The organism is Nocardia shimofusensis NBRC 100134 (assembly GCF_001613125.1).
GTDB lineage: Bacteria > Actinomycetota > Actinomycetes > Mycobacteriales > Mycobacteriaceae > Nocardia > Nocardia shimofusensis.
Genome location: NZ_BDBT01000001.1, coordinates 112,974 through 228,316, shown reverse-complemented (window position 1 = coordinate 228,316; position 115,343 = coordinate 112,974). Strand labels below are relative to the sequence as shown.

At 69.9% G+C, this 115,343-nt stretch carries 99 protein-coding genes, 1 pseudogene and 1 riboswitch (1 of these 101 only partly in view); of the genes and pseudogenes, 56 read left to right on the top strand and 44 right to left on the bottom strand.

Annotation, left to right across the window (positions count from 1 at the left end; translation table 11 throughout):
- Positions 1-74 precede the first annotated feature (74 nt).
- Positions 75-1,364: pseudogene (locus tag NS3_RS01045) on the top strand (YibE/F family protein); the annotation flags it as partial.
- Between the two features lie 980 nt (positions 1,365-2,344).
- Here the strand turns inward: NS3_RS01045 and NS3_RS01040 are convergent.
- Both NS3_RS01040 and NS3_RS01035 read right to left on the bottom strand, forming a co-directional pair.
- Complete coding sequence (locus NS3_RS01040; RefSeq protein WP_245649392.1) at positions 2,345-3,775, bottom strand: DUF7159 family protein; 1,431 nt, start codon at positions 3,773-3,775, stop codon at positions 2,345-2,347.
- A 171-nt stretch (positions 3,776-3,946) separates the two neighbouring features.
- Positions 3,947-5,269 carry a UDP-glucose dehydrogenase family protein gene (locus tag NS3_RS01035; RefSeq protein WP_067852312.1) on the bottom strand — a complete coding sequence of 441 codons (1,323 nt, stop codon included), beginning with the start codon at positions 5,267-5,269 and terminating at the stop codon, positions 3,947-3,949.
- A 142-nt stretch (positions 5,270-5,411) separates the two neighbouring features.
- Here NS3_RS01035 and NS3_RS01030 point away from each other — a divergent pair, with 142 nt between their 5' ends.
- The 3 genes from NS3_RS01030 to NS3_RS01020 all read left to right on the top strand — a co-directional run bounded on the left by NS3_RS01030 (position 5,412) and on the right by NS3_RS01020 (position 8,470).
- A complete protein-coding gene (locus NS3_RS01030) occupies positions 5,412-5,981 on the top strand; it encodes a YdcF family protein (protein ID WP_084494927.1) in 570 nt (189 codons plus the stop codon).
- A gap of 117 nt (positions 5,982-6,098) precedes the next feature.
- A complete protein-coding gene (locus tag NS3_RS01025) occupies positions 6,099-7,328 on the top strand; it encodes an acyl-CoA dehydrogenase family protein (protein WP_067852310.1) in 1,230 nt (409 codons plus the stop codon).
- Positions 7,328-8,470: an acyl-CoA dehydrogenase family protein gene (locus tag NS3_RS01020; RefSeq protein ID WP_067852308.1), complete on the top strand. Its 1,143-nt coding sequence runs from the start codon at positions 7,328-7,330 to the stop codon at positions 8,468-8,470. The genes NS3_RS01025 and NS3_RS01020 overlap by 1 nt, the downstream gene beginning before the upstream one ends.
- Before the next feature lie 244 nt (positions 8,471-8,714).
- Here NS3_RS01020 and NS3_RS01015 read toward each other — a convergent pair whose 3' ends face one another.
- Positions 8,715-11,966 carry a (Fe-S)-binding protein gene (locus NS3_RS01015; protein ID WP_067852306.1) on the bottom strand — a complete coding sequence of 1,084 codons (3,252 nt, stop codon included), beginning with the start codon at positions 11,964-11,966 and terminating at the stop codon, positions 8,715-8,717.
- A gap of 452 nt (positions 11,967-12,418) precedes the next feature.
- Between NS3_RS01015 and NS3_RS01010 the strand changes: the two genes are divergently transcribed.
- Entirely contained in the window at positions 12,419-13,204 is a 786-nt protein-coding gene (locus NS3_RS01010) for a DUF8020 domain-containing protein (RefSeq protein ID WP_245649390.1), read from the top strand.
- Positions 13,205-13,297: 93 nt separating this feature from the next.
- On the opposite strand, the gene NS3_RS01005 is transcribed toward NS3_RS01010, so the two are convergent.
- The 6 genes from NS3_RS01005 to NS3_RS00980 form a co-directional block, all read right to left on the bottom strand.
- Complete coding sequence (locus NS3_RS01005; protein WP_067852304.1) at positions 13,298-14,179, bottom strand: NRDE family protein; 882 nt, start codon at positions 14,177-14,179, stop codon at positions 13,298-13,300.
- 141 nt (positions 14,180-14,320) lie between these two features.
- Positions 14,321-15,598: a S1 family peptidase gene (locus tag NS3_RS01000; protein ID WP_444980671.1), complete on the bottom strand. Its 1,278-nt coding sequence runs from the start codon at positions 15,596-15,598 to the stop codon at positions 14,321-14,323.
- Positions 15,599-15,747: 149 nt separating this feature from the next.
- Positions 15,748-17,103 (bottom strand): S1 family peptidase, encoded by a 1,356-nt coding sequence (locus NS3_RS00995; protein ID WP_067852301.1) that lies wholly within the window; start codon positions 17,101-17,103, stop codon positions 15,748-15,750.
- 198 nt (positions 17,104-17,301) lie between these two features.
- A complete protein-coding gene (locus NS3_RS30285; RefSeq protein WP_067852762.1) occupies positions 17,302-18,468 on the bottom strand; it encodes a hypothetical protein in 1,167 nt (388 codons plus the stop codon).
- Positions 18,469-18,507: 39 nt separating this feature from the next.
- A complete protein-coding gene (locus NS3_RS00985) occupies positions 18,508-21,003 on the bottom strand; it encodes a LuxR C-terminal-related transcriptional regulator (protein ID WP_067852300.1) in 2,496 nt (831 codons plus the stop codon).
- Entirely contained in the window at positions 20,996-22,774 is a 1,779-nt protein-coding gene (locus NS3_RS00980) for an Hsp70 family protein (RefSeq protein ID WP_067852299.1), read from the bottom strand. Before NS3_RS00980 ends, NS3_RS00985 begins: the two co-directional genes overlap by 8 nt.
- A 329-nt stretch (positions 22,775-23,103) precedes the next feature.
- Here NS3_RS00980 and NS3_RS00975 point away from each other — a divergent pair, with 329 nt between their 5' ends.
- The 8 genes from NS3_RS00975 (at position 23,104) to NS3_RS00940 (ending at position 34,907) form a co-directional block, all read left to right on the top strand.
- Positions 23,104-25,587 (top strand): IniB N-terminal domain-containing protein, encoded by a 2,484-nt coding sequence (locus NS3_RS00975; RefSeq protein ID WP_067852298.1) that lies wholly within the window; start codon positions 23,104-23,106, stop codon positions 25,585-25,587.
- A gap of 43 nt (positions 25,588-25,630) precedes the next feature.
- Positions 25,631-27,535: a dynamin family protein gene (locus tag NS3_RS00970; RefSeq protein WP_067852297.1), complete on the top strand. Its 1,905-nt coding sequence runs from the start codon at positions 25,631-25,633 to the stop codon at positions 27,533-27,535.
- A complete protein-coding gene (locus tag NS3_RS00965) occupies positions 27,532-29,061 on the top strand; it encodes a dynamin family protein (protein WP_245649388.1) in 1,530 nt (509 codons plus the stop codon). The genes NS3_RS00970 and NS3_RS00965 overlap by 4 nt, the downstream gene beginning before the upstream one ends.
- Positions 29,062-29,288: 227 nt before the next feature.
- Entirely contained in the window at positions 29,289-31,133 is a 1,845-nt protein-coding gene (gene dnaK / locus NS3_RS00960) for a molecular chaperone DnaK (protein WP_067852295.1), read from the top strand.
- The gene (grpE, locus tag NS3_RS00955; protein ID WP_067852293.1) at positions 31,130-31,801 is read left to right on the top strand and encodes a nucleotide exchange factor GrpE; all 672 of its coding nucleotides are present in this window, start codon (positions 31,130-31,132) and stop codon (positions 31,799-31,801) included. Before dnaK ends, grpE begins: the two co-directional genes overlap by 4 nt.
- 37 nt (positions 31,802-31,838) lie before the next feature.
- Complete coding sequence (dnaJ, locus tag NS3_RS00950; protein WP_067852291.1) at positions 31,839-32,999, top strand: molecular chaperone DnaJ; 1,161 nt, start codon at positions 31,839-31,841, stop codon at positions 32,997-32,999.
- Positions 32,999-33,394 carry a heat shock protein transcriptional repressor HspR gene (locus NS3_RS00945; protein WP_067852289.1) on the top strand — a complete coding sequence of 132 codons (396 nt, stop codon included), beginning with the start codon at positions 32,999-33,001 and terminating at the stop codon, positions 33,392-33,394. Before dnaJ ends, NS3_RS00945 begins: the two co-directional genes overlap by 1 nt.
- 340 nt (positions 33,395-33,734) lie before the next feature.
- Complete coding sequence (locus NS3_RS00940) at positions 33,735-34,907, top strand: FAD-binding oxidoreductase (RefSeq protein WP_067852287.1); 1,173 nt, start codon at positions 33,735-33,737, stop codon at positions 34,905-34,907.
- A 6-nt stretch (positions 34,908-34,913) separates the two neighbouring features.
- Here the strand turns inward: NS3_RS00940 and NS3_RS00935 are convergent, their stop codons facing one another.
- The 5 genes from NS3_RS00935 to NS3_RS00915 all read right to left on the bottom strand — a co-directional run bounded on the left by NS3_RS00935 (position 34,914) and on the right by NS3_RS00915 (position 39,047).
- Positions 34,914-35,696 (bottom strand): FAD-binding oxidoreductase, encoded by a 783-nt coding sequence (locus NS3_RS00935; protein WP_067852285.1) that lies wholly within the window; start codon positions 35,694-35,696, stop codon positions 34,914-34,916.
- A gap of 70 nt (positions 35,697-35,766) precedes the next feature.
- Positions 35,767-36,927, bottom strand: coding sequence for an FAD-binding oxidoreductase (locus tag NS3_RS00930; RefSeq protein WP_067852283.1), 1,161 nt, complete (start codon positions 36,925-36,927; stop codon positions 35,767-35,769).
- Positions 36,928-37,112: 185 nt separating this feature from the next.
- Positions 37,113-38,198 carry a DUF6882 domain-containing protein gene (locus tag NS3_RS29715; RefSeq protein WP_218018177.1) on the bottom strand — a complete coding sequence of 362 codons (1,086 nt, stop codon included), beginning with the start codon at positions 38,196-38,198 and terminating at the stop codon, positions 37,113-37,115.
- A gap of 58 nt (positions 38,199-38,256) precedes the next feature.
- The gene (locus NS3_RS00920; protein WP_067852281.1) at positions 38,257-38,574 is read right to left on the bottom strand and encodes a PE domain-containing protein; all 318 of its coding nucleotides are present in this window, start codon (positions 38,572-38,574) and stop codon (positions 38,257-38,259) included.
- Positions 38,571-39,047: a YbaB/EbfC family nucleoid-associated protein gene (locus NS3_RS00915; protein ID WP_084494967.1), complete on the bottom strand. Its 477-nt coding sequence runs from the start codon at positions 39,045-39,047 to the stop codon at positions 38,571-38,573. The genes NS3_RS00920 and NS3_RS00915 overlap by 4 nt, the downstream gene beginning before the upstream one ends.
- 310 nt (positions 39,048-39,357) lie before the next feature.
- On the opposite strand from NS3_RS00915, the gene clpB reads away from it, so the two are divergent.
- The 10 genes from clpB to NS3_RS00865 all read left to right on the top strand — a co-directional run bounded on the left by clpB (position 39,358) and on the right by NS3_RS00865 (position 49,880).
- Positions 39,358-41,919: an ATP-dependent chaperone ClpB gene (gene clpB / locus NS3_RS00910; protein WP_067852277.1), complete on the top strand. Its 2,562-nt coding sequence runs from the start codon at positions 39,358-39,360 to the stop codon at positions 41,917-41,919.
- Positions 41,920-42,105: 186 nt separating this feature from the next.
- Positions 42,106-42,903, top strand: a complete 798-nt coding sequence (locus NS3_RS00905; protein ID WP_067852275.1) for a hypothetical protein — start codon at positions 42,106-42,108, stop codon at positions 42,901-42,903.
- A gap of 23 nt (positions 42,904-42,926) precedes the next feature.
- Positions 42,927-43,976: a TtfA family protein gene (locus tag NS3_RS00900; RefSeq protein ID WP_245649386.1), complete on the top strand. Its 1,050-nt coding sequence runs from the start codon at positions 42,927-42,929 to the stop codon at positions 43,974-43,976.
- A 346-nt stretch (positions 43,977-44,322) separates the two neighbouring features.
- Positions 44,323-45,135 (top strand): SDR family NAD(P)-dependent oxidoreductase, encoded by an 813-nt coding sequence (locus NS3_RS00895; protein ID WP_067852271.1) that lies wholly within the window; start codon positions 44,323-44,325, stop codon positions 45,133-45,135.
- Between the two features lie 16 nt (positions 45,136-45,151).
- The gene (pyrE, locus tag NS3_RS00890) at positions 45,152-45,724 is read left to right on the top strand and encodes an orotate phosphoribosyltransferase (protein WP_067852270.1); all 573 of its coding nucleotides are present in this window, start codon (positions 45,152-45,154) and stop codon (positions 45,722-45,724) included.
- Between the two features lie 51 nt (positions 45,725-45,775).
- Positions 45,776-46,840, top strand: a complete 1,065-nt coding sequence (locus NS3_RS00885; protein ID WP_067852268.1) for a beta-ketoacyl-ACP synthase 3 — start codon at positions 45,776-45,778, stop codon at positions 46,838-46,840.
- The gene (locus tag NS3_RS00880) at positions 46,833-47,540 is read left to right on the top strand and encodes a lysoplasmalogenase (RefSeq protein ID WP_245649384.1); all 708 of its coding nucleotides are present in this window, start codon (positions 46,833-46,835) and stop codon (positions 47,538-47,540) included. The genes NS3_RS00885 and NS3_RS00880 overlap by 8 nt, the downstream gene beginning before the upstream one ends.
- 11 nt (positions 47,541-47,551) lie before the next feature.
- On the top strand, positions 47,552-47,881 hold the full coding sequence (locus NS3_RS00875) for a DNA translocase FtsK 4TM domain-containing protein (protein WP_067852266.1): 330 nt from the start codon (positions 47,552-47,554) through the stop codon (positions 47,879-47,881).
- Between the two features lie 39 nt (positions 47,882-47,920).
- A complete protein-coding gene (locus NS3_RS00870) occupies positions 47,921-48,622 on the top strand; it encodes a TrmH family RNA methyltransferase (protein ID WP_373865267.1) in 702 nt (233 codons plus the stop codon).
- A gap of 169 nt (positions 48,623-48,791) precedes the next feature.
- On the top strand, positions 48,792-49,880 hold the full coding sequence (locus NS3_RS00865) for a glycoside hydrolase family 76 protein (RefSeq protein ID WP_084494925.1): 1,089 nt from the start codon (positions 48,792-48,794) through the stop codon (positions 49,878-49,880).
- 9 nt (positions 49,881-49,889) lie between these two features.
- On the opposite strand, the gene NS3_RS00860 is transcribed toward NS3_RS00865, so the two are convergent.
- Together NS3_RS00860 and NS3_RS00855 are read right to left on the bottom strand one after the other, a co-directional pair.
- Positions 49,890-50,675, bottom strand: a complete 786-nt coding sequence (locus tag NS3_RS00860) for a DedA family protein (RefSeq protein WP_067852262.1) — start codon at positions 50,673-50,675, stop codon at positions 49,890-49,892.
- 4 nt (positions 50,676-50,679) lie between these two features.
- Complete coding sequence (locus tag NS3_RS00855) at positions 50,680-51,378, bottom strand: VTT domain-containing protein (RefSeq protein WP_067852754.1); 699 nt, start codon at positions 51,376-51,378, stop codon at positions 50,680-50,682.
- Between the two features lie 202 nt (positions 51,379-51,580).
- On the opposite strand from NS3_RS00855, the gene fbaA reads away from it, so the two are divergent.
- The 3 genes from fbaA (at position 51,581) to NS3_RS00840 (ending at position 55,506) form a co-directional block, all read left to right on the top strand.
- Positions 51,581-52,630, top strand: coding sequence for a class II fructose-bisphosphate aldolase (gene fbaA / locus NS3_RS00850; RefSeq protein ID WP_281204534.1), 1,050 nt, complete (start codon positions 51,581-51,583; stop codon positions 52,628-52,630).
- A gap of 46 nt (positions 52,631-52,676) precedes the next feature.
- A complete protein-coding gene (locus NS3_RS00845; RefSeq protein WP_067852260.1) occupies positions 52,677-53,792 on the top strand; it encodes a BTAD domain-containing putative transcriptional regulator in 1,116 nt (371 codons plus the stop codon).
- Between the two features lie 259 nt (positions 53,793-54,051).
- Complete coding sequence (locus tag NS3_RS00840; RefSeq protein WP_067852258.1) at positions 54,052-55,506, top strand: glycoside hydrolase family 183 protein; 1,455 nt, start codon at positions 54,052-54,054, stop codon at positions 55,504-55,506.
- 39 nt (positions 55,507-55,545) lie between these two features.
- Here NS3_RS00840 and NS3_RS00835 read toward each other — a convergent pair whose 3' ends face one another.
- Together NS3_RS00835 and NS3_RS29670 are read right to left on the bottom strand one after the other, a co-directional pair.
- Positions 55,546-56,571 carry a fused (3R)-hydroxyacyl-ACP dehydratase subunits HadA/HadB gene (locus NS3_RS00835; protein WP_245649381.1) on the bottom strand — a complete coding sequence of 342 codons (1,026 nt, stop codon included), beginning with the start codon at positions 56,569-56,571 and terminating at the stop codon, positions 55,546-55,548.
- A gap of 126 nt (positions 56,572-56,697) precedes the next feature.
- Positions 56,698-59,940 (bottom strand): Rv0361 family membrane protein, encoded by a 3,243-nt coding sequence (locus tag NS3_RS29670; RefSeq protein ID WP_174550412.1) that lies wholly within the window; start codon positions 59,938-59,940, stop codon positions 56,698-56,700.
- Positions 59,941-60,052: 112 nt separating this feature from the next.
- On the opposite strand from NS3_RS29670, the gene NS3_RS00820 reads away from it, so the two are divergent.
- Both NS3_RS00820 and NS3_RS00815 read left to right on the top strand, forming a co-directional pair.
- Entirely contained in the window at positions 60,053-60,505 is a 453-nt protein-coding gene (locus tag NS3_RS00820) for a DUF3151 domain-containing protein (RefSeq protein WP_084494966.1), read from the top strand.
- Between the two features lie 7 nt (positions 60,506-60,512).
- Positions 60,513-61,670, top strand: a complete 1,158-nt coding sequence (locus NS3_RS00815) for an FUSC family protein (protein WP_067852253.1) — start codon at positions 60,513-60,515, stop codon at positions 61,668-61,670.
- Between the two features lie 64 nt (positions 61,671-61,734).
- On the opposite strand, the gene NS3_RS00810 is transcribed toward NS3_RS00815, so the two are convergent.
- Both NS3_RS00810 and NS3_RS00805 read right to left on the bottom strand, forming a co-directional pair.
- Positions 61,735-62,505 carry a site-2 protease family protein gene (locus NS3_RS00810; RefSeq protein ID WP_067852251.1) on the bottom strand — a complete coding sequence of 257 codons (771 nt, stop codon included), beginning with the start codon at positions 62,503-62,505 and terminating at the stop codon, positions 61,735-61,737.
- 2 nt (positions 62,506-62,507) lie between these two features.
- Positions 62,508-63,167: a hypothetical protein gene (locus NS3_RS00805; RefSeq protein ID WP_067852747.1), complete on the bottom strand. Its 660-nt coding sequence runs from the start codon at positions 63,165-63,167 to the stop codon at positions 62,508-62,510.
- Positions 63,168-63,569: 402 nt separating this feature from the next.
- Between NS3_RS00805 and NS3_RS00800 the strand changes: the two genes are divergently transcribed.
- From NS3_RS00800 to NS3_RS00790, 3 genes are all read left to right on the top strand, one after another.
- Positions 63,570-64,859 carry an adenylosuccinate synthase gene (locus NS3_RS00800; RefSeq protein WP_067852249.1) on the top strand — a complete coding sequence of 430 codons (1,290 nt, stop codon included), beginning with the start codon at positions 63,570-63,572 and terminating at the stop codon, positions 64,857-64,859.
- A gap of 133 nt (positions 64,860-64,992) precedes the next feature.
- Positions 64,993-67,596: a helix-turn-helix transcriptional regulator gene (locus NS3_RS00795; protein ID WP_067852247.1), complete on the top strand. Its 2,604-nt coding sequence runs from the start codon at positions 64,993-64,995 to the stop codon at positions 67,594-67,596.
- Positions 67,597-67,728: 132 nt separating this feature from the next.
- On the top strand, positions 67,729-67,995 hold the full coding sequence (locus NS3_RS00790; RefSeq protein WP_067852245.1) for a hypothetical protein: 267 nt from the start codon (positions 67,729-67,731) through the stop codon (positions 67,993-67,995).
- Positions 67,996-68,017: 22 nt separating this feature from the next.
- Here NS3_RS00790 and NS3_RS00785 read toward each other — a convergent pair whose 3' ends face one another.
- Positions 68,018-68,623, bottom strand: a complete 606-nt coding sequence (locus NS3_RS00785; RefSeq protein WP_067852242.1) for a class I SAM-dependent methyltransferase — start codon at positions 68,621-68,623, stop codon at positions 68,018-68,020.
- Between the two features lie 14 nt (positions 68,624-68,637).
- Positions 68,638-69,519 (bottom strand): alpha/beta hydrolase, encoded by an 882-nt coding sequence (locus NS3_RS00780; RefSeq protein WP_067852745.1) that lies wholly within the window; start codon positions 69,517-69,519, stop codon positions 68,638-68,640.
- Between the two features lie 228 nt (positions 69,520-69,747).
- Here NS3_RS00780 and NS3_RS00775 point away from each other — a divergent pair, with 228 nt between their 5' ends.
- Positions 69,748-70,797: a fused (3R)-hydroxyacyl-ACP dehydratase subunits HadA/HadB gene (locus tag NS3_RS00775; protein WP_067852240.1), complete on the top strand. Its 1,050-nt coding sequence runs from the start codon at positions 69,748-69,750 to the stop codon at positions 70,795-70,797.
- Between the two features lie 60 nt (positions 70,798-70,857).
- Here NS3_RS00775 and NS3_RS00770 read toward each other — a convergent pair whose 3' ends face one another.
- From NS3_RS00770 to NS3_RS00760, 3 genes are all read right to left on the bottom strand, one after another.
- Positions 70,858-71,487 carry a PaaI family thioesterase gene (locus NS3_RS00770; RefSeq protein WP_067852238.1) on the bottom strand — a complete coding sequence of 210 codons (630 nt, stop codon included), beginning with the start codon at positions 71,485-71,487 and terminating at the stop codon, positions 70,858-70,860.
- Positions 71,488-71,674: 187 nt separating this feature from the next.
- On the bottom strand, positions 71,675-72,310 hold the full coding sequence (locus tag NS3_RS00765) for a methylated-DNA--[protein]-cysteine S-methyltransferase (RefSeq protein WP_084494921.1): 636 nt from the start codon (positions 72,308-72,310) through the stop codon (positions 71,675-71,677).
- A 165-nt stretch (positions 72,311-72,475) separates the two neighbouring features.
- Positions 72,476-72,688 carry a hypothetical protein gene (locus NS3_RS00760; RefSeq protein ID WP_067852236.1) on the bottom strand — a complete coding sequence of 71 codons (213 nt, stop codon included), beginning with the start codon at positions 72,686-72,688 and terminating at the stop codon, positions 72,476-72,478.
- A gap of 61 nt (positions 72,689-72,749) precedes the next feature.
- Here NS3_RS00760 and yczR point away from each other — a divergent pair, with 61 nt between their 5' ends.
- Positions 72,750-74,255: a MocR-like transcription factor YczR gene (yczR, locus tag NS3_RS00755; protein WP_067852234.1), complete on the top strand. Its 1,506-nt coding sequence runs from the start codon at positions 72,750-72,752 to the stop codon at positions 74,253-74,255.
- Positions 74,256-74,455: 200 nt separating this feature from the next.
- Here the strand turns inward: yczR and NS3_RS00750 are convergent, their stop codons facing one another.
- A complete protein-coding gene (locus NS3_RS00750; protein ID WP_067852231.1) occupies positions 74,456-75,556 on the bottom strand; it encodes a CaiB/BaiF CoA transferase family protein in 1,101 nt (366 codons plus the stop codon).
- Positions 75,557-75,746: 190 nt separating this feature from the next.
- Here NS3_RS00750 and NS3_RS00745 point away from each other — a divergent pair, with 190 nt between their 5' ends.
- On the top strand, positions 75,747-76,229 hold the full coding sequence (locus NS3_RS00745) for a DUF456 domain-containing protein (protein WP_067852229.1): 483 nt from the start codon (positions 75,747-75,749) through the stop codon (positions 76,227-76,229).
- 92 nt (positions 76,230-76,321) lie between these two features.
- On the top strand, positions 76,322-76,966 hold the full coding sequence (locus NS3_RS00740; protein WP_067852227.1) for a LysE family translocator: 645 nt from the start codon (positions 76,322-76,324) through the stop codon (positions 76,964-76,966).
- Between the two features lie 6 nt (positions 76,967-76,972).
- Here NS3_RS00740 and NS3_RS00735 read toward each other — a convergent pair whose 3' ends face one another.
- Both NS3_RS00735 and NS3_RS00730 read right to left on the bottom strand, forming a co-directional pair.
- Positions 76,973-77,839, bottom strand: coding sequence for an amidohydrolase family protein (locus NS3_RS00735; protein WP_067852225.1), 867 nt, complete (start codon positions 77,837-77,839; stop codon positions 76,973-76,975).
- A gap of 119 nt (positions 77,840-77,958) precedes the next feature.
- Positions 77,959-79,362, bottom strand: a complete 1,404-nt coding sequence (locus tag NS3_RS00730) for an FAD-dependent oxidoreductase (protein WP_067852222.1) — start codon at positions 79,360-79,362, stop codon at positions 77,959-77,961.
- 316 nt (positions 79,363-79,678) lie between these two features.
- Here NS3_RS00730 and NS3_RS00725 point away from each other — a divergent pair, with 316 nt between their 5' ends.
- The 3 genes from NS3_RS00725 (at position 79,679) to NS3_RS00715 (ending at position 81,930) form a co-directional block, all read left to right on the top strand.
- Entirely contained in the window at positions 79,679-80,131 is a 453-nt protein-coding gene (locus NS3_RS00725; protein WP_157101090.1) for an Rv0361 family membrane protein, read from the top strand.
- Between the two features lie 44 nt (positions 80,132-80,175).
- A riboswitch (SAM riboswitch) is annotated at positions 80,176-80,288 on the top strand.
- 14 nt (positions 80,289-80,302) lie between these two features.
- Positions 80,303-80,719, top strand: a complete 417-nt coding sequence (locus NS3_RS00720; RefSeq protein WP_067852218.1) for a rhodanese-like domain-containing protein — start codon at positions 80,303-80,305, stop codon at positions 80,717-80,719.
- On the top strand, positions 80,716-81,930 hold the full coding sequence (locus NS3_RS00715) for an O-succinylhomoserine sulfhydrylase (RefSeq protein WP_067852741.1): 1,215 nt from the start codon (positions 80,716-80,718) through the stop codon (positions 81,928-81,930). The genes NS3_RS00720 and NS3_RS00715 overlap by 4 nt, the downstream gene beginning before the upstream one ends.
- 64 nt (positions 81,931-81,994) lie before the next feature.
- Here the strand turns inward: NS3_RS00715 and fgd are convergent, their stop codons facing one another.
- Positions 81,995-83,005 (bottom strand): glucose-6-phosphate dehydrogenase (coenzyme-F420), encoded by a 1,011-nt coding sequence (gene fgd / locus NS3_RS00710; RefSeq protein WP_067852216.1) that lies wholly within the window; start codon positions 83,003-83,005, stop codon positions 81,995-81,997.
- Positions 83,006-83,119: 114 nt separating this feature from the next.
- The gene (locus tag NS3_RS00705) at positions 83,120-83,485 is read right to left on the bottom strand and encodes a VOC family protein (protein ID WP_067852214.1); all 366 of its coding nucleotides are present in this window, start codon (positions 83,483-83,485) and stop codon (positions 83,120-83,122) included.
- Between the two features lie 91 nt (positions 83,486-83,576).
- On the opposite strand from NS3_RS00705, the gene NS3_RS00700 reads away from it, so the two are divergent.
- Positions 83,577-84,530, top strand: a complete 954-nt coding sequence (locus NS3_RS00700; RefSeq protein WP_067852212.1) for a helix-turn-helix transcriptional regulator — start codon at positions 83,577-83,579, stop codon at positions 84,528-84,530.
- Between the two features lie 113 nt (positions 84,531-84,643).
- A complete protein-coding gene (locus NS3_RS00695; protein WP_174550420.1) occupies positions 84,644-85,402 on the top strand; it encodes an HAD-IIA family hydrolase in 759 nt (252 codons plus the stop codon).
- 31 nt (positions 85,403-85,433) lie between these two features.
- Here NS3_RS00695 and NS3_RS00690 read toward each other — a convergent pair whose 3' ends face one another.
- The 3 genes from NS3_RS00690 to NS3_RS00685 form a co-directional block, all read right to left on the bottom strand.
- A complete protein-coding gene (locus NS3_RS00690) occupies positions 85,434-85,826 on the bottom strand; it encodes a DNA-binding protein (RefSeq protein ID WP_067852210.1) in 393 nt (130 codons plus the stop codon).
- Positions 85,826-85,954, bottom strand: a complete 129-nt coding sequence (locus NS3_RS30280; protein ID WP_281204520.1) for a hypothetical protein — start codon at positions 85,952-85,954, stop codon at positions 85,826-85,828. Before NS3_RS30280 ends, NS3_RS00690 begins: the two co-directional genes overlap by 1 nt.
- A 70-nt stretch (positions 85,955-86,024) precedes the next feature.
- Positions 86,025-87,497 (bottom strand): MFS transporter, encoded by a 1,473-nt coding sequence (locus NS3_RS00685; RefSeq protein WP_067852208.1) that lies wholly within the window; start codon positions 87,495-87,497, stop codon positions 86,025-86,027.
- A gap of 62 nt (positions 87,498-87,559) precedes the next feature.
- Here NS3_RS00685 and NS3_RS00680 point away from each other — a divergent pair, with 62 nt between their 5' ends.
- Together NS3_RS00680 and NS3_RS00675 are read left to right on the top strand one after the other, a co-directional pair.
- Positions 87,560-88,591, top strand: a complete 1,032-nt coding sequence (locus NS3_RS00680) for a helix-turn-helix transcriptional regulator (protein ID WP_157101089.1) — start codon at positions 87,560-87,562, stop codon at positions 88,589-88,591.
- 413 nt (positions 88,592-89,004) lie between these two features.
- The gene (locus NS3_RS00675) at positions 89,005-89,442 is read left to right on the top strand and encodes a DoxX family protein (protein ID WP_067852204.1); all 438 of its coding nucleotides are present in this window, start codon (positions 89,005-89,007) and stop codon (positions 89,440-89,442) included.
- Between the two features lie 155 nt (positions 89,443-89,597).
- Here the strand turns inward: NS3_RS00675 and NS3_RS00670 are convergent, their stop codons facing one another.
- Positions 89,598-90,077 carry a hypothetical protein gene (locus tag NS3_RS00670; protein WP_245649379.1) on the bottom strand — a complete coding sequence of 160 codons (480 nt, stop codon included), beginning with the start codon at positions 90,075-90,077 and terminating at the stop codon, positions 89,598-89,600.
- Between the two features lie 432 nt (positions 90,078-90,509).
- Here NS3_RS00670 and NS3_RS00665 point away from each other — a divergent pair, with 432 nt between their 5' ends.
- Positions 90,510-90,947 (top strand): DoxX family protein, encoded by a 438-nt coding sequence (locus NS3_RS00665; protein WP_067852202.1) that lies wholly within the window; start codon positions 90,510-90,512, stop codon positions 90,945-90,947.
- A gap of 174 nt (positions 90,948-91,121) precedes the next feature.
- On the opposite strand, the gene NS3_RS00660 is transcribed toward NS3_RS00665, so the two are convergent.
- Together NS3_RS00660 and NS3_RS00655 are read right to left on the bottom strand one after the other, a co-directional pair.
- A complete protein-coding gene (locus NS3_RS00660; RefSeq protein ID WP_067852201.1) occupies positions 91,122-91,904 on the bottom strand; it encodes a MerR family transcriptional regulator in 783 nt (260 codons plus the stop codon).
- Positions 91,905-91,945: 41 nt separating this feature from the next.
- Positions 91,946-92,743, bottom strand: a complete 798-nt coding sequence (locus NS3_RS00655) for an alpha/beta hydrolase (RefSeq protein ID WP_067852199.1) — start codon at positions 92,741-92,743, stop codon at positions 91,946-91,948.
- A 244-nt stretch (positions 92,744-92,987) separates the two neighbouring features.
- On the opposite strand from NS3_RS00655, the gene NS3_RS00650 reads away from it, so the two are divergent.
- Positions 92,988-93,503, top strand: a complete 516-nt coding sequence (locus tag NS3_RS00650; protein ID WP_218018176.1) for a GNAT family N-acetyltransferase — start codon at positions 92,988-92,990, stop codon at positions 93,501-93,503.
- Between the two features lie 143 nt (positions 93,504-93,646).
- Here NS3_RS00650 and NS3_RS00645 read toward each other — a convergent pair whose 3' ends face one another.
- Together NS3_RS00645 and NS3_RS00640 are read right to left on the bottom strand one after the other, a co-directional pair.
- Complete coding sequence (locus NS3_RS00645) at positions 93,647-95,317, bottom strand: ABC transporter permease (RefSeq protein WP_245649377.1); 1,671 nt, start codon at positions 95,315-95,317, stop codon at positions 93,647-93,649.
- On the bottom strand, positions 95,314-96,225 hold the full coding sequence (locus NS3_RS00640) for an ABC transporter ATP-binding protein (RefSeq protein WP_067852197.1): 912 nt from the start codon (positions 96,223-96,225) through the stop codon (positions 95,314-95,316). Before NS3_RS00640 ends, NS3_RS00645 begins: the two co-directional genes overlap by 4 nt.
- An 87-nt stretch (positions 96,226-96,312) precedes the next feature.
- Between NS3_RS00640 and NS3_RS00635 the strand changes: the two genes are divergently transcribed.
- The 3 genes from NS3_RS00635 (at position 96,313) to NS3_RS00630 (ending at position 98,245) form a co-directional block, all read left to right on the top strand.
- Positions 96,313-96,807, top strand: a complete 495-nt coding sequence (locus NS3_RS00635) for a GbsR/MarR family transcriptional regulator (protein WP_245649376.1) — start codon at positions 96,313-96,315, stop codon at positions 96,805-96,807.
- 209 nt (positions 96,808-97,016) lie between these two features.
- Entirely contained in the window at positions 97,017-97,160 is a 144-nt protein-coding gene (locus tag NS3_RS29385) for a hypothetical protein (RefSeq protein ID WP_218018175.1), read from the top strand.
- A gap of 572 nt (positions 97,161-97,732) precedes the next feature.
- A complete protein-coding gene (locus NS3_RS00630; protein WP_067852193.1) occupies positions 97,733-98,245 on the top strand; it encodes a GNAT family N-acetyltransferase in 513 nt (170 codons plus the stop codon).
- Positions 98,246-98,363: 118 nt separating this feature from the next.
- On the opposite strand, the gene NS3_RS00625 is transcribed toward NS3_RS00630, so the two are convergent.
- Both NS3_RS00625 and NS3_RS00620 read right to left on the bottom strand, forming a co-directional pair.
- Positions 98,364-98,864 (bottom strand): MarR family winged helix-turn-helix transcriptional regulator, encoded by a 501-nt coding sequence (locus NS3_RS00625; protein ID WP_067852192.1) that lies wholly within the window; start codon positions 98,862-98,864, stop codon positions 98,364-98,366.
- On the bottom strand, positions 98,861-99,496 hold the full coding sequence (locus NS3_RS00620) for a DJ-1/PfpI family protein (RefSeq protein WP_067852190.1): 636 nt from the start codon (positions 99,494-99,496) through the stop codon (positions 98,861-98,863). The genes NS3_RS00625 and NS3_RS00620 overlap by 4 nt, the downstream gene beginning before the upstream one ends.
- Positions 99,497-99,671: 175 nt before the next feature.
- On the opposite strand from NS3_RS00620, the gene pta reads away from it, so the two are divergent.
- Together pta and NS3_RS00610 are read left to right on the top strand one after the other, a co-directional pair.
- Positions 99,672-101,744, top strand: coding sequence for a phosphate acetyltransferase (gene pta, locus NS3_RS00615; protein ID WP_067852188.1), 2,073 nt, complete (start codon positions 99,672-99,674; stop codon positions 101,742-101,744).
- A gap of 38 nt (positions 101,745-101,782) precedes the next feature.
- Positions 101,783-102,988 (top strand): acetate kinase, encoded by a 1,206-nt coding sequence (locus tag NS3_RS00610; RefSeq protein WP_067852186.1) that lies wholly within the window; start codon positions 101,783-101,785, stop codon positions 102,986-102,988.
- Positions 102,989-103,125: 137 nt separating this feature from the next.
- On the opposite strand, the gene NS3_RS00605 is transcribed toward NS3_RS00610, so the two are convergent.
- From NS3_RS00605 to NS3_RS00595, 3 genes are all read right to left on the bottom strand, one after another.
- Positions 103,126-105,471 carry a serine/threonine-protein kinase gene (locus NS3_RS00605; RefSeq protein ID WP_373865266.1) on the bottom strand — a complete coding sequence of 782 codons (2,346 nt, stop codon included), beginning with the start codon at positions 105,469-105,471 and terminating at the stop codon, positions 103,126-103,128.
- A 375-nt stretch (positions 105,472-105,846) separates the two neighbouring features.
- Positions 105,847-106,818, bottom strand: a complete 972-nt coding sequence (locus tag NS3_RS00600; protein WP_067852184.1) for a glutamate ABC transporter substrate-binding protein — start codon at positions 106,816-106,818, stop codon at positions 105,847-105,849.
- Positions 106,815-108,314: a GlnX family signal transduction membrane protein gene (locus tag NS3_RS00595; protein WP_174550411.1), complete on the bottom strand. Its 1,500-nt coding sequence runs from the start codon at positions 108,312-108,314 to the stop codon at positions 106,815-106,817. The genes NS3_RS00600 and NS3_RS00595 overlap by 4 nt, the downstream gene beginning before the upstream one ends.
- A gap of 141 nt (positions 108,315-108,455) precedes the next feature.
- On the opposite strand from NS3_RS00595, the gene NS3_RS00590 reads away from it, so the two are divergent.
- A complete protein-coding gene (locus NS3_RS00590; RefSeq protein ID WP_067852182.1) occupies positions 108,456-109,154 on the top strand; it encodes an NUDIX domain-containing protein in 699 nt (232 codons plus the stop codon).
- 84 nt (positions 109,155-109,238) lie between these two features.
- Here the strand turns inward: NS3_RS00590 and thiE are convergent, their stop codons facing one another.
- Positions 109,239-109,943 (bottom strand): thiamine phosphate synthase, encoded by a 705-nt coding sequence (gene thiE, locus NS3_RS00585; RefSeq protein WP_067852180.1) that lies wholly within the window; start codon positions 109,941-109,943, stop codon positions 109,239-109,241.
- 100 nt (positions 109,944-110,043) lie between these two features.
- Between thiE and thiO the strand changes: the two genes are divergently transcribed.
- From thiO to NS3_RS00555, 6 genes are all read left to right on the top strand, one after another.
- The gene (gene thiO, locus NS3_RS00580; RefSeq protein WP_067852729.1) at positions 110,044-111,138 is read left to right on the top strand and encodes a glycine oxidase ThiO; all 1,095 of its coding nucleotides are present in this window, start codon (positions 110,044-110,046) and stop codon (positions 111,136-111,138) included.
- Positions 111,135-111,353 (top strand): sulfur carrier protein ThiS, encoded by a 219-nt coding sequence (gene thiS, locus NS3_RS00575; RefSeq protein WP_067852179.1) that lies wholly within the window; start codon positions 111,135-111,137, stop codon positions 111,351-111,353. The genes thiO and thiS overlap by 4 nt, the downstream gene beginning before the upstream one ends.
- Entirely contained in the window at positions 111,346-112,116 is a 771-nt protein-coding gene (locus NS3_RS00570; RefSeq protein WP_084494920.1) for a thiazole synthase, read from the top strand. The genes thiS and NS3_RS00570 overlap by 8 nt, the downstream gene beginning before the upstream one ends.
- A gap of 155 nt (positions 112,117-112,271) precedes the next feature.
- Positions 112,272-113,252, top strand: a complete 981-nt coding sequence (locus NS3_RS00565) for an ABC transporter ATP-binding protein (protein ID WP_067852725.1) — start codon at positions 112,272-112,274, stop codon at positions 113,250-113,252.
- Positions 113,249-114,049, top strand: coding sequence for an ABC transporter permease (locus tag NS3_RS00560; RefSeq protein ID WP_067852177.1), 801 nt, complete (start codon positions 113,249-113,251; stop codon positions 114,047-114,049). Before NS3_RS00565 ends, NS3_RS00560 begins: the two co-directional genes overlap by 4 nt.
- A gap of 333 nt (positions 114,050-114,382) precedes the next feature.
- On the top strand, positions 114,383-115,343 hold the 5' portion of the coding sequence (locus tag NS3_RS00555) for an alpha/beta fold hydrolase (protein ID WP_245649432.1). Its footprint extends 614 nt past the window's final position; 961 of the gene's 1,575 nt are visible here — the first part of the coding sequence; its start codon is at positions 114,383-114,385; its stop codon lies off the right edge, out of view.

Below are 115,343 nucleotides of genomic sequence, written 5' to 3'. Positions count from 1 at the left end.
CACCGCGTAGCTTCCCGGTCGCCGCCGTTTCCCTGTCCGGTCACGGCACCCGGGACACGACAGGCAGGAGCCCGGTGAGCGACCACCATCATCACCACCACCACGACCATTCCGGTCCCATCGCGATCGGCGCGACCGCGGCCCGGGTCGTGATCGGCCTGCTCACCGTGATCGGCGCGATCACTCTGCTGGCCGCCGTCATGTTGTGGCCGGACCGGCAGAACATCGAGATCCCGCTGCCCATGCAGACCGCGGGCGGCGGGGCGGTGGAGACCGAGGCGGGCACGGTGGTCGCCGCCGATGTCGGAGCGTGTGGCAGTCCCTCCATCGGCAAGGTGTTCGCCGACAAGCCGGAGGCGCCGCGCAACAACAACTACGAGTGCGAACGTGTGCTGATCGACATCGATTCCGGCCCGCACGCGGGCAACCGGACGTTGCTCGAGCTCTCGCCCGGTCCCGGCCAGCCCTCGCTGGTGGCGGGCGACGAGATCCGTATCGTGCGCCAGACCGATCCCTACGGCACGCCGATGTACTCCTTCGACGACTACTCGCGCGGGTTCCCGCTGGCGTTGATCGCGCTGGTCTTCGTGGTGGTGGTGATCGTGGTGGCGCGCTGGCGGGGTCTGCGGGCATTGCTCGGTCTCGGGTTCGCGTTCGCGGTGCTGGTGATGTTCCTGCTGCCCGCGCTGCTCGACGGCAAACCGGCCATCCCGGTCGCGCTGGTCTCCGGGTCGCTGATCCTCTACGCGGTGCTGTACCTCGCGCACGGGGTGAACCTGCGCACCTCCTCGGCGCTGCTGGGCACGCTCACCTCGATGGTGCTCGCGGCGGTGCTGTCCTGGATGGCGATCGAGATGACGCGGCTGACCGGGTTGTCGGAGGAACAGAACACCAACGTCGCCACCTACATTCAGCACGTCTCCATCACCGGACTGCTGTTGGCCGGGTTCATCATCGGCTCGCTGGGCGTGCTCAACGACGTCACCATCACCCAGGCGTCGGCGGCCTTCGAGCTGGCCGAGCTGGACAAAGAGGCTTCCCGCCGTGAGGTTTTCGCCGCCGCCATGCGGGTGGGCCGCGACCACATCGCCAGCACCGTCTACACCCTGGTGCTCGCCTACGCCGGTGGCGCGCTGCCGTTGCTGTTGCTGTTCAGCGTGGCGGGGCGCTCCATCCGGGATGTGCTCGTGGGTGATGCCGTGGCGATCGAGATCGCGCGCTCCTCGGTCGGCGGTATCGCGCTCGCGCTGTCGGTGCCGTTGACCACCGGTATCGCGGTGATGCTGGCGCGTCCGTTCTGCGGGTCGGGGCCCGAGCCCGAGCCCGAGGTGGCGGTCGCGGTGTCGGGGCCGCGGCACGGGCGGGCTGCTCGGGGTGCGAGCGGAACTGCCGGGGGGCGACCGGCGCGACGGCGACCTGCCGAGCGGGGAGAGGCCGAGGGGCGATCTCCGGGCAGCAGGGCTCCACGACGCCGGTTGCCGGGGAGCGGAACCGGTGAGCGGCAGGTAGTGGATGAGACGGGTGAGCACGGGTCGGCGCACGGCGCCGTCGGCAGGCCCTCGACCGGCCCGGATACCGGTGGCCGGCCGATCGCGGGCGTGGGCACCCCGGGCGGCCGTTCGGCGGAGAACAGGACCGTCGGCAGCCACGCGGCAGAGGGCGGGGTGAGTGACGGGTGGCCGGCCCACGGCGGTCCGGCGCACCAGCGGTCCGCGACGCATCGGCAACAGGAGAGCGGAGCGGATGCGGGGCGGCCGGCGGAGAACAGGTCGGCGCAGGCTGCTCGGCCGACCGGCAGCGGTCCCGCGCAGGTGTGGCCGACCGGCAGCGGGTCGGCGGAGGTGTGGCCGACCGGGAGTGGGTCGGCCCAGGCGTGGCCGACCGGGAGCGATCCCGCGGACAGTTGGCAGGCAGACCAGAGATCGCCCGAGGCGTGGCAGGAGGACAGCCGGTCGGCGGACGGTTGGCGGACGGACGGCAGGTCGCCCGAAGCGTGGCAAGCCGGCGACAGCGCGGCCGAGGGGTGGCCGGGCGAGCGTGGCTCGAACGAACAGGGAAGGCACCAGCGGGGCGCAGCCGACCAGGGCTGGGGCGCCGGGGATGTGCGCGGCCGAGACCTGGGCGAGGAGTACCCGCGGCGCTGAGGTCTCCGGTGGACTGCGCGGCTCGCCGCCCTCGCCGCGCGGCCCCGGTGTCGGGTGGTCGGTCGGACACCGTCCTACGCGCTGCCCGCGGTCGACCGCGGATCACCCGAGATCGGCCTGACGGTCGGCATCGGAGTACACGCTGCCGGTCCTGATCCATAAGGACCGGCAGCGGTGAGCGGATCCGAGAGTCCCCGGCCTCAGCGCTGCGGTGGCGCGGGGAAGGGGAAGGCCTCCGGCGGGATCGTCGGAATCACGATCGGCGGAAGACCGGGCACGACGAAGGTATTGGGGCCGGGCGTAGTCGGTGGCGGCGTGGAGGTGTCACGTGGCGGGGCCACCACGATGGATTCTTCGACCTCGGTGGTCTCGGGGGCGACCGCGATCTGGGGCTCCAGGGTGGTGGTACGCGGCGGGGTGGTGGTCGGGACCGAGGTGAGATCGTCGTCGCTGCGGTCGCGTTCGAGCACCTGGGGGCCGTAGCCGAGGCCGAGGCCGATGGCGGCGACCACGACCAGCGCGCTCACCGTGAGCACCGCGCCGTTCACCTCGGGCCTGCGGTCGTTACGCGTCGCGGCGGCCAGCCAGTCGGGCATGCTCGCGTCGAGCTTGTCGCGCTTGGAGGCTCGTTTCCCTGACGTCGACGACAGCCACGCGGGAGACATTTCGTCGTCGAAACCGCCGACCCGCCCGTTCTGCTGTTGCGCGGTCGCGTCGGCGGGTACCGACACGGGCCGGGCGGGCGCGGGCCGGGGGGCGACAGGACGGACCTGCACCGGACGTGCCAGCAGCGCCGCGCCCCGCGCGACCACGGTCTCCGGGCTCTCCGGCACGATCACCTGCACGCCCATCCAGCGTTCGAGCACCTTGCCCAGCAGCGGGATCCGCGCACTGCCGCCGATGGCGAGCACGCCGTGCGCCGGGCGGTCCGAGCGCACGATCACATCGCGGGCCATGCGCGCCGAGGACTCGATCGCCAGCATGATCAGCGACTCCAAGTTCTCCTGCGTCAGCAGCACCAGACCCTGGCGGCTGGGCAGCGCGACCGCGGTATTGGACGACAGCTGCTCCTTGGCCTCCCGGCACAGCACGTCGAGCGCGGCCAAGCCCGCTTCGTCCTGCGGGTGCGCGATCCGGCCGGAGGCGATCTGCTGTTCGCGGATCAGCGAATCCAGGTAGTCGCCGCTGATGTCGCTGGTGCGCTCGGTATGGCGGACCTCCCTGGTCTGAGCGTCGACGACGCTCACCGTGAGTCCGGAGCTGCCCAGGTCGTAGACCACCAGCGAGGAGATGCCGCGGATGTCTCCGGTGGCCTGGGCGTACTCCACCGCGGCGACGGTCTCGGGGATCAGTTCGTAATCGGTCAGCTGCTGCCGGGCCATCGCGGCGCGCAGCGCGTGCGCCTGCTGCTCGTTGCGGTAGGCGATGGCGGTCGCGCCGATCTCCGGCGTGGTGGCCAGCGCGACGCCCACCGCTTCGGCGGCCAGTTCCTCGGCGCGCTGCGGCGGTGATACTCGGATAGATTGGACGTCGAATGCGTCCGGATCGATGTTCGCGGCGGAGTTCCCGGCGTGTGGACGCACCAGACGGACGGTGCTCGCCCCCACCGACACTCCCAGTACCGAACTCATCTGCTGCCTAACTCGTCTCCCGCGCGCCCTCGTCTTCGAACGCACGCCCTTGCGCATGATCGACACGACCCGTGCGATCCGCTCCGGCGACCCTACCGGCGGCGCTCGCTCGCACCGGAGGCTGTGACCGGCACCTTGCTGAGCATCCCGGCGAGGCCTCGCCAGGCCACTCTACGGGGTGCCGAGTCCGGCGTACACCCATCCGGCGCCTCGCCAGGAAGCGCGATCCAGGCAATTGCGGCCGTCGACGATCGAGCGGCCGCGCACCACATCGTCCAGATCAGCAGGCCGCAACGCGGTGAACTCGTCCCATTCGGTCAGTACGAGCACCACGTCGGCGCGGTCGCAGGCCTCGGCGACCGAGGTGGCGTAGTTCAGGGTGGGGAAGACCCGCCGGGAGTTCTCCAGCGCCTTCGGGTCGTACACGGTGACCACCGCGCCGTGCAGCTGGATCATGCCCGCCACGTTCAGCGCCGGGGAGTCGCGCACGTCGTCGGACTCGGGTTTGAAGGCCGCCCCGAGCACTGCCACGTTCGCGCCGAGCAGTGAACCGCCCACGGCCGCGGCCGCCATGTCCACGACCTTGGTCCGGCGGCGCATATTGATGTTGTCCACCTCGCGCAGGAAGGCGACCGCGTGTTCGGCCCCGAGTTCACCGGCGCGCGCCATGAACGCGCGGATGTCCTTGGGCAGGCAGCCGCCGCCGAAACCCAATCCGGCATTGAGGAACCGGCGGCCGATGCGGGCGTCGTAACCGAGCGCGTCGGCCAGCACGGTCACGTCCGCGCCGGTCGCGTCGCACACTTCGGAGACGGCGTTGATGAACGAGATCTTGGTGGCGAGAAAGGCGTTCGCCGAGACCTTCACCAGTTCGGCGGTCGCGAGATCCGTGCTCAGGAAGGGGACCTCGTTGTCGAGCAGGTCGGCGTAGACCTCGCGAACGATGTCCTCGACCCAGGCGGAGGCCGGGCGGTCGCGGTCGACGCCGAGCACCAGACGGTCCGGGCGGAGAGTGTCCTGCACGGCGAAGCCCTCGCGCAGGAACTCCGGATTCCAGGCCACCTCGACCTCGAGGTCGGTCAGTGCCCTGGCGCGGCGCCCGAGCGCGGCGGCCGTGCCCACCGGGACGGTCGACTTGCCGATGATCACCGACGGCTCGAGCATGCGGGGGACCAATGAGTCGACCACCGAGTGCACGTGGGTGAGATCGGCGGCGTACTCGCCCTTCTTCTGCGGGGTGCCCACGCCGAGGAAGTGCACGCGGGCGTGCGCGGCGGCCTCGTCGTAGGAGGTGGTGAAACGCAGCCTGCCCGCGTCGAGATTGCGTCGCAACACCGCCTCGAGCCCGGGTTCGTAGAAGGGGACCACCCCGTCGGAGAGCTTGGCCACCTTGCCGGGGTCGATGTCCACCCCGACCACATCGTGTCCGAGTTCGGCCATGCACGCCGCGTGGGTCGCCCCGAGATACCCGGTTCCGAAGACTGTGCATCGCATGATCGATTGGTATGCCGCCCCGATGTCCACGCCGCGTCAGTGAGGCAAGGGTCACGGCAACAGCGGATGTACAGGCGGAAACTCGCTGGTCGGAGCGTTGCGCGTGACACGAGGGTGGACACGGGGCCTAGCATCGTCGGCGATGAGTGGTGTTCGGTCGGCTCGCATCCGACTGCGGCGACGGACTCGCCATGTCCTGCTCGCCTGCCTCGCGGCACTGCTGGTGCTCGGCCTGACAGCGGCGCTGTGGCCGGTCTACGTGCGTCCGCGCACCGATCCGCCGGCTCCCGCCGACGCGATCCTGGTGCTCGGCGGCGCGCACGACGGCCGTGAACAACTCGCCTTGCGTCTGGCCCGCGAAGGGTACGCCCCGCGCGTGCTGTTCTCCGATCCCTACGAATACAGCGCCCGCATGAACCGGATCTGTCACGGCGGCTACAGCTTCGAGGTCGTCTGCTTCGACCCCGATCCGCGCACGACCCGCGGCGAGGGTCGCGCCCTGGCCGCCTACGCCCGTGCCGAGGGCTGGACCCGCGTCATCGTCGTCACCTTCACCCCGCACATCTCCCGCGCCCGCTACGTCATCGGCAAATGCTGGGACGGGGAACTGCTCTTCGCCGACCCGCGCCCGGAACTCTCGCCTGCCCGATGGGCCTACGACTACCTCTACCAATCCGCCGCCTACATCGAGGCGTTCTTCGAGGACTGCTGACGCGACCGGCACGTGCTAACTGCGGGCATGTGGCATCAGTTTGATTTCCGCTGGCCCTGGCCTTAGATTGAGGATCGTGTTGGCCTGTGGCCAACAGCCTGTGAGCCGGGAGGACAGATGGATTTCAACTGGTCAGAGGCCGACCTGGCCTTTCGGGACGAGGTGCGAGCCTTTCTCGACGAGAAACTAACGCCCGAGATCCGCCGGGCCGGACGCCTCATGACGAGCGTCTACCCCGACCACGAGGCCAGCATGGCCTGGCAGGCGATCCTTCACGAGCGCGGCTGGGCCGCGCCGCACTGGCCGGTGGAGCACGGCGGCTGCAAGTGGAGCCTGACCCAGCACTACATCTTCAGCCGGGAATGCACGCTGGCCGGCGCGCCGGTGCTCTCGCCGATGGGCATCCGGATGGTCGCGCCCGCGATCGTCGCCTACGGCACCCCGGAGCAGAAGGACTACTTCCTGCCGCGGATCCTGACCGGCGAGGTGTTCTTCTGTCAGGGCTATTCCGAGCCCGAAGCCGGTTCCGACCTGGCGTCGCTGTCGATGGCCGCGGTCGAAGACGGTGAAGACCTCATCTGCACCGGTTCCAAGATCTGGACCACCCACGCCACCGAGGCGAACTGGATCTTCTGTCTGGTCCGCACCTCGCGCACCGGCAAGAAGCAGGAGGGCATCACCTTCCTGCTCATCGACATGACCACCCCGGGCATCGAGATCCGCCCGCTGGTGATGTCCTCCGGCGAGGAGGTGCAGAACCAGGTCTTCTTCGACAACGTGCGCGTGCCCAAGGCCAATGTGCTCGGCAAGATCGACGAGGGCTGGACGGTCGCGAAGTACCTGCTCGTGCACGAGCGCGGCGGTGCGATGTCGCCGATGCTGCAGGTCATGGCGCAGGAGCTGACCGAGGCCGCGGCCTCCCAGACCGCTCCCGACGGCGGCAGGCTCATCGACTACCCGGCCTTCGCCGCGCGCCTGGCCGACGCCCGCATCCGCACCGAGGTCCTCGAGGTGCTCGAGCATCGGACGCTGTCGCTGATGGCGCAGGGCAAGAACCCCGGCCCGTCGTCGTCGATGCTGAAGATCTTGTCCACCGAACTGAGCCAGCAGCTCACCGAGCTCGCGCTGGAAGCGGCGGGCCCGCAGGGCTGGGCCTACCAGCCGCACGCGACCGCGCCGGGCGGCCCGATCGCCAACTACACCCCGCCCGCCGACGGCTATCACAGCGGCGCGCCGTGGCAGGCCGTCGCGCCGCTGCGCTACTTCAACGACCGTGCGGGCTCGATCTACGCGGGCAGCAACGAAATTCAGCGAAACATTCTCGCCAAGGCAGCATTGGGGCTCTGATGGACTTCACACTCACCGAGGAGCAGCAGCTCCTGCGCGACACCGTCGCCGGTTACCTCGCCGCCCGTTACGACCTCGAGAAGAGCCGCGCCGCGATCAAGACCGGCGAGGGCTGGCAGCCGGCCATCTGGCGCGGATTCGCCGAAGAGCTCGGCATTCTCGGCGCCACCCTGCCCGAGGAGGTCGAGGGCATGGGCGGCGGCGCCGCCGAATTGCTGGTCATCGCCGAGGAATTGGGCCGCGCGCTGGTCGCCGAACCGTTCATCGACACCGTGGTGGTCGGGGCCGGTCTGCTGGGACGTTCCGGCGGCCGGGAGGAGCTGCTGCGCGGCATCGTCGCCGGTTCGGTCCGCACCGCGTTCGCGGCGCTGGAGCCGACCTCCGGCAACGTCCTGCACACCGTGCGGACCACCGCTCGCCGCGACGGCGACGAATGGGTGCTCGACGGCGCGAAGATCCTGGTCACCAGCGCGCCGCTGGCCACCCACCTGATCGTCTCCGCCCGCACCTCCGGCGAGGAGCGCGACACCGACGGCCTCTCGCTGTTCGTGCTGCCCATCGACCCGCAGAACCTGCCCGCCGGGGTGGAGTACCACGCCTACCGCACGATCGACGACCGTCAGGCCGCCGATATCGTGTTCACCGGCGTGCGCCTGCCCGCCGAGGCCCTGCTCGGCGGGGAAGGTCAGGCGTGGTCTGCTATCGACGCGACCGCCGCGGACGCGATCGCCGCGATCAGCGCCGAGGCTGTCGGCCTGCTGCGCAAGGTGTTCACCGACACCGTCGAATACGCCAAGCAGCGTCAGCAGTTCGGCGTCCCGATCTCGAGCTTCCAGGCCCTGCAGCACCGCATGGTCGACATGTACATGGAACTCGAACAGGCCGCCGCCGCTTCCCAACTCGCCGGCGCCGCGCTGTCGGCCGAGCCCGTCGAGCGGGCCCGCGCCCTGTCCGCGGCCAAGGTCACCATCGGCCGCGCGGCCCGCTTCATCGGCCAGAACGCCGTCCAGCTGCACGGCGCGATGGGCATGACCGAGGAACTGGCCATCGGCCACTACTTCAAGCGGCTCACGGTGCTGGAGCGCGAATTCGGCAGCACCGATTACCACCGCACCCGGTACGCGGAACTCACGCGGCCGTAAGGCGGTACGTGACGAGCCCGGAGCCTTCTCGGTTCCGGGCCGTCTGTCGTTCTGTGACGAAGGTTCGGACCGGCACCGAACCGGGTGATCGCATCGAGCTCAGAGGCCCGACGAGAGGCGCTGCGGCTCGGAGCGAGATCGTATGTCGGGCACCCGAGTAGACCGAACAGCCCGGGCTGAAGGCAGTCCGGCCCCGGATCGGTGGTGACCGATCCGGGGCCGGACGCTGTGTTCGATTACCGCGTCAGCTGCGGCGGCCCGGAGCCTTCGCGCCGGACTTGAAGCCGAGGCCGCCGGGCTTGGCGGTCGGCGGGGCCGGACGGTCCGCGTCCTCGCTCGCGGCGGGCTTCGCCGAACCGTTCGTTTCCGTCTCGGCCGGAGCCTGGGCGGATTCCGCGGGGGCCGACTTCTCCAGGGTCGGAGCGTCGGCGGGCTCGGCCGGGGCCGCAGCCGGTTCGTCCGGGGCCTCGGTGGCAGCCGGGGCCGCGGCCTTCGCGCCGGGGGCCTTGGGGCCGGGGCGCTTGAAGCCGGACTTCATGGCCAGGCCCTTGGCGGGCTTGGTCGGCATGGTCTCGGCGGCAGCCGGAGCCGTTTCGGCAGCAGGGGCTTCCGTCGCGGGGACGGTCTCCGCGGCCGGAGCCGTTTCGGCAGGGGCCGATTCCGTAGCCGGAGCCTTCGCGCCCGGTGCCTTCGCGGCGGGGCGCTTGAAGCCGGACTTCATGGCCAGGCCCTTGGCAGGCTTGGTCGGCATCGTCTCGGCGGCAGCCGGAGCCGTTTCGGCAGCGGGGGCTTCCGTGGCAGGAGCGGTCTCGGCCGGAGCCGATTCCGCGGCCGGAGCGGCGGCCTTCGCGCCGGGCGCTTTCGCAGCGCCCTTCATGCCGAGTCCCTTGCCGGGCGCCTTGGCGGGGCCCTTCATGGCCAGACCCTTGACGGGCGCGGCCTCGGACGCGGTCGGTGCTTCGGCAGCCGACTCGGCCGGCTCGTCGGAGGTCTTGGCGCCGGGCGCCTTGGCAGCGCCCTTCATGCCGAGACCGCCGCCGCCGGGTGCCTTGGCGGGGCCCTTCATGGCCAGGCCGCCACCGGCGCCGCCAGGCGCCTTCGCGGGGCCCTTCATGGCGAGTCCGCCACCGCCGGGCGCCTTGCCGCCCTTCATCGCCAGACCGCCACCGGCGGGTGCGGCCTTCGCGGCAGCCGGTGCCTCGGGCTCGGCTTCGGCGACCGTCGCCACGACGGGCTCCGGCTCGGGCTCGGCCTCGACCTTCGGCTCCTGGACGACGACCAGGTTCTCGCTGAGCTTCGCCGACTCGACGCGCTCGATGGAGTCGAGCATCAGCTGGGCCACGTCGACGACCTCGACGCCTTCGCCTTCGCCCTTCTCCTGGCGCGCGGTGACACCGTCGGTGAGCATGACGCGGCAGAACGGGCAGCCGGTCGCGATCTTGGTCGGGTTGGTGGACAGCGCCTCGTCCACGCGGTCGATGTTGACGCGCTTGCCGAGCTGCTCCTCCATCCACATGCGCGCGCCGCCGGCGCCACAGCACATGGAGCGCTCGCCGTGGCGGGGCATCTCCACCAGCTTCGAGCCCGAGGCGGCCATCAGCTCACGGGGAGCGTTGTAGATCTTGTTGTGCCTGCCCAGGTAGCAGGGGTCGTGGTAGGTGATGTTCTGCGACACCGAGGCCACCGGCACCAGCTTCTTCTGCCGCACCAGGCGGTTGAGCAGCTGGGTGTGGTGGACGACCTCGTAGGTGCCGCCGACCTGCGGGTACTCGTTGTTGAGCGCGTTGAAGCAGTGCGCGCAGGTGACGACGATCTTCTTCTTGCGATCCTCGACGCCGTCGAACACCGAGTTCAGCAGCTCGATGTTCTGCATGGCCAGCTGCTGGAACAGGAACTCGTTGCCCGCGCGGCGCGCCGAGTCGCCGGTGCAGGTCTCCTCCTGGCCCAGCACCATGAACTTCACGCCCGCGGTGGCCAACAGCTCGGCCACGGCCTTGGTGGTCTTCTTGGCGCGGTCCTCGTAGGCGCCCGCGCAGCCGACCCAGAACAGGTACTCGTAGCCGTCGAAGCTGTCGGCATCCTGACCGAAGACCGGGATCTGGAAATCGAGCTCGTTGATCCAGTTCAGGCGGTCCTTGGCGTTCTGGCCCCAGGGGTTGCCCTTGTTCTCCAGGTTCTTGAACAGACCGGCCAGCTCGGAGGGGAACTCCGATTCGATGAGCACCTGGTAGCGGCGCATGTCGATGATGTGGTCGACGTGCTCGATGTCCACCGGGCACTGCTCGACGCAGGCGCCACAGGTGGTGCAGCTCCACAGCACCTCGGGGTCGATGACGCCGTTGACGTCCTCGCCGCCGATCAGCGGGCGCTCGGCTTCGGCGCGCGCGGCCTCGGGGATCTTGGCCAGCGCGGCCTCGTTCGGCTTGCCCTCGGCGTCGACCAGGCCGATCTCGTCGCCGCCCATGTCCTTGCGGCCGCCGGCCAGCAGGTAAGGGGCCTTGGCATAGCCGTGGTCGCGCAGCGACATGATCAGCAGCTTGGGCGAGAGCGGCTTGCCGGTGTTCCAGGCGGGGCACTGCGACTGGCAGCGACCGCACTCGGTGCAGGTGGTGAAGTCGAGGATGCCCTTCCAGGTGAAGTCCTCGAACTTGCCCGCGCCGAGGGTGTCGTTGTCGGGGTCGACGTTCTCCATGTCGAGGGCCTTGCCGTTCGACATCATCGGACGCGCCGGGCCGAGGGCGACGCTGCCGTCCTCGTCACGCTTGAAGTAGATGTTCGGGAACGCCGCGAACCGGTGCCAGGCCACACCCCAGGTCAGGTTGCGACCGACCAGGTACAGGAACAGGCTGCCCGACATCAGCTTGAAGAAGGCGAAGACCGAAATCATGGTCGGGCTCGCGGGGAGCAGCTCGGCGACCCGCATGGTGAAGAAGTCGGTGGCGGGGTTCGCGTGACCGTAGGTCGCGATCTTGCCCGCCTTCACGAAGATCATGCCCAGGCCCTCGACGAGGACGATGGACTCGATGACGTACGCGGGTCCGAACTTCGAGCCGCTGAAGCGAGAGAGCCGCTCCGGGTCGCGCGGGTGGTTCAGCTGGCGGATGACGATCAGCGTGACGATGCCGACCACGGTGCCGATGCCGAGGATCTCGTCCCACAGGTGGTAGAGCGCCAGGTTGCCGATGATCGGCCAGTGGAACTCGGGGTCGATCGTCTGGCCGTAGGCCTCGAAGAAGAGGATCATGCCGCCGAGGAAGCCGATCATCACCAGCCAGTGCGCCCAGCCCACGGTCCGGAACTTGTTCATCCGGGTGTGCGCGAGGAACTCGATGACCATCTGCTTGAACCGTGGGAAGAAGGGCCGCCAGCGGTCGGGCGCGGACTGCCCGAGCATGATGGTGCGCGCGATCTTCCCGACGCCGCCGAAGAACGACACCCAACACAAAAGGCTGAGCGCCGCCCCAATCGTGCCCAGCGTCACTGTCAGGGCATTCATGTCGCGACCTTTCTTTCGAGGCAACACGAGCGTTCGTGGCCGACGTGCGCCGACCGGTCGGCTCGTATCGTAACCGCCAGTAAGTTACCCGTCGGTAACTTACTGGCTCCATCGTACGATGCTGTGTTGACCCGCAACCCCGCGTGCAGGGCGTCTGCGCGACTCCGGCCAGTGATCGATCTCACACAAGTCGGTTCCGGCGACGTGTTCCGGGCTTTGTCCACCGTAAACGGGCCTGTTCGCGGTATCGGTGGTAAGGACACGCTTAGTTCGGCGATTTCGTGGGCTATATCGCATTTCGGTGTCCGGTCGGTTACGCTACCGACGACTTGTTCGCAATGGTCACATCCACGCTGCTCGGGGAGAATTCGAAGTGACAGACCACATTTCGGATCGAGTGAGTTCTCGCGCGTGCTGACGGCCATCGTGACCCCGATGGATAGGACACAGAATTGAATTTCCGGAAGAGCGCTACTGCGGCCGCCTTGGTCATCGGCGCCATGACGGTGGGCTCCGGTGTGGTGCACGCCGAGCCGGCGCCGGACGCTCCCGAAATCGACTACTCGGTGAAGCTGGTCGACCAGACGATCGTGACGAAGCTACGTGGGGGAACCTTCGCGCTGGTCGAACTGGAACTCGACAAGGACAAGGCTCTCGAGCCGGGCGCGTTCACCGGTGACGAGGTCACCGGCGCCGAGCCCGTGAGTCCCGTCCCGGCCACCCAGGTCGCCGAGATCAAGGACGAAGCGGGCAACGTCGTGCTCCAGCTCCCGCTGGTGTTCAACCTGCTCGGCACCAAGATTCCGGTCAAGTCCGAGATCGTCGAGGACGGCACCATCCTGGAGATCACCCCGGAGAAGCCGGAGGGCCTGAACCTCGGTGACAAGCCGCTGGTCGTGAAGCCGGTCGCCTCCGCGGTGGAGAACCAGCGCGCGCAGAACGACTTCTCCAGCAAGTTCGGCATCGGCACCGCGATCGGCAGCTTCGTCGGCACCGCCGTCGGCGCCGCCATCGGTTGTGTGCTCGGCCTCGTCGGTGCGATCGTCGGCTGCGTCCCCGGCCTGCTCACCGGCGCCGGCGTCGGCGGCATCCTGGGCACCGTCGCCGTCGGCGGCCCGACCCTGCTCGCCGCGGGCATCGATCTGATCAACACCTACAACGCCCCGGACGGCACCACCCAGTGGGCCGACAAGCCGGCCGAGGCAGCTCCCCCGGTGGAGGGTGAGCAGCCGAAGTAATCAGGCTGAACCGAATCCGTGAAAGGCCCGCTCCGTAGCCGGAGCGGGCCTTTCACGTGTCCGGGAGTCGTCCGGTCCGGCGGTCAGCGGTGACTAGCCGGGCAGGGGTAGCGCTCCGGTGTAGGAGACCGACCCCAGCGGCGTGCCGGAAACCGCGAAGGAGCGCTCGGTGAACTCGAAGCCGCCGTCCTCGCGGACCAACAGCACCGTGCTCGCCCTGGTGCCGTGATGGTCGTTGACGATGAAGCGCGCCGAAAGGGCCTTCTCCATCTCGTATCCGACGCCGGTATCGGGCAGCAGGTCGTCCGGCGCCTCGGTCCGGTCGGCGAGCACGTCGAAATAGGCCTCTGTCGCGCCGGGATCTGATTCGATCACTTTGCGCAGCCCGGCCATCCCGTCGCCGACCTTGGGCCAGATGGGTTCCGGGGCAGTGGCGACCGCGCCCGGCTCCGGTCCGGCCGAGGTGACGAAACTACCGTTGGAGAGTCCGTGATAGCCCGGCGACAGCGCCTGGGGCCGCCGGGTGCTGCGGTTGCAGTGCCACCACAGTTCGGCCAGATCCGACACCAGGACGTTGTAGCCGTTGTAGTCGTCGGGCGCGGCCGCGACCTCGGTCAGGTAGCGGCCGGGGCCGGGGAAGCCGGGTTCCGGATTGCGGTCCTGCGCGCCGCGCAGGAAATCCATCAGCAGCGCGCCACGCGAGCGCGCGCCGGTGCGCTCGTTGTTCGGATTCCGCACATTGGTGACCGCGGCGAACCGGCTGTGTGGGCCGAGGCCGGACAGCCCGAGCCAGGTGCCGGGCGGGTCACCGGGCCCGCGGTCCAGCGCGCCCACGTCCCTGCCCGCGAGCAGGCCGGGGATCTCCGGCCACCACCGGGCGGACTCGGCCGGTCGGGTATAGAACTCGTCGCGATTCGCCGCGACGACCAACCGATACTCGGGATGAACTCGCCAGCCGATCAGCACCAAACACATGCGAACCAGAATGCCGGACCGGGGTCGAGGCCGAAATCGGTTCCCTGCCGCCGGTCCGGCGAAGGGCGGTACTCGCACCCGGCCGAGACAGCGAAAAGGCCGCCTGCGTGAAGCGGGCGGCCTTTTCGGATGCTGTGATGGTCACTCGGTGCGGATGCGCAGCCCCGGGTTGTCGGAGAGCACCACCGAGATCGGCTGCGCGAACAGCTGGGGCGCGTTACCGGTGAGCGCGCCGATCAGGTCCGGGATCGCGCAGATCGGATAGTCGGCCACCGACGAGGCGCTGGAGATGCCGAGCGCGAGGCGGCCGGTGACGATCGGGCCGCCGCTGTCGCCGGGCAGCGCGCAGATGTTGGCCGAGAAGCTCTGGGTGAGCAACCTGTCGCCGACCTGCACCGACTGGTCGACGGCGTTGACGATGCCGCAGCTGAACCCGGTGCGCGAACCGGCCTTGCAGACCGGGGCACCGACGACCGGGACCGCCACGCCCTCGACGCGGATCGGGTTGGCGCCCGGCACCCGGACCCCGTTGTTGGCGAAGCGGCCGGTGACCGCGTCGTCGATCCGGATGATCGAGTAGTCCTGCGAGCCGAGCACGGACTTCTGGAACGAGCCCAGGCGCGCGCCGATCTGTTCGCCCGGCAGCAATTCGTACACCGCGGCGGCGTTCGGAGTGCCGTTCTCCGGGTCGCAGTGCCCGGCCGAGATGTTGACCGTGGCGCCCGAGGAGTCGGTGGCGTTGAAGCCGAACGAGCAGCGCAGGGAGGACTGGCTGCCCGCGGAGGTGAAGCCGTCGCCGCCGGTCACCGAGCCACGGTTGAGTTCGCTCGCGATCGGGGTGGCCGCGGGCAGCGGCTCGGCGGCCACCGGAGGAGCGATGACGAAGACCCGCGAGGGGTCGACGAAGCTGGGCATCGGCACGCCGGCCTGGTCCACCCGGACCGCGATGCTGTTGTTGACGGTGTCGATGACCACGCCGCGGATCAGTGTGGACACGGCCTCGGGCTGGGTCTCCAGCCAGCGCTCGAACGCCGACTTCTCCCCGCGCAGGGTGGCCTCGCTCTTGGCCACATTGCGCACCTCGAAGCCCGCGGACTCGGCGGCCGCGCGGGCCTCCTCGGCGCCGGGGCCCTGGGCGAGGGCGACGACGGCCTTGCCCGCGTCGTCGAGCCAGGAGCCGGCGAACACCTGCGGGTACTGACGCTGCGCGGAGACAGCGAAGGCGGCGACCTGCTGGGCGAGGTCGGCCCGGTTCAGGTAGTCCTCGGGCGAGATCTTCAGATCACGGCTGAGCGCTTCCACCAGCTCGGCGGGCAGATCGACGCTCGTCCCGGCGGAGTCGGAGGGTTCGGAGGGTTCGGCGCTCACAACGGCGGCTGTGGGGCCGAACAGCAGGATCGCCGCCGAGGCGGCGATCACCGACTTCCGTAGTGCTGTGTGTCGTGCCGGCCTGAAGCGACCCATCCGTGGCAGGAGCATGAAGCGACTATATGGGGTTCGGGCCGCTATTCCCACTCGAACTTGCCCAGTCCACGCGAACTCGCCCACCCGTATTCCGGAGCCTGATCTCAGCTCGCCTGCCCGCCCGCGCGGACCTGGATGCCACTGCCGAGGCCGCCGCCGGAAGTGGCGTCGATATCGGCCAGGATCGAGCGGATCGGGATGCCCAGCGTGGCGGTGCCGCCGTAGGGCGCGAGCGCGATATTGGCCTCGTTGCAGTCCGGGGCGTCGGCGGCGTTGGAGCCGCTGGTGATGCCCAGCGCCAGGGTGCCGGTCACGATCGCGCCACCGCTGTCGCCGCCGAGCGTGCACGCCGAGCTGGCGAAGCCGCGGATGGTGCGGCTGTCGCCGTCGGCGGTGTAGAGCTGGGTCTCCACCCGGTCGGCCACGACGAAGCCGCAGGTGAAGGTCGAGGTCTGGCCGGACTTGCAGACCGGGGCGCCGATGATCGGATCGGCGGTGCCGGTGATGGTCAGCGTGGTGCCGTTGGCGCCGCGCACGACCGGACGGTCCATGCCGCCGCCGATGGCGGTGCTGTTGAGCTGGATGACCGAGTAGTCCAGCGCGGCCGGCCCGCCGAGCTGGGCGCGCGCGAAGGAGCCGAGTTCGGGGCTGTTGGTGATGTCCCTGACGTTCGGCAGGTACACCGGAGCGCCCTGGTCGGCCTCGTCGATGTTCGGATCGCAATGTCCTGCGCTGATGTTCAGCGCGTTGCCCGCCGCGTCGACGCTGTTGAAGCCGAACGAGCACACGTCGACGCCGAGCAGGGTGTCGTCCTGCAGCCCCTCGGCCGCCGTGATGTAGGTGTCGCCGCCCATCGGCCGCCGCTCGACCGGGCCGCCGCCCTCGGGGGTGAGGATGACCTTGATGTTGGCGATCAGGGTCGGCAGGTTGAGCATGTGCCCGGCCGGGGTGTTGGCGATACTGACCACGAGCTGGCTGTTGAGGACGTCGATCGCCACCGAGTTGATCACCGAGGACAGTTCGCGCGGCAGCCCGCTCATCCACTGCGCGAGCTGGGTCAGCGAATTCTCCAGGCTTTCGGCGGAGACCGGCGCGAGCTGGGCCAGGTAGCCGTCGGCGGTGGCGATGCGCGCGGCGTCGGCGGAGGTCACCGCGACCACCGGCTTGCCGTCGGCGGCGATCCACGCGCCCGCGAAGTCGTCCGGGCGTTCGGCGCGGAAGTCGCTGGCGTAGGTGCGCAACTGCTGGGCGCGGGCAGCGCGGTCGAGGTACTCCGTCGGCGTCATCTTCAGATCGCGCGAAATCGCTTCCACCAATTCGGCGGGCAGAGCATCTGCGCTGAGCTGTCCCGGCGCGGGGTTCGCGCTCGCGGTGCCGGACAAGGGGGCCAGGAGAACGGTCGCGGCGACTCCGAGGGAAGCTGCCCTGACCGCGGCGCGACGCGCCACCAACTTGCGCATGAAGTCCCTTCGTCGGCACGCGGGGCGTGCCAGGTGAATCCGTGGCCATCGGCGGCGAATCCGTTGGCGCACAGAGGTGGTCCAGCTCGACCGTGCGCCGGCCTCGAGGGCCGCGACTACGGTCAGCGACACACTCTAAGGCACAAACCGGTTCTGTGGTCGGTGAGTCTCTCGGTCATCGCATCGGCGGTCCGGTCCTCAGCGGTCCTGACGCCAGTACGGTGTGCGCCAGTCGTCGGATCTCGGGTCGTAGGGGAGGAACGGGTTGCGCCGGGTGGTGGTCGGCTCGGCGGTGGTGCGTTCGGGGGCGGTGGTGGCGGGCGGCGTCGTCGCAGTCGGTTCCGGAGTGGTCGTGGGCGTCTCGGTGGTGGTCGGGGCCTCGCTCGTCGTCGACTCGGGCTGCTGCGCGGGCGCGAGGGGAGTCAGCACCCCCGGTTCGGGGGCGGTCGGCGTGGCAGGCGGCGGGGCGAAGGTGCTCGAGGCGCCGGACTTGGCGTCGGGGAAGTTCGGCGGCGCGGGGGATTCCTCCCCTTGGAACAGCACCGCGACGCCGATGCCGCCGAGCACCAGTCCGGCCAGCGCGGCCACCCCGACCAGCATCGGCACCCGGTTGCCCGGCTTGCTCCGGTCCGGCGTGGGCGCGGATCGGGCGAGGACGGTCTGCGGTTCGGCGATGGTCTCGGCGGGGCTTGCCGTGGTCGGCTGTGCGGGCACCGGGGCGAGCACGGGGACCGCCGAATCGGCGGCGGGCATCGCGGCCGAATACGCCTGCTGCGGCTCGGGGGTGGGCACCGCGGGAATGATGTCGGTGACCACGGTGGAATTCTCGGCCGAACTCGGGTCCGGCGGGGTCAGCCCCGCGGGGGTGGCGAGCACGGCGGTCAGCGCCGCGCGCGCGGCGTCGTAGGCGAAAGCCTTGCCCGGTGCGGCGGTGTCGGCCGAGGGCAGGTCGGCTTCGCTGGCCAGCACCACCGACTTGAGCCCGAGGTAGTCCAGCGCCTCGCGCAGCGCCTGCACGTACTCGGCGGGCCAGTCGCCCGGGTGGGCGGCGTAGAACTCCGCCGCCCCGGACAGGTGCTCGGTGGTGAGATTGATCAGGCAGAACAGCGCCGTGGCCACCAGGTCCTCGGCGCGGTAGGCGTCCCCGTCGTCCACGGGAATGCCCGCCGGGTCGCCCAGCTTGGACACGAAGCCGGAGATGGTGTGCGCCGGACCCTCGGGTGCGGGACCGCCGAGGGCGGTGTCGCCGTCGTCGGACATGTGCAGCACGCAATCGCGCTCGATGTAGTGCAGTTCACCGACGTCGGTGAGGACGGCCGCCGTGCAGCCGTCATCAGCGATCCGCAGGCCCACCCCTGTGGCCATCACATCCCTCGCTTCGGCGTAGATCGGCGCGCGCGGCACTCACACGAGCAGCGACCCGTGGCCCATGGCGCGGAGCATCGACAATAACTCCGATCGTGACCCGGCACCGATTCGACGTCTGATCCGGGCCACATGGTGCTCCACGGTCTTGGCCGAGATGTAGAGCCGCGCGCCGATCTCGCGATAGGTCAGCCCGAGCAGGACGAGTTCGGCGACTTCGCGTTCGCGGTCGCTGAGCACGGTGGGCTCGGCGGAACGGGTCGTTCGAGCCGGGCGGGTGACCGCGGCCGGGGCGGCCGGTTCCTGCGGTCGGGCCCGGGTGCGCACGGTGCGCGCCAGTTTCAGCAGCGCGGTCGCGGTCGCGGAGTCCGTGGCCGAGAGCGCGGCTTCGCTGGCCAGCCGGGCGGCATCCCAGATCAGGCCCGCCTCGGACAGCCCCGCGACCGCCGTCTGCACCGAGGGCAGGTCGGCTTCTCCGCGCAGGACCAGTACCCAGGTGCGACCCGCGTCGGCGAGGACGGCGGCGTGCCGGTCACCTGTCTCGGCGGCCTGCTTGAGCGACTGCGCGGGTGGCAGCAGTTCGTCGGGACGCTCGCGAGCGATCGCGGCCTGCACCCCGTACCAGTGGAAGGCGTTGGACCACGCGGGCGGGCTGCCCTGGCGGCGAAGCAGTATCTCGGTCGCCTCCACCAGCGGGCGGACCCGCGCTTCGTCGTGCAGCCGGATACCGGCGAGCAGCAGCTCGCCGACGGGCAGGACGGTGAGCAGGTCGGCGTCCACATCGTCGAACAGCGGGCAGGCGGCATGCCACGCTCGGGTCAAGGCGGTGTGGTCACCCGCGCGCCTGGCCAGACCGACGGCGGCGCCGTGGGCGAGCAGCTGGTCGCGCCGGTCCAGGCGGGCGAAGTCCACCGACGCCAGCGTGTGCGCGGCCGCCTTCTCGTTGCCGCCGAGCATGGCCGTCCAGGCGGCGAGCACGGTCAGCTGCGCGGTGCGCAGCCCGGGCGCGGCCGCCCGGCGCAGCGCGTCGCCCGCACGGTGCGGCTGTCCGGCGCTCAGGCTCAGCAGGGTGGCGACCGGCAGCGCGCCGCACGGCAGGAACCGGTCGATCCCCGCGTCGGCGTGCACGGTCTGGATGAGCGCGGAAATGGCTGTCGCGCTGTCGGATTCGGAACCGTCGAGGCTGCCGCCGAGCGCGGTCGCGATGATTCGGGTGTGTTCGCCCGCCTCGGTGGGCGGCCACTGTCCCGCGGTCTCGGACAGCGCGTGCGCCCCGGCGGGGTCACCGGTCAGGTTCAACACCGTGGCGCCGACCGCCCAGTCCGGGCCCACTCGATCCGCGCCGAGCCATCGGTACAGCTTGGCCGCCCGGCCCGCCAGACCGCGCCGGGTCAGCACGCCCGCGCAGATCCGCACCGCCGCCGCCAGGTCGTCGGCGATGGCGTCGGGATCGGCGAGCACCGGCTCGGCCAGGCGCATCGCGGTCTCGCCGTCGCCGGCGAGGGCCGCTGCCTCGGCCCAGCGCAGCGCGAGACCGGCCGGGTCGGCGCCCGCGGCCGTGGCGGCGGCGTAGTAGCGCACGGCGGAGTCGCCGTGGCGTTCGGCGGCCTTGGTGAGGAAGCCGGCCAGCCGGGGATCGCGCACACCGGATTCGGCGAGCATCAGCGCGGTGTGGTCACGCAGCAGCCCGGACTCCAGCCGGGCGGCCAGCAGCCTGCGCTGCACGGCCACGAACCGGCGATCGCCGAGCATGGTGCGCAGCGGCGTGACGGCGGGTTCGACCAACAGATCGGCGTCGGTCACCAGGGCGGTGGCCCGTGCCCGGTCGATGAGCGAATGAGCCTCGCCTGCCTGCACCCCGAGCACCTCGGTCAGTTCGCCCGCGTCGAGACCGGCGCCGGTGGTGGCCACGGCGAGGGCTTCCAGCAGATCGGGTTCGAGACTCTCCAGCTGGCCGCGGGCCCACATCGTGACCGCCTCGTCGACCGCGCGCATGCTCGCGTCCAGCCGAGCCGAGCAGGCCGCCGACAGCGCCGCCACGACCCCGCCGCGGATGCCGCCGGTCTGTTGATGGATGCGCTGGGCCACCGGGCGCGGCACCATCATGCCGAGTTCTCTGGCGAAGGGCAGCAGCTCGCTGGTGCCGAGCGGTCGCAGGTCCAGCACCCGGCCGACCCGTGCCGTCGCCTCGGTCAGCACCCGCAGGCGCGGATCGTGCGGGCGCGGCTGCATCGCCACGATCACGGTACGAACGCCCGCGTCGACGGCGGCGCACAACGCGTCCAGTTCCTCCGCGCCCAGGGTGTGGGCGTTGTCGACGATCAACGCGGCGCCGCCGTCGCGGGAGGGACCGGCCCGGTCCTGGAAGTCGATGCCGCCGCCGCGCAGCCGGGATCGGATCAGCGCGAGCATCGTCGACTTGCCGGTACCGGAACGACCCCGGATCAGGCAGACGACCGGCTGTGCCTCGAGATTGCCGAGGTCGCGCAGGATCTCGCGCACGTAGGGCAGGGAATCGACCGCGATCTCAGCCACCGAGGCCCCCGAGCACGCCGCCGACTCCTTCGCCGATGCCCTCGCCCAGCGTGCCGACTCCTTCGCCGACCTTGCCGACGCCCTCGCCCACGCCGCCGACTACTCCACCGAGGGTGTCGCCGACGGTATCGCCGAGGCCGTCGGTGGACGGGGCGGGCGGTGGGGTGTAGCCGCCGCCCGGGGAGGGGGCGGGAGCGGGCGCCGGGGCGGGTTGGGCGCCCGGCTGGGGTGGCGAGACGGCCGGGGCAGCGGGAGCTTGCGCACCCGCGGGGAGGTCAGGGACGGGCTGTCCCGCGCCGGGTGGAGCGGTGACGGATGGTGAACCCGGTTGCACGGCAGGGGAATCGGAGCGCGCAGGCGCTTCCGGGCGGTCGGCGGCCGGTGTGTCTGCGCCCTCGGGACCGGAGGTGTCCTGTTCGTTCGCGGCCGCGGGTGGCGCGGGGGCGGACGCGCCGGGAGTGGGCGGCACGGTGGTCTGTTCGGTCGAGGCGGGGGTGGCGGCGTCGCTGGGCAGTCCCGGGCCGACCGCGATGGTGCCCGTGGCGAGCAAGGCGAGGGCGGCGACCGCGGCGGCGAGGACTCCGGCGCGCTGTCCGCTGCCGAGCCTGGGGGGCCGGGTGGCGCGGGGAAGCGCGGGCGCCCCGACGCCTGCCGCGGCGACAGCGAGTTCCGTGGTTTCGGCCTCCGCGAGAGTGTCGGGCACGGTATGGGAGAGGAGGTCGGCGGCGACGACGGCCGCCCCCCTGGCCGCGGTGTGCGCCGGCTGCGGGGCGGCGATCACGGGAAGACCGAACTCGCCCGAAAACAGTTCGGTGACCAGGGGAATCGAGGCCCCGCCGCCGGTGAGCAGCACCCGATCGAGATCGCCGAGGCCGATGCCGGCCCGGTGCACCACATCGCGGACGAGGTCGAGGCAGGTCAGCAGGCGCCCGCGCAGCAGCTCCTCCAGTTCGTCGCGCACCAATCGGATGCGAGTACCCGGGTCGTCCAGCGGGACGCATACCGTCGTCGCGGTATTTCCGGACAGAATTTCCTTTGCCGCACGGCAATTTTCCCGCAATACCGCGAGCCTGCGCTCGGTGGCCGGATCGAACGGATCGATATCTCTGTCGCCGAGTGCGTTTGCCAATACGTAGCGCATGGTCAGGAGGTCGAATTCGTTGCCCGCGGCATCCTCGGTGCGGGCGGTCGCCAGTACGGCGGAGTGCGAGCCGGTGCGCACGACCGTCGCGCTCGTTCCGGTCGCGCCGAGATCGACGACGACGATCGCCGCGTCGGCGAGCGGTCCGTGCGCGGTATCCAGCCAGCGGGCCGCCGCCAGCGGTTCGGGCATCAGCGTCACCTCCGCGACGGCGTCGGTGAACACCGCGCGCTGCAGTTCGACGGTGTGCGCGGACCACCACGCGGGATGACAGAGAACCGCCGCCACCGGACGATCTCCGGTGGCGGCGACGGCCTCCTCGATCAAGCACGTGACAGCGGTGGCCACCAGATCATGGGCGCCGTGCCCGGAACCGTCGTCGGCCAGGATGTCCACCGGGTCGCCGACTCGGGACAGAAAGCCTTCCAGCACAACGTCGTCGGCATGCGGCTCGTCCGCGTCGGCGAAAGCGGCTCCGCCCGTGCGGTTCAGGCGTAGCGCGCTGCGATGGGTCAGCACCAGGCCGCCGCTCGCCGGATCGGCCTCCGTGCCCGGGGCCCGGCCGGTGGTGGCGACCGCGACCGACCCGGCCGACCCGATGGTGATGCCGAGCGCCTGAAGCTCTGTCATGTGAACCTCTTCGGAGACTGAGTGATCCGCTGGGGATCGCGGGGTGACCGATGTCGCGTGGAGCGCGGGGGTGGAGCCGTTGCCTTGCTGCGGTGCGGCCCGGCAGGCCGACCGAACCTGCCCTTCTTTCGGTTGCTGATGCCCCGCCGTTACTTCCCCTGGGGAATTTGGGGGAAATTCCCCTAATGCGTCACAACCCCCTAACGCGTTCGAACGCCGGATGTTGGGGGTCGTCCCCGTTACGCCGTAACGCTTCGGCTACCTAGCGTGACAGGTATTCCAACGAGTGCGGAACGCTTCGGCCCGCCCATTCCCAGGAGACGATCCGAATGACCCCCAACGCGATTCTCGAGTTCATCCTCGGCCTGCTGCGCGACCGCGAGGCGGCCACCGGCTACTGCGCCGATCCCCAGGCCGCCCTCACCGCCGCGGGGCTGTGTGAGGTCACCGCCGAGGACATCGCCGCCGTGGCCCCCATGGTCGCCGAATCGGCACTGGTGAGCGGAGGCTCCCAGCTCTCGGCCATCGTCGCCGCAGGCGGCGCGGTCACTGCCGCAGGCGGCGCGGTCACTGCCGCCGTCGGCACCACTGCCGCGGCCACCGCCGCGGCGGTCGCAGGCGCGGCCGCGGACCTGGGCATCGACGCCGCCACCGGTGTCGCCGCCGACCTGGGCCTGAACCTCGGCGCGGACGCCGGAGCGGGCGTCGACATCGGTGCGGGTCTGGACCTGGACGGAGACCTCGACCTCGGTACCGGCCTCGACCTCGGCCTAGGCGCGGCGATCGGCACCGGCATCCAGGCGGGCGCCGACCTCGCGGCCGGTGTCGGGGCCGGTCTGAACGGTGCGGTGGGTGATCTGACTGCGGGTCTCGGCGGTGCGGTGGGTGCGGGCGCCGATCTGGTCGCGGGTGTGGGTGCGGGGCTGAACGGTGCTGTCGGCGCGGTGGGTGATCTGACCGCCGGTCTCGGCGGCGCGGTGGGGGCGGGCGCCGATCTGGTCGGGAGTGTGGGTGCGGGGCTGAACGGTGCTGTCGGCGCGGTAGGTGATCTGACGGCCGGCCTCGGTGGCTCTCCGGGACTCGGTGGGGACCTCGTGGCCGGTGTGGGTGCCGGTGTGAACGGCGCGGTGGGCGCGGTCGGTGATCTGACCGCGGGCCTGGGCGGTGCGGTGGGTGCGGGTGCCGATCTCGCGGGCACCGTGGGGACTGGTGTGAACGGTGTGGCGGGTGCGGTCGGTGGGCTGACTGCGGACGTCGACGGTGCGCTCGGTGCCGACGGCGGCCTCGCGGGCACCGTGGGTGCGGTGCTGGACAGCGCGGTCGAGGTGACGGCGGGTCTCGGGGGCGCGTTGGACGCCGGTGCGGACATCGGGGCAGGACTCGATTCGAGCGCGGGCGCGCTCGCCGATATCGGCGCGGGCATCGAAGGCGGCATCGGCGCAGCCGCGGGTCTGGGGGCAGGGCTCGGCGCGGCTGTCGAAGGAGTTGTCGGTGCGGGCGCGAACGCGGGTGCCGAATCGAGCGGCGGTCTCGGCGCCGCGGTCGACGGGGTGGTGGATGCGGGTGTGGGGGCCGGTGTCGACTTCGGTGCGGCTGTCGATGGGGTCGCGGATGCGGGTGTGGGAGCCGGTGTCGATTTCGGTGCGGTTGATGGGGTGGTGGATGCGGGGGTAGGTGCCGGTGTCGATCTCGGCGCCGGGGTCGACGGGGTCGTGGACGCCGGTGCCGGTCTCGTCGGCGGACTCGGCGCCGAACTCGGCCTCGGTGGCGCGGTGGACGGCGTCGCCGATGTCACCAGTGGGCTCGAAGGTGCGATCGGCGCGACCACCGGGTTGGCAGGCGCGGTCGGCGGGGCTGTCGAGACCGGTATCGGTGCGGGTGGCGAGGTGGATGGGGGTACGCAGGCGGTCGGCGGCTTGGAGACGAATCCGGCGGCGGGAGTAGGTGCCGTCCTGGCGGCCGGTGGCGAGGCGACCGGTTCGATGGATGGCGGTGTGGGCCTCGGCGGCGGGCTGGACGGCGTTGTCGGTGGTGATCTCGTTTCGGGTCTCGACGTCGGGCTGACCGGCGGCGGGATCGGTGCCGCGTGGGGTGGGGCTTTCGGCTCCGGTGGTGTGGTGGACGCCGGGGTGGAGACCGGTCTGGGAGGTGCCGCCGAGATCGGGGGTGCCCTCGACGCTCTGGCCGGTGCGTCCGGCGCTGTGAACGGTGCCGCGGATGTGGCCGCAGGGCTGACAGGTGCTGCTGCGGGCACGGGAGATCTTTCCGGTGATCTGGGCGGCGCAGTCGACGCCGCGGCGGGTCTGGGTGCCGGGTGGGAGACGGGTCTGGGTGCCGGGTTGGAGACAGGCATCGGTGCCGGGTGGGAGACGGGTCTGGGAGCGGGGGGCGGACTCGACACCGCACTGGGCGTGGCCGACGCGGGCGCCATGTTCGGCGGCGATGCGACGGCTGTTGTCGAGACCGGTCTCTCGGGCGCGCTGTCCGGTGGCGCCGAAACGACCGGTGCGTGGGCCGGCGGAGCGACGGGCACGGTGGAATCCTCCGGCGCGCTGGGCGGGTCGGTCTCGAGCACGGTCGACGCCACCGCCGGTTTCGATGGTTCGTCGGCCGGTTCGGCGGGCGCGACGTTCGATTCCGCCGTGTCCGGGGCGGCGGGCACCTGGTCGGCGGTCGATGTGTCGAGCGCGTTCGGCTCGGGGCTGGGCGGCTCGATCACCGGAGCGGGCGAGGCCGGACTGTTCGGCGCGGCCGAGTCCGGTGTGCAGGCGGGCGGCGCGGCCGACCTGACCGGCGACGGTTTCACCTACTGAGGCAACAGGATTCAGCGCAACTTCCGGAAGGTCTGCACGAGCTATGGTGAGTACCGCCCAGCCCCCTGCCGTACCGCTGCTGCCGGTACTCGCCGAAACCGTCGCGGTGGCGCGGGCCGCCGGGCGCACCGATCTGGTGGCGCGGCTGGCGGCGGCGAGCGAGCGGGTGCGTGACCCACGGCGACGGATCGTGGTCGCGGGGCTGCTCGGTCAGGGCAAGAGCCGGTTCGTCAATGCCCTGCTGAATGCCGAGGTCTGCCCGGTCGGCGACGATGCCACGACGACGGTCCCGGCCGTGCTGGCCTCGGGGCCGAGGTCGTGCGCCGAGCTCGTCTGCCTCGATCCGGACGACGGCAGGGAACACCGGGTGGAAGTGCCGCTGGATCACCTCGCCGAACTCGGCGAGCGCACCCCGCTCGCCGGCGGCAGGCAGGTCGCGCGTCTGGAGATGCGGCTTCCCAATCCGCTGCTCGACGACGGCATCGTCCTGGTCGATACGCCCGGCGTGGGCGGCCGGGCGGGTGCGGGCGCGGCGACCGTGCTCGCGATGGTGCCGTCGGCCGACGCGGTGCTGGTGCTCTCCGACGCGTCCACCGAGCTGACCGAACCCGAACTCGGCTTCCTGCGCCAGGTCCGCGAGTTGTGCCCGGCGGTGGCGTTGGTGCTCACCAAGACCGACCTGTATCCGCACTGGCGTCAGGTGCGCGACGCCGACGCGGCTCATCTCGAACGCGCAGGCCTCGGGGTGCCGATCGTGCCGGTCTCGGCGTTGCTGCGTGCGCACGCGATGCGCACCCAGGACAGGCAACTGGGGCTGGAGTCCGGCTACGGCGAGCTGTACCGGTTCCTGCGCGAGCAGGTGGTCGCGCGAGACCAGACCGCGACCCGTGTCGCGCTGGCCCGCGATATCCATTCCGCGGCAGAACATCTCGCCCTCGCACTGGGCACCGAGCTGCTCGCGCTGCGCGACCCCGAGCAGAGCGCGGCCGCGATCGCGGAACTGCGCTCGGCCAAGACCGCCGCAGAGGATCTGCACCGCCGCACCGCCGCCTGGCAGCAGACCCTCGCCGACGGCATCACCGATCTCGCGGGCGACGTCGACCACGACCTGCGGGATCGCCTGCGCGGCATCGCCAGAACCGGCGAGGAGTGGATCGACGACCACGACCCCGGCAGGCACTGGACGCTGATCGCCGAATGGCTCACCGACGCCGTGGACACCGCGCTCGGCGAGAACCTGCTGTGGACCCACAAACGCGCGGCCGCGTTGGCCGACCGCGTCGCCGAGCACTTCTCCCACGGCGGCACGGTCGAATTGCCGGACGTGCGTATCGGTGTCGGTGGTGGGAGCGGCGCGGTCGCGGCCGCGACCCTCGGGGAGCTGGAACCCGACATCGGCGTGGGCAGCAAGCTGCTGGTCGGTATGCGCGGCTCCTACGGCGGCGTGCTGATGGTCGGCCTGGCCAGTACCTTCGCCGGGCTGGCCATGTTCAACCCGATCTCGCTCGGCGCCGGAGTACTGGTGGGCGGCAAGGCCTTCCGCGACGACAAACAGGCGCGACTGGCGCGCCGACGAGCCGAGGCCAAGACCGCGGTGCGCCGCTTCGTCGACGACGTGGCGTTCCAGGCGGGCAAGGAATCCAAGGACCGGCTGCACCGCATCCACCGCGGCCTGCGCGACCACTACGCGGGCGTCGCCGACCGCAGCCTCCGCTCCATCGACGACTCCCTGCGCGCCGCCCGGGACGCCGCCTCCATGGAATCGTCCCGCCGCGCCGCTCGCCGCGAGGAACTCGAACGGCAACTGCGCATCGTGGGGGAATTGCGCAGATACGCCGAGCTGATGGGCCGTTCGGAGCAGCCGGATGCCCGTGAGCAGACCGCTCGCGAGCAGACGACGCGCGCGGAAGCGGCCGATCGCGGCGACACCGGGGCGGTCGCCCGGTGAGTACCATCGCGCGACCCGCGCCCGGAATCGTCGGCGAGGCCCATCGACTCATCGCTGTGGCCAGGCAGTCCTTCGCCGATCAACCGCGCCCGCGCGCCGTGCTCGCCGACTGCGCGCGACGGCTGGACCAGCCGTTGCGGGTGGCCCTGGCGGGATCGATCAAGGCCGGGAAATCGACCTTGCTGAATTCGCTTGTCGGCCAGGACATCGCTCCCACCGACGCGACCGAGTGCACCCGCGTCGTCACCTGGTATCGCCACGGTTCCACCCCCGGCGTCACCGCTGTCGCCTCCGGCGGCGCGACTGCCCATGTGGTGGTCCGGCGCGGCAGTGGCGGCCTGACCTTCGATCTGTCCGCGCCCGCCTGGAATCGGCCCGGCTCGCACGAGGTGGACCACCTCGAGGTGCAGTGGCCCGCGGCGACGCTGGCGCGTACCACGCTCATCGACACCCCCGGCACATCGTCGCTGTCGCGGGAGGTTTCGCGCCGCACCGCCCGGCTGCTGACTCCGGGCGCGGAGGACGACGGCGATCAGGTGCGCGTCCCCGGTGCCGACGCGATCGTCTACCTGCTGCGTCGCCTCGACACCGCCGATCTCGATTTCCTGGAGCGGGTCGGCGCGGGCGGCGGCTCCGCGGCCGGTCCGCTCGGCGTGATCGGGGTGGTCTCGCGGGCCGACGAGATCGGCGCGGGCGGTCTCGACGCGCTGCACTCCGCCCGAGACGTGGCCGCCCGATTCGCGGGCGAGCTGGAGCGCACCGGACTGTGCCAGGCGGTGATCCCGGTGGCCGGCCTGCTGGCCTTCGCGGCGGCGACGCTGCGCGAACAGGAGTTCACCGCCTTCCATGCGCTGGCCGCCGTGCCCGCCGAAGAACTGGGAGCGGCCATGCTCTCGGCGGACCGGTTCGCCCGCCCCGATATCGCGTTGCCGGTCGACCCGCGGGTGCGGGCCGGACTGGCGGCGCGGTTCGGCCTGTTCGGAATCCGCATGGCGGTGACGCTGATCCGGCTCGGCGTGCGCGATTCCGCCACGCTCGCCGCCGAACTGGCCGATCGCAGCGGAATCGAGGAGTTGCGCGCGGTGCTCGATGTCCAGTTCGCCCAGCGCGCCGATCAACTCAAGGCGCACTCCGCGCTCACCGCGCTCGCCGGTGTCCTCACCGCGTGTCCCGGCACCGCCGCCGACGCACTGCTGCCCAGGGTGCGCACCCTGCTCGCCGATGTGCACGGCTTCGCCGAACTACGCCTGCTGAGCCGCCTGCGTGCCGGGGAACTGCCGCTGCCGCCCGACGACCTGGCCGAACTGCACAGCCTGCTCGGCGGCGCAGGCGTCGCGCCGCACCTGCGGCTGGGTCTGCCCGCCACCGCGCCAGCCCCGTTGGTGCGGGCGCGCGCGGCCGAGCTGGTGCGCAAGTGGCGGGACCGCTCGTCGCATCCGCTGGCCGACCACCGCACCCGCGCGGCCTGCCTGACCGCCGCCCGCAGCGCGGAGGGCATCCTCCCGATGCTTCGGCCCGATCGCTGAACCGCCTGCCGCCCGCTGTCGCCGGAAAAATTTCTGCCCGTCGTGGAATAGATCCGCCGGGCGGCCAGTTGTGCTCATCGTCAGACTTGAGCGTAAGCAACTCAACTTGTAGTTGACGCCGGGAGGAACCGGGTGCAAGATTGAGCCGACCCCGCTCAGTGTTTGTGAAGAGTAGGACGCCGAAGCGGCTGACCAGTCGCGGGGCAAACCAAGAGGAGGAAACACCCATGGCTCGTGCGGTCGGAATCGACCTCGGGACCACGAACTCGGTCGTCGCCGTTCTCGAAGGTGGTGAACCGGTCGTCGTCGCCAACTCCGAGGGTTCGCGTACCACGCCCTCCATCGTGGCATTCGCGAAGAACGGCGAGGTGCTGGTCGGCCAGCCCGCCAAGAACCAGGCGGTCACCAACGTCGACCGGACCATCCGGTCGGTCAAGCGTCACATCGGCACCGATTGGTCGGTGGAGATCGACGGCAAGAAGTACACCCCGCAGGAGATCAGCGCGCGCACGCTGATGAAGCTCAAGCGCGACGCCGAGGCCTACCTCGGTGAGGAGATCACCGACGCGGTCATCACCGTCCCCGCCTACTTCGAGGACTCCCAGCGTCAGGCCACCAAGGAAGCCGGCCAGATCGCCGGCCTGAACGTGCTGCGCATCGTCAACGAGCCGACCGCGGCCGCGCTGGCCTACGGCCTGGACAAGGGCGACAGCGAGCAGACCATCCTGGTCTTCGACCTCGGTGGCGGCACCTTCGACGTCTCGCTGCTCGAGATCGGCGAGGGCGTCGTCGAGGTCCGCGCCACCTCCGGTGACAACCACCTCGGCGGCGACGACTGGGATCAGCGCGTCGTCGACTGGCTGGTCGAGAAGTTCAAGGCCAGCTCGGGCATCGACCTGACCAAGGACAAGATGGCCCTGCAGCGCCTGCGTGAGGCCGCGGAGAAGGCGAAGATCGAGCTGAGCTCCTCGCAGAGCACCTCGATCAACCTGCCCTACATCACCGTGGACGCGGACAAGAACCCGCTGTTCCTCGACGAGCAGCTGACCCGCGCCGAGTTCCAGAAGATCACCTCCGATCTGCTCGACCGCACCCGCGCGCCGTTCCAGCAGGTCGTCAAGGACGCCGGCATCAAGGTCGCCGATATCGACCACGTCGTCCTCGTCGGCGGCTCGACCCGTATGCCCGCCGTCTCCGACCTGGTGCGTGAGCTGACCGGCGGCAAGGAGCCCAACAAGGGCGTGAACCCGGACGAGGTCGTCGCCGTGGGCGCGGCTCTGCAGGCCGGCGTGCTCAAGGGCGAGGTCAAGGACGTCCTGCTGCTCGATGTCACCCCGCTGTCGCTGGGCATCGAGACCAAGGGCGGCGTGATGACCAAGCTCATCGAGCGCAACACCACGATCCCGACCAAGCGCTCGGAGACCTTCACCACCGCCGACGACAACCAGCCGTCGGTGCAGATCCAGGTCTTCCAGGGTGAGCGCGAGATCGCCGCGCACAACAAGCTGCTCGGCTCCTTCGAGCTCACCGGCATCCCGCCGGCCCCGCGCGGCGTGCCGCAGATCGAGGTCACCTTCGACATCGACGCCAACGGCATCGTGCACGTGACCGCCAAGGACAAGGGCACCGGCAAGGAGAACACGATCAAGATCCAGGACGGCTCCGGCCTGTCCAAGGAAGAGATCGACCGGATGGTCAAGGACGCCGAGGCGCACGCGGCCGAGGACAAGGCTCGCCGCGAGGAGGCCGAGACCCGCAACCAGGCCGAGTCGCTGGTCCACCAGACCGAGAAGTTCATCGCCGACAACACCGACAAGGTGCCCGCCGACGTGAAGACCAAGGTCGAGGCGGCTATCGGCGAGGCGAAGGAAGCCCTCAAGGGCACCGACATCGCCGCGGTCAAGGCGGCCGTGGAGAAGCTGGCCACCGAGTCGCAGGCGCTGGGCCAGGCGATCTACGACGCTCAGTCCGCCGATTCCGCCGCGTCGGGTGATTCCTCGGCCGGCCAGGCCGACGACTCGGTCGTCGATGCCGAGGTCGTGGACGAGCCTGTCGACACGGAGAAGAAGTGACCGAGAAGGAGCCGATCACCGTGGTGGACAACCGCAAGATCGACCCCGAGACCGGTGAGGTCCGCACGGCGGGCGCGGACGAGCAGTCCGCGCCCGATCCGGCGGCCGACGGCGCCGCCACCGAAGCCGCTGTGGAGGCCGAGGTCGTCGAGGTCGATGCCGAGTCCGTGCCCGCGGCGGGTGCTGCCGCCGGTGAGCTCGCCGAGCGCACCGCCGACCTGCAGCGCCTGACCGCCGAGTACGCCAATTACCGGCGTCGCGTCGATCGGGACCGCAAGGCCGCCGTGGACGCCGCCAAGGCCGCCGTGGTCACCGAACTGCTCGGTGTCCTCGACGACCTGGACCGGGCGCGCGCGCACGGTGACCTCGAGTCCGGGCCGTTGAAGTCGGTGGCCGACAAGCTCGTCGAGGCGCTGCGCAAGCAGGGTCTCGAGGAGTTCGGCACCGAGGGCGACGCCTTCGACCCGACGCTGCACGAGGCCGTGCAGCACGAGGGCTCGGGGCACGATCAGGTGCTCGGTACGGTCATGCGGAAGGGCTATCGGTTCGGCGAGCGGGTGCTGCGGCACGCGCTGGTCGGCGTGACCGATGGCGTGGCGGACGAGACCGCGAAGGTCGCGTCGGACGGAGCAGGGGCATCGGATGAAGATGCCGCGAACAAGGATTGACACATCCGGTGCGACAGGCGGAAGGAGGGACTGACCGATGAGCCAACGGGAGTGGGTCGAGAAGGACTACTACAAGGAACTCGGCGTTTCCTCCTCCGCCTCACAGGACGAGATCAAGAAGGCGTACCGCAAGCTCGCCCGTGATCTGCATCCGGACGCGAATCCCGGGGACACCAAGGCCGAGGAGCGCTTCAAAGCGGTCAGCGAGGCGCACGCGGTGCTCTCCGACCCGGCCAAGCGCAAGGAGTACGACGAAACCCGCAGGCTGTTCGCCGGCGGTGGCTACCCACGCGGCGGGTTCGCGCCCGGCGGGGCGGGTGGCTTCTCGCAGGAGTTCAACCTCGGCGACATCTTCGGCGCCGGTGGGGCGGCGGGTGACGGCGGGCTCGGCGACATCCTCGGCGGTCTGTTCAACCGGGGCGGCGCCCGCACCGGCAGCAGGCCGCGCCGTGGATCCGATGTGGAGACCGAGACGACCCTCGGATTCCGCGAGGCCGCGCAGGGTGTCACCGTTCCGCTGCGGATGACCAGTCCCTCGCCGTGCACCACCTGCCACGGCAGCGGTGCGAAGCCGGGGACCAGTCCGCGGGTCTGTCCGCACTGCAACGGCACCGGGGTGATCAACCGCAACCAGGGCGCGTTCGGGTTCAGCGAACCCTGCGACGGCTGCCGGGGCACCGGTTCGATCATCGACGACCCGTGCGTGGACTGCCACGGCAACGGCATCCAGAACCGGACCCGCACCATCACGGTGCGGATTCCGCCCGGCGTCAGCGACGGGCAGAAGATCCGGCTGGCGGGCCAGGGCGAAGCCGGTCTGCGGGGCGCCCCCTCGGGCGACCTGTACGTGACCGTGCACGTCAGCCAGGACAAGGTCTTCGGCCGCAACGGCGACGACCTGACCCTGGCGCTGCCGGTCAGCTACGCCGAACTGGTCCTGGGCACCACGGTGTCGGTGCCGACCCTGGAGGGGCGCGTCGGGGTGAAGGTCCCGCCGGGCACCGCCGACGGCCGGACCCTGCGGGTGCGTGGGCGCGGCGTGCCCAAGCGCGGCGGCGGAGCCGGTGACCTGCTGGTCACCGTCAAGGTCGCGGTGCCGCAGAAGCTGGACGACGCCGCCGTCGAAGCGCTCGAGCGTTATCGTGAGGCGGAGAAGGCAGCCGGATTCGATCCGCGGGCGGGATGGGCAGGTGCGTGATGTCCGACGATCCGAAGGCGTCCGCCGGGGCGCGTGCCGAGTTCTTCATGATCTCGGTCGCGGCTCAGCTGGCGGGCATGCACGCGCAGACTCTGCGCACGTATGACCGGCTCGGGCTGGTGACGCCGCAACGCACTTCGGGCGGCGGTCGCCGGTACTCGGCCAGGGATGTCGAGCTGCTGCGCGAGGTGCAGCGGCTGTCCCAGGACGAGGGCGTCAATCTGGCGGGCATCAAACGCATCATCGAGCTCACCAACCAGGTCGAGCGCCTCCAGGAGGAGGTGGCCGAACTGCGTGCCGAGCTCGAACGGGCCAGAGCGGGGTACCGCCCCGACCTGGCGCCGTCCCAGCGCAGCACCGCGCTGGTGGTCTGGAAGCCCCGGCATCAGCGCTGAACATCGACAAGGGCCGGGCCGCACGAATCGTGCGGCCCGGCCCTTTCGTCGACCGTACGGCAATCCGGCACCGAATTAGCCGAACGGCTGCTGCCGTGGATCGGGCCGACCAGTCTGCCGGAATAAGTAGGGCATATCGGGGTCTCGGTCCGTTATGCGGCGCGAATTTCCACACCGTCCATGTTTCGGCGGAATTCCGTGCGCGCTGTCTTTTGTTATCGTTCCGTTGCCCACCCGGCTCGCCTACACTCCTTGTGTTATCGGCTGCTGTCGAGTGCGCCGCAGCACATCACTCGCCGGCACGGTCAGTGTTCGAATGCGAAATGAGGTTGTGGCGCAAATGGATTCGCGGACCGTCGCTTTGATCAGAACTACCTTCAAGGCGGTGGCAGCGGAAGAGGACGGGCCCGAGCGCCTGGCCAAGGCGTTCTATGCCATCTTGTTCGCCAACCATCCCCCCGTGCGCGACTTCTTTCCCGCCGCGATGGATCTGCAACGTGACCGGCTGGTCAACGCCATCTCCTACGCGCTCGACCAGCTCGAGGATCCGGACGCACTGATCCCCTTCCTCGCCCAGCTCGGCCGTGACCACCGCAAATACGGCGTCCGCGGTGAGCACTACGTCGCCGTGACCGCCTCGTTGAAGTCCGCGGTGCGCCAGTTCGCCGGCACCGAGATGTGGACCGACGAAGTGGACCGCGCCTGGGACGAAGGGCTCGCACTCATCTCCAGGACCATGCTCGACGCCGCCGAGCAGGAGTCGTCACCGGCGGTGTGGTCCGGCCGGGTCGTGGAGAACAGATCGGTATTGCGGAATCTGTCGGTCATCCGGCTCCGACTCGATCAGCCGATGGAATACGCCGCGGGCCAGTACATGAGCGTGCAGATTCCCTCCCGCCCGCGCATGTGGCGATATCTTTCCCCGGCGGTGCCGTCGAATCCTCAGGGCGAGATGGAATTCCACGTTCGCGGGATAATGGGCGGCTGGGTGAGCCCGGCGATCATCAGCCAGACGCAGATCGGCGACGAGTGGCTGATCGGCTCCCCGCTCGGTGCGCTCGGGGTCGCGCGAAATGCCACCCGCAAGATGCTGATGGTCGGCTGCGGCACCGGCATCGCCCCGTTGCGCGCCCAACTGCTGGAGATGGCGCAGCGACGCAGCAACCCCAAGGTGCACCTGTTCGTCGGCGGCCACCACCCCTGCGATCTCTACGACCTGGAGATCCTGAACGCGCTGGCGGTCGAGCACGGCTGGCTGACCGTCACCCCGGTCGCCGAGAGCGAGGAGAACCCGTGGTGGTTCTACCGCGCTCCGGGCGAGCCGGAACCGCATTTCCCCGGCTTACAACCCCGGCTGATCGGGCAGATCGGCAAGCTCGTCGCGGAGTCGGGCCCGTGGACCGATCACGACATCCAGATCGCCGGCTCCCCGTCGATGGTGCAGACCACCCGGTTCCGGCTCATGTCGGTCGGCGCGCAGGCCGAGAACATCCGCCACGACCCGCTGTTCTGAGCCGGGTCAGAATCCCTCGTACTGGATGGCCCCACGCGGGGTTCCCGTCGCCACCAATCGGTCGACCGTCGCCCTCGTCATCGCGGGCGAGCCGCACACCAGCACCTGATGGTGATCGAACGCGCCGTGCGAACCGACCACATCGGCCAGCGTGCCCTCGAGCAGATCGTCGGCCGGGAAGTCCACGTCGACCTCGGCCCGCGTGTGCTCGTACCATTCGTCGGCCCAGTTGGGGTCCGAGAGGCGATCGACCACCGGAACCACGGTGAGCCACGGCAATTCGGCCGCCAGCAGCACCAGCATGTCCGAGGCGTACAGGTCGCGCGGGCTGCGTCCGCCCACGAACAGGTAGGTGTGCGGCGGCCGCGGCGCGCGCGCCAGTTCCAGGATCTGCGCGCGCATCGGCGCCAGCCCGGTGCCGCCCGCGATCATGACCACCTCGTCCCCTTCCGGATCGACGTGGAAGGTGCCCGCAGGCGCGCCGATCCGCCACTCGTCCCCGGCCTCGGTGTCGGCGACCAGGCTGCCGCTGAGCCACCCGCCCGGCACCGTCCGCACGTGGAACTCCAGCTTCCCGTCCAGCGAGGGCGGCAGCGCCGGGGAGAGCCTGCGGCGCACGCCGGGTTGCCCGGCGGTGCGCACCTCCACCGACTGCCCGGCGCGGAACGGCACGAACTCGCCGATCAACCGGATGACGGCGATGTCGTGGCGCAGGCGATGGTGCCCGACCACGGTCGCCGTCCACTCGCTCTGCGCGACACCCTGATCGAGCGCCCCCGGCTCTGTCATACCGACCGCTCCGTCATCCGAACTCCTGTCTCCGTGGGGTGAGCGCGCTCTCCCGTCCGGCGATCATGCCCTATCCGATCGGGTCGCTGCTGATGATGTGCTCAGGGGTGCCGACCGCGATCAACGCCCGCCGGGTGTCGGCGATCATCGGCGCGGACCCGGCGATCTGGATCTGCCGGTCCTCCCACGCTCCGAAGCTCGCGACGACCGCGCCCAGGTTGCCGATCAACGTGCGATGCATGCCGTAGGGGGCGTCGGTCGGCGGGTGGGGGTACCACCACGGATTGGTCTTCTGCTCGCACACCGGCACGATCGTCAGCCACGGGTTGCTCTGCGAGAGCTGCCACATGTTCTCCACGTCGTAGAGGTCGCACGGGTAGCGACCGCCGATGAAGAAATGCACCCGCGGATTCACCCCGCGCTGGCTCATCTCGATCAGCTGCGCGCGCAACGGCGCGATGCCCGTGCCCGAACCGATCAGCAGCACGTCCTTGCCGCTGTCGCGGTCGATGTGCAGACCGCCGAGCGGTCCGCCGATCAGCCAGCGATCACCCACCTGGGTTTCGTTGACGATCGCCGGGCTCACCCAGCCGCCACGCACCTTGCGCACATGGAATTCGATCTCGCCGTAGGGATTCGACGGAATGGCGGGCGAGAAATAGCGCCACATCTTGGGCCGCTGCGGTACCGCGACCGGCACGTACTGCCCGGCCTGGTAGGGCACCGGAGTATCGGATTGCAGGCGCACGATCGCCAGATCGTCGAGCACCCGCCGATGCCCGACCACGGTCGCCTCCCAATACGGCTGGGATTTGTCGGAGTTGGCGCCGATCGCCATGGACGCCGAGATCAAGATGCACACATCCCGCCAGCCCTCTTCCAATTCTCTGGTCCAGGCCGGGCCGTTGTAGGTGCGGAACGCTTCCAGCAACGCGACCCCGGCCAAGTCGTAGTGCTCGGCGGTGACCCCGTATTTCCGGTGGTCGCGGGCCAGCTGCTCGAGGAAGTTCTGCGCCCGGTCCCAGTCCTCGAGGTGATCGAGGACGAAAGCGATCGCCGTCGCCAGCCGCTTGGGCTGCATATCCATGGCGGGGGGGAAGAGTTCGCGAAGCCCTGCGTTGTGAGCGAACATATGACCATAGAACGCACTGATCAACCGCTCGGGTCCGCTCGGTGACTGAATCACCGCACGGAGATTGGCGCGGACCAGCGCTGCCGAACGCGCATCCACGACAGGAGCTTCCTTTCTTCCCGTTCATCTGCGCATTCTTCGGTCGCGTGCGCAGGGACCGCCGTGATCCGGCGGTCCATCGGCTCCCAGTATCCCTGAAAAATCGCCAGGTCGGGTGGACGGATTTCAGGTCGGCCCGCCGACTCGCGGGAGCTCCGGGTTTCCGGGGCCGCCGGAACCGGGTTTCAGCTGGTCACGCGGGTGACGGCGGCCTCACGCGTCGCGTCGTCGACCTCGCCGATCTCGAAGTTCCTGCCGATGATGTGCTGCAGTAACGGCTGCTCCGGCGGTACCCCGTACTTGCGCAGGTAGTGCGGCACCGCGCCAGGCCACACGAAAACCCCGTCGGTGTGGAAATTCATCGGCACATCCTGCTCGGCCGGGTTGAAGTCGTCGGCAGCACGGCTGCGCGCGGCCAGCACCACCGGGGCGTACTGCAGGTAGTGCAGCACCCGGTCCAGAATCCGCGGGTCCACCGGCGGCCGATGCACGATCGGCCTGCCCTGCGGATCGCGCCCGTCGAACGGCGCGGCGAGACGGAGTTCGCCCCCGCCGGCCGACCCGTCCATCCGGATATCGATATTCCTGGTCCGCGCGTGCTCGTCGAATGTGACCGTCGCCGCGATGCCCGGCCCGGTGATCTCCAATTGCGACCAGTCCGCGTTCGGCTGCCCGTGCAGCCCGCGCTCGGTCACGTAGCTGTACAGCGCCCGCCGGTGGTCCCGCAGCGTCGGCAACATCAATCCCTGCCGCAACACGGTGGCGATGCGCGGACCCGTCGGCGCGGGCAAACGGAACGAGGGATGCTCGATGAGAAATGCCGCGCGAGTTCCGCCGCCGACCGGGCCGGTGTAGGAAGTCCACAGCCCCGAAACAGCTTTCGCGGCGTCCATGAGGATCGCCACCACGATCACCGGATCCGACGGCGACCCCGGTAGTGCCGAGAACGGCACCTCCGGCTCACCGAGTTCGCGAATGCCGTGCTGAATTCCGAAGTCCCGCACCGCTTTCGCCAGTCCCGTGACTTCCTCCGAATACCCGGCCGGATTGGCCCACGACCACAGGAACGACTCCGGACCCGGCGCCGCCGACCCCAGCAGATGCACCCGCTGCGCCTCGATCGGCTGATCCCCGGTGAACGTGAACCGCCCCGCCCCTTCGAGATCGACGCTCCACGGCCGGTCCCCCGCAACGTCCGACAGATGAATCTGATGCTCGAGCGACAGCAACGCCGCGTCGTCCAGCAGATTCGCCAGCGTGATTTCAGACATGCGCCAACCCTAACGATCCGATCCGCGAAACAGCCGCCCCGCGCAACTCGAGGCCGGCTTACGTCCCGGTCGAATTCTGCAGCTGCGCCGCGCGTTCGGTGTCCTGCTCGACCAGCTTGTCGGCGATGGTCACCATGTTCGCGCCGAGCTGGGTCATCGAGGTGGCCAGGTTCTCGACCGCCTTCTGCCCCTGCTCCACGCCGTTGGTGTAGTTCGTGGCGAAGGACTGGCCGATCTCGTCGTTGCCCCAGCATTCGCCCTCGGCGGCGATGACGGCGGCCAGGTGGTCGGCGGCGGTGGTGATGGCCGAGGCCGCCGAGTCGAACGATGTCTTGGTGTTGCGCAGGGCGTCGGGATCGGCTTGCAAGGAACTCATCGCAGGTATCCCTGGTTGCGGAAGTAGTCGTCCTCGTCCTCGTCGCCGTCGTCGAGAGGTGGCGGGGTCACCCGGTCGGGCGGGGGCGGACTCAGCCGGGCGAGCAGGTCTTTCGTCGACGGCGCGCCGGGGACCAAGTCGGGCAGGTCCGGCATCGACTCGGCGAGCGCGGTCCACGGCGCCATGGCCTGCTCCAGACCGGCCGCGGCGACCCGCGCCGCCTCCTGCACGGTCGTGGTGATCGAGGCGCCCAGCCGGTGCGGGGTGGAGTTCTTGAACGCCTCTGCCTCGATGTGTACGTCGACGACACCGGCGATGGTCGCGGTGACTCGGACCAGGTTGTCGTCGGACCACACGGTCACCGGTTGGGCCGCACGCTGCTGGGCATCCAACAGCGCGGAGGTGTCGTGCTCGTAGGAGTCGAGCATCGACTCGATCTGCGATCGCAGCGCGGCGTTGTCGGCTCGCGTCACTTCCGGATATTCCTCGGCCACACTGCCTCCCGCCGTCGACAAAGCGCTGACGAGGGGTTGGACGTGGTTCGACGGACCGTCGGTTCCCCGAGTGGGGCAAGTCACTTGTTGGTGGCTCGGCTATCACGCGAGATGGACGGCCTCGTGGGTGCGGTGCGGCGTAGCGTGAGGGCTGGCGACCTGCGGGTTCGCCGGTCGGGCCGAGTTCGCGGGAGTCGGCGAGAATTTATGACTTGAGCGGAACAGACTCAACTTCGTATACGTTGAAGCAGGCAACAGACAACCGCACACAACCTCGAGAGGTGATGAGGTGGACTCGTTCAATCCCACCACTAAGACCCAGGCGGCCCTGACCGCTGCCCTGCAGGCCGCCTCGGCCGCGGGGAACCCGGAGATCCGTCCGGCGCACTTGCTGGTGGCGTTGCTCGATCAGACCGACGGCATCGCGGGTCCGCTGCTCGAAGCTGTCGGCGTGCAGCCTGCGGCGGTGCGGCGCGAAGCCCAGGATCTCGTCGACCGGCTGCCGCGCGCCACCGGCGCCACCACGCAGCCGCAACTCGGCCGCGACGCGCTGGCCGCGATCACCGCCGCCCAGCGTTTGGCCACCGAGCTCGGCGACGAGTACGTCTCCACCGAGCACGTCATGGTCGGCTTGGCCGCGGGTGATTCCGACGTGGCCAAGCTGCTGGTCGGCCACGGCGCGACCGCCGACGCGCTGCGTGAGGCGTTCACCAAGGTGCGCGGCAGCGCCCGGGTCACCACCGCGGACCCGGAGTCCACCTATCAGGCGCTGGAGAAGTACTCCACCGACCTCACCGAGGCCGCCCGTACCGGCAAACTCGACCCGGTGATCGGCCGCGACACCGAGATCCGCCGCGTCGTGCAGGTGCTCAGCCGTCGCACCAAGAACAACCCGGTACTGATCGGTGAGCCGGGCGTCGGCAAGACCGCGATCGTGGAGGGCCTGGCTCAGCGAATCGTCGCCGGCGACGTGCCGGAATCGTTGCGCGGCAAGAAGGTCGTCTCGCTGGATCTGGGCGCGATGGTGGCGGGCGCGAAGTACCGCGGTGAGTTCGAGGAGCGGCTCAAGGCCGTGCTCGAGGACATCAAGAACAGCGCGGGTCAGATCATCACCTTCATCGACGAGCTGCACACCATCGTCGGCGCGGGCGCGACCGGCGAATCGGCGATGGACGCGGGCAACATGATCAAGCCCATGCTGGCCCGCGGCGAGCTGCGGCTCGTCGGCGCGACCACGCTCGAGGAATACCGCCAGCACATCGAGAAGGACGCCGCCCTGGAACGGCGCTTCCAGCAGGTGCTGGTCGGCGAGCCGTCGGTGGAGGACACCGTCGGCATCCTGCGCGGCATCAAGGAGCGCTACGAGGTGCACCACGGCGTGCGGATCACCGACTCGGCCCTGGTCGCCGCGGCCGCGCTGTCGGACCGCTACATCACCTCGCGCTTCCTGCCGGACAAGGCGATCGACCTGGTCGACGAGTCCGCCTCGCGGCTGCGCATGGAGATCGACTCGCGTCCGGTCGAGGTCGACGAGGTCGAACGCGCGGTGCGCAGGCTCGAGATCGAGGAGGTCGCGCTCGAGAAGGAGACCGACGAGGCGTCCAAGGTGCGCCTGGCCAAGCTGCGCCAGGAGCTGGCCGACGACCGCGAGAAGCTCAACCAGCTGACCACCCGGTGGCAGAACGAGAAGAAGGCCATCGACCAGGTGCGCGTGCTGAAGGAGCAGCTCGAGTCCCTGCGCGGGGAGTCCGAGCGCGCCGAGCGCGACGGCGATCTGGGCAAGGCCGCCGAGCTGCGCTACGGCCGCATCCCGGCGCTGGAGAAGGAGCTCGCCGAGGCCGAGAAGTCCTCGGGCGCGGCCTCCGGCGGGGAGCTCATGCTCAAGGAGGAGGTCGGTCCCGACGACATCGCCGAGGTGGTCTCGTCGTGGACGGGCATCCCGGTCGGCAGGCTGCTCGAGGGCGAAACCCAGAAGCTGCTGCGGATGGAGGACGAACTGGGCCGTCGCGTCGTCGGCCAGAAGGCTCCGGTGCAGGCGGTCTCCGACGCGGTGCGGCGGGCGCGCGCCGGGGTGGCCGACCCGAACCGGCCGACCGGCTCTTTCCTGTTCGTCGGCCCGACCGGCGTCGGCAAGACCGAGCTGGCCAAGGCGCTGGCCGACTTCCTGTTCGACGACGAGCGCGCGATGGTGCGCATCGACATGAGCGAGTACAGCGAGAAGCACGCTGTCGCCCGCCTGGTCGGCGCCCCTCCCGGCTATGTCGGCTACGACCAGGGCGGTCAGCTGACCGAGGCGGTGCGGCGGCGGCCGTACACGGTGGTGCTGTTCGACGAGATCGAGAAGGCGCACCCGGACGTCTTCGACATCCTGTTGCAGGTGCTCGACGAGGGACGGCTCACCGACGGCCAGGGCCGCACGGTGGACTTCCGCAACACCATCCTCATCCTCACCTCCAACCTCGGGGCAGGCGGTGACGAGGAGTTCGTGATGAACGCGGTGCGTTCGGCCTTCAAGCCGGAGTTCATCAACCGGCTCGACGACGTGGTCATGTTCCACCCCCTCGACGAGGAACAGCTCCAGCACATCGTCGAGATCCAGCTCGACCAGCTGCAGAAGCGGCTGGCGCAGCGTCGCCTGACCCTCGAGGTCACTCCGGCGGCCCGGATGTGGCTGGCGGTGCGCGGCTACGACCCGGCCTACGGCGCGCGGCCGCTGCGCAGGCTGATCCAGCAGGCCATCGGCGACACTCTCGCCAAGGAGCTGCTGGCGGGCAAGGTCGCCGACGGTGACACCGTGCACGTGGGTGTCAGCGCCGACGGCGGCGAACTGGTCGTCGGCCCCGCGGCCTGACCGCATGACACCCCGCGGCACGGCCGCATGACACCCCGCGGCACGGCCGCATGACACGACACATCCCCACCGGTCGAATCCCGGTGGGGATGTGTCGTGTTCACGGGGCTTGCGCTGGTCGCGGCGCGAGCGATCCCGGACCGTGAACGTGCGGCGGATCGTCGCGCACACCCCTAGTCTGAAAGCATGACCAACCCGAAGGACCCCTGGGGGCAGCGGCCGGGCGATGCGCCGACCGAACACCTCGGCCCACCGGGGGCCTTCGGGCACGGTGAATATCCGCCCACCGAGCAGTACGACCCGTGGTCCACGCCGCCGCCCGCCGGGGCCACCCGCGAGATCCCGGCGCTGGACGCGCAGTGGGGCGCCTACGAACCCGGCGGTCAGTGGCAGGGCGAGCAGCAACAGCAATGGGCGGGCGCCCCGTGGACGGGCGCGCCGGGTCAGCAGCCGCCGGGGGCGAACCCGCCGCCGGGCCACTCCCCGCCGCCTGGACCGGAACCGCACAAGCGCAACACCGGCCTGTGGATCGCGCTCGGCCTGGGTGTGCTCGCGCTGGTGGGCGTGGTCGGCATCGGCGCGGGGCTGATGCTCGGCGGTGAAGACGACACCGACACCTCCGCGGCAGGTAGCACGAGCACCACCTACACGCTGCCGTTCCAGGCAACGCCGAGCACCCCTGCGCTACCCGGACTGTCGAACCCCGGAGTTCCGGGGCTACCCGATCTCGGCCTGGAGGAGCTCGGCGCTACGGTCGGCACCATCACCGCCAACGACGGCGGCATCCTGACCATCAGCACGATGACCGGTGGAGAGGTCACCGTGCGCACCGACGACGCGACCCAGGTGATCTCGCTGTCGGTGCTGCGCGCCGCGGATCTGCCGGTCGGCGAGATGGTCGTGGTGCAGGGTGAGACGGGCACGGACGGCACGATTCAGGCGAGAATCATCGTCAGCACCGCGTTGCCCGGTGGCGGACGATGACCGGGATATTAGGGTAGACCGCGATGACGGCTATGTGGTTCGGGTTGGCGGCGATCTCACTCGTGGGTGCGGTCGTACTGCTGTATTTCGATCGGGTCCAGCGGCAGCGGTCCGGTCACGCGCGCCAGGTGTGGGCGAAGGCCCAGGGATACACCTACGTGTCGGTGGAACCGGCGCTCACGTCGACCTGGCGGCGTGGTGCGCTGGCCAAGCTCGGCTATCTGTCCGCCGTGGACGTGGTGTCCGGCATCCGCAAGGGCGAGAAGTTCGTGCTGTTCGATCTCGAGGACGCCGCGACGCTGGTGGCCGTGCGCCGTCAGATCGGCTCCGACATCGATGTCGACATGCGCCTGAAGACCGCGTCCCCGCCCAAGGACGCCGATCTGGAGCTGCTCGGCGCGATCGGCGACCGGGTGGTGTTCGCGACCAATCCGGAGATCGCCCGGCACGCGGTGGATCAGCGGATGGTGGCGTTCATCGAGACGCTGCCCGACACCGTGCAGATGCTGTGGAGCGAGGGCAACTGGACGCTCGGCATGCTCAATGTCGGCACCGTCGCCCGGGACTGGGAGACCGCGATCGACGCCGTGCTGCGCCTGTCGGGCCTGCTGCATGTGTTGCCGCCGGTCAGCGAAGCGCGCGAGCCCGAACGTGGCCGTCTCCGGCCGCCTGCCGACCGCGACCCGGGGTCCGACGACTCCGACGACGATCCCGACGGCCCGGCCCGTGACCGGGACCATGACGGCCACGACGATCACGACGACGATCCCGCCGACGACAGCGACATCGATGCGCCCGACGCCGACGACGAGATCGCGGCGGCCAGGGCGGCACGGGCCGACGCCGAGGGCGCCCGCCGGCCCTCGCTGGCCGTCGTGCCCGATCGTGCCCGCGACGAGCGCGCACGGGAAGACGGCGCCCGTGCCGAGCGTGACCGTGACCGTGGCCCTCGCGACGACGCCGAGTCCGGCTCCGACGAGCGCCCGCGTCCCGCTTCCGGACCCGCCGGCGAGCGGCCGGGCGGACCGTTCCACCCGGGATTCCGCCCGTACCAGGGCCCCGTGCCGAAGTGAGTCGGCCGCGTGCCGTTGTGATCCGGGCATGTGCCGAGGTGACTCGGCCGCGTGCCGTTGGGATTCGGCCCTGTGCCGAGGCGATTCGGCGGCGTGCCGAGGTGACCCGGCGGCGTGCTCAGCTGATCCGGCCGCGTGCCGGAACGATCCGGCCCCGCGCCGCGGTGGCTCGGCCTCGGGTAGAAGGACCCGGGTTCCGGGGCGAAACGACCCGGATCGGTGCCGCTGCGATGCGGCGCGGTGACGAGGTGGTTGGATCGACCACGAACGCGCCCGAGACCGCCTCGGCAGAAGAGGCTCGGCGCCGTGCCACCACGTCCACCCCGTCGACCGGATTGGCGATGTCATGACCGACAACCCGCCCCCCGCGCGCCTGCCGGGCGCCACCCGTCCCATCGCCCTGATCACCGGACCCACCTCCGGCATCGGCCAGGGCTACGCGACCGAGCTGGCCGCTCTCGGCTACGACCTGGTGCTCGTCGCCCGCGACGCGGACCGGCTCCGGGCGCTGGCCTCGGAACTGGAGCGCTCCTACGCCACCCGCTCGGAGGTGCTGTCCGCGGATCTGACGAAAGAGGCAGACCGCGACCGGGTCGCCGCCCGGGTGGCCGAGGGCGTCGAATTCCTCGTCAACAACGCGGGTTTCGCGCATTCGGGCGAGTTCTGGGAGCTGCCCTACGAGCAGTTGCAGGCCCAGCTCGACGTCAATGTCACCTCGGTGCTGCGATTCACCCACGCCGCGCTGCCGTCGATGATCGCGGCGGGCAAGGGATCGATCGTCAACGTCGCCAGCGTCGCGGGCCTCATCCCCGGCCGTGGCTCGACCTACTCGGCCTCCAAGTCCTACGTCGTATCCTTCTCCGAGGGATTGGCGGGTGGACTCGCCGGCACGGGGGTGCGCATCCAGGCATTGTGCCCCGGCTTCGTGCGCACCGAGTTCCACCAGCGGGCGGGCATCGAGATGTCCTCGCTGCCCGAGCCGCTGTGGCTCTCCGTCGATCAGGTCGTCAGCGCTTCGCTGCGCGACCTGGACGCCGATCGCGTGATCAGCGTGCCCGGCGTGCAGTACAAGGCACTCACCACCGCTGCCGGCCTCATCCCCCGGGGCCTGCAGGTTCGAATGAACCGGGGCCTGTTCAATTCACGCGGACGTACCTGAAAAAGGAGACGACATCATGATCGACCAGGCGCGGGCCGCACGGCCCGAGCTGTCCGGCGCGGACCGCGATGCGCTGGCCGCACTGGTACGCGAACTCGCCGTGGTGCACGGCAAGGTCACGCTGTCCTCCGGCAAGGAGGCCGACTACTACGTCGACCTGCGCCGGGCCACGCTGCACCACGAAGCCGGGCCACTGATCGGCAAACTGCTGCGCGAACTGGTGGCCGACTGGGATTTCGACGCCGTCGGCGGGCTCACCATGGGCGCCGATCCGGTCGCGCTGGCCGTGCTGCACGCGCCCGGCAGGCCCATCGACGCCTTCGTGGTGCGTAAGGCCGCCAAGACACACGGCATGCAGCGTCAGATCGAGGGGCCCGACATCGTCGGCAAGCGGGTACTCGTCGTGGAAGACACCACGACCACCGGAAACTCGCCGCTGACGGCGGTGCGTGCGCTGCGCGAAGCCGGGGCGGAAGTGGTCGGCGTGGCCACCGTCGTGGACCGCGAAACCGGGGCCGACAAGGTCATCGCCGCCGAGGGATTGGAATATCGTTCGATCCTCGGTCTCAAGGATCTGGCGCTGGGTTAGCCTGGACGATGATCTGTCTGTCTGCGTGGTGTAAGGACGTGTGAGTCGCCAGTGGTGAGCATTGCAGTTAACAAAGGTCGCGCGAATGTCGCGATGCTCGGCATCGGTGCCTACCGGCCGCAACGCATCGTCAGCAACGACGAGGTCTGTGAGGTCCTCGACTCGACCGACCAGTGGATCTACGAGCGCACCGGCGTGCGCAACCGTCGCTGGATCAGCGGCGACGAGACGCTGCGCTCGATCGCCGCCGCGGCCGGTGAGCGCGCGCTGAGCAACACCGGCATCGACCGGTCGAAGATCAGCATGGTGCTGCTGTGTACCTCGAGCTGGCTCAAGCTCACCCCGCACGGCGCGCCGACGGTCGCCGCGGATCTGGGCATGAACGGCGTCCCCGCCTTCGACCTCACCTCCGGCTGCGGCGGTTTCGGCTACGGCCTCGGCGTGGCCGCGGATCTGATCCGCGCGGGTTCGGCGGAGTACATCCTGGTGATCGGCGCCGAGACGATGACCGTCGGCCTGGACCCGACCGACCGCGGCACCGCCATGATCTTCGGTGACGGCGCGGGCGCGGTGGTGGTCGGCCCGAGCGAGGAGAACGGCATCTCCCCGACGGTGTGGGGCAGCGACGGTGAGAACGCCGACGCCATCGCCCAGGACATCGACTTCCTCGCCTACATGCACCGCGCGCAGGAACTGCAGGGCACCGACCCCGAGGTCGAGCCGGTGGGCCGGATGTCGCTGCGCATGGAGGGCCCCAAGGTCTTCCGCTGGGCCGCGGTCACTCTGCCGCGCGCGCTGTCGAGCGCGCTGGAGGCCTCCGGGGTGTCCAAGGACGACATCGAGGTGTTCGTCCCGCATCAGGCCAACGCGCGCATCAACGAGCTGATGAAGAAGAACCTCGGTCTGGCCGACGACATTCCGATGGCCAACGACATCGAGAACACCGGCAACACCTCGGCCGCGTCCATCCCGCTGGCGATGGAGGAGATGCTGGTGACCGGCAAGGCCAAGGGCGGTCAGCTCGCTCTGCTGCTCGGCTTCGGCGCGGGCCTGAGCTACGCCGGTCAGGTCGTCACCCTGCCGCCCGCTCCGAAGGAAGCCAGTTTCGGTGTCTGATGCGCGGCTGCGCCCGTTTCGGCTGGGCTATCTCGCTGCTGCGGCGGCGACCGTCTACGGCGCCGCCACCGGCCGCGACAAGGTGCAGTGGCTGGCCAAGCCGCTGATGATGCCCTTGCTGGCCGCCGATGTGGTGACCGGCGGCGTGGACATCGACCCCACCGAGCGCACAGTGCTGCTGGCCTCGCTGGGCGCTGCCACCGTGGGCGACGTACTGCTCATCGATCCCGACGACGACGGCCGCCTGATCGCGGGCGCCTCCGCCTTCGCCATCATGCAGACCGGGTACGCCGGCCTGTGGTGGCGGCGCGGGGCACGGCCGAGCAAGGCGATCGCCGTGCAGCGGATTGCGGCGTGGCTCGGCGCGGGTGTGCTCATGCGGGTCCGGACACCGGCGGTCGCGCTGCCGCTCACCGCCTACGGCGCGACTCTCGCCACGGCGGGCGTGCTGGCCTCGGACCCGGAACTGGCGCCCGAGGCAGCGAATATCGGCGGACTGAACGTCCCCGACGGCGACCCGCGCAGCCGGTTGGCGCTCGGCTCGCTGTTGTTCACCCTCTCCGACGGCCTGATCATCCTGCGGCGCGTCTTCGCCCGCTCGACCCGGGCTCGTCGCGGTACCGAGGCGGTCATCCTCGGCACCTACGCCGCCGCGCAGTACCTGCTCGCCGACCCGCGCGCCCACGCCCGCACGCACTAGCATCGGGCGACATGACGTATCCACCCCAGTACGGACATCCGTACGCGTCCTACGGCCCGCCGCCGCAGGATCATCCGCAGGCGACGACCGTGCTGGTGCTCGGCATCCTCGGCCTCGTGTTGTGTCAGTTGTGCGCGCCCTTCGCGTGGTTCATGGGCAAGCGGGTGCTCGACGAGATCGACGCCTCCGGCGGCGCGATCGGCGGGCAGGGGTCGGCGAAAGCCGGTTACATCTGCGGCATCATCGGCACCATCCTGCTGCTGCTCTACGTGCTCGCCATCGTCCTCATGGTCGTGCTCGTGCTCATCGGCGCCATCTCGTCCTCGGGGTCGACGTACTGACGAGGGCGCGCGCCGGTACCGGGGCCGGGCGGCTCTAGCATCAGCGGCGTGGAAGAGCAGTCACCGCTGGACACCCCCGGGCAGCAGGCAGCGGCCGGACCGACCGAATGGGGCGAGCACCCGCACGGTCTCGGCCCGTGGGTCGCCGAGTTCGGCACGCCCCCGCCCGCCGATCCGCGCCTCGATCCGGAACTGCTCGCCCACGGCGATCGGCGCAATGTGGTCGACGCCTACCGGTACTGGACCCGCGAAGCCATCGTCGCCGACATCGACAGCCGCAGGCACCCGTTCCACGTGGCGATCGAGAACTTCGCCCATGACGCCAACATCGGCACCGTGGTGCGCACCGCCAACGCCTTCGCCGCGGCCGCGGTGCACATCGTGGGCAGGCGACGGTGGAATCGCCGGGGCGCCATGGTCACCGACCGCTATCAGCACATCGAGCACCACACCGATGTCGACGCGCTGCGCGCTTATGCCGACCGGGCCGGGCTGACCGTGGTCGCCGTCGACAACGTGCCCGGCGCGGTGCCGCTGGAGACCGCCGAACTGCCGCGCGAGTGTCTGCTGCTGTTCGGCCAGGAGGGCCCCGGCGTCACCGAGCACGCCAAGAACGCCGCCGCCATGACCGTTTCGATCGCCCAGTTCGGTTCCACCCGCAGCATCAACGCCGGTGTCGCGGCGGGCATCGCCATGCACGCCTGGGTGCGCGCGCACGCGGACCTGTCCAGGGCGTGGTGACCGGTGACGCCGTGCAGCGCTCGCGGGTAACGGATTCGGCGGCCATCCGGTAACAATTCAGCGGCAAGAATCGCGGTGTACCTGGCACCATTGAGCTATGACCACGCGGAGCCCACTGCCAGGGCCGGAGACAGCACCGACCCCCGCCCTGTGGTCGGAACGTGCGGACATGGCCGAATCCGCCATCATCTCCCGGCATCTGCGCGCGTTGTGGGCGTGTCCTGGAACGGAATTGGCGGTTGTCGGCTGGCCCGCCACCCGGCGTGAACGGCTGTTCGCTTCCTGGCACTATTGGTGGCAGGCGCATCTGATCGACTGCGCCGTCGACGCCGTGAACCGGACGCCGACCCCGGCGCGGCGCGCCCGGCTCGCCGAACTGGTGCGCTCGCACCGGATGCGCAACCTCACCGGTTGGACGAACAAGTACTACGACGACATGGCCTGGCTGGCGATCGCGCTGGAACGGGCCGAGCGCATCCAGGGCGTCACCGCCGCGCGCGGAGCGTTGACCGCGCTGGAGAAGAAGCTCTACAACGCCTGGCGGCCGGAGATCGGCGGCGGCATCCCGTGGCGGGAGCGCTCGGACTACTACAACGCCCCGGCCAACGGCCCGGCCGCGATCGCCCTGTGCAGGCTCGGCAGGCACGCCCGCGCGCAGGAGATGTCGGACTGGATCGACGACACTCTGCGCGAGGAGAACACCGGCCTGATCCTCGACGGCATCCACCTGCCCTCCGGTGAGATCGAGCGCCCCACCTTCACCTACTGCCAGGGCGTCGTGCTCGGCCTGGAAGCCGAACTCGCCATGCACACCGACGAGCCACGGCATCTGGAGCGAGTACACCGGCTGCTGGGCGCGGTGGAGGAGCACATGACCTCCGGCGGGGTGATCGCGGGCGGCGGCGGTGGCGACGGCGGATTGTTCAACGGCATCCTGACTCGCTACCTGGCGGTGGTGGCGCTCATGCTGCCCGGTGAGGGCCGCACCCAGGAGAACGACCGGCGCACCGCGGCCGCGCTGGTCCTGGCCTCCGCCGCAGCGGCCTGGGGGAACCGGCTCGACATCGAGAGCGAGCCGCTGTTCGGCGTCGATTGGACGAAGCGGGCTCGGCTGCCCGGTGGGGCGAGCGGCGCGGGGCACTTCACCCAGGGCGGTTCGGTGACCGCTTCGGAGGTCCCCGAGCGTGATCTTTCGGTGCAGCTGAGCGGGTGGATGCTGATGGAAGCCGCGTATCAGGTGAGCGCGGCCGGCTTCTAGACCGCGAGTTCAGCGGGAGGCGCCGGGCTCCCAGCGCGGCAGCACCACCGTCGGCGGATCGATCTCGCGGCGCGCGTCCATCGCGTACTGCATGGGCTGGGTGTCGGCGGCGGCGTCGGCGGCCGTGTAGTTCCCAATGTGGTGTGCTGTGTTCGCGGCGTCTCCGGAGGTCTGACGCATCTCCTGGCGGTAGCCCCTGATACCGACGATCGTGCCGACGACCACCGCTATCACCAGCACCGCCGTCACGCCGTGCATCAGCCACGGGATTCGCGCGAGGTGACTACCGGCGTAGAATCCGATCAGCAACAGCACCGGCGCCCAGACGATCGCGCCGATCGTGCTGGCGATGGTGTAGCGACGGTGATCCATCCGCGCGGCGCCCGCCACCAGCGGGCACAGGGTCCGTACCCAGGGAATCCAGCGGGCCACCAGCACGGCCCAGAAGCCGTGCCGTTGCAGCATCGCCGCGACCCGTTCCAGGTTCTGGGCATTGACGTATCGGCCGTTGCGCCTGGCCACGAATCCGGTGCCCGTCCGTTGCCCGATCGTGTAGCCGACCTGGTTGCCCGCCACAGCCGCCACCATCGCCCCGACGGCCAGCGCCCAGATGTGCTTCTCGCCCATCTGGTGGCCTGCCATCACGATGCCCGCGGTCAGCAGCATGGAGTCGCCGGGCAGGAACAAGCCGATGATCACGGCGCACTCGAGGAAGACGAAGCTGAGGACAACGGTCCACACGAGAGTGGGACCAGCGGATTCGAGAAAACTCATCCCGCTCGCGGCGGTGGTCATGTGCTCAGCTCTGACCGGGGGTGGATTTCACCACCGCGATCTCATCGGTATCGGCGTCGTCGTCCTCGCTGCCCTCGGCGTCGCCCTTGCCGCGCCAGCGCTTGAAGATCTCGACGAAGATCGGCACCACCGAGACGAACACGATGAGCAGGAAGATCAGGTCGATGTTGTCGCGAATGAACTGGATCTGGCCGAGCAGGTAGCCGAGCATCGTCACGCCCGAGCCCCACAGGATCGCGCCGACCGCGTTGTAGACGACGAACACCTTGTAGCTCATCCCCGAAGCGCCCGCGACGACCGGAGCGAAGGTGCGCACGAACGGTACGAAGCGGGCCAGGATGATGGTGATCGGGCCGTGCTTGACGAAGAAGGCGTGCGACTCGTCGATGTACTTCTTCTTGAAGAAGCGCGACTCGTTGTCCTTGAACAACGCCGTGCCGCCACGATTGCCGATCATGTAGCCGACCTGGTCGCCCGCGAAGGCCGCGATCGGTATCAGCACCAGCAGCGCCCCGATCGGCGCGAACGGATCGATGTCCTCGGACTTCGCGGCCGCGATCAGACCGGCGGTGAACAACAGCGAGTCACCGGGCAGCAACGGGAACAGCAGACCGGATTCGATGAACACCACCAGCAGCAGCCCCGCCAGCACCCACGTGCCGAAAGAGTTGAGCAGGTTCACCGGGTCGAGGAAGCCTGGCATCAAGGCGAGATTGGTCGTCAGGGTCTCCGAGCCGGCCAGCGCAATCACGTGGCCAAGGGTACCGATATTCCGAGACCCTGCCTAATTGTGGCGCGCGTCGCACGGCGGCTTCCGGGGTCCCTGTCGAGTGGGGCGCCGTCTCGCTTAGGCTGATCAGCAGGATCAGCACCCGTCCCGCGCCGGCGGGCGGAGAGCGTCGTACATGGAGGTCTGTTCAGTGCCCATCGCAACCCCCGAGGTCTACGCCGAGATGCTGGCTCGCGCCAAGCAGAACTCCTTCGCCTTCCCGGCGATCAACTGCACCTCGTCGGAGACGGTCAACGCCGCCATCAAGGGCTTCGCCGACGCGGGCAGCGACGGCATCATCCAGTTCTCGACCGGTGGCGCGGAGTTCGGCTCCGGTCTCGGCGTGAAGGACATGGTGACCGGCGCGGTCGCCCTCGCCGAGTTCGCGCACGTGGTCGCGGCCAAGTACGACGTGACCATCGCCCTGCACACCGACCACTGCCCCAAGGACAAGCTGGACGGCTTCGTCCGCCCGCTGATCGCGATCTCCCAGGAGCGCGTCAACGCCGGGGGCAACCCGTTGTTCCAGTCGCACATGTGGGACGGCTCGGCCATCCCGATCGACGAGAACCTCGAGATCGCCAAGGAACTGCTGAAGGCCACCGCGGCGGCCAACATCATCCTCGAGGTCGAGATCGGCGTCGTCGGCGGTGAAGAAGACGGTGTCGAGGCCGAGATCAACGACAAGCTCTACACCTCGCCCGAGGACTTCGAGAAGACCATCGACGCGCTCGGTGCGGGCGAGAACGGCAAGTACCTGCTCGCGGCCACCTTCGGCAATGTGCACGGCGTGTACAAGCCGGGCAACGTGGTGCTTCGTCCCGAGGTGCTGGCCGAGGGGCAGCGCGTCGCGGCCGCGAAGCTGGGCCTCGGCGCCGACGCGCAGCCGTTCGACTTCGTCTTCCACGGCGGCTCCGGCTCGCTGAAGTCCGAGATCGACGACTCGCTGCGCTACGGCGTGGTGAAGATGAACGTCGACACCGACACCCAGTACGCCTTCACCCGCCCGGTCGCCGGGCACATGTTCGCCAACTACGACGGCGTGCTCAAGATCGACGGCGAGGTCGGCAACAAGAAGACCTACGACCCGCGCAGCTACCTGAAGAAGGCCGAGGCCTCGATGGCCGAGCGCGTGGTCGAGGCATGCAACGACCTGAGGTCGGCGGGCCGGTCGATCAGCGCCTGACAGGTCTGGTCCATAGGCTCTGATCGAAAAGACGAGGCCCGAGCTCATGAGTCTGGATGTACGTGTGCTCGGGCCCGTCCGGTTGTTCGTCGGCGGCGAGCCGGTGGCGGTCGGCGGGCCCAAGCCGCGAGCTCTGCTGGCCGCGCTCACCGTCAACCGGCGGCGCGCGGTGTCGTCCGCGGCGTTGGCGGACATGGTGTGGAACGAGGATCCGCCGGATTCCTACGCGGCCAGCCTGCAGGTCTTCGTCTCCAATATCCGTAAGGCGCTGCGCACCGCCGGAGTCGACCCGGCGACGGTGTTGCGCACCGAGTCCTCCGGATACCGGCTGGAGATTCCGGAGAACGGCTGCGACATCGGCCGTTTCGAAGCGCATTGCGACACCGGCGCCAAGGCCGCCGATATCGGCGACCACACCGGCGCCTCGCTGGCCTACGGTCGCGCGCTCGAGGAATGGAGCGGGCGCGCGCTGTCGGACCTGAGCGGTCTGCAGTTCGCCGACAGCTTCGCCACCGCGATGGAGGAGGAACGGCTGCTGGCCGCCTCCGCCCGCATCGACGCCGAAATCGCCTGCGGACGGGCGTCTTCGGTGATCAGCGAACTGGTCACCATGACCACCGAGCATCCGCTGCGCGAGCCGCTGTGGGGTCAGCTCATCGCCGCGCTGTATCTGTCCGGCCGTCAGGCGGACGCGTTGGACGCCTGCCGCCGGGTGCGTACCGTGCTCGCCGACGAACTCGGCATCGACCCCGGGCCCGCCCTGGTGGAGCTGGAGCAGCGGGTGCTTCGGCAGGAACCGTTGAGCACCAAGGAGTTCAAGCAGGTCGAGCGGATGGCGGCGGCGATGACCGAGACCGTCACCGAGGGCCCGCGCACGGTGCGCAGCGGTGCGCTCCGGCTGCCCGACGGCCGGGTGCTGCCGATCTCGCACGCGGGGATGCGCATCGGGCGGATGACCGACAACGATCTGGTCCTCGACGACCCCAAGGCCAGCCGCTACCACGCGCACATCATGCCCAGCCGCGCCGGTCTGCTGATCAAGGATCTGCATTCGGCCAACGGCGTCTACATCAACGAGGATCCGATCGAGAGCGCGCTGCTCGCCGACGGCGACATGATCCGCATCGGCTCCACCGTACTCACCTTCAAGGCGTCCTCCTAGCCGCGGCGCCCTCGTAGCGCGGGCGATCTCTCGGTGCGGCATCGGCTGGGTACGGCATCGTCTCTCGGTGCGGCATCGTCTCTCGGTGCGGCGTAGTCCTGACGCGGCGTCCTCCTGACCCGGCGCAGGCAGGGGGCGCCGCGCCCGACAACCGCCGTCGTCGGAGTTCGCGCCCGCGGAACCCCATGCGACCGGTAGGGTCTGCGCTGATCACAGGCCTGCCGCTGATCGCGAGCGGTTTCCGACACGAGAGGTTGAGATGTCCATGCGGGTGACCGCCGCGCTCGGCGTCGCGGGTTTGTTCGTTGTGTTGCACCAGGGTTCGGCGTGGGCCGGGCCGGACGAGCGTGTACCGATTCCCGGCACGGGGCCGTGTGTCACCGATCCCGTTCCGGTGCACGAGGATCTGATTCCCGAGACGCTCGAGATGCCGATCCCGTATCCGGTGATCACCGTGCTGCCGCCGGCGCCGCCCGAGCCGGAACCGGTGCGCGTCGAGATGGCGCTGCCCGAGGATCCCTGCGACAACCCCTGTCCCGATCTCACCGATCTGCCCGAGCCGCCGCCGAATCTCGCCGAACAGCTGGGGATCCCGCAGCTGTTGCTGAAGCCCCAGCCGTTCCACTTCGCGCTCCCCGGTCCCAGCCCTGATCCGGGGGAGGGCCCGCCGCCACCCGCACCGGTCACCCCGCCCACCGAGGCGGCTCCGCGTGAGGTGGCACCCGCGGCGCCGCAAGTCCTTCGGGTGCAGGAGATCGCCAAGCAGACCGGTGCGAACTCGGTGAACCGCACCGACAAGCGCTGGCAGGTCGACGGCACGGATCTGGGGATCATGTGGGAGAGCGCGCCCGGGGAGATCGCCGTCGCCTTCGGTGACACCGTGGGCCGTGGCTTCCATCCGCCCGGCGGGTTCGGCGGGGACTGGCGCAGCAATGTGCTGGCCTTCAGCACCGACACCGACCTGTCCGACGGCGTGACCTTCGACCGGATGGTCACCGACAGCCGCTGCCACGCCGCCGAGGTGCTCTCCAGCCGCAAACTCGACAACGTCGAGATGACCACCATCCCGACCTCCGGGTTCGCGCTCGACGGCAGGCAGTACATGAGTTACATGTCGCTGCGCACCTGGAACAGCCTGCCCGGCACCTTCTACACCAACTACGGCGGCATCGCCTACTCCGACGACGGCGGGCAGACCTGGACCAAGGACCGTCACGCCCGCTGGGACAACATCTTCGGCTTGGCGAGTTTCCAGGTGAGCGCGATGGTTCCGCACGGCGAGCACGTCTACATGTTCGGCACGCCGAGCACCCGTCTCGGCTCGGTGGGGTTGGCCAGGGTCGCCAAGGACCAGATCCTCAACACCACCGCCTACCAGTACTGGCGGGACGGACAGTGGACCCCGGTCGGGGGCGCGGCGGGGGCGACCCCGATCATGGACGGGCCGGTGGGCGAGTTGTCGGTGCGCTACGCGGCCGACCGGGGCGTCTGGCAGATGAGTTACCTCGACACCGCCCGCGCCGCCATCGTGGTGCGCGAGTCGGCCACCCCGCAGGGCGCGTGGTCCGAGCCCACACCCACGGTGACCGTGTTCGACCACCCCGAGCTCTACGGCGGCTTCATCCATCCCTGGTCCAGCGGCGACGAGTTGTACTTCAACATCTCGACCTGGAGTGACTACAACGTCTACCTGGTGCGCGCCGAACTCGGCTGATCGCCGGACAGGGGCGCGTGCGGTCCGGCCCGGCTCGGATCAGGAGAGCCGGACGTCGGCGATCGCGCGACCGAAGAGCTTGCGGCCCTGGGACGTCGCGCCGAGCATCACGGTGGCGGCGCGGCGCTCGGGGTGCAGCGCCTTGATCTTGCCGGAGAAGTCGATGACGGCAGGCGCGTGGACCTCCACCGGGACGAACCCGGAGAAGCGGACGCTGAACGTCTCGATCGCGGCCGGATCACCGAGCCAGGAGGTCAGGTAGTCGGCGGTCAGGCCCATGGTGAGCATTCCGTGCGCGACCACCGTCGGCAGGCCGACCAGCTGGGCGGCCTCCTCGCTGAAGTGGATCGGATTGGGGTCACCCGCGACGCCGGCGTAGTTGACCAGATCGCCGCGGGTCAGCCGGGCGGTGCCGGTGGGCAATCGGTCGCCTTCGGCGAGATCGGCGAACGCCGGGATGGTGTGCACCCGGGGCAGGGCCGCCTTGCGAGTCACCGGGCTCTCGCCGTCGAGCGCGATCAGCACGCCGGAGTCGGCGAGATCGGTGGCCGGGCGAGAGTGCATGAAGATGTTCTGCACCATCTTCGCCAGGTCCGGATCGATCTCCGCGCCGCGACGGGCCACGATCGTGGTCGAGGCGACCTGCACAATCTCGTCGTGCTGATCGGTCATCTCGGCGCGCACGCAGATGAAGTCGTTGTCGCCGAAGGTGCGGATCGACTCGATGATCACCTGGGTGCGGATCGCGTCCCCGGGCAGGAACGGACGGCGCAATTCGAAGGTCTGATCGGTCTGCAGCACCTGGGCCAGGTCGTATTCCAGCAGCACCGAGTCGAGCAGTGCGTTGGTGGCGGCCATACCGATCACCGAGGAGAAGGTGGGCGGTGCGATGAGGCGCTCGAAGCCGAGCCGGTGGGCGTCGGCGTCGGAATGGTGCGCGCCATGGCTGTTCTGCACCGCCCGCGCGAACTCGCGCACCTTCTCCCGGCCCACGTGATAGGGGTCGCGCACCAGAAAACGGCGCCCCGCCGGCGACTCCGTTGCTGCGATTCCCGGCGACTCCATCGCTGGAGCGTCGGTTTCCGGTGCCGTCATCGTCTGTTCACTGCCCATGATCCCGGCCATGCTAGTGGCCGGGATGGTCGGTTGACCAGGGAAGTGTGACGACCGCGACCGGATGCCGGGGCGGGATCACGAGGACTCGGTGGGGCGGTCGCAGACCTTCCAGCCTTCTTCGGTCTTCTCCAGATCGAAGGTTCGCTCCGAACGATTCCCCGGATCCGCCTCGGTGTACACCGTCGCCAGCGCCAGCGCGGTGCTGTCGGTGATCTTGATGGCATCCACGCTCGCCACCAACGGAATGCTGCGCTGCTGCACCGACTGCTGATGCACTCCGGCGAACTGGTCCGCGGGCAGATCCCGATAGAACTCGTGCAGCGTCCCGCAGGTGCTGTCGCGCAACCCGTCCAGGTCGCCGTCGTGCAGCGCCGACGTGTAATCGCCGATCGCGGCCCGCACCTGATCTTCCGGCGAGTCGCCGCCGCCGACGAGCGCCGCGGCCGCACCGATCAGCGCCAGCACGAGCACCACCGCCGCACCGACCGCGAGCAGCCATCGTCGCGAGTGCCCGGACTCGGACTCGCCCTTCGCCTGAGTGGCAGGCTGCGCGGGAGCCGGTGGCACCCGCTGCGGCTGTGCGATCTGGCGCGGTCGCTCGTCGAGCGGTTGCGCGGGGTGGGTCGCGTTCTGATCCGCCGGGGAGGGCGCGCCGCCCGGCTTCACCAGTGTCGGACCGCCCGGTCCGACCCGGACAGGGCCCTGCGGTGCGCCCTGCCCGGGGCCCTGCCCCTGGCCCTGGGCCGGACCCGAACGCTGGGGACCGCCCTGTGCCTGACCCTGCGGCCGGCCTTGCGCCGGTCCTTGGGGCCCACCCTTTCCCAGGCTTGGCGGCTGGCCTTGTGGTCCGTGGGCTCCGCCCTGTCCTGGGCCGTGCGGCTGACCTTGCGCCGGTCCTTGCGACCCGCCTTGTCCGGAGTTCTGCGGTCCGCTTCGGGCGGGGCCCTGCGGCCCGCCCGTTCCGTGCGGCCCGCCCGTTCCGTGCGGCCTGCCCGGGGCCTGCCCCTGGGGCCTGCCCTGCTCGGGACCGTGCGGCCTGCCCTGCTCGGGACCGTGCGGTCCGGCAGGCGGCGGACCGGAGGGTCCGGCCTGCTTGGACCCGGCCTGCCTCGGCCCCGACGCGGAGCGCGGTGTGCTCGGCGGCTTGCTCAACGGCGGACGGCCGGTCACCCGATCGGTCTGGTCCGGTCGCTGGATCGGCAGCGCGGTCGTCTTCTGATCGTCGACCGGAACCATCGGCATGGCGACTGTCGCGGCGTCGGCGTCACCCGCGTCACCCGGAACGTCCGGCTGCTGTCCCGACTTCGGCTCACCGGCAGCGGTCCCGGCCTGTGCACCCTGCACGGCCTCGGCCCGTCCCGGCTTCCCGGGGAGATCGGAACGACGAATCACCACCGTCTGGTTCGTATCGGCCGAGGGCGAGCCAGGCGCGGCGTCCTGGGCTGCCGCTCCCGCCGCCTTCACGGCCGACGCGACATCGTCCTTGCGAATCACCGCCGTGGGCGCGTCGGCACCCGCGTCGCCCGTGCTCGGCTGCGCGCCACTCGCTCCACCGCCCGCGGCGTCGACCCCACCCGGATGTGTCGGCTCCGTGGCCGGAATCGACACGGTCCGATCCGCATCGTCCTGATCCGATGCCGCCGGCTCCGCGGCCGGAATCGACACGGTCCGATCCGCATCGCCGTGATCCGATGCCGCCTGATCCGATGCGGCCTGATCCGGGCCTGCCTGATCCGATGCGGCCTGATCCGGGCCTGTCTGGTCCGGGCTTGCCTGATCCGGTGTCCGCACCGAACCGGACGGAGCTGAACCGGCCGGGGCGCCCGCGACCTGATCGGCGTGTGCGTCGCCCGCATCCGGGCGACCGGAATCGGCCGGGCCATCACCGGCTTGCTCAGCCCGCGGCGCAGTGGCCGTCTCGGACCCATCCGCTTCCGCTCGCGCCGTGTCGGTCTCCGCCGGATCGGGGCTGCTGGAAGCGGCGGTGAGATCGGCTCCGGCCGCGTCGGCGTTTCCGGCTACCGCGTCCGCTCCTGTCGCGGCCACCGCGCCGGGCTGCTGATCGGTTCCTTCGCGTGCGGCGGGCTCCGGGTCGGTCGACGCCTCGGGCGCGGCCTCGGACTCGTCGTCCGTGGACTGCGGGCCTGCCGGCGTGCCATTCGCCGTTGCCATCGCGTCCCTGTCTGCTTCGGGCACAGCGTTTTCCGTGCCCTCGGCAGCGTCGGCGCGCTCGGCATCCGCAGACGGCTGCTTCTCGCCCGAGTCCTCGGCCGGGTTCCCGGCCGGCTCGGTCTCGGCGCCATTCGCCGCATCCGGAGCCGTGGCCTTCGAGCCTGCCGTCGATTCGGCGGCTGCCGCGGTACCGCTCACCTGCGACGTGCTGATTCGTCGAGTGACGGCCTCGTCGGGGCGCTCCGACCCGGACGCCGACGCCGTGGCGGGGGCCGCGGCGTCCGAGGCCGACTTCGCGCCGATCGCCCCCGCCTCGGCAACCGGGTCTGCCTCGGCGACCGGGTCTGCCTGGGCATCCGGTGCCTCGGCATCCGGCTTCGCCTCTGCCTCCGGTTCCGCCGAACTGTTCGGCGCTCCCGCCCCTGGGCTGGCGAGCTTCCGTGTGGGTGCCGAGCCGCTCGACTCACTTCCGCTCGGCGCCGGAGCGCCGGCGGCCGGGGCAGAGGCGTCTGCGTCGGGGGCAGAGGCGTCTGCGTCGGGGGCAGAGCCGTCTACGTCGGGGGCAGAGCCGTCTGCGGCCGGGGCAGAGGTCGCCGCGGGGCCGGGGAGGGGGATGCGCTGGGTGGGCGCAGTGCCGCTGGGATCGTTCGCCGTCGAAGGATTGCCGGGCGTCGGCGCGCCGGATGCGACCGGGTTGCCGGGATCTGCCGCCGGGTCGGGCCGATCGCCCGCACCGGTCGACTCCGGCCCTTTCGCCGCCCCCGTGGACGGCTTCGCCGCACCGGATGCGGACGCTCCCGGCCGCTCGCCGCCGACGACGGTCTTACGGCTGTACGGGGCGCCCTGAGTTCGCGGGGGGCCGTCGCCGGCGGGCGAGTCCGGGCGTTCCCACCCGTCCTGCCCGGTCTCGGCGGAACCACCGGCCGCGGACCCGGACACAGAGTCGGAGGAGGCCGTCGCGTCGCCGGAGGCGCTGCTCGAACCTGGCTGTCTACCAGGGGTTTCGGTGTTCGAGGAGGTCGAGCCGGACGAGTCGGCGGGCGCCGTGCGGTCGGTGGCGGCACTCGATTCGGTGGCCGCGTCCGGCCGCGCGCCGGAACCGGCGGCCTCGCGCGCCGGGCTCTTCTCGTCGTTCGGGTCGGACACCACTACCCCTTGCTCGCGCCGATCTGAAGTGAACTCGACGGCCAGCCTATCGACCGCGCGGGGTGGCGGCACCGATTCCCCCGTCGCCACGGCCTGGGGGAACCGGTGCACAATGAACCGCATGACCTCGTTCGGAGACCTGCTCGGACCCCAGCCGGTGTTGCTACCCGAAAACTCCGAGGCGGAGGAGGCCTTGCTGAACAAGGCCGACCCCGTTCAGGTGGTGGCCGAACATCCGGCTGCCTCGATCGCGTGGGCCTATCTGGCCGAAGCCGCGCTCGATCGCGGTGAGGCCGCGGACACCGCGGTCAACCACGACATCGTCTCGGCCTACGCCTTCGCCCGCACCGGCTACCACCGCGGCCTGGACCTGCTGCGCCGCAACGGCTGGAAGGGCTTCGGCCCAGTGCCGTGGAGCCACGAGCCCAACCAGGGCTTCCTGCGCAGTGTCGGCGCGCTGGCGCGGGCGGCCAAGGCCATCGGCGAGAACGACGAGTACGCCCGCTGCCTGGATCTGCTCGAGGACTGCGATCCGCGGGCGGCGGCCGAGCTGGGTCTCGACTGACCAGGGAGTGACCCGCGCGGATTCCCGCTTCGGAGCGGCCAGGGAAAGCGGTGCGCAGCGGTTGCGCGCCTCCTGGGCGCGGCTGCGGTTGTCCGCGTTACCGATCGTGCAGTGCGCACTCGGCGCGGCGCTGGCCTGGTTCATCGCGCACAACGTGATCGGTCATCTCAACCCGTTCTTCGCCCCGACCGCCGCCGTCATCTCGATCGGCCTGTCGTTCGGGGCGAAGATCCGGCGCTCGGCGGAGCTGGTGGTCGGTGTGGCGGTGGGAATCGGCATCGGGGACCTGTTCATCTCCGCGGTGGGCACCGGCGTCTGGCAGATCGCGCTGGTGGTGGTGGTCGCCATGGCCCTGGCGGTGTTCGTCGACGGCGGTTCGATCATCAGCATCCAGGCGGCCGGTTCGGCGGTTCTGGTCGCCACGCTCATGCCGCCCTCGTCGAACGCGAGTTTCGACCGCATGATCGACGCGCTGGTCGGTGGTCTGGTGGGGGTGGTCGTGGTCGCGGCGATCCCGGTCCATCCGGTACGCCGCGCCCGTGAGCACGCCGGAAACGTACTGGAGGTGGTGCGCAAGGCGCTGGCGGACGGCGCGGACGGGCTGCTGGAACAGGATCCGCGCAAGATCGGCGACGCACTCGAGGCGGTCCGCGGCACCCAGTCGGCCATCGAATCGCTGCGCTCGAGTCTGGAGGGCGGCAAGGAGATCAGCCGGATCTCCCCGCTCTACTGGAATTCCCGCCCGCGCCTGGAGCGTCTGCGCGCTGTCGCCGACTCGGTGGACAACGCGGTGCGCAACACCAGGGTGATGCTGCGCCGTTCGCTGACGCTGGTCCGCGACGACGAGATCATCGATCCGCGCGTGATCGAGGTGATCGCGGCTCTGTCCGAGGCGGTCGACGTGGTGCGCCGCTCGATCATGGCCGACCCGGGCGAACAACCGGATCAGGCCGAGGCCGCACGGGTACTGCGCTCGGTGGCCAGGAAGGCGCGCCCGGAACTCGTCGAGGGCGCCGGCCTGTCCGCGCACGTGGTGTTCGCGCAGGTCCGCTCGATTCTGGTGGACCTGCTGCAGGCCTGCGGGCTGCAGCGCATCTCCGCGATCGCGTTGCTGCCGCCGACGGTCCCCAATCCCTATGTCCGCCCGCACCATTCGCTCGAGTAGTGCGCTACTCGCGACCGCTCACACTCGCACTCCTACCGTCGGCAGTGGCCGGCCGACGAGGGGCTCACATCCAGAACCGGACGAGCCCCGCCCCGCGTGCCACCCATAGATCCGGCACGCCGAACAGTTCGCAGATCGCGTAGATCGCGTCGAAGAACGGGCGGTTCACCGCCGGGGTGAGGATGAGCGCGAACAGCAGCAGCATGCCCAGCGGCTTGATCTGGTCGAGCGAACGGCGAGTCCGGTAACTCAGCGAGGGCTCGAGAATGCCGTAGCCGTCGAGGCCGGGGATGGGCAGCAGGTTCAGCAGCGTCGCGGTGACCTGGAGGAAGCCGAGGAACGCCAGGCCGTACCAGAACGCGGAATGGCTTGTCGCACTGCCGAACAGCGCTACCGCCAACAGGATCACCACACCGCACGCGGCATTGACCGCCGGGCCCGCGCCGCTGATCATCCGCTGCTCGCGCGGGCTCACATTGTGGGAGTGCACGTAGACCGCGCCCCCGGGCAGGCCGAAGCCGCCGAGCGCGATGAACACCACCGGCAACACGATCGACAGCAGCGGGTGGGCGTATTTCAGCGGGTTGAGCGTGAGATAGCCGCGCAACTCCACTTCGCGGTCGCCGGCCCGCCAGGCGAGATAGGCGTGCGCGAACTCGTGCAGGCACAGCGTGACGATCCAGCCCGCCACCACCAGCACGAACACCCCGATGCCCGCGGTCGCGCTGCCGGTCTCGGAGATCCAGGCCAGTGCGCCACCGGCCACGGTGACCGCGACGACCAGCAGAAAAATCGGGCTCGGTCGCACAGCGCTGCGACCGAGCGGAGAGGACAAACTCATCGCACCAACAGCCAGGGTTCGTGATGACGGTAGAAGGTGGAGCGTGGCACGGCGCGGGGGCCGCGGACGCCGTCGCGGGTGACGACCGCGCCGGGCGAGCCGAGCTGCGCGGCCCTGCCCTCGAGCCAGCGTCGCTTGCGCAGTCCCTTCGCCACCGCGGCCCGCACGCCGGGCATGTGCAGGGTGGGGGAGATGTGCATGGCATTGACCTGGCCGGTGAACAGCAGTGTGTCGTCGACGTACGCCTCGCCCTCGAGTCTGCCGCCGTCGGGTCCGGTGATGCTGGCCCGGCCGACCAGTACCGTGCCGGTGTCGTCGCGGATCAGCGGCGTCTGGGCGGCCTTGCCGCCGATGGCGCGCTTGGCCGCGGAGTTCCCGGTGCCGACCTCGTAGGCCCGGGCGCCGTAGGTCCGGTCGATGGGCACGTAACCGATTTCGACGTGCAGGCGTTCGGTGCGCATCAAGTGGGTCAGGACAGCCGCGAGCGCGGCGTCCTCGCCGAGCACGATCAGGCGCGGCAGGCTGTCCGCGGCGAGCACCGGCAACAGTTCGTCGATCACCGTGGTGTCCGGGATGGCCGCCGTCTGAGTGGTCGCCAGCGCCGCTAGCGCGATCGGGACCGGCGCCCGGTCGCAGCGGAGAACGTGGGTACTCAAACCGCCGTACACCCTCCTGGTTTCCGGCCGACCCGAAGTCGGCCCTCACGCATCGAGCGGGCCGTTCATCCGGCTCGCCCGCAGCAACCATAGTCGCGTTCGCACGCTCATGCCCGGGCCGAGTCGGCATTGTGATCGCAGGCCGGGTCGCCGCTGTGAGCTCAGGCCGGTGCGGCTGTGAGCTCAGGCCGGTGCGGCTGTGAGCTCAGGCCGGTGCGGCTGTGAGCTCAGGCCGGTGCGGCTGTGAGCACAGGCCGGTCGGCCTCATGAGTACATGGCGCGGGGTGCCTGGTTGAGGGCACCCTCAGGGCACTTGGGTAAACTGTCCTTCCGGCCACCGCCTCAGTACGGCAGGTAGCCGCAGCACAGGCGTGCTGCGTGTCGATCCGTAGGAGACCCACAATGCCGGCAATCGTCCTCATCGGCGCCCAATGGGGCGACGAGGGTAAGGGCAAAGCAACCGACCTGCTCGGTGGCCGGTTGCAATGGGTGGTTCGGTACCAAGGTGGCAACAACGCAGGTCACACCGTGGTTCTGCCCAACGGTGACAAGTTCGCCCTGCATCTGATCCCGTCGGGCATCCTGACCCCGGGCGTGCGCAACGTCATCGGCAACGGCGTCGTGGTCGACCCGGGCGTGCTGCTCGAGGAGCTGGAGGGACTGGAGAAGCGCGACGTCGACACCTCGGGTCTGCTGCTCTCGGCCGATGCCCACCTGATCATGCCGTACCACGTGGCCATCGATAAGGTCACCGAGCGATTCCTCGGCAACAAGAAGATCGGCACCACCGGCCGCGGAATCGGCCCCTGCTACCAGGACAAGGTCGCCCGGGTCGGCGTGCGGGCCGCCGACGTGCTCGACGAGAAGATCCTCACCCAGAAGGTCGAGGCCGCCCTGGAGTTCAAGAACCAGGTGCTGGTGAAGATCTACAACCGCCGCGCGCTGGACCCGCAGCAGGTCGTCGACGAGGTGCTCGGCCAGGCCGACAAGTTCAAGCACCGCATCGCCGACACCCGCCTGCAGCTCAACGAGGCGCTCGAGCGCGGCGAGACGGTGCTGCTGGAAGGCTCACAGGGCACCCTGCTCGACGTCGACCACGGCACCTATCCGTATGTGACGTCGTCGAACCCGACCTCGGGCGGCGCGGCCGTCGGTTCCGGCATCGGGCCCAACAAGATCAACACGGTGCTCGGCATCCTCAAGTGCTACACCACCCGCGTCGGCTCGGGTCCGTTCCCGACCGAGCTGTTCGACGAGCACGGCGAATTCCTGGCCAAGCAGGGCGGCGAGGTGGGCGTGACCACCGGACGCGCCCGGCGGTGCGGCTGGTTCGACGCGGTCATCGCCCGCTACGCCACCCGCGTCAACGGCATCACCGACTACTTCCTGACCAAGCTGGACGTGCTGTCCAGCCTGGATCGGGTGCCGATCTGCGTGGCCTACGAGATCGACGGGCGGCGCGTGGAGCAGATGCCCACCACCCAGACCGATTTCCACCACGCCAAGCCGATCTACGAGGAGATGCCGGGCTGGTGGGAGGACATCTCGCAAGCCCGCACCTTCGAGGATCTGCCCGCCAACGCGCAGGCGTATGTGCTGCGGCTCGAGGAGCTCTCCGGCGCCCGGATCTCCTGCATCGGCGTCGGTCCCGGCCGCGATCAGACGATCGTGCGCCACGACGTGCTCGGCTGAGCCCGACCGGTTGATGCCGGAAACGGTTTCGAGCGGAAACGAATTCGCGCGAAACGGTGTCGGACCGGTATCGAGTTACCTCACGGCAGCCGAGTTCCCGCGCGGGACAGGGGCAACGCTCTAGAGTTGTCCCATGGCTCGGAACTGGCCGATGGTCGAGCGCGAAACCGAGTTCGAGACAATCCGCGCGGCCCTCACCGGCCCCCGATACGTGGGGGCCGTACTCACCGGTGACGCCGGTGTAGGCAAGACAACGCTCGCCCGGCAGGTCGGCGCCGCGATCGGCGGCCGGATCCGATGGGTGGCGGGGACCGAATCCGCCCGCGGCATACCGCTGGGCGTGTTCGCGCACATGGTCGGTGCCTACACCGCCCACGACCCGGTCACCTTCATGTCCGCCGCGCGCGAGGCGCTGCTGGCCGACGGCGCGACCATCATCGGCGTCGACGACGCCCATCTGCTCGACCAGCTCTCGGCCACCCTGCTGTTGCAGCTGGCCATCGACAAAGCCGTGCGTGTGGTGGCGACCGTGCGCGTCGGCGTGCCGGTGCCCGACGCGGTCACGTCGCTCTGGAAGGACGGGCACCTGTTGCGGGTCGATCTGCGGCCGTTCACCGAGCAGCAGAGCGTCGAACTGGTGGAGTCCATGCTCGGCGGCCAGCTCGAAGGCTTCACCGCGAACCTGATGTGGGAGTCCTCCGGCGGAAACGCCCTGTTCCTCAAGCATCTGGTGGAGGGTGCGCTGGAGGCGGGCACTCTGCGGCAGGTCAACGGGGTGTGGCAGTTGCGTGGGCGCGCCGCGGTCACCTCCGAACTGGCCGCCTTGCTCGAGGACCGGGTGGAGCAACTGCCCGAGCCGGTGCTGCGGGTGCTGGAACTGCTGACCTTCTGCGAGCCCATCGACCTCGACGTACTGGCCGAGCTGGCGGGCGAGGACGCGGTCGAGGCGGCCGAAACCCGCGGCGTCATCAGGGTTGTCGAGCACGGCCGTCAGTTGACCGTCCGCTACAACCATCCGCTCTTCGGCGAGGTGATCCGCCGCAGGCTCGGCATCGCCTCGGCTCGCAGACTGCGCGGCCTGCTGTTCTCGGCCCTGCAGCAGCGCCCGGTCCACTCCGCCTCCGAACGCATCCGCCTGGCCGAATTGGCGTTGTACAGCGACAGATCCGCCGACCTCGCCCTGTTCGAGGCCGCCGCCACCGATGCCATCGCGCTGGCCGATCTGCCGCTGGCCGAACGCTTCGCCCGGGCCGCGGTCGAGCGCAGGGGCGGGGTGGAGGCCGCCGACCTGCTGGCCCGCGCACTGCTGTGGCAGGGCCATCGTATCGAGGCCGAACGCACCCTCGCCGCCTTCGATCCCGGCGAACTCACCGAACCGCAACTGGCGCGATGGGGCGGCACTCGGGTGTCGAATCTGTTGTGGTCCATGGGCGATGCCGATCGCGCCGACGACGTGCTCGCCCGCGTACGCGCGGGCGTGCGCCATCCCAAGATCATGGCGATCATGGCGGGCCTGTCCTCGGCCTGCGCGGTGAACGAGAACCGCATCGACGACGCGCTCGCCGAAGCGGAATCGGTGATGACCGATCCCGACGCCCCGCCGTGGGCGGTGTGGTGGGCCGCGTTCGGCGGCGGTCTCGCGCTCGCGCTCACCGGTCGCGGCGCCGACGCCCGCCGCTACGCCGCGCGCGGTCACGAAGTCGACCGCCACATCGACGGCCTCAACCGCTTCATGACCACCCACGCCGAGGTGCTCGGCCTGCTCTACACCGGTGACTACGACGCCGCACGCCGTTGCGCCGCACCGCGATTCAGCTACTCCGCGCCCGGCCAGTACCTGGCGTGGGGCATGTCGAAGATCTTGCAGGGCACCGTCGACGTCGCCCAGGGGTGTTTCCCCGACGGCATCGAGCATCTCGAGCAGGCGTTGGCCGCCCTGACCGCCGAAGGCGCTGCCGCCTGGACTTTTCCGGCCCGTATCCGCCTGGCGGAGGCCTATGCCGCGCTCGGCCGGACCGCCGAGTGCGCCGAGTCGATCGCTGAGGCGCACCGGCGCGGCGGCAGGCACAGCGCCGTCTACGAGCCGCAACTCGCCGTCGCCGAAGCCTGTCTCGCCGCCGCCGAGGGCGCCGTCAGCACCGCTGTGCGCCGGGCCCTCGACGCCGCCGATGCCGCCGCCCACGCTCACCAATACGCCATCGAGGCCACCGCCCTGCACGTCGCCGCCCGCTTCGGCGAACACTCGGTGGCCGACCGCCTGACCGAGCTGGCGACCAGGGTGGAAGGCAGGCTGGTCGTGGTGCAGGCCGCTCACGCCCGCGCGCTCGCCGCTCACGACGGCGCGGGCCTGGATGCCGTCGCCGTCGATTTCGAACGGGTCGGAGCGCTGCTCTCTGCCGCCGACGCCGCCGCCCAGGCCGCTTCCGCCCACGAACGCGCCGACGACAGGCGGCGCCTGACGGAGTCGGCAGCCGCCGCGAACCGCTTGGCCGCGGTCTGCGGCGGCGCGAGCACCCCCGCCCTGCGCGCCGCCGCCCAACCCCTGCCGCTGACCGTGCGGGAACGCGAGATCGCCAATCTGGTCGCCGCCGGCCTGTCCAACCGCCAGATCGCCGACCGCCTCACCGTCTCGGTGCGCACCGTGGAGGGGCATCTCTACCGTGCCTGCGGAAAGGTGGACGTGACCGACCGCGAAGCGTTGGGCGCGCTCATCCGGGGCGAGCGCACAGGTGGTTGACCGGCTACTCCGTTCCGCCCGCTGACGATCCGGACAATCCCGAAGAAGGCCCCCGCGGCGAACAGCCGCCCCGGCCCGGCCCCGACTCTCCGGTTACGCTGACTGTCCCGCAATCGGGGACGGAGGGCTGGAATGGACAGACGCGGTCTCGTGGTCGGCGCGGTAGCGGCCGTCCTGACCCTGAGTGGCTGTACCGAGTCCGGTTCCCCGCCCCCGGCCACGACCCCCGTCACCACCTCGTCGGCGTTGTCCCCCGAGCAACAGGACAACCTGCGCATCGTCGAGCGCCTCGCCGAGCTCGGCTGCGACACCAGCGGTTGCATCCAGACCTATTTCGCCTGCAAGGACGGCTACCTCACCGGTGAGGCGTGCGACTTCTATCGCAAGAACCCACTGTGATCGGCGACGACTCGAAGCGGTCTCACGCGGAAACGAGCGGCTTCGTCCACGTGAGCGAGTACCGGAAGTGGAATCGGCGGCGGAGTCGATGACCGGGCAGGATCGCCGAGGCGGTGGTGCGGATCTCGTCGATCGACTCCTTCGGCTCCGCGATGACCATTCCTGGGTAGGCCGACTGGCGGCGGATTCTGCTGACGACCATCACCGGGACGCTCATCGCGGCTGCGGCGAGGTGGTCGGCGATCGTCTTGTTCTCGGACAGTCCGACGATATGCAGCTTTCCGCCCGGAGTCAGTAGTTCCTCCATGCGCTCCAGCGCGGGGGCGAGCGGCATGTGGTGCAGGGCCGCCACACAGGTGATGAGATCGAAAGGCGATTCGCCGAATTCGGTGCGGAGGAAGTCGCCGTGGAGAACTTCGGCGCCGGGCGTCTTCGCCAGCCGCGACCGTGCGGAAACGACGGCCGCCTCGTCCGGATCGATCCCGACGACGGAGCCCGCACGCGCCGAGAGTCGCTGGAGGAGAAGTCCGTCCCCGCAACCGATGTCGAGGACTCGTGCGCCCGGACCGGGGACGGCGGCGACGAGTTCGGGATGGAAGGCGGTGTTGTGATTCCAATACTCCGACATCGGTTTTCAGTGTGTCAGAGGGCGCCGTGGCCGGTGATCCATTCGGCGACGGGGGCGGCGACGAGTTCGGCGTTCTGGTCGTGGCCGAGGCGAGGCAGTTCGCGGTGGTGGGCCAGCGGCAGGGCCTTCGCGGTCGCGGCGGCGGCGGTCTTGATGTTGGCGGCGCTGTCGGCGCCGGAGAGGACCAGGGTCGGGACCGTCAGACCGGACCAGTCGGCCGGGCGCAGCGCCTCGCCGCGGGTGTACGGGCCGATCACGGCCCAGTCGTGGGCCGTGGAGGCGGCGAGTGCTTTCAACGACCGCCAGTAGGGGGTCAAGCGCATGGCGGTCACCATCGTCGGCGGCACGCCCATGACCTTGCGCAGGTAGAAGGCGGCGGCGCGGCCGGACTTGCCTTCGGCGATCAACTGCTCGAGACGGGTGCCGAGATCGGCAGGCGGAACGTGGCCGGAGCGGTCGACGACGAACGGCGGCTCGAACGCGACCACCCGCGTGACGGCGGAGAGCCGGCCCGAGGCCGCCGCGCGCAGAGCGAGCACCGCCCCCGCGGACCAGCCGAACAACGTCACCGAATCACCCGCGGCCGCCACCAGGGCCGCCAGATCGTCGATCTCGTTGCCCGCCTGGTAGACGCCGGGGGTGTCGCCGCTGTCGCCGCGCCCGCGCCGGTCGTAGACGATCGCGGTGATGCCGTACCGGTCGGCCAGCAGCCGGGCCAGCTCGGTGAGCTTGGGCGAATGCCTGTCCTCGAGCGCGCCGCCGACGAGGATCACGCTGCCCGTGCCTGCGTTCTCCGCCCCCGCACGCTCGGTGCCCGCCTGCTGTGGGCCGTTGCTCTTCGCGCCGATCCGGTCGAACGCGATCGTGGTGCCGTCCGCCGAGGTCACCGTCTCCATGCGTATGAGCTTCCTTCCGGTGTCGTCGTCCCGGCCGCCTCCGGCCACGCTCCTCGATTCCGCCGCTTCCATCATCCGGTGCCGCGGGTGATCTCCTCGCATCGCCTCCACAGTGTCTGCCATGCCGACGCGACGCTCGGCGCATCGCGGTTGTGATAGCGCAATCGCATATGTGAGCGGGCGGCTTCGGAGTGATTACCATGGCTCCGACTCGGAGGAAGGCAGCTTGTGACAGCAACATTCGATGTGGGTGCGCATTCGCAGTCGCTGGTGGGACACCACTACCGGCTCGACGACTATTACGAGGTCGGGCGGGAGAAGATTCGCGAGTACGCCCGCGCCGTGCAGGACTACCATCCCGCGCACTGGCAGGAAGCCGCCGCGGGCGAGCTCGGCTACACCGGCCTGGTCGCGTCGCCGACCTTCTTCTCGATCCCGGCGATGCTGGCCAACCGCAGGCTGTTCGAGTCCGTCATCACCGGCTACGACGTGTACGTGCAGACCGATCAGGTCTTCGAGTGGTACGCACCTGTCGTCGCGGGCGACCGTTTGACCAGCGATGTCGAGCTGTCCTCGGTCCGGCGGATCGCGGGCAAGGATCTGCTGACGGTCACCAACACCTTCACCGACGAATCCGGCTGTGTGGTGCAGGTCATGCACACCACCGTCGTCGGCATCACCGCCGACGAGGTCGACCCCGGCATCGGCGACGCCATGAAGAGCGTTCTCATGCACGGTCTCGACGTGAACGCTCCGGCCACCACCGTCCAGGACGGCGCGCAGGGGTCCGCCGAGCAATCGCCTTCGGCGAAGGTCGCCCTCTCGACCAGGATCGCCGCGCCCCGCGCCCCGCACACCTCGGTGCGCTTCGACGAGGTGGCGGTCGGCGATACGCTCACGCCGCGCACCGTGGCCCTCACTCGCGGCGATCTGGTCAACTACGCCGGTGTGTCCGGCGACGCGAACCCGATCCACTGGAACGATCGCATCGCGAAGCTGGCGGGCCTGCCCGACGTCATCGCACACGGCATGCTCACCATGGCCTGCGGTGCCGGCTTCGTCACCGACTGGCTCGGCGACCCGGGCGCGCTGGCCAAGTACACGGTCCGGCTGTCGAACTACACCGTGGTCGAGGCGAACGCCGTCGGGACCGTCGAATACTCCGGCCGCATCAAGTCGGTCGATCCCGAATCCAAGACCGCCGTCGTGCTCATCACCGCGAAATCGGCGGGCCGCAAGATCTTCGGCCTCGCCACCGCCGAGGTCCGTCTGTCCTGAGCTGCCGAAACCCTGTTCCCGGCCGTCGTCGGGCGGCTGGGTCCGGCGGGGCCGCTCCGATCATTCGGCCCGGTCGCGTACCCAGGCCGGCTGAATGAAGACGCCATCGGCCTCGACAGTGAGTCCGTCGGCGGTCGACAGGGAACCGACGACGAAGGTCTTGACTCCTTCGACACGGTCGACGCGCGCCTCGGCGCGGACCTTCCCCAGGGGCGTCGGCCTCCGGTAGCGCAGCGTGAGGGTTCCGGTGAAGGATGGCTTGCCGTCGACGGCCGCGGCATGGCCGAGGATCTGGTCGAGGAGCAGCGCGGTGACCCCACCGTGGACCAGCCCGGGCGGCCCTTCGTAGGCGGCCCCCAGGGTGATCTCGGCCCAGTGCAGCCCCGTGTCGTCCCGTTCGACGACCATCGGCGGCGCGATCGGATTGCGCACGCCCACCGCCGCGTTGCCCCACGACATCACGGTCCCGTCGGCGGTGTACCTGGCGCCGAAGGAGCCCTCGATCTGCTTCTCACGCAACCGCGCGGTCGCTACGCGGATGGTCGCCTCGACATCGCGAATGGTGTCCTCGTCGGCCTCGGTGCGAATGGTCGCGTCCACGAGCTCCCGCACGGCCTGCGTGAGCGGGCCGTACAGCGCGATACGGCGGTCGATTTCGGCGGCGTCGATGTCGTCGAAGATGATCTGCACGCGCGTTCCTGCTATCTGATGATCGATCGGATCCGGTGTCCGACGATACGGACGGATATCCGGCTGCCCGGATTGCCGGATCGTAACCCAGACCGTCATCGTGGCCGCCGACCGTGCCGTTGGGCGGGATCAGGCCGGGCGGGTGGGTGCCGTCGCACGGGTCTCGGCGCGCAACGCCCCGGCGCGCTCAGAAGAGCGTCGGCTCGCCGAAACCCGGTGTGCGCTCGATCTCGAGCAATCGCGCCTTCGTGCCGATTCCGCCGGGTGCGGAGAATCCGTGCAGCGCGTGGTCGGCGGCGAGCACACGATGGCACGGGATGATCAGTGGGATCGGATTGCGGCCCAGCGCCTGCCCGACCGCCTGCGCCGCTCCCGGCAGCCCGGCGCGTTCGGCGACCTGCCCGTAGCTGAGGGTGTGGCCGGGGTCGATGGCGCGGGTGATCTCGTAGACCGTGCGGTGGAAGTCCGGCAGGCCTGCCAGGTCCAGCCGGATCCAGCGCAGATCGTCCGGTTCGCCCGCGAGGTGGGCGCGGACGCCGTCGATCGCCGCGCGGATCACCTCGGTCGGCTCGGCTTCGGTGATGTCCGCCCGCCGCAGCCGCTCGCGCGCGGCGCCCGGATCGGCCTCCGGCAACCGGAACCCCACCACGGCATCCGCACGCCAGCTGATGGCGCAGACGCCGATCGCCGTCTGGAACAGCGCGGTGTCGGCCCGCGCCTGGTCCGGCAACGCGGCCTCCGACCGTGCGCGTTCGGACCGTGCGCGTTCAGACCGTGCGCGTTCGGACCGTGCGGCCTCGGTCCGGCGGGCGGGGGCACTCATAGGACCAGTGTGCACCCGGGGGCCGACACCGAGCTCGAGGCAGTAGAGATCTGCGAACCAGTCCAGTCCAGTTTTTCGCCACTGGACTGGACTGGTTCTCGGCCGCGCATCGGCGCGGCGCGGGCTGACGAACGATCGGAGCTTCGTGCTGCCACCGCATGCGGATCAGGCGGCCTCGCGGTCTTCGTCGTGTATGCGCGCGGCCGTGATGTCCCGCAATTGTCGCTGGTGATCATAGAATCCGGGATCGGCGTCGCGGTGCGCGCCGATCGCGCGGAACTGCGCGTGCACCCTGGAGGCGACCGGCTCGCGGCGGACGGCTCGGTAGGCGAGAACGGTGACGGCGAGGGCGATCAGCAGCGGCAGCAGAGTGGTCATCCCTTCAGGGTCGGGCCACTGGCCTTGCTTTTGAATATCCACTACCCGAATACTGGACTCTATGGCGACTCGAGTGATCGGTGCGGCCGGACTGGCGCGCGACCTGGGCAACTGGCGGACGGTGGGCGCGGAGGAGACCGCGCACCGCGGCAGGCCCGCCTACCTGGCGCTGGCCGAGGGCATCCGGCTGCTCATCCACGACGGTCGCGCCCCGCTCGGTGTCGCGCTGCCCAGCGAGCGCGATCTGGCCGCCACCCTCGGCGTCAGCCGCACCACCATCACCTCGACCTACGCCCTGCTGCGCGAACACGGCTACCTGATCAGCAGGCAGGGGTCCCGTTCCACCGTGGCACTGCCGCCCAGCGTGCCGAGCGACGGCACCAGGGCCTCGCGGGGCATCCTCGCCACGATCATGCAACCGGAGCCGACCACCGTCGACCTCACCTATGCCGCCATGACTGCCCCGGAGGGCATCGAGAACGCGTACTCCGATGCCCTGCAACGTCTGCCGACCTACCTGGGTACGCACGGCATGGACCCGGTCGGCATGCTCGCCCTGCGTGAAGCCGTCGCCCGCCGCTACACCGCCCGCGGCCTGCCCACCGATCCCGACCAGATCCTCATCACTCTCGGCGCCCAGCACGGCCTGCGTCTGCTGCTCAACGTGCTCGCCGCCCCGGCTGCCCGGGTGCTCATCGAACACCCCACCTACCCGAACGCCATCGAGGCCATCCGCGATGTCGGCGCCCGCCCCGTCCCGGTGCCGTTGTTGCTCGAGAATCCCTCCGCCGGTTGGGATCTCGACGGCGTCCGCAGCGCCGCCCGGCAGACCGCCGCGACCCTGGCCTACCTGGTCCCCGACTTCAACAACCCCACCGGGATGATGCTCGACGGCGAGGGCCGCGCCGAACTGGCCGCCATCGCCCGCGAGACCCGCATGACGATCATCGTCGACGAGTCCATGGTCGATCTCGGCCTCGACCCGCACACCGAGACCATGCCGCCCCCGGTGGCCGTGTTCGGCAAGGGCAGCGAGATCGTCACCATCGGCTCGGCCTCGAAGTCGTTCTGGGGCGGCCTGCGGGTCGGTTGGATCCGCGCGGGCACGTCGCTGATCACCAGGCTGCTGGGCAGCCGTGCCACCGTCGACCTCGGCACGCCGGTGATGGACCAGCTCGCCACCGTCCACCTGCTCGAACACGCCGACGAGGCCCTGGCCCGCCGCCGCGAACAGCTTCGCGCCCAGCGCGCCGCCTTGCTGGACGCCCTCGCCGGGGAACTGCCGGACTGGAAGGTGCAGCCCGGTGCGGGCGGCATGTCGGTCTGGGCGCAACTGCCCGCGCCGGTCTCCACCGCGCTGGCCGCCACCGCACCCAATCACGGCGTATTGCTCGCCGCCGGACCGCGTTTCGGTGTCCAAGGCGCGTTCGAGCGCTTCGTGCGCCTGCCCTACACCCACCGTGAGGCGGAACTGCGCCTGGCGGTCGAGTCGATCGCGTCGGCCTATGCCGCGCTCACTCCGCGTGCCGCGCAACCGCTCGACCCGTTGAACCTCTCCGTGCGCTGAACGCCCGGCCCGCCGACCTGCGGTCCGCCGAGTCGTCGGTCGCGCGACCGCTCGGCGCGCCGCGTCCACGCAACCGCGGCCCGGAGAATGCGAACGGCCCCGGAGAATGCGAACGGCCCCGGAGAACGTGATCGGCCCCGGAGAATGCGAACGGCCCCGCGCGCGACCGGCGGTCGCGCGTGGGGCCGTAGCGCCGGATCTCAGTCCGCCCAGACGGTTTCGATCGGGGTGCCCTCGTTCGGCGGCGGTGTCGGCACGGCCGCCGGGGTGCGCGAGAAGCGCGGGGCGGGCGCGTGCTGCACGACGCCGTCGATCTCCACCAGGCCGGTGCGCGCGACGATGTGCTCGTTCTCGGTGGCCTCGCTCAGCGTGAGCACAGGGGTGGTGCAGGCGTCGGTGCCGGCGAAGATCTCGGCCCACTCGTCGCGGGTCTTGGTCTTGAACTTCTCGGTGAACAGCTTGCGCAGGTCGTCCTGGGCGCTCGGGTCGATCTGGGCGGGCAGGTCCGCCGGATCGAGCTCGAGGCCCTTCAGCAGTTCGGCGTAGAACTGCGGCTCGATCGCGCCCACGGCCATGTACCTGCCGTCGGCGGTCTCGTAGGTGTCGTAGAACGCCATGCCGGTGTCGAGCAGGTTGGTGCCGCGCTCGTCGGACCACAGGCCGACGCCGCGCATGCCCCAGATCATGTGCGAGAGCGCCAGCGCGCCGTCGACCATCGCGGCGTCGACGACCTGGCCCTCGCCCGAGCTCTGGCGTTCCACCAGCGCCGCGAGGATGCCGAACACCAGGAACATCGAGCCGCCGCCGAAGTCGCCGACCATGTTCAGCGGCGGCACCGGCCGCTCACCCTTGCGGCCGATGGCGTTGAGCACGCCGGTGAGCGAGATGTAGTTGATGTCGTGGCCTGCCCGATCGGCCAGCGGGCCGTGCTGGCCCCAGCCGGTCATCCGGCCGTACACCAGGCGCGGGTTGCGGGCCAGCGTCTCCTCGGGGCCCAGACCCATGCGCTCGGTGACGCCGGGACGGAAGCCTTCGATCAGCACGTCGGCCTTGTCGATCAGGCGCAGTACCTTCTCGATGTCGGCGGGGTCCTTGAGGTTGGCCTCGACGATCGTGCGGCCGCGCCACTGCGGGCGCTCCATCAGGCCGGGGAACTGGCCGGGCCGCTGGACGCGCACCACGTCGGCGCCCAGGTCGGCCAGCAGCAGCGCCGCGTGCGGGCCGGGGCCGATGCCTGCCAGCTCGACAACTCGGATGCCCGCGAGCGGGCCCTGCTTGGTGGCGGTGGATGAAGTGCTCACGCCTTACCTCGGTTCGTCGTTGATCCAGGTCACCGGCAGCCGGTGCCTCTCGCCGGAGCGGCCCGGCGAGCTGTATTGACAGTATGACAATAACTGCGCCTCGCGCAGGCCCTGCCCCGCGTGCGTATGACAGCGCGATGGGCGAGAATCCGTGCGGCGCGCGACAGCGGGCGGACGGAGGGATTCGAACGTGAGTGTGTGGGGCGAAATCGTTGTCGGCCTGGTGATCCTGGTCGGATTGGTGGGCATCGTCGTGCCGGTGCTGCCGGGCGTGCTCGCGATCTTCGGCGCGATCCTGGTCTGGGCGATCATGACCGGCGGGACCACGGCGTGGGTGGTCTTCGCGATCACCACCGTGCTGCTCGTGGTCTCCGGGGTGATCAAGTACATGTGGCCGGGCCGCAATATGAAGGAAGCCGGGGTGCCCAACCGGGCACTGTTCCTCGGCGGGGCACTGGCCATCGTCGGTTTCTTCGTGATCCCCGTGGTCGGTTTGTTCGCCGGCTTCGTCCTCGGCGTCTACCTCAGCGAACTGGAACGGCTGAGCGACAGCAAGCAGGCGTGGACCTTCACCGTGCACGCCCTCAAGGGCGTGGGCCTGTCGATCCTGATCGAACTCGCCGGTGCGCTGCTGGCTACCGCTGTGTGGGTGGTGGGGGCCATCGCGGTGTAGAGCCCGCCGCTTCTCGGATCGGACGAAGACCGCGCGGTCGGCCGGGGAAAGTCTGTTGCCGGTCGGCGGATCGGCGCATACCGTTGCCCCGCATGGTGACGTGGTCGCAGTGGGTGACCTTCGCGGGGCTGGCGTTCGTGATGGTGGCGCTGCCGGGGCCGAGTGTGCTGTTCACGATCGGGCGGGCGCTCACGGTCGGGCGGCGTGCCGCGCTGCTGACGGTCGTGGGCAACTCGGCGGGGGTGTATGCGCAGGTCGTCGCCGTCGCGTTCGGGCTGGGTGCGGTGGTGACGGCGTCGGCGACGGTGTTCACCGCGATCAAACTGGCGGGCGCGCTGTATCTGGTCTACCTGGGGATACAGGCGATTCGGCAGCGCGCGGAGTTGGCCGGCGTGCTGGGGACCGACGGGGTGGCACCCGCCTTCACCACGAGGCGGGTGCTGCGTGACGGATTCGTCGTCGGTGTGGCCAACCCCAAGTCGATCGTCTTTCTGACCGCGCTGCTCCCGCAAGTGGTCGACCCCGGCCGGGGTGCGGTGACCGGGCAGGTTCTGGTGCTCGGCCTGTGTATCCCGGCATTCGCCCTGTTCTGCGACTCGGGGTGGGCGCTGGCCGCGGGGACCGCGCGTGCCTGGCTGGCCGGCACCCCTCGCCGCCTGGCCGCGGTGGGCGGAGCGGGCGGGCTGGTATTGATCGGGCTCGGTGCTTCCCTCGCCCTCACCGGTCGCAAGGACTGAGCCCGGTCAGCGCTCGATCGCGCCGAACGGGATGGTGTCGGCCGGTTCCTGCGGGGGTTCGCGCCGGATCGGCCCCACCGCCTCGGTCGCGGGCAGCGGCAGTGTCGGGTCGGGGTCGTCGAACTCGGGGCGCTGCCTGGCGGGCAGGCGGTAGAACGCGCGGGCGTTGTCCTCGAGCACGGCGTGCATGTCCGCGCCGACCACATCGCAGAGCAGGTCCACGTCCGAGTCGCGGAACGGGCGGCCCGCCCTGGTGCCCGGCAGGTCGCTGCCGAACATGAGCGCCTGGGGATTGACCGCGTGGATGCGGCGCAGCGTGTCGGCCACGTTCATCGACACCCGGCCGAAACCGGTCGCCTTCACCCGCGCGCCCCGGTCGACGAGGTCGAGCAGGTAGGGCAGGCCCTCCTCGGACATGCCGAGATGGTCGACCGAGAGCGCGGGCAGCTTGGTGATCACCGGTTGCAGCGAGGCGAGCATCTGCCCGTCCACGTAGACCTCGACGTGCCAGCCCGCCAGTTCGTGGGCGCGCAGCGCCTGGACGGTCATGCCGGTGATGTCGGTGGCGGCCCGCTTGAGGTTGAAGCGCAGCGCGCGCACGCCGACGCGGTCCAGTTCGACGATCTCGTCGTCGCCTGCGTCGAGGTCCAGGCGGGTCACCCCGACCCAGTTCTCGCCCAGTTCGGCCAGCGCCGCCTTGAGATAGGCCTGATCGGTGCCCTGGAACGACGCGCTGACCACGGCTCCGCCCTGGACGTCGAAGCGCGCCATCCGCTTTCGATAGTCGGCGATGGTGTACGGCTCGGGCAGGTAGCCCTCGTTCTCGGTCAGCGGAAACCGCGGATCGATGATGTGGACATGTGCGTCGAACACTTGTACAGAATGCCTCGAGATCGCGTCGCTGTCGCACCCGTCCCATCGGGAGACGACCGCGAGCGGACATGGAAGAGGGGCGCATGCCGCGCCCCTCTTCAGGATGATTCGGAAAAGTCCTACACCTTGTTCGGTTCGCTGGCGCGCAGCATGTCCTCGCGCTCGACGACCTTGACCCGCTCGCGGCCTTCCGGCTCGCCCAGCGAACGCTCGTGCGCGTCCAGCCGGTACCAACCGGCCCAGGTGGTGAACGGCAGGCCCTTGCCCTCCAGGAAGTCGATCACGGCCTGCGGGTCCGGGTTCTCGGCCGGGGTGAACGACGGCGCGTCGTCGAGCAGGCAGGCGATGGTCTCGTTGGCGTCGCCCTTGGTGTGGCCGATCAGACCGACCGGGCCGCGCTTGATCCAGCCGGTGACGTAGGTGGCGGGCACGTAGCGGCCCGCACCGTCGGCGTTCTCGTCGGCCAGCACGCGACCGGCCTCGTTCGGTACGGTGCCTGCCTGGTCGTCGAAGGGCAGCTCGCTGATGTTCTGCGACAGGTATCCGACGGCGCGGTAGACGGCTTGGACGTCCCAGTCTTTGAACACGCCGGTGCCTTTGACGTTGCCGGTGCCGTCGAGCTGGGTGCGTTCGGTGCGCAGGCCGACGACCTTGCCGTTGTCGTCGCCGACGATCTCGGCGGGGGACTCGAAGAAGTGCAGGAACAGCTTGTGCGGGCGAGCACCTTGGTCGCGGATGGCCCACTGTTCGAGGGTATTGGCGACCATGTCGACCTGCTTGGAATGCCTACGGGCGGCTTCGGAGCCCTCGTCGTAGTCGATGTCCTCGGGATCGACGATGACCTCGATGTTCGGGGAATGGTCGAGTTCGCGCAGCTCCAACGGCGTGAACTTCGCCTGCGCGGGGCCGCGTCGGCCGAACACGTGGACTTCGAGGGCCTTGTTGGCCTTCAACCCCTCGTAGACGTTCGGGGGGATCTCGGTGGGCAGCAGTTCGTCACCGGTCTTGGCCAGCACACGCGCTACGTCCAAAGCGACGTTGCCGACACCGAGGACGGCGACCTTCTCCGCGTCCAACGGCCAGGAACGCGGCACGTCGGGGTGCCCGTCGTACCAGGACACGAAGTCGGCCGCGCCGTAGGAACCGTCGAGCTCGATACCGGGGATGTTCAGGGCGCGGTCGGCGTTGGCGCCGGTGGAGAAGATGACCGCGTCGTAGAAGCGGCGCAGGTCGGAGAGGGTGATGTCGGTGCCGTAGTCGATGTTGCCCAGGAGCCGGACCTGGTCTTTGTCGAGCACTTTGTGCAGGGCGGTGATGATGCCCTTGATGCGGGGGTGGTCGGGTGCGACGCCGTAGCGGATCAGGCCGAACGGCGCGGGCATGCGTTCGTAGAGGTCGATGCTGACCTCGGCTTCGGACTTCATCAACGCGTCGGCGGCGTAGATCCCGGCGGGTCCGGCGCCCACGATCGCGATGCGGAGCGGGCGGGCGCCGCTGGCCGGCGCTGCACTCTGTTCGGTCATCTTTTACGCGCACCCTTATCGGTCGAAAACTTCAACTGGAGTTTGTTCTCAGCTTAGGCCCATGTAGTTAGCCCAGGCTAAGTCGACGCATCGATCCGGTCACCACGTCGGTGTGGACGTCAGCCGCTCGCCGTCGGAATCCAGGTCACGGCGGCTCCTCGCGGGGCCGTGATCGGCCATTCTATCGGTGGGGCCCGTACGCACTCGAACCGTGGTCCCCGCCGTCTCCCACGCTACCCGGGTGATCGGGACGGGCAACCGGACCCGGCCGGGGGTCGCCGCCCGTGCGTACCTGCTCACCAGGGATCATCGAGGCATGGCCGACAGCGAACCCTCAGCACAGGACGAGCCCGTCATCCCGATCGATCAGACCGACGAGCGGTCGATGACGCCGTTCATCGCCGCCGCGGTGGTCGCGGTGTTGGTGCTGGTCGGCATCGTGCTGGGTGGCATCCTGTCGCCCGCTGAGAAAAATGTCACAGAGGCCGATCGCATCACCGCGGCCGTGCAGAACTTCGTCGAGGGTACGAACGCCACCGACGAGGTGCCGCCGCCCGGTTCCGCGTGCGCGGATTTCGACCCCGACCGCTCGCCCTTGGCCGATCAGGAAGATTCCGGCAAGACAATCGAACTGAGGTCGGTCACCGGCCAGACCGTCAACGGTGACCGCGCCAAGGCCACGGTCACGACCGCGATGGACGGCGCCGAGCAGACCGCCACCTGGAACCTCGTGCGCGGCGAGCGCGGATGGCTGATCTGCACTGAGTGAATCGGTTGACAGCGCGACTTCGTGGCAGGCAATCTCAGAGCCGAGGTCATGAGTACCAGCGCCAAGCCCCGGCTTGCTGGTCGGCAACCCTCCTCCGCGGCGGGGTGCTCCGGGTGACGACCCGGCCGTACCGACGACGGTGCGGCAAGTGCGGATTCACAGGAGGTTGGAATGAGTTATGCCGGGGACATCACCCCGTCTCAGGCGTGGGAGCTGTTGCGTGACAATCCCGCGGCTGTCCTGATCGACGTGCGCACCGAAGCCGAATGGCGCTTCGTCGGCGTGCCCGACACCAGTTCCATCGACCGGCCCACCGCGCTGATCGAATGGGTCGACGGCACGGGCTCGCCCAACCCGCGCTTCGCCGAGCAACTGAGCAAGGCGCTGGCCGGGCGCGATCTCGAGGCCCCGGTCGTCTTCCTGTGTCGTTCCGGCCAGCGTTCCGCGAACGCCGCCACGCTGGCGACCGACCTGGGAATCGCTCCCTCCTACAACGTGATCGACGGTTTCGAGGGTCCGCTGGATGACGAGGGTCGTCGTGGCGTGGCGGGCTGGCGGGCCGAGGGCCTGCCGTGGAGGCAGTCGTGATCACCGGAGGTTCGTTCGACAAGCCGCTGCCCGAGGGCGTCGGCCCCGCCACCCTCGGGGTGCGCGGCGGGCTGCGTCGCTCCGGTTTCGAGGAGACCGCCGAGGCGCTGTACCTGACCTCCGGTTTCGTCTACGAGAGCGCCGAGGCCGCCGAGGCCGCGTTCACCGGCGAGGTCGAGCACTTCGTCTACTCCCGCTATGGCAACCCCACCGTGGCGATGTTCGAGGAACGCATCCGCCTGATGGACGGCGCGGAGGCCGCGTTCGCCACCGCCAGCGGCATGTCGGCGGTGTTCACCGCGCTCGGCGCGCTGTTGAAGGCCGGTGACCGTCTCGTCGCCGCGCGCAGCCTGTTCGGCTCCTGCTTCGTGGTGTGCAACGAGATCCTGCCGCGCTGGGGCGTGGAGACGGTGTTCGTCGACGGCGAGGATCTCGACCAGTGGGAACAGGCGCTGTCGGTGCCCACCACGGCCGTGTTCTTCGAGACCCCGGCCAACCCGATGCAGACTCTCGTCGATGTGCGCCGCGTGAGCGAACTCGCCCATGCCGCGGGCGCGAAGGTGGTGCTGGACAACGTCTTCGCCACCCCGCTGCTGCAGAAGGGCTTCGACCTCGGCGCCGACGTCATCGTCTACTCCGGCACCAAGCACATCGACGGCCAGGGCCGGGTGCTCGGCGGCGCGATCCTCGGTGATCGGGAGTACATCGACGGCCCGGTCAAGAACCTCATGCGCCACACGGGCCCCGCGCTGAGCCCGTTCAACGCCTGGACCCTGCTCAAGGGCCTGGAGACGATGCCGCTTCGCGTGCGGCACTCGACGGAATCGGCGCTGAAGATCGCCCGCTTCCTCGAGGGCAACTCCTCGGTGTCGTGGGTGAAGTATCCGTTCCTGGAATCGCATCCGCAGTACGACCTGGCGCGCAGCCAGATGTCCGGCGGCGGCACCGTGGTCACCTTCGAACTCGCGGCCGGCGACGGCGAGGGCAAGAAGCGTGTTTTCGAGATGCTCAACCGCTTGCGGATCGTCGACATCTCCAACAACCTGGGCGATGCCAAGACGTTGATCACCCACCCGGCCACCACCACCCACCGCGCGATGGGGCCGGAGGGGCGGGCGGGCATCGGCCTGAGCGACGGCGTGGTGCGCATCTCCGTGGGCCTCGAGGACGTCGAGGATCTGCTCGGCGATCTCGAGCACGCCCTGAGCTGAAACAGCTCGCGCGAACGAATTCGGCCCCGCCGCTCGTGAGGAGCAGCGGGGCCGAATCGTCGGATCAGCCCAGGGCGCGCAGGCGCGGGGCGAGATCGCGCTGGAACAGGCCGAGGAACCGGCGCTGATCGTGGCCGGGCGCGTGGAAGACCAGGTGGTTGAGGCCCGCGTCCAGGTACGGCTTGATCTGCTCGACGGCCTCGTCCGGGTCGCTGGCCACGATCCAGCGCTTGGCGATCTGCTCGATCGGCAGCGCGTCGGCGGCGGCCTCCATCTCGATCGGGTCGGTGATGCTGTGCTTCTGCTCGGCGGTCAGCGACAGCGGCGCCCAGAACCGCGTGTTCTCCAGCGCCAGCTCGGGATCGGTGTCGTAGGAGATCTTGATCTCGATCATCCGGTCGATGTCGTCGACCGTGCGCTCGACCTTCGCCGCGCCTTCGGCCACCGCGGGCATCAGCTTCTCGGTGTAGAGCTCCATGCCCTTGCCCGAGGTGCAGATGAACCCGTCGCCCGCCCGCCCGGCGTAGCGGGCCACCAGCGGCCCGCCCGCGGCGATGTAGACCGGCACCCCGCCTTCGGGCACGTCGTAGATGGACGCGCCGACGGTCTTGTAGTACTGGCCGTCGAAGTCCACGCGATCGCCGGTCCACAGCGCCCGCATCAGGTCCACCGACTCGCGCAGCCGCGCGAACCGCTCCTTGAACTCCGGCCATTCGCCCTGGTAGCCGGTGGCGATCTCGTTGAGCGCCTCACCGGTGCCGACACCGAGCATGACCCGCCCCGGGTACAGGCAGCCCATGGTGGCGAACGCCTGCGCGATCACCGCCGGGTTGTAGCGGAAGGTGGGGGTCAGCACGGAGGTGCCCAGCTGGATGCGCTCGGTGCGCGCGCCCACGGCCGCCATCCAGGCCAGCGAGAACGGCGCGTGCCCGCCCTTGTGCCGCCAGGGCTGGAAGTGATCGCTCACGGTGGTGGAGTCCATGCCGTGCTCCTCGGCGAGTACGGCGATGTCCACCAGCTCGCGGGGCCCGAATTGTTCCGCCGACGCCTTGTATCCCAGCTTGAGATCACCCATGTGCGTGTCTCTCCTGTCGCTTGTGTGCTCTGCTCTCGCACGGCCGATTTCCGACACTAGTCACGCCGGCCGTGCGCGGAACAGACCGTCCCTGCCGAGGGACGTGCCGACAGCTCAGTCGACCGGGGCCACCCGGATCAGATTGCCGTCCGGGTCGGTGGCGAGGAAGGTGCGCCCGAACACCTCGTCGTGCGGTTCCATGACGATGCGCACACCCCTGGCCATCCAGTCGCGGTGCAGGGCGTCGATCCGGTCGGCGCCGCCGTCGATCGTCAGGCACACCTCGCTGGTGCGCGTGACCGCGCCGAGGTGGTCGTCGTCGACCCCGCTCCACAGCGCGAGCTGAACGCCGCCGCCCAGGTCGAAGGCGATGAAGCGGGGGGATTCGAACACCGGCTTCATGTCGAAGAGGTCGCCGTAGAAGCGGGCCGAGGCCGGCGCGTCGGTGACGTAGACGATGAACATGTTCGGTGCGGTCATGTGCGTTCTCCTGGTGTTGCTGACAGTGACCGCAGCAGAGTGCAATTCATATACGACGGAATCCGTCGTGATTTCTGGAATTCTCGGAAATATGACCCCGGATCGCTTCTTCGCCCTGCTGCTCGCCCTGCAGACGCGCGAGTGCCTCACCACCGCCGACCTGGCCGATCAGGTGGGCGTCTCGACGCGAACCGTGGTGCGCGACCTGCGGTGGTTGCAGGACGCCGGTTTCCCGATCCTGATCCGGCGCGGCCGGTGGGGCGGGGTGTCGCTGCTGCCCGGCGGCAGCCTCGACACCGCCCGCCTGACCCCCGACGAGCGGGATCACCTCGCCCTGGCCGGCCTCGACGACGCCCAGCGCGACCAGCTCGGCGGCCGCAGCGACGGCCGTAGAGCCCTGGACAAGGTGACGCCGCGCGGCCGGGCACGGCCGGGACAGTCGCTGCCGCTGAGCGCCGTCGTCGTCACCGACAACCGGCCGTGGTTCTCCGCGCAGGCTGGTGGCGTGGAACCGGCGCGGCTGGTGGGCGATCTCCGGCGCGGCGTGCGGTTGCGCATCAACTATCGCCGCGCTGTCGAGGCGGAACCGACCTGGCAGGTCGTCGACCCCTACGGCCTGCTCGCCAAGGGCGGCCGGTGGTATCTCGTCGCCGACAAGCAGGGCAGTCCGCGCCTGTATTCGCTCGAACGCCTCGCCGACTGGGAGCCGCTGCGCGTCCCGCGCCGGTTGCGGCCGGGCGTCACAGCGGCGCAGGTCGCCGCCCACCTCACCGCGAACTGGGAGAACACCGAGAACCTGCGCGTGGCGGGCCTGCTGCACGTGACCCAGGTGGACCGCGCCCGGCGGATCCTCGGCACCCGCCTGACCGTCCACCCGCCCGCGGACGGCGAGCAGATGCCGTTCACCCTCACCTGCCGCGTCCTCGAGGACGTGCGCCAGCTCCTGCCCTTCGCCGACCAAGCGATCGTGACCGCGCCCGCCGAAGCCCGTGCCCACCTCCGCGACCTGGCCGCCCGTACGCTCGCGCGATACAGCTCGCCGTGACCGCCCTGCGCTACCTCCCCACGGCGATGGCGCAGAATCGACGGGTGACCAACAGCCAGGCGAGCGAGAGCCACCTCAGCGACAACGAGCCCGTCCTCTCCTACCTGACCGACATGGACGGCGTCCTGGTCAGCGAGGACCACCTGGTCCCCGGCGCCGACACGTTCCTCGCCGAACTGCGCGCGAACGAGATCCCCTTCCTCGTCCTCACCAACAACTCCATCCGCACCCCACGCGACCTGCAAGCCCGCCTGCGCCTGACCGGCCTGGACATCCCGCAGGAGGCCATCTGGACCTCCGCCCTGGCCACCGCCGCCTTCCTCGACGCCCAGCGCCCCGGCGGCACCGCCTACGTCGTCGGCGAATCCGGCCTCACCACTGCCCTGCACGAGATCGGCTACGTCCTCACCGACCGCGACCCCGACTACGTCGTCCTCGGCGAGACCCGCACCTACTCCTTCGAAGCCATCACCACCGCCATCCGCCTGATCGAGCGTGGGGCCCGATTCATCGCCACCAATCCCGACGCCACCGGGCCGTCCCGCGAGGGCCTGCTGCCCGCCACCGGTTCGGTTGCCGCCCTGATCACCCGCGCCACCGGCCGCGAGCCGTATTACGTCGGCAAGCCGAACCCGCTGATGATGCGCTCGGCTCTGCGTCGCATCGGCGCCCACTCGCAGTCGGCGGTCATGATCGGTGATCGCATGGACACCGACGTCATCTCCGGGCTGGAGGCCGGTATGCGCACCATCCTGGTGGTGACCACCGGCATTTCCACGGCTGCCTCCGTCGAGCAGTACCCCTACCGGCCGACCTTGGTCCTGGATTCAGTTGCCGATCTGGTCGGCCGTACGGCGAACCCCTTCACCTGAGAAGTGGCCGATGGATCGGAAGTCCCGGGATTCACACTGCGACGACGGCGATTCCCGGCCCGCACAGCAGCGTCAGGGCTTCGGTGTCGGAGGTGAGAACGGTAACCGGTGGTCGCGCGGCTCTCGCCACGGCGGCCAGGACGGCGTCGACGGCGTATTTGTGGCCGTGAAGACTGTGCGTCCGGAGCAGTTCGGCGGCGTCGTCGCTCACCCGCCGTGTTATCTCGTGGACCTCCAAGCGGGACAGCGTCCACGAGATCCGGTTCTTCGGGAGACGGCCGTGCTCGGCCTCGAGCCTGGTCATCGTGGTGGTGCCTACCCTGATGTTCTCCAGCCGCGCGGCTTCGACCCAGGTCACCACGGCCCGGTCACCGCGGTAGAGCTTCGACAGCCCTTCGCTGTCGAGCAGCAGTGTCCCCGCCATCAGGCAGCGGCCCCGGACTTCCCGTCGGAGTCATGGCGTAGCGCGGCACGGGCCGCATCGATGTCTTCCTGAGTCAGCGGCCCATGGTCCCGGGTATAGTCCTCGACGATTTCGCCGAGCTTGTCCATGGCTACCCGATGCTCCAGCGCGGATTCCGGTCACGCCGGATGCTGGGGTCACGACAAACACATCGGTCGGTCAGTGCTGATGGGTGGCGGCGGTCTTCGGCAGAGCGAGCATCGCGACCGCGGCCAGGACGTAGGCGGCGACCTGCCAGATCATGACCTGAGCCAAAGCGTGGCCGTACATCGTGACGGGATCCTCGGCGGTCGAGCCGGCGGTGGGGGTGAGGGCGTTGAAGAAGATGGTGCCGAGGGCGGCCACGCCGACGGCTCCACCGATCTGGTTGACGGTCGACAGGACACCGCCCGCGGCGCCGGCGTTCCGGCCGGGGACGCCGGCGAGGACGACGTTGACCAGGATCGGCGCCCCGAGACCGAGTCCGAGGCCGCCGAGGAACATGACGCCGGCGAGGGGCCAGTAGCCGGGGGTGCCCGCGTCGTGGACGAGCAGCCACAACAGGCCCTGCGACGCGGCCAGCGTGAGAGCACCGGTGATGATGAGCGCGCGGCCGGCCTTGGCGGCGAGGGCTATACCGGCCCCGGAGGTGATCATCGAGCCGATCGCATAGGGCAGGAACACCAGGCCGGTTTCCCATGCGGAGCGTCCGGTCCCGGCCTGCAAGTAGATGGACAGGACGAGGAAGAACGACGCCAGCGCCCCGAAGAACAGCAGCGATCCGAACAGGCCGGCGGTGAACGGCCGGATGGTCAGCAGCGCGGGGTCCAGGATCGGCTCGCCGCCGCCTGCCGCGACACTGCGCTCATAGGCCAGGAACACACCCAGCAGGACGACGCCTGCCGCGAGGAGGACCCATCCCCATCGGGGCCAACCCCAGTCGTTGCCCTGCACCAGCGGCAACAGGATCAGCACCACGGCGGCCGCGGACACGAGTGCGCCGATGATGTCCAGGCGAGCCCGCGCCGGTGCCGTGGACTCGGGCAGCACCCGTATCCCCAGCACCAGGGCGACGACGGCGACCGGGATGTTGATCCAGAAGATCGTCCGCCAGCCCAGACCCCACAGGTCCGCGTCGACGAGAGCGCCACCGAGCAACGGGCCCGCGACCGCCGCCAAGCCCTGCACCGCGCCGAACGCGCCGAACGCCTTGGCCATGGCGGCCGGCTCGAAGGACGAGCGGATGATTCCGAACACCTGCGGCACCATGAACCCGCCCGCCAAGCCCTGCACGGCCCGGACCGCGATCAACGCACCGGCGGTGGGCGCCAGAGCGCACGCCGCAGAGGCGACCGCGAAGCACGTGAGAGAGACGAGGAAGGTTCGGCGACGGCCGTAGTCGTCGCCGACCCGGCCGCCGGTGATCAGCCCGGCTCCGATGGCCAGGGTGTAGGCCGCGAGCATCCACTGCAGCTGGGCATCGGTGGCGTGCAGATCGGTGGCGATGTCCGGGGCGGCGACGGTGACGATCGTGACGTCGAGCAGGTCGATGAACGAGGCGAACAACACGACGAGCAGCGCCAGCGATGCGCGCCCGCCCGCGACCGCGGCCGACCGGCCGGGCGTGGTGGAAGGTGGGGTGGATGTGGTCATGACCGCACCGTGCCACCGGTAGCGGCCATCGAATGACCGCTACTTCTGCGAGGGTGTTACCCGTGGCCGATACGTCTGCGCGGATCCTGCGCCTGCTGTCACTGCTCGAGGCGCGCGTGGAGTGGCCGGGAGGCGAACTCGCCGAGCGGCTCGACATCTCCCCCAGGACCCTGCGCCGCGATGTCGACACGCTGCGCGCGCTCGGTTATCCCGTCGATCCGGTCAAGGGCCCCGGTGGTGGATACCGCCTCGGGCACGGTGGCAAGTTGCCGCCCCTCACCCTCGACGATGAACAGGCCATCGCGATCGCCTTGGCGCTGCACACCGCGCCGGCGACCGTGACCGGGATCGATGACGCCGTCACGCGCGCCCTGACCACCTTGCGTCAGGTCATGCCCGCACGGCTGCGCGCCGCGAGCGAGGCGTTCGAGGTCACCAGCCTGCGCAACTACTGGGAGTTCGCGGCTCCGCCCATCGCCGTCACCGTTCTGCGAGACGTCGGCTCGGCGATCCGCACCAGCCGCGTGCTGCGCTTCGACTACCGCGAGCCCGACGGCGTCATCCCGGAGCCCGGCACAGCGGGTTTTCGGCCGCCACGTGAGGTCGAGCCCCATCACCTCGTCGTCTGGGCCGGTCGCTGGTATCTCGTGGCCCGGGACCGTCGACACCGCACCTGGCAGACCTTCCGCGTGGACCGCATCCATCCGCGCACCCCGGCAGGCGCGACCTTCACGCCGCAACCACTCACCGACGACGACCTCACCCGCCTCGTGGTGCAGAATCCCGACCGCGGGGACACGCCAGGCCACTGGCCGTGCGTCGGGTCGGCGACCCTCGAACTCCCCGCCCATGTCGTCGCTCGCTGGGCGCCCGGCGGATCGGTGGTCGAGGCGATCGACTCTCAGCACTGCCGCCTGACCATCGGCAGTTGGTCCTGGGCCGGGGTCGCGGGCCTGTTCATCACCTTCGACACCGGCCTCGGCGACGTCCGACCCGCCGATCTGCGAGCAGCCCTGAACGCGATCGGCCGGCGCCTTCGGGCGCCCGACGAGCCGAGTGCCGGATCGACCGACGTCCCAAGACGGCACACCTGACCGAGGCAGAACTGCCGCGCGCCGTCACCGAACTCCGGCAGGTGGCGACGCATGAGATCGACCACGGCCGCGAGCCTCGCGAGGGAGGAACGCTCCAGTCGGAGTCATGGCGTAGCGCGGCTCGGGCCGCATCGATCTCCTCGTGGCAAGGGGGCGCTCGACACCGACGGCACGCCGGTCGCCGAGAGCGGGCTATCGGTGGCCACCCTGCGGCGGCAACCCGACCACAGCTGGAAGACCGTGCTGGACAATCCTTTCGGTGCCCGCCTCATGCCATGACCAACTGCGAGCAGAGCCGGTGCAGCAGCGGTTCCGAAGAGCTTTCGCCGACAGCGATGAGTCCTCGGACCCTGCTCCGTCCTATCAGTTGAACGCGCTACCAACCCGGCGCGACCGACACCGAAGGACCGGACATGACCACCGCCGACCCCACCGCCGCTTTCTCCGCTGACCTCACCAACCGTCCCGGCACGATCCGCAACCGTGTCCTGTGGACCCTGCAGATCCTGCTCGGGCTGTTCTTCGTCATCGCCTCCGGCGGGCCGAAGCTCCTCATGCCGAATGCGCTGGCCGAGAACGCCCCCGAGAATCTGACCATCCCCCTGGCACTGCTCGTCTTCATCGGAGTCGCGGAGGTCGCCGGCGGCATCGGCCTGATGGTGCCCCGGCTCAGTGCCCTCGCCGCCGCGGGGCTGTCCGTTCTCACCGTGCTCGCGGCCGCGACGCAGGCGTTCATCGTCGACAAGCCCGCGATGGCGATCTTCCCCCTGGCGCTCGCCGCGATCTTCGCCTGGATCGCCTACGAACGTCGCGCCACCGTCACCGATCTGCGCAACTCGCTGTCGCGTTGACATATTCACGAGGATGACCGGCGATCGGTGGACTGCACCGATCGCCGGTCACGCCTGTCCGGATCGACTCAGGTCGGGTTGGCGGGATCGATCCGGGTTCAGCAGGTGCGCCTGGTCCGCGTAGCGCACGCGGCCGGTGGTTCGCGGTTGTGCGATCAGGGAACGAACACTTCTGTTGTCGCCGGGATGCTCGGGCGGTCGGTCCGCACGGTGAGCGCGACCCGTCCGGGCCCCGGGTGGACGTACACGAAGTCGGGGTGGGAGCCCGTCCGCCACGCGGGGATGAAGCGGGTCACCGAGCCGCGCTGGCCGGTGTCGAGGTTGTGCCAGTCGATGATGGCCGTCACGTCGCAGGCCAGCAGGCTCGGCGCCCAGTCGCCCAGCGGGGAAAAGCCTTGCAAGAGACGCAGTTCGATGGAATGGGTGCTTCCCGGCGCGCTGTAGTGGGTGCTGGGCAGGGGCCCGTCGTAGGCAGTGCCTCCGGCAGTGAGCATGCCGACGCAGACGCCGTTGCCCAATGTCCACGTCGGAGCCGAGTTGAACTGCGTCATGGCGCAGCTGCGGGGGCCGACGTTGGACCATCCGAGTTGACAGGGGTCGGCGGCGTTGGCGGTGCCCGGCGCTGCGACGGCCATCGCGGTTCCGACGAGTGCGGTGGCTACGGTTGCTACGAGTCCACGTCCGATTTTCATATACGGATGATCGAGGGCTGTTGTGCGAACATTACTGTTCTCTATGTCTCGATTCGGTCTCCGTGTGGTTCGCCGCGGGACTGCGCCCGGTCGGAATCCGCGGCGGCGCTTGGGTAATGCCTTCAGCGGAGCAAGGATTCGATCAGGTCCATCTCGGATCCGCGCGCGACGGGAGGGCGCCGCCGTCAGCGGGCGGAGCGCACCTTCTGCGACCACAAATCTGAGCACATGCGCAGGACCGTAACAGCGCGCCTCGCACAGGATCGGGCCATTTCTCCGTGAACTCTCGCTGACAGCGATGAGTCCTCGGACCCTGCTCCGTCCTATCAGGTGAACGCGCTACCAACCCGGCGCGACCGACCAGAAGGACCGGACATGACCACCGCCGACCCCACCGCCGCTTTCTCCGCCGACCTCACCAACCGTCCCGGCACGATCCGCAACCGCGTCCTGTGGACTCTGCAGATCCTGCTCGGCCTGTTCTTCATCATCGCCTCCGGCGGGCCGAAGCTCGTGATCCCGAACACCCTGGCCGACAACGCTCCCGAAAATCTGACCATCCCGTTCGGACTGCTCATCTTCATCGGAGTTGTCGAGGTCGCCGGCGGTATCGGCCTGATGGTGCCCCGGCTCAGTGCCCTCGCCGCCGCGGGGCTGTCCGTTCTCACCGTGCTCGCCGCCGCGACGCAGGCTTTCATCGCCGACAAGCCCATGATGGGGATCTTCCCCTTGGTGCTCGCCGCGATCTTCGCCTGGCTCGCCTACGAGCGCCGCGCCACCGTTGTCGATCTGCGTAACTCGTTTGCGCGGTAACACTTTCATCAGTACGACCGGCGATCGGTGGCTCACCACCGATCGCCGATCGTGCGTTCCCGGGTCGATCGCCCGTCGGGTTGGCGGCGATCGACCCAGCGGCCATCCGGTCCGCGGCGCCCCGGCCCGGCGCCGACTTCAGGTGGCCGTCATCGCGTCCGGGCGTAGAGCGACTCACCGAGGCCGTGTGCTCGCTGTCGCTGCTCGCTGGAGCATGGTCCAGCCGGTCCAGCCCCGCTCGGTCAGCAGCTCGATCAGTCGACGTGCGGGCGGCCAGCTATCGAATGCCAGTGCGTCCAGCAGTTCGACCAGCATGGGTTCGATTCCGCCGCCGACGTAGTCGTCGCCTTGTTCATCGGCGATCGTCGTGATGTAGGCGGTCATCTTGTCGGCGAGTTCGATCAGTTGCCGGTCGTCGGTGCGGTCGAGGGCCCGACCGAGGCTGCGATAGAAGTCGGTGAGCTGAGGATCGTCGAGTTGTCCTCGCTTGCGGGCGATCCAGTCCGGGATCTTGTCGGGTGAGTGCGCGGCAAGCGGGATCCAGCCGTCGCGTTCGATTCGGACGATCCGCTCGTCGATCCCGAGTGCTCGCAGCCGGTCGAGAAACTCGACCACTTCCGGTGGCAGTACCAGGTGGTCTCCGGCGGTGAGGCGGGCGATCTGTTCTCGGTGTCGCTGCCGCTCGCGGATCTCGGCCTGGAGTCGCTTGTCGATGTCGGCGATGGCCGCTGCGAATGTATTCGCATCGGCCTGTAGCAGTTCTCGCACGCGTGCCAGCGGGACACCGGCTCGGGCCAGCGTCCGGATCTCGAGCAACTCGACCAGATCGTCCGCGGTGTATCTGCGATAGCCGGAATGGTCTCGCTCCGGTTCCCGCAGCAGCCCTTTCGCGTGGTAGTGCCGCACCGCCCGCACGGTGACTCCGGCGTACGATGCCAGCTCGCCGATGGTCAGCATCAGATGACTCTCCTGAAATTCGGTGCCGCTGTCGCCGCCGCTCAGGCGGCAGGATCTCGCAGACCACGCAGGATCCGGGCGATGTGCGGGGCGTGCGTGATGACCGATCCATGGTCGGCGTCGAGCCATGCCGTCCTGATGTGCGGTCGCGCGCGGAGCAGCCGCTCGATGCCTGCCCGCCAGTTCCGGTTGTACCGCATCGCGCGCTCGTCTGCGCTGTCACCGGCCATCGACGACGACATGAGCATGTGGATCGGGCAGTCGATCTCCTGGTACCGGTCGAGAAGGCCGGACCGTATCGCGTCCAGTTCGATGTTGAGATCGACAATCTGCTCGGTGGTGAGCAATATCTGACGCGGCGTGCCTCGGGCGGCTTCGTTCGCCCACACGGCTTCCTTCCATATCGTGTGGAACGACGGTAGTTCGGCTTCGGTGAGGAACGGCTCTGGCACCGGGTTCGCTCCGTCGATGAGAACGAGTTCTGCGGCGTCGCCAGGATGTTCGGCGGCGTAGTGCACAATCAGGTCCGCACCCAGCGAGTGACCGACGAGCAGAGGCGCCGAGGGCAGGCGGAGGCGTCGGAGTTCGGTCATCACGGCGGCGAAATCGCTCAGGAACGCGTCGAAGGAGTACCGTTCGCCCGCCGATGAGAGACCGTGGCCGCGCAGGTCGAACGTCATCACGTCGAAGTCGAGCCGTAAGAGGTGGGTGAGTTCTCGCAGATCGGCTTGTGTCGTGAGGAGCCCGGGGCACAGGACCAGCGGTCGGCCTCGGCCGCCGCGAGTCACCGGGATGGTGACCCCGTGGCGCACTGTGAACTGATCGGTTGTCGTCGTCATGTCGCCATGCTGAGGCGTTGCCCCTGCGTCATGGTCAACCGCCGCAGAGCCGGGAGCGATACCGATTCGGCTCGAAGTGGGTCGCGGTCCGGCCCGGCGTCGGCTACGGTGAACCGACCGCACGGGCCACGAACAGGAGGCGATGAATATGGCTGCGCACAGCCTGTTTCGTCATGTCCTCCGGCAGGAGCGCTCGCGGCGCTAGCGCCATCCGCTCCTGCCTCTCCCGAACAGGAGCATTCCCGTGCCGATCGATTCCGATCACTCTCGCACTTCCGAAACCCCCGGCGCTGCCGATGATCTCGTCACCGCGCGACTACGGTTGCGTCGCTGGACGCCCGAAATCGCTGCCGAAGTCGCCTGCGGACGCCGCAGCCCGCGGTGGGCCGAGGACTTCCCTGCCGACGGCGACATCGTCATAGCCACCGAGCTTTCGAACCATCCGTCCTGGTACGGCCCCTTCGGCCACCGCCTGATCGTCGAAGCCGCGAGCGGGTTGCTCGTCGGCTCGACCGGCCTGTTCTGGCCACCCGCCGACGGCATGCTCGAGATCGGCTACGGCATCGCCGCGTCCCGGCGCGGGCGCGGCTACGCCACGGAGGCCGTCGCCGCGCTCACGGCCCATGCCCGCACGGCACCCGAGGTGCGGACGGTGTTCGCGCGGGTCTCGACCGACAACCCGGCTTCGGTCGCGGTCCTGCGTGCCTGTGGATACCGGGCGACCGGTAGCGAGGGCGGCATCCTTCGCTACGAGGCGTAGCCGCTCGCGATCATCGGCGGGCGAGCGCATCGACTGGCTCGCCTGCCGATACCCGGACGCATCGGCGCGCCTCGGGGGCGCACGTTCCGCCCCGACCGCCCACGATGTGATGGCGGCGGTACCGAACGGCGCGGCCCACGCGCCTAAGCGGTATCCAAGTCGCGTTCCCGGAACGCATAGGCGCCCGCAACCACCGCTGCGGCCGCGAGAGCGGTGAGTACGACAAGCGCGGGCCAGCGCATCTCCTCCAACGGCATGCGGGCGATGTGCTGGAACGGGGACAGGTCGTGGATCCATGGCGGCAGCTTCATGAGCGGTCCGAAGAACCCGAGAACCATCGAGAATCCGAGCAGGGCCCAGGTGGCACCGACAGCTTGCGGGAAGAATCCGTAGAGCAGTGCGGCGACCGCCAGCACCAGCAGTACCGCGGGAGCGAACAGTAGGTGGGCGAGGAGGCCGTCGACAAGGTATGCGCCGTCGCCGACCGATAGAGACAACGCGATGCCGAACGCCGCGCCGGTTGTGGCGAGCAAGGCGAGCACCCCGATGGCCGCGACGCCGATCCACGCGGCGAACCACCCCACCCGGCCGGTCGCGGTCGCCAGCACCGGTTCGGTGCGACCTCTGGTTTCCTCGGTTCGCAGGGATTGCACAGCCAGGATCGCGAAGACAGCGACCAGGAGCGCGTCGAACAGCGCCATGGTCCCCAGATAGCCGTCGAGCATGCGGCCGGCATCACCGCCCATCACATCGACCATCTGATCGGGCAGGTCGTCGAAGGAGTCGACGATCGTGTTGCCGATCCCGCCGTAGAGTGCGCCGCCGGCGACCAGGGCACAGGCCCAGCCGACGAGACCGGCGCGTTGCAGCCGTGCTGCCAACGCTACGGGGGTGTCCATCCAGTTCGCGGCGTGTCGCGGGCCGGGCCGTGCGGGGACCAACCCGGCGCCGAGGTCACGGCGCGCTGACAGGAGATACGCGACGACGGTGAGCGTCAGAGCCGACGCGATCGAGAGCGACAGGGGCCACCACCGCCCCTCGGCGTAGGCGCGGGTCTGCTGCGACCACGCCAGCGGCGAGAGCCACGACAGCGCGCTACCACCCTCCCGAATCGCGTCCCCGGCCGCACGGAGGACATAGGCGATCCCGAGGGTCAGCCCGGCGAGCCCGGATGCCGTCCGCGAATATTCGGTGACTTGGACGGTTATCGCGGTGATCGTGGCGAATACGAGGCCGACTGCGCCGACTCCGGCTCCGAACAGCAGTGCGTCGGAGGTGTCGAGGCCGGTCGCGGCGAACGAGCTCGCGATCAGCACAGCCACCGCGATATCTGCGATGAGAGCGACGAGCAGGGCGGCGGTGAGCTGGGCGTGGCGACCGACCGCGTTGGCGCGGACCAGTTCCGCGCGTCCGGCCTGTTCCTCGACACGGGTGTGGCGGGAGATGAGCAGGATGTTCATCAGCGCGGCGAGCAGCAGGAAGTACAGGCCGTACACAGCGACGATCACCGATTCGATCGTCGGGTCCGCCAGTCCGAAGCCGGGTCCGGAGATGAGTGCTCCGACGACTCCTTCGGCGAACTGGCTGACCGCTCGCAAGTCGTCGGGCGTCTTGTACACCTGCTGCAGTGCGCCGGCGTAGTAGAAGCTCATCGCCGTGATGCCCAGCAGCCACATCGGGAGCTTGATGCGGTCGCGGCGCAGGTCGAGCCGAAGCAGTATGCCTGTGCCCGCGAGCGGACCGCGCCGGGTGCCCGGCCCCGCTTCGTGCGGAGCAGCGGTGGGTGCGCCGGAACAGGTTGTGGTGCTGGTCATTTGATCGCCCCATTACCCGAAGCGGTGAGTTCGCCGCCGTAATGACGCAGCATGAGTTCCTCGAGCGTGGGCGGGTGGCTGGTCAGCGCGCGGAGTCCGGCGCGGCTGATACGAGCGACCGCGTCGTCGAGCGTATCGGCGTCGACATCGAAGCGAACTTTGCCGTCCTCGGTGTGCACGTTGTGCACGCCGGACAGGTTGCCGAGATCGCCGACGGGGCGTTCGGTGACGGCTTCGATCGTGGTGCGGGTCAGGTGCCGCAGTTCGGCGAGGGTGCCGGTCTGCACCACCCGGCCGGCGCGGATGATGCTCACCCGGTCGGCGAGTTTCTCCACCTGGGCCAGGATGTGACTGGACAGCAGCACCGTGCCCCCACGTGCCTTCACTTCGGCGACGACATCCTGGAATACCACTTCCATCAGCGGGTCGAGCCCTGCGGTGGGTTCGTCGAGCAAGAACAGTTCCGCGTCCGAGGCCAAGGCCGCGATCAGCGCGACTTTCTGACGATTGCCTTTGGAGTAGGTGCGGGCCTTCTTGGTCGGATCCAGATCGAACCGCTCGATCAGCTCGTCGCGGCGGGCCGGGTTGGCCGTGCCCCGCAACCGGGCGAACACATCGATGGCCTCCCCGCCGGTCAGATTCGGCCACAGCTCCACATCACCGGGCACGTAGGCCAGACGTCTGTGCAGTGACACCGCGTCGCGCCACGGGTCGCGACCCAGGAGTTGGACCGATCCGCCGTCCGGGCGTAGCAGGCCCAGCAGCACGCGGATCGTCGTGGTCTTCCCGGCGCCGTTGGGGCCCAGGAACCCGTGTACCTCGCCTCGGCTCACCTCGAGATCGAGCTCATCGAGGGCGGTGGTGCGGCCGAAAGTCTTACGCAGGCTGGAGATTGCGATGTCCATCATCCGAGCGTACATAGATTTCACAAATGTGTGAATAGTATGAAGGCTATGATGTAGCGGCGGCTGACCGCGGACTTCTGGAGGTTGGTAGTGGACGAGCAGGAACAGGCTGTCCTGCGATTCGTCGAGCAGTTCGCGCTGCTGCTCGTGGATTCCGGCATGCCGAGGATGGCGGCCCGCGTCTTCGCTTATGTCCTCGCCGACGACGCCGAGCGCTACACCGCCCAAGAGCTCGCGACCGGTTTGCGGGTGAGCCCGGCGGCGATTTCGGGGGCGGTCCGCTACCTCGTGCAAACCGGGCTGCTGGGGCGCGAACGTGAACCGGGTGCCCGCGCCGACACTTACCGTGTCTATGACGACGACGTCTGGTACGCGATCACCGCTCAGCGCCAGGAGGCGCTCGACCGTTCGCTGCGCTTCCTGGCCGAAGGGGCCGAATTGCTCGACGAGGCCCGCCCCGGCGGCCGCCGCGTTCGCGAGACCCTGGAGTATTACCGGTTCATGCGCGCCGAACTCCCCGAGCTGATGAGTCGATGGCAGAAACATCGGCGTGAAATGTTTCCCGAGAACCGCTACCTGCCCTAGGCGCTCGATTGCCGGCACTCTCTGATTGCCTCGCCCGCCCATGCCCGGCCGGCAGGCTGCCCTTCGAGGGGCGCCATGTACCGCCGGCGCATCGTTCCGGTCGGCGGGGCCGAGGGCGCAACCGCGCCACGAGCGGGCGGCCGATGCCCGCTTCGGGCCGGTACGTTCGAAGTATCGGTTTCGACAAGGCGGACAACCGGAGGTGCGCGATGGGAATGCTCGGCAAGGCTATCAAGAGTGGTGTCGCGATCAAGGCTTTCCAGGTCGTCAAGCGCGAGGCGGCCAAGCCGGAGAATCAGCGCAAGGCCCAGGAATTTGCCGCCAAGTTACGTCAGCGGCGCAGCTCGCGCTGAGACGTCGCACAGATGGGAAGGCCGGCCGTATATCGCTGGCGGATACGGACGTCCGGTGTTAGCTTCGGACGTCCGAATTTCGAAGTGGTGCGAGAGATCAAGAGGTGAGTTGATGATTGCCGTGAAGATCGCTGCCCTGTGCAGCGCCCGGACCATCCTCACGTCCCGGGCTCCGGTCTGATCGATTCCCATCGCCGATAGTGGTGCGGGCCGTGTCGGCTCGTAGCCTCGGTGGGGGCGGCTCGTTCGCAGCACTGTTCGTCGAGCATGCGGCCGCTGGTCTGGTTCCCGCTCGTATCGTGCGGGCCGACCACGGCCGCTGTGAACGGTCACCGCGTCAGGGCCCGGCCGTGCGGACAGCGCGGCGGTCACCTCCCTCGACGCCGGTCATTCCGTGTGCACAGGCGACCGGGCAGCGCTGCGCCCGGGTCCGGAACCGGAACTAGTGCTGCCACGGCGCAGCGCAATCACCATGGCCTCCTCGGATCGCACCTCTCACCGGCGCTGACGCCGCGTGTGGCATCGCGTATCCGTGGCCGTGCAACCGACCATCACCAACGGAGAGAACTGCTTTGAGCACTCGCACCAACTGGATCACTCGCGCCGAGACCGCCGCCGACATCCCGGCGATCCGCAAGATCAACCTCGGCGCCTTCGAGACGGCAGAGGAGGCCGACCTCGTCGATGCGCTACGCACCGACTCCGCGTGGATAGGCGACCTGTCGATCCTCAGCGCGGGGCCGGACGGCAACCCCGTCGGGTACGCACTACTGACCCGCTGTCATGTCGACGACACCCCGGCGCTGTGCCTGGGACCGTGCGCGGTCCTGCCCGAGTACCAGAAGACCGGGGCAGGCTCGGCCGCTATCCGAGCCGCTCTCGAGGCTGCCGCGCAGGCGGGGGAGCACTTCGTGATCGTTCTCGGGCACCCGAGCTACTACCCGCGGTTCGGCTTCACCCGAGCTTCCGAGTACGGCATACGGCTGAGTATCGACGTCCCCGACGAGGCATTGATGGCACTGAGTCTCGACTCCGCACAGCTGCCCAGCGGCCTTGTCCGCTACGCAGCACCCTTCGGCATCTGACCGAGCCGAAGACTCGGCGGGGCTTCTGAACCGATGCCCTGGGCTCGTCGGCGGACATGCCGGCGAGCCCAGGGCACGTCCATATCTCCCCGCATCCGAAAGAGGTCGGTCTCGCGGATCAGCTGCTCGCGGCTCGGGTCGGCTGTCGTGGATTCTCGTGGCCGGGTTCGGTCATCGCTTCGATGGCGGCGGTCAGTTCGGTGAGGGCGAGGACGATCTCGGCGAAGCGGTCGTAGCCCAGGAGATCGGCGAGTTCGGCTGCGCGACGGGCGTGCTGGGGATTGATGGCGCGCACGGCGGCCAGCCCCTCGTCGGTGATCGCGACCAGCTTGGCGCGCCGGTGGGCAGGGTTGGGGCGGTATTCGGCCAGGCCTTTGTCCACCAGCAGATCGGCGATGCGCTGGACGCTCTGGCGCGTGATGCCCATGGCGCGGGCGACACCGGCCACCGGCAGCGGCTCGGGCATGACCGCGCCGAGCACCTGCCACCATGCCGCGGTCAAGCCGGCGGGGTGGGCCAATTCCTCTGCCAGAGCGAGGAATCGGCCGTTGAGACGGAAGGAGGTGATGGCTGCCGCGCTGAACAGTTCCTGTTCGGACGGGGTGTGTGGAACGCTCACGCCCGCGCGGCCTCGTAGGCGGCGAGTTCGGCGTAGGCGTCGGCGTCCTGGCTGTCGAAGACGCGGAACCAGGCGTCGAGGATGCGGGGTTCGTAGAGTCCGAGCACACCGAAGATCTCGCGGGCGAACTCGAACGGCGCGGTGCCCGAGGCGGTGACCAGGAGTCCCTCGTCGTCGGTGACGGCGGGCTGGGCGACGAAATGGTCACCACCCGCGTAGCCGCTGTAGGCGAGGAATTCGGGCGCGTTGCTGGTGTGCTTCCTGGTGTCGAGCAGGCCGGCGGCCGCGAGGCCGAAGGTGGCGCCGCAGATCGCGGCGACAGGGGTGCCCGCGGCGAGGAACTGCCGCGCGGCGGTGGCGAAGGCGGTGAGTTCGCCGGTGACCCAGGTTTCGGCGCCGGGCAGGATCAGCATCGCGCCGTGCGACGGATCGATCTCGTCCAGCGCGAGGTCGGGCACGATCCGCGCTCCGCCCTTGGTCCTGATCGGCTCGCGGGTGGGGCCGACCGTCACCACCTCGTAGCGCCCCGGTTCGAGCTGCCCCGAGGGATCGTTGATGTGCGCGGTGGCGGCGCCGACCTCCCAGTCGGCGAGCGTGTCGTAGACGGCGGCGTAGACGGGAATCGGAGACATGCGGTTCCTTCCGGAGGGTTGACAGTATGTTGTCATTATTGACAGCGTGCTGTCAATAGCACCCTCGATACGCTCGGGTCGATTCCCCTGTACCCCAGCGGCTTCCTGATGGCGGTGCGCGGTGGCATCGAGGTGCGCCGGGCAAGATCACCGCCGCTCACTAAGCTCTACAGACATGGCCGACACCGCTCCGTCCACCGTCTACATCGCCTCCCCCGAAGGAGAGACCGGGAAATCGACGGTTGCCCTCGGCGTATTGCAGATGCTCTGCGCGACCACCGCGCGGGTGGGAGTGTTCCGGCCGATCACGCGCTCGACCACCGAACTCGATCACATCCTGGAACTGCTGCTCGAGCACAGCACCGCCGATATCGACTACACGCAGGCCATCGGCGTCACCTACGAGCAGGTGCACGCGGACCCGGACGCCGCGATCAGCGAGATCGTCGAGCGTTTCCACGAGGTCGCCGCGGTCTGCGACGCGGTGGTGGTGGTCGGCAGCGACTACACCGAGGTCGCCAGTCCCAGCGAGCTGCGGTTCAACGCCAGGATCGCGGTGAACCTGGGTGCGCCGGTGCTGCTGGTGGTGCGCGGCGCCGACCGCACGCCCGCCGAGATCAAGCATCTGGTCGAGGTGTGCGTGAGCGAGTTGCGCACCGAGCACGCGGGCGCCCCCGTCGCGGTCGTCGCCAATCGGTGCGCCCCCGAGCGTATCGGCGAAGTGCTCTCGGCCCTGGCGGCATTCGACATGCCCTCCTGGGCGTTGCCCGAGGTGCCGTTGCTGATGGCGCCGACCATGGCCGAGCTCTGCGAGGCTGTCGGCGGGCAGATGTACAGCGGCGATCCGGAACTGCTGCAGCGCGAGGCGTTGAAGGTCATGGTCGGCGGCATGACGGCCGAGCACATCCTGGAACGGCTGGTCGACGGCGTGGTCGTGGTCGCGCCCGCGGATCGCTCCGATGTACTGCTGAGCGTGGTGAACGCGCACGAGGCGGTCAGCTTCCCCTCGTTGTCGGGCATCATCATGAACGGCGGTCTGCTTCCGCACCCGGCCATCGCCCGGCTGATGGAGGGCTTGAAACCCCGCCTGCCGATCCTCACCACGCAGCTGGGCACCTACGACACCGCCAGTGCCGCCTACCGCGCCAGGGGCAAGATGTCGGCGGGCAACCCGCGCAAGGTCAACACCGCGCTCGCACTGATGGAACAGCACGTCGACGCGCCGGAACTGCTCAGCCGCATCCGTGTCGAACACAGTGACGTGGTGACCCCGCAGATGTTCGAATACCAGCTCATCGAACGCGCCAGGGCCGACCGCAAGCGCATCGTGCTGCCCGAGGGCGACGACGACCGCATCCTGCGCGCCGCGGGCCGGGTGCTGCAGCGCAAGATCGCCGACCTGGTGATCCTGGGCGACGAAACCACTGTGCGCGCCCGCGCCGCCGAGCTCGGCGTCGATATCGGCGAGGCCGAGGTACTCGACCCGCGCACCTCCGAATACCTCGACAAGTTCGCCGCGACCTACACCGAGCTGCGCAGGCACAAGGGCATGACGCTGGACCGCGCTCGCGAAAAAGTCTGCGACATCTCCTATTTCGGCACCATGATGGTGCACGAGGGCATCGCCGACGGCATGGTCTCCGGCGCCGCGCACACCACCGCGCACACCATCCGCCCGTCCTTCGAGATCATCAAGACGGTGCCGGGCGTGGACACCGTGTCGAGCGTGTTCCTGATGTGCCTGGCCGATCGCGTGCTCGCCTACGGCGACTGCGCGGTGGTGCCCGACCCCAGTTCCGAACAGCTCGCCGACATCGCGATCTCCTCGGCGGCCACGGCCGCCCGGTTCGGCATCGAGCCCAGGGTGGCGATGCTGTCGTATTCGACCGGCGAATCCGGCACCGGCGCGGACGTGGACAAGGTGCGGGTGGCGACCAGGCTGGTGCGCGAGCGCGCGCCGGAACTGCTGGTGGAGGGCCCGATCCAATACGACGCGGCCATCGAGCCGACCGTCGCCGACGCCAAACTGCCCGACTCCGAGGTGGCGGGCCGCGCGACGGTGTTCATCTTCCCCGACCTCAACACCGGCAACAACACCTACAAAGCGGTGCAGCGCAGTGCGGGCGCGGTCGCGATCGGCCCGGTGCTGCAGGGCTTGAACAAGCCGGTCAACGATCTCTCGCGCGGTGCGCTGGTGGCCGACATCGTCAACACCATCGCCATCACCGCCATCCAGGCGCAGGGCTGAGCGTGGGACTCGGAGAGGTGAGTGGAGCAGGAGTGGCTGTGACAACGAGTGAAAATCTCGTGCTGGTGATCAATTGCGGTTCGTCGTCGATCAAATACCAGCTGCTCGAACCGCAATCGGGTGAGGTGGCGGCCTCGGGCCTGGTCGAGCGCATCGGCGAGGACGACAGCGCTGTCGAACACCATTGCGGTCGACGTGTTCTCGAACGCTCCGGACGCATCCCCGACCACCGGGCGGGGTTGCAGCAGGTCTTCGAGCTGTTCGACGAGACCGGGTTCGATCTGGCCGGAGCGGGACTGCGCGCGGTCGGGCACCGCGTGGTGCACGGTGGCGAGGTGTTCCACGAGCCGACGCCGGTGACCGACGAGGTGGTCGCGACCATCCTCGCGCTCGCCGACCTCGCCCCGCTGCACAACCCGCCCAACGCGATCGGCATCGAGAGTGTCCGCGAGCTGCTGCCCGGCGTGCCGCAGGTCGCGGTGTTCGACACGGCCTTCTTCTTCCACCTGCCCGCCGCCGCGGCGACCTACGCCATCGACAGGAAGGTCGCCGCCGAATACGGCATCCGCCGCTACGGATTCCACGGGACCTCGCACGAATACGTCTCCGGCCGGGCCGCCGAATTCCTCGGCCGCGATCCGAAGCAGTTGCGCCAGATCATCTTCCATCTCGGCAACGGAGCCTCGGCCTCGGCCGTGCGTGGCGGCAGGCCGATCGACACCTCGATGGGGCTCACCCCGCTCGAGGGCTTGGTCATGGGCACGCGGCCCGGCGACCTCGATCCCGGCATCCTCGGTCACCTCGCGCACGCGGGAGGCTTCGATGTCGAACGCATCGACGAGCTGCTCAACCGCGAGTCCGGGCTCAAGGGCATGGCCGGGGTCAACGATTTCCGGGAACTGCGCAGGCTCATCGACGCCGGCGACGAGAACGCCCGGCTCGCCTACGACGTGTACGTCCACCGGCTGCGTCGCTACCTGGGCGCGTATCTGGTGGCGCTCGGCGGCGTCGATGTCATCACCTTCACCGCGGGCGTCGGCGAGAACAATCCGGATGTGCGGGCCGACGCGCTGGCCGGTCTGAGCGCCTTCGGCATCGAGGTCGACCAGGAACTCAACACCTCGGAAGACCGCTCGGCGCGGCGGATTTCGCCGCCGGACGCGCCGGTCGCGGTGCTGGTGGTGCCGACCAACGAGGAGTTGGCGATCGCCCGCGCGGCGAGCCGGGTCGTGACAAGCGCCTGAGCCCGGTTCGCGAGGAGTCTCTGTCCGGCGAGCCGACCGGCCGGGACGATGAGTTCCGAATCCGGGGTCGAGCGGGATTCTTTGTGTCTCCTCGGCCTGCGTGTGCCGAGTCGATCGCGCCGGGGCGAACCCTGGGCTCAGAAAAGGGTTTTCGCGCGTAGCGCGTTGGCCAGGTCGACGAGCGCGTAGCGGTGGGCGCGGCCGGGAGCGACGCGGGCGAGCGCGCGCAGACCGGCTTCGGTGCCCGCACGCAGGTCGCGCTCGGTGAACGGTGCGCCCAGGAGTTCGGCGTCGCGCCGGGCGGGTTCGTTGCCCGCCTGTAACCAAGCCAGGGCTGTGCCGAGCACGATCACGCGCATTTGCCGAACCCGGCCTTCGCCGGTGGGCAGTGCCGCGATCCGGTCGGCGGCGACGCGCAGGGTCGTCTCGGGCAGCTCGGCGACCGGGGCGGCGGTGAGCAGCAGCAGGATCGCGGTGAGCCGGGCGGTGGTGAAGGCGCGGGAGGCGGCGGGGACCTCGTCGAGGGCGCGCACCGCGTCGTCCACCCGGCCCGCGGCGGCGAGCTGACGAGCCAGGCCGAAGGCGGCGCTGACCACCGCGCGGTCGGTGCGCCAGACGGTCTCGTAGTACTTCTCGGCGTAGGCGCGCCATTGCTCCCGGTCGGGGGAATCCCAGTGCTGGAGAATCAGTTCGGCGGTGGCGGCGAGCGCGAGCTTGGGCGCGATCTCGCCGGGCAGCACCCGCAGCACCTCCTCGAAACCGGTGAACGCGGACTCGAACTGCTGCTCGCGCAGATCGGCGAGTCCGCGGAACCAGTGCACCCGCCAGTCGGCGGGCTCGAGTCCGGCGAGCAGACGCAGCGCGTCGGCGGCGTGCCCCTGATCGAGGCGGATGCGGACCTCGGCCAGCCGCAGCTCCGTGCGCGCGGTGCCCGGCGCGTGCTCGGGATCGGCCTCGATGCGCTCGCACGCCGCCCGCAGTGCCTCCAGTGCTTGGTCGGGGTCGGGTTGCAGGGTCGCGGCCAGCAGTCCGGCCGCCGGATCGGTCGGGTCGATGAGCGGGATCGGCAGTGCCGGCGCGACATCGGTGCTGCGCAGCAGGGCGTCGCGGGCGATGCCGTCGACGTAGGCGTCGGTGCGGCTGATCAGTTCCTCGGTGCCGAACCCGGCACGCTGGGGACTGAACACTGTGGACAGCTGGGGATGTTCCTCGCCGGTCTCCAACGCGAGGATCTCCCGCAGCACCCCCGCCGCCTGCGCCGACATCGCGCGCGCCGAGGGAAACCGGCGGGCGGGGTCGGGGTCGGTCGCGCACAGCAGCAGCCGGTGGAAGAACTCGTGACGGGCGAGCACGGGATGGCGGGCCGGGTCAGGGATGCCGTCGGCGTAGTAGCCGCGGTCCATCGGCAGATCCAGCGTCAGCACCGCCAGGGTGCGGCCGACGGTGTGGATGTCGGTGGCGACGGTGGGTCCGGTGGAGGCGATCTCGGGGGCTTGGAAACCCCTGGTGCCGTACAAGGTTCCGTAGGCGTCCAGTGCGGTGACCGCGCCGAGGTCGATCAGTTTGACCTGGTCCTCGGTGATCATGATGTTGTCGGGCTTGAGATCGTTGTAGGCCAGGCCGATCGAATGCAGGTAGTCCAGCGCGGGCAGGATCTCGAGCAGATAGGCGATGGCGACGGTGATCGGCATCCGCTCCGGGCGCGGATGATCGTCGAGCAGTGACCGCAGTGACCGGCCGCCCACGTACTCCATGACGATGTAGCCGACCGGCTCGCCGTCCGTGCCGGGATGCTCGACGAAATTATGGATCTTGACGATGCTCGGATGCGCCACCTCGGCCAGGAACTGCCGCTCGGCCACCGCGACCGCCTGCGCTTCGGCGTCCCCCGCGTGCAACAGCCCCTTGAGCACCACCCACCGGTCGCTCACATTGCGGTCGATCGCCAGGTAGATCCAGCCCAGCCCGCCGTGCGCCAGGCAGCCCTGGATCTCGTACTGTCCGGCCACCATGTCTCCGGCGTGCAGCGACGGCCGGAAATCATAAGGCGCGCCGCAGTTCTCGCATACTCCCGCCGAGGTCGCCGGGCTCACCGCCGTCGCCCGGCCGACCGGTTTCGCGCACCGTCCGCAATAGCGCCTGCCCTCGCTGACCACCGGGTCGGTCAGCACGGCGGCCAGCGGATCGGCGGGCGGGATCGCCGGGACCGGCACGAGTCCGCCGCCGAGCCTGCGCACCGTCGGTCTGGAACGGGCGGTCCGCACGCTGCGGCCCGACGCGGTCGGCATCGAACCAGGGCCCGCGCCGGAGCCGCGCTTCGAATCCGGCCCGGAGCCCTGCGTCGACCGTGGTCCGGGACCGTGCCCGGACACCGGACGCGGGGTGAATCCGGTAGGGAAGCCGCCGGATTCGGGTCGGGGCATGGCGCCCGTCGGCGGGAAATCCTCGTCGCCGGGTTGGGCGACCGCTTCGGTCTGTGGGATGTGCTCGGTACCGGGTCGGGGCGTGGCGCCTGTCGGTGGGATGTCTTCGTCGCCGGGTCGGGCGACCGCTTCGGTCGGCGGGAAGTGCTCGGTACCGGTCCGGGGCACGGCGCCCGTCGGCGGGAAATCCTCGGCAGCTGCGCGCGGCGAGGCGGGCGATCGGGACACCGGATCGGTGGCAGGGAGGTCGCTCGGCTCGCGCGTCGGCCGGGCGACGGTGGCGGGTGCGGTCTCGGGGGCGTCCCGGCGGACGCGCAGCGGCTCGGTGCGGGCGCCCGCCGTCTCGTCGGGCGGGCCGTGGTGGGGGGCGTCGGTGCGCGAGGCGCCGGGAGACGGGGTGCCGGGGCGCGGGGCGTCGGGTTCGGTCATCGGCGCTCAGTCCTGGTAGGTCGCGGCGGGCGGGGTCGGCGCGGGTCCGAGGACCGAGAGCCATCTCTGGTGGAGGGTGGTCCAGGTGCCGTCGGAGCGCAGGCGTTCGAGCGTGCGGTTGACGAAGCGCACCAGGTCGTCGGCTTCCTTGGGGATGCCGATGCCGTAGGGCTCGGCGCTGATGCTGTCGCCGACGACCTGGGTGTAGGGGTCCTGAGCGGCCAAACCGGCGAGGATCGCGTCGTCGGTGCTCACCGCGTCCACCTGACGTTGCTGCAGCACCACCAGGCAGTCGGCCCAGCTCGGCACGGTCAGCACGGCGGCGGCGGGCTGCTCGCGGCGGACGCGGTCCAGCGAGGTGGTGCCGCGCACCACGCACACCCGTTTGCCTGCCAGATCCTCGATGCCGTCGATGCCCGAGTCCTTCATCGCCAGCACCCGCTGGTCGGCCCGCAGATACACCGTGGAGAACGCGACCTTCTCCTTGCGCTCGCAGGTGATGGTCATGGTCTTGGCGACCACGTCCACGGTCCGGTCCCGCAATGCCTGCTCGCGATCGCCCGAACTGAGCGTGCGGAACTCGACCAGTTCGGGATCGCCGAGCAGGTCGGCGGCGATCTCGCGGGCGATGTCGGCGTCGAACCCGACGACCCGGCCGGTGGTCGGATCGCGGAAGCTGAACAGGTTGCTTCCGGTGTCCAGGCCGACGACCAGCCTGCCGCGCCGGCGGATCGCGTCGAGGGTGGGACCGCTGGTCGCGCCGTTCGGGCGCAGGCTCGCGGTCGGATCGCCGCAGGACGCGTCCTCGCGCGGCGGCAGCGGGGCGGCGGTGTCCAGCAGTTCCGCTCCGGCGGGCAACGGCGGGCCGACGAAGCCCGACCCCGACGGACGACCGGACGGTTCCGGCGCCGACCCGCAGCCGGTGAGGATTGCGCATCCGGCCAGCAGCGCGGCGCACACCGCGCGCCGGGCCCTCACCGGTACTCCCGCAGTCGCGGCCAGATGCCGGCGCAGACGCCGCCGACCGCCAGCAGTCCCAGTACCAGCGCGCCGGGGGAGAGGAAGTCCAGCACCCGTGCGGCGCGGGAGATGTGCTCGCGCTGGTGGACCCGGGTCTCGTCCAGCGCGCCGTCCAGCGCCAGATCCAGCGCGTCGACGGCCGCCGCGGTCTGCGCTGCGCCCGCGCCGGTGGCGACCTCGGCGGCGCCCGGATAGTCCCCGTGTGCCAGTGCGTCGTTCATCCGCTGATGCGACGCTCGCCACCGGTCCAGCGCCGCCCTGGCATCGCCGACCGCGTCGGTGGCCGGAGCCCGGTCCGAGTAGCCCTCCAGCAGGTCGGCGATCCGGGTGATGCTCTCGTCGTAGATGCGGTCGTAGTCGCCCGTCGCGTCACGCCGCGCCAACTTCAGGGTCTCCGCCGTGCGCGCTTGGTGAGTGAGGATGCGGCTCTCGACCAGCCGGGAACCGGGCACCGTGCCCTCGTCGCGACCGCCGATCATCGCCCCCGCCGAGATCGATCCGGCGATCACCGTCCAGGCCAGCAGGATCAGCATCAGCGCCGACGCGGCCAGCAGACCGGGATTGAGCACCCGACGCCATCGCCGGGTCAGCAAGGTCTGCACCCACGCCAGCGCGCCGAGCGCCACGAGCAGCAGCACGATCGCCGTCCACGGTGGCCGCACATGTCTGCGCCCGGCCTCGTCGACCGCCGCCGACCGGTGGTCCTCCAGTTCCTCGGCCATCGGCAGCAGCGTGCTCTGCATCTGGTGGGATGCCTCGCTCAGATACGCCGCGCCCACCGGGTAGCCGCTGCGATTGTTGGCTCGCGCGGTCTCGACGAGCCCTGTGTAGACCGGCAGGCCGGTGGCGATGCCGGTGCGCAACCGGTCGTCGGCCTCGGCGTCGCCCGCGCCGATCACCACTTCGGCCGCGGCCTCGCCGACGGCCTGGGCGTAGCGTTCGCGCACTGTCCGCGGTTCCAGCCCGCCGGAGATGAAGGCGGTGCTCGCGGCGGCGTCGGCGATCGACAACGAGGTGTAGAGCCGGTGCGCCGAATGTGCCTCCGGTTCGGTCTCGGCCAGCAATACGTCCAGCGCCAGCTGCCGGTCGCCGACCACATCGGCGGTGACGACGGCCGCGCTCGCGCACAACGCGATCAAGAGCAATCCCACCGCGATCAGCAACCCCGGCGAGGAATTCGCGAAAGCCCGCACGTTGTCCGGGGCGAGCCGCTCGCGCAGGGCGGCGGCCGCTCGCTGCCCGGTGCGTGGCTTCGCCGTGGCTCTCACCTCCCGTGTCGGCCACGGCTCGTTCGAGCCCGCCTCGGTCCGGTCTCGGCCATGTCCGCCCCCCGATCCGGCCCCCGCCCGTGTGCCGCCGATCGCCGTCTCCGGCCGCGCGTCGGCCTCGTGATCCGCGTCCGCCCCGGTCTCGAGCCCCGCCCCCGCGCCGGGCCCGCTGTCCGCCCGTGTCATCCGTCCACCTCCGCGGTCCGCGTCCCGGCCGTGCGCCTGCATCGCAGTTTATTGTGGTCCTATCGATGCCACGGTGCGTCGAACACCCCCGAGGCGGGTGCGGCGGGGGAGGTGCATCGTGGCGGAACGAGGATGGTTGCGATGCGTGGTGACGGCGACGGGTGGTCCATCGGCCCTGATGGCCTACGGCACTGGGGCAAGTACGGTGCTGCCGGATTGTTGCTGCGAGCGCCGCTCGCGGGCGGAGGTTCGGCCGTGCTGTTGCAGCATCGCGCTCCGTGGAGCCATCAGGGCGGCACCTGGGCGCTGCCCGGCGGCGCCAAGGACAGCCACGAATCCTCCGTGCACGCCGCCGTCCGCGAAGCCGAGGAGGAAGCGGGCATCGCGCACACCGAGATCCGCGTCCGCGCCGAGCGGGTGACCGCGTCGGTGCCCAGCGGCTGGACCTACACGACCGTCGTCGCCGACGCCCCGGCAACGCTCGAGACCAGCGCCAACCGCGAAAGCCTCGAACTGGCCTGGGTCCCCGAGGACGAAGTCACCGACCGCCCCCTGCACCCCGGCTTCGCCGCCGCCTGGCCCGCCCTGCGCGCCACCCCGGCTCGCGCCGTATGGGAGGAATTGGACGCCGCCGGTGACGCCGAGGCGATCGCCGCCGCCCTGCCCCGCACGGTCGACCTCGCCGACCAGGGGTTCTTCTGGTTGCACGCCGACCCGGACGGGCCGGGCGGCGCCGCTCGCATCGTCTCGGCCGCCGAAGGCGAGGTCACCGCCGCCGAATGCGAGGTCACCGCCGCGGTGTCCACGCTGTCGATGACCGTCCGCCAAATCCTCGCCTGAGCTGTTCCACCGGCTCAGGCCGGTCGACCCGAACGCCTCCGACCATGCCGCGCGCAGGTCGGTGGGGTGCGACCGGCTCCGGCGCTACTCCGGGGCGGCGGCCAGCAGGGTGTCTTTGAGTTCCCGCGCCGCGGCCTCCGGATCGCGGGCTTCGGTGATGGCGCGCACCACGACGATCCGCCGGGCACCGGCCGCCAGCACCTCCGGCAGGCGCTGGGCGTCGATGCCGCCGATGGCGAACCAGGGCAGGGTGGGATGGGACTCGGCGGTGGAGCGGACCAGCTCCAGACCGGCGGCCTGCCTGCCGGGCTTGGTCGGGGTCGACCACACCGGGCCGGTGCAGAAGTAGTCGATGTGCTCGTCGATCGCGGCGAGGCCGGCCTGGGCACGGTTGTGGGTGGAACGGCCGATCACCACGTCGGGGCCGAGGATGCGGCGGGCGTAGGAGGGCGGCAGGTCGCCCTGTCCGAGGTGCAGGACGTCGGCGCCCGCGGCCAGGGCGATGTCGGCGCGATCGTTCACCGAGAGCAGTCCGCCGTGCCTGCGCGCGGCGGCCTTGAGTTCGGCGAGCGCGCCGAGTTCGGCCTCGGCCTCCAGCGGGCCGAATCGGGCTTCGCCCGCGGAGCCCTTGTCCCTGAGCTGGATGATGTCGACGCCACCGGCGAAGGCGGCGTCGGCGAACCTGGCCAGATCGCCCTTTTCCCGGCGCGCGTCGGTGCACAGGTACAGCCGCGCCGTGGCCAGGCGCTCGCGGGGCGGCAGGGGGCGGTTCGGGTGGGAGGGATGCACGTCACAGACGGTAGCCGCGCTACCGTGGGGAAGCGAGCACAGGGCGTTCGCGCGCCGAGATCAGGTGCCGAGTGGTAGGCCGGGCAGGTAGGTGGAAGACATGCGGACTCTGGCCGTGGTCGGCGGCGGCGCCATCGGTTTCGCGGTGGCCTGGCGGGCCGCCGAGGCCGGGTGGCGGGTCACGCTGTTCGACGCCGCCGCGGGCTCGGGCGCTTCCCGGGTGGCGGGCGGCATGCTCGCCCCGCTGTCGGAAGGCTGGCCGGGGGAGGACGGCGTTCTCGACTTCGGCGCCGCCTCGCTGGCGCGCTGGCCGGATTTCGCGGCCCGGCTGGCAGCGGCCACCCGAGTGGACGTCTTCGTCGCCGACCAGACCCTCACCGTCGCGCTCGACTCCGCCGACACCGCCGATCTGCGCACCGTCGCCGACTGGGTGGGCGAGCGCGGCCACGAGCTGCGGCTGCTCGACCGTGCCGGGGTCCGCGAACTCGAACCGGCGCTGGCCCGAACCGTCCGCGCCGGACTGCTGTCGAGCGAACCCGCCGTCGACAACCGGCTGCTGTTCGATGCGCTCCGTGACGCCGCGGTCGCCGCCGGGGTCGAACTGCGCGAGCACGCCGTGACCGATCCGGCCGCGCTGGAGTTCGACCAGGTGGTCGTCTCCGCGGGAGCCGCCTCCGGCGGGCTGTGGCCCGACCTGCCGGTTCGCCCGGTCAAGGGCGAGATCCTGCGCCTGCGGCAGCGCCCCGGCGTCGCGCCCGCGCCCAGCCGGGTGATCCGTGCCAGGGTGCACGGCCGCCCGGTCTATCTGGTGCCGCGCGCGCACGGGATGGTGGTCGGCGCCACCCAATACGAGGTCGGCTTCGACACCACGGTCACCGTCGGCGGCGTGCGCGATCTCATCGCCGACGCCGAAGCGGTCTTTCCCGCGATCGGCGAGTACGAGCTGGCCGAGGCGAGCGCGGGCTTACGCCCGGGCACCCCGGACAACCTGCCGCTCATCGGCAGGCTCACCGATCGCGTGGTCGCCTCGACCGGCCACGGCCGCAACGGCATGCTCGCCGTCCCGCTCACCGTGGACGCCACGCTCGCGGTGCTGGCCGGGGACGCGCTGCCCGAGGCCGCGGGCGCCGACCCGCGCCGCTTCACCACGACGCCTTCCCCGGCGTCGCCGTCCGTCTCAGGAGGAGTTCGATGACCGCCATGTCCATCCCCATCGGTGTCACGGTGAACGGCGAGGACCACGAGTTCCCCGAGCCGCTGACCGTGCGCGAACTGCTCGAGCGCCTGACGCTGCCGTGCCGGGGTGTGGCCGTGGCCGTGGACGGCGCGGTGTTCCCGAAGTCGCGCTGGGACGAACCGGTCGGCCGCGGCTGGTCGATCGAGGTGCTGACGGCGGTCCAAGGTGGCTGAGTTTCCCGCACTGCCGCCGCTGCGCATCGCCGACCGCGAATTCGGCTCCCGGCTCATCATGGGTACCGGCGGCGCGGAGAACCTGACCGTGCTGGAGGAGGCGCTGGTCGCCTCCGGCACCGAGCTGACCACCGTCGCCATGCGCCGCGTCGACGCCGCGGGCGGTACCGGCGTGCTCGATCTGCTGAAGCGACTGGACATCATGCCGCTGCCCAACACCGCGGGCTGTCGCACGGCCGCCGAAGCCGTGCTCACCGCGCAACTGGCCGCCGAGGCGCTCGACACCACCTGGGTCAAGCTCGAGGTCGTGGCCGACGAGCGCACCCTGCTGCCCGACCCGATCGAATTGCTGACCGCCGCAGAACAATTGGTCGACGCCGGTTTCACGGTCCTGCCCTACACCAACGACGACCCGGTCCTGGCCCGCCGCCTCGAGGATGCCGGTTGCGCGGCCGTCATGCCGCTGGGCTCCCCTATCGGCACCGGCCTCGGCATCGGCAACCCGCACAACATCGAGATGATCGTGGCAGCGGCGGGCGTCCCGGTGATTCTCGACGCGGGCATCGGCACGGCCAGCGACGCCGCCGCGGCGATGGAACTCGGCTGCTCGGCCGTGCTGCTGGCCACCGCCGTCACTCGCGCCAAGCAGCCCCCGCTCATGGCCGCCGCGATGGCCGACGCCGTGCGCGCGGGCCTGCTGGCTCGGCAGGCGGGCCGCATCCCCAAGCGCTTCTGGGCCCAGGCCTCGTCGCCGCAGCGCTGACCGGACGACCGGGCGGCACCGGCTGGGTGAGCCCCCCGACACCCTCGATCGGGGTGACCCCGAGGCGCTGGCGGCGACGGTCAATCTCGAGGATGACCGGATTCCACCCCTGAGTGGTGACGCGCAAGGCCCGTCGGTAGGGAATGCTGGTGCCCATGATCGAAGTGAGGGGTCTGACCAAACATTACGGCCGGACCGTCGCCGTCGAGGATCTCACCTTCACCGTTCGACCCGGACAGGTGACGGGTTTCCTCGGACCCAACGGCGCGGGCAAGTCGACGACGATGCGGATGATCCTGGGCCTGGACCGGCCCACGGCGGGCACCGCGCTCATCGACGGAAAGCCGTACCACAAGATCGACAACCCGCTGCGCACCGTCGGCGCGTTGCTCGACGCCAAGTGGGTGCACCCGAATCGATCGGCGCGCGCGCACCTGCAATGGATGGCCGCGTCGAACGGCATCGAGAAGGCGCGGGTCGAGGAGGTACTGCGGCTGGTCGGTCTGTCCGAGGTCGCGGACCGCAGCGCGGGCGGATTCTCCCTCGGCATGTCGCAGCGGCTCGGCCTGGCGGGCGCGCTGCTCGGCGATCCGAAGGTGTTGCTGTTCGACGAGCCGGTCAACGGTCTCGATCCGGAGGGCATCCTGTGGATCCGCCGGTTCATGCAACGCCTGGCCGCCGAGGGCCGCACCGTCCTGGTGTCGAGCCACTTGCTCTCGGAGATGGCGCAGACCGCCGAGCATCTGGTGGTGATCGGCCGCGGCAAGCTCATCTCCGACACCACCACCAAGGAGTTCATCGAGCGCGCCTCCGAGCAGAGCGTCCGGGTGCGCAGCCCGCAGCTCGATGAACTGCGCAGCCTGCTGACCTCCGAGAATCTGACCGTGCGCGAGGACGGCTCGAGCTCGGACGGCCCCGCCCTGCTGGTGGCGGGCGTGACCAGCGACGCCGTCGGCACGCTGGCGAGCAAGAACAACATCACGCTGTTCGAACTGTCTCCCCAGCGCGCCTCGCTGGAGGAGGCGTTCATGCGGATGACCGGCGGCTCGGTGCAGTACCACGGCGAGGGCGCCGACCAAGTGGGCGTGCCGGGTCCCGGCGTGCCGATCGCAGCGATGGGAGGTGCGCTCCGATGAGCGTATTGGCCGCGGAACGAATCAAACTGACCTCGACCAGATCGCCCTGGTGGTGCACCGGCCTGGCGATCGTGTTCTCTCTCGGCATCACCGCGTTGTTCGGCCTGCTGCTGAACGTCACCATGAGCGCCTGGAAGGACGACCCGTCGATCGCGCCGGAACCGCCGCTGGCCGAGAACGTGCTCGCCGCACTCGGCATCACCGGCGCGGCCTTCCTGCCCGGCTTCGGCTACATCCTCATCATGATCATGTGCGCCCTGGCCGTGACCAGTGAATACCGCTTCGGCACCATGCGCGCCACCTTCCTGGCGGTCCCCAACCGGACCGCAGTGCTGGCCACCAAGGCCGGGCTGCTGGCGGTGGGCGCGGCCGTGTTGTCCGCGGCGCTCACCTTCCTGGGCTTCTTGATCCTGAAGGTGGTCACCACCGACGAGGTCGGGGTGAATCTCAGCCTCACCGACGGCGACACCAAGATCTTCTACGCGGTCCCGATCTTCATCGCCCTGGTGGCCGTGCTGTCGGTCGGCGTGGGCGCGCTGATCCGTCAGTCGGCGGGCGCGATCTCGCTGCTGATCGTCTGGCCGGTACTCATCGAGCCGATCATCGGCGCGTTCGGCAAATACGGACGTAATATTCAAGTGTTCCTGCCGTTCCAGAACGCGAACCGCTTCCTCGGCATGGAGGACCCGGGCCTTCCGTGGCACTGGGGAGCCTGGCCCGCGCTTCTGTACTTCACGGCCTTCGTCGCGATCGTCTTCACCGCCGCGGTGGTCGTGGTCAACAGGCGGGACGCCTGACACAGAGCCCCCCGGGCAGCGCCCTCGCCGCCCGGGAACGCGGAAGCGACCTCCTCAGCAGGCCCGCTCCGCGTCGGCGCGATCATCACTGCCCGGTGGTCGCGCCCCCCGCCGGCCCGGTGTGCGAAGGACTCCCTTCCACACCGGGCCGTCGGCGTTCTCCCGGCCGGTGTGCGGCGCTGCTCCGGTCTGCGGCTGCTCCGGGATGTCCCGGTCCGCGGCATATGGCCGACTGCTGTGTCTCGGATTGTTCGGCCGCACGGTGCCGAACTGCCCGTGTGACAAGATCATTCGGTCTCGGTGATCTGCGTGCGGGAGGGTGTTGCGTTGGTTGTGGGGTTGGGAGCCAACAGGTCTCGTCGGCTGCGGGTCGCGATCTCCGGGTTGGTGATCGTGCTGGGAGCGCTCGGCTCTCCTGGGGTCGCCCACGCCGGTGACGGGGTCGATTCCTACATCGACCCGTTGGCCGAGCAGGCAAAGACGCCGGAATTGGACTGGGCCGACTGTGCGGAGGGATTCCTGTGCTCCTCCGCGCGGGTGCCGCTGGATTACCGCGAACCGCAGGGCGAGCAGATCGAGCTGGCGACGATCAAACTGCCCGCGACCGATCCGGGACAGCGGATCGGGACCTTGTTCGTGAACTTCGGCGGGCCGGGGCCCTCGGGGGTGGATCGACTGCGGGAGCGGGGGCGGTGGCCCTGGTTGTTCTCGGAGGAATTGCGCGCGCGGTTCGATGTGGTGTCGTGGGATCCGCGCGGTGTGGGGCGTAGTGCGCCGGTGAACTGCTTCGCCGACACCGACGAACAGTTGGCGTTCCTGGGCTCCATGCCCGAGATGCCCGCGGCGGCGGCGGATGAGGCGCCCTTCTTCGCGTGGTCGCAGGAGTTCGCGCAGCGGTGCGGGCAGCAGGCGGGGCCGATTCTGGATCATGTGTCGACCGTCGATACGGCGCGGGATCTGGAATTGTTGCGGCGAGCCGTGGGCGATCCGCAACTCACCTACCACGGCATTTCCTACGGGACGCAGGTCGGCGCGATCTACGCGAACATGTTCCCCAGCCGGGTGCGGGCGATGGCCTTCGACGGTTCGCTGGATTTCGAGGGCAACGTCAACGGTCACGAAGACCAGGGAACGACAGTCCCCCTGGACGCCAGGCAGAACGTCGCCGCCGGGATCGCCGCCACATTCGACGAATTCCTGCGGGAATGCGCCGCGGCCGGTCCGCGATGTGCCTTCTCGGCGGGCGATCCGAAACTGAAATGGACGGTGCTGGCCGAGCGTGCCCGCCTGACAC

Bases quoted from the DNA above. Each gene is read 5' to 3' on its own strand.
- NS3_RS29385 (WP_218018175.1), top strand. From the start codon at position 97,017: ATGGGAATGCTCGGCAAGGCTATCAAGAGTGGTGTCGCGATCAAGGCT.
- NS3_RS01005 (WP_067852304.1), bottom strand. From the start codon at position 14,179: ATGTGTTTGGTGCTGATCGGCTGGCGAGTTCATCCCGAGTATCGGTTG.
- NS3_RS01035 (WP_067852312.1), bottom strand. From the start codon at position 5,269: ATGCGATGCACAGTCTTCGGAACCGGGTATCTCGGGGCGACCCACGCG.
- NS3_RS00785 (WP_067852242.1), bottom strand. From the start codon at position 68,623: ATGTCGGAGTATTGGAATCACAACACCGCCTTCCATCCCGAACTCGTC.
- NS3_RS00845 (WP_067852260.1), top strand. From the start codon at position 52,677: ATGAGTCTGGATGTACGTGTGCTCGGGCCCGTCCGGTTGTTCGTCGGC.
- NS3_RS00645 (WP_245649377.1), bottom strand. From the start codon at position 95,317: ATGACCAGCACCACAACCTGTTCCGGCGCACCCACCGCTGCTCCGCAC.
- NS3_RS29715 (WP_218018177.1), bottom strand. From the start codon at position 38,198: ATGTCTGAAATCACGCTGGCGAATCTGCTGGACGACGCGGCGTTGCTG.
- NS3_RS00730 (WP_067852222.1), bottom strand. From the start codon at position 79,362: ATGACCGAACAGAGTGCAGCGCCGGCCAGCGGCGCCCGCCCGCTCCGC.
- yczR (WP_067852234.1), top strand. From the start codon at position 72,750: ATGGCGACTCGAGTGATCGGTGCGGCCGGACTGGCGCGCGACCTGGGC.
- NS3_RS00655 (WP_067852199.1), bottom strand. From the start codon at position 92,743: ATGACGACGACAACCGATCAGTTCACAGTGCGCCACGGGGTCACCATC.
- NS3_RS00565 (WP_067852725.1), top strand. From the start codon at position 112,272: ATGATCGAAGTGAGGGGTCTGACCAAACATTACGGCCGGACCGTCGCC.
- NS3_RS01040 (WP_245649392.1), bottom strand. From the start codon at position 3,775: ATGAGTTCGGTACTGGGAGTGTCGGTGGGGGCGAGCACCGTCCGTCTG.
- NS3_RS01025 (WP_067852310.1), top strand. From the start codon at position 6,099: ATGGATTTCAACTGGTCAGAGGCCGACCTGGCCTTTCGGGACGAGGTG.
- NS3_RS00865 (WP_084494925.1), top strand. From the start codon at position 48,792: ATGGCCGAATCCGCCATCATCTCCCGGCATCTGCGCGCGTTGTGGGCG.
- NS3_RS00695 (WP_174550420.1), top strand. From the start codon at position 84,644: ATGGACGGCGTCCTGGTCAGCGAGGACCACCTGGTCCCCGGCGCCGAC.
- NS3_RS00800 (WP_067852249.1), top strand. From the start codon at position 63,570: ATGCCGGCAATCGTCCTCATCGGCGCCCAATGGGGCGACGAGGGTAAG.
- NS3_RS00760 (WP_067852236.1), bottom strand. From the start codon at position 72,688: ATGACCACTCTGCTGCCGCTGCTGATCGCCCTCGCCGTCACCGTTCTC.
- NS3_RS00590 (WP_067852182.1), top strand. From the start codon at position 108,456: ATGCGTGGTGACGGCGACGGGTGGTCCATCGGCCCTGATGGCCTACGG.
- NS3_RS00665 (WP_067852202.1), top strand. From the start codon at position 90,510: ATGACCACCGCCGACCCCACCGCCGCTTTCTCCGCCGACCTCACCAAC.
- NS3_RS00740 (WP_067852227.1), top strand. From the start codon at position 76,322: ATGGTGACGTGGTCGCAGTGGGTGACCTTCGCGGGGCTGGCGTTCGTG.
- NS3_RS00725 (WP_157101090.1), top strand. From the start codon at position 79,679: ATGGCCGACAGCGAACCCTCAGCACAGGACGAGCCCGTCATCCCGATC.
- NS3_RS00860 (WP_067852262.1), bottom strand. From the start codon at position 50,675: ATGACCACCGCCGCGAGCGGGATGAGTTTTCTCGAATCCGCTGGTCCC.
- NS3_RS00780 (WP_067852745.1), bottom strand. From the start codon at position 69,519: ATGGAGACGGTGACCTCGGCGGACGGCACCACGATCGCGTTCGACCGG.
- NS3_RS30280 (WP_281204520.1), bottom strand. From the start codon at position 85,954: ATGGACAAGCTCGGCGAAATCGTCGAGGACTATACCCGGGACCATGGG.
- NS3_RS01030 (WP_084494927.1), top strand. From the start codon at position 5,412: ATGAGTGGTGTTCGGTCGGCTCGCATCCGACTGCGGCGACGGACTCGC.
- NS3_RS00820 (WP_084494966.1), top strand. From the start codon at position 60,053: ATGAACCGCATGACCTCGTTCGGAGACCTGCTCGGACCCCAGCCGGTG.
- dnaJ (WP_067852291.1), top strand. From the start codon at position 31,839: ATGAGCCAACGGGAGTGGGTCGAGAAGGACTACTACAAGGAACTCGGC.
- NS3_RS00595 (WP_174550411.1), bottom strand. From the start codon at position 108,314: ATGACACGGGCGGACAGCGGGCCCGGCGCGGGGGCGGGGCTCGAGACC.
- fbaA (WP_281204534.1), top strand. From the start codon at position 51,581: ATGGAGGTCTGTTCAGTGCCCATCGCAACCCCCGAGGTCTACGCCGAG.
- NS3_RS00920 (WP_067852281.1), bottom strand. From the start codon at position 38,574: ATGAGTTCCTTGCAAGCCGATCCCGACGCCCTGCGCAACACCAAGACA.
- NS3_RS00795 (WP_067852247.1), top strand. From the start codon at position 64,993: ATGGCTCGGAACTGGCCGATGGTCGAGCGCGAAACCGAGTTCGAGACA.
- NS3_RS00895 (WP_067852271.1), top strand. From the start codon at position 44,323: ATGACCGACAACCCGCCCCCCGCGCGCCTGCCGGGCGCCACCCGTCCC.
- NS3_RS00935 (WP_067852285.1), bottom strand. From the start codon at position 35,696: ATGACAGAGCCGGGGGCGCTCGATCAGGGTGTCGCGCAGAGCGAGTGG.
- NS3_RS00900 (WP_245649386.1), top strand. From the start codon at position 42,927: ATGACGGCTATGTGGTTCGGGTTGGCGGCGATCTCACTCGTGGGTGCG.
- NS3_RS00705 (WP_067852214.1), bottom strand. From the start codon at position 83,485: ATGACCGCACCGAACATGTTCATCGTCTACGTCACCGACGCGCCGGCC.
- NS3_RS00685 (WP_067852208.1), bottom strand. From the start codon at position 87,497: ATGACCACATCCACCCCACCTTCCACCACGCCCGGCCGGTCGGCCGCG.
- NS3_RS00640 (WP_067852197.1), bottom strand. From the start codon at position 96,225: ATGATGGACATCGCAATCTCCAGCCTGCGTAAGACTTTCGGCCGCACC.
- NS3_RS00690 (WP_067852210.1), bottom strand. From the start codon at position 85,826: ATGGCGGGGACACTGCTGCTCGACAGCGAAGGGCTGTCGAAGCTCTAC.
- NS3_RS00975 (WP_067852298.1), top strand. From the start codon at position 23,104: ATGACCCCCAACGCGATTCTCGAGTTCATCCTCGGCCTGCTGCGCGAC.
- NS3_RS01015 (WP_067852306.1), bottom strand. From the start codon at position 11,966: ATGAATGCCCTGACAGTGACGCTGGGCACGATTGGGGCGGCGCTCAGC.
- NS3_RS00620 (WP_067852190.1), bottom strand. From the start codon at position 99,496: ATGTCTCCGATTCCCGTCTACGCCGCCGTCTACGACACGCTCGCCGAC.
- thiO (WP_067852729.1), top strand. From the start codon at position 110,044: ATGCGGACTCTGGCCGTGGTCGGCGGCGGCGCCATCGGTTTCGCGGTG.
- NS3_RS00940 (WP_067852287.1), top strand. From the start codon at position 33,735: ATGGATTCGCGGACCGTCGCTTTGATCAGAACTACCTTCAAGGCGGTG.
- NS3_RS00790 (WP_067852245.1), top strand. From the start codon at position 67,729: ATGGACAGACGCGGTCTCGTGGTCGGCGCGGTAGCGGCCGTCCTGACC.
- NS3_RS00945 (WP_067852289.1), top strand. From the start codon at position 32,999: ATGTCCGACGATCCGAAGGCGTCCGCCGGGGCGCGTGCCGAGTTCTTC.
- NS3_RS00675 (WP_067852204.1), top strand. From the start codon at position 89,005: ATGACCACCGCCGACCCCACCGCCGCTTTCTCCGCTGACCTCACCAAC.
- NS3_RS00670 (WP_245649379.1), bottom strand. From the start codon at position 90,077: ATGGCCGTCGCAGCGCCGGGCACCGCCAACGCCGCCGACCCCTGTCAA.
- thiS (WP_067852179.1), top strand. From the start codon at position 111,135: ATGACCGCCATGTCCATCCCCATCGGTGTCACGGTGAACGGCGAGGAC.
- NS3_RS00855 (WP_067852754.1), bottom strand. From the start codon at position 51,378: ATGCCAGGCTTCCTCGACCCGGTGAACCTGCTCAACTCTTTCGGCACG.
- NS3_RS00905 (WP_067852275.1), top strand. From the start codon at position 42,106: ATGACCAACCCGAAGGACCCCTGGGGGCAGCGGCCGGGCGATGCGCCG.
- NS3_RS00970 (WP_067852297.1), top strand. From the start codon at position 25,631: ATGGTGAGTACCGCCCAGCCCCCTGCCGTACCGCTGCTGCCGGTACTC.
- NS3_RS00720 (WP_067852218.1), top strand. From the start codon at position 80,303: ATGAGTTATGCCGGGGACATCACCCCGTCTCAGGCGTGGGAGCTGTTG.
- NS3_RS00700 (WP_067852212.1), top strand. From the start codon at position 83,577: ATGACCCCGGATCGCTTCTTCGCCCTGCTGCTCGCCCTGCAGACGCGC.
- NS3_RS00840 (WP_067852258.1), top strand. From the start codon at position 54,052: ATGTCCATGCGGGTGACCGCCGCGCTCGGCGTCGCGGGTTTGTTCGTT.
- dnaK (WP_067852295.1), top strand. From the start codon at position 29,289: ATGGCTCGTGCGGTCGGAATCGACCTCGGGACCACGAACTCGGTCGTC.
- NS3_RS00765 (WP_084494921.1), bottom strand. From the start codon at position 72,310: ATGAGTGCCCCCGCCCGCCGGACCGAGGCCGCACGGTCCGAACGCGCA.
- NS3_RS00980 (WP_067852299.1), bottom strand. From the start codon at position 22,774: ATGACAGAGCTTCAGGCGCTCGGCATCACCATCGGGTCGGCCGGGTCG.
- fgd (WP_067852216.1), bottom strand. From the start codon at position 83,005: ATGGGTGATCTCAAGCTGGGATACAAGGCGTCGGCGGAACAATTCGGG.
- NS3_RS00660 (WP_067852201.1), bottom strand. From the start codon at position 91,904: ATGCTGACCATCGGCGAGCTGGCATCGTACGCCGGAGTCACCGTGCGG.
- NS3_RS00995 (WP_067852301.1), bottom strand. From the start codon at position 17,103: ATGCGCAAGTTGGTGGCGCGTCGCGCCGCGGTCAGGGCAGCTTCCCTC.
- NS3_RS01020 (WP_067852308.1), top strand. From the start codon at position 7,328: ATGGACTTCACACTCACCGAGGAGCAGCAGCTCCTGCGCGACACCGTC.
- NS3_RS00835 (WP_245649381.1), bottom strand. From the start codon at position 56,571: ATGGAGTCGCCGGGAATCGCAGCAACGGAGTCGCCGGCGGGGCGCCGT.
- NS3_RS30285 (WP_067852762.1), bottom strand. From the start codon at position 18,468: ATGGCCACAGGGGTGGGCCTGCGGATCGCTGATGACGGCTGCACGGCG.
- pta (WP_067852188.1), top strand. From the start codon at position 99,672: ATGGCCGACACCGCTCCGTCCACCGTCTACATCGCCTCCCCCGAAGGA.
- pyrE (WP_067852270.1), top strand. From the start codon at position 45,152: ATGATCGACCAGGCGCGGGCCGCACGGCCCGAGCTGTCCGGCGCGGAC.
- NS3_RS00875 (WP_067852266.1), top strand. From the start codon at position 47,552: ATGACGTATCCACCCCAGTACGGACATCCGTACGCGTCCTACGGCCCG.
- NS3_RS00560 (WP_067852177.1), top strand. From the start codon at position 113,249: ATGAGCGTATTGGCCGCGGAACGAATCAAACTGACCTCGACCAGATCG.